Source organism: Paracoccus luteus (genome assembly GCF_004522155.1).
GTDB lineage: Bacteria > Pseudomonadota > Alphaproteobacteria > Rhodobacterales > Rhodobacteraceae > Paracoccus > Paracoccus luteus.
Map to the genome: position 1 here is coordinate 1 of NZ_SDEA01000013.1, position 84,558 is coordinate 84,558.

The following is an 84,558-nucleotide window of genomic DNA, read 5'->3' on the forward strand; positions in this document are numbered from 1 at the left end:
CCCTCCGAAGGCGGATGTCAACCTCGAATGCTAGTTGCGAGATGTGAAAAGAGGCCGACAAAACAACAACTTGAAAGATCGGATTTCTGGTCTTCCAACCGACGAAAAATTCGCGTAAGCACTGCGTAAGCAGAAGGCACCCATAGCTCAGCTGGATAGAGCGCACCCCTCCGAAGGGTGAGGTCTCAGGTTCGAATCCTGATGGGTGCGCCATTTCAGAACAGAACTATGAACGCCGAACGCCGCCGTTTCTACGCTTGAAGCGGCGACCAGCGTTCGCAGCAGTTCCGACTTCGATCCCATGATGCGAACCTCGTCGTCGGCAACCTCGACACGCTGCGCCAGCGCGCGTAGATGGTCGCGGCGGTAGCCGCCATCGTTGAGCCTGATCCGTTCACGGGCTTTGCGGGCAAACCCCTTGAGCATATCGGGGGTGACGCCCTGATTGCCTGAACTATCGAGCGCGAGCTGCGTGCGCTCCGCGTCGGCGGCGGCTTGATCCCGCAATGCCTTGAGGCTCACCATGCGTTCCTTTGCCATGGCGTCGTCCTTGTCCACCATGCCGGCTTCGATGGCGTCAAAGAGACGGCCGAGCCGCTGGTCGGCTTCCGTGATTCGCCTTTGAAGCTCGGCAAGATGCTCGCGGCGGCGCTCGGTGCGTTCCTGTCGGCGGTCGATGACGCTGGCAAGGACGGTTTCCAACCGCTTGGGCAGGAGCAGGCGGTCCCCGATATAATCGGCGACCGTATGGTCCAGCTTGTCCATGGGGATCGTGCGACCCTTGCAGCCGGTCTTGCCCTGCCGGGCCTTGGTCGAGCAGGTATAGTAGCGGTATGTCGCGCCCGTGCTGCCTTGGCCGGTGCGAAGCGTCATCGCTCCCCCGCACTTGGCGCAGAAGCAAATGCCGGTCAGGAGCGTCGGGCCGCTGGAGACACGTGCAGGCGTCACCATGGGATTGCGGGACTTGAGGCGGGCTTGCACCGCGTCGAACGTCTCGCGCTCGATTAGGGGCGGCACCGCCATGATGGCGACCTCGCTCTCCGGCTTCTTCTCCCGATCCTTGTGCGAGCGGGTGTTGAACCTGTGCTCGCCGATATAGGTGGTGCGGGTCAGGATGGCGTGGATTTGCGCCAATCCCCAACGCCCTCCGTCGCGGGTGAAGAAGCGGCGCTCGTTGAGATAGGTGGCGATGGCCTTGACGCCCATCGCGCCGGACGTGCCGTCTCCTTCGAGGAACAGGCGATAGATCAGCCGCACGGTGTCGGCGTGCAGCGGGTCGATCTCCAGCTTCTTCTTGATCTTCGATCCGCGCTGCTCGGCCGCGACGATGCGATAGCCGATGGGCGGCCGTGCGCCGTTCCAGAAACCCTGCCGGGCATTCTCGTTCATGGCGCGCAGGACGTGCTTGGCGTTCTCCTTGGACTGGTATTCGTCGAACAGCGCCATGATCTGCCGCATCATCTGGTGCATGGGATCGTCGCCCATTTCCTGCGTGATGGACACGAGCTTGACGCCGTTCTTCGCCAGCTTGCGAACGTAGAACTCCATCTCGAAGTGATCGCGGAAGAAGCGCGAGAAGCTATGCACCACGACAATGTCGAAGGGCGCGGGCTTCGACGTGCCCGCCTCGATCATGCGCTGGAATTCGGGGCGCTTGTCGTTGGTGGCGGTTGCGCCCGGTTCCACATAAGTCTCAACGAGCTGATAGCCGCGCTGCTCGCAATAGGCTTCGCCCTGCCGCTTCTGGTCGGGAATGGAAATATCATGCTCCGCCTGCCGGGCAGTCGAAACGCGCAGGTAGAGCGCGGCGCGGGCGGTAGTGGTTGGGCTGTGAATGTTCATGGTCGGCCTCCCATAGCTTTCTTCATCTTGGGGTGGTCGATCAGGGGCAACGCCAGCTCCACGCGGTCATGCACCACCTTGGGCGCGAGCTTACGCCCATGCCCCGGTTCGAGTCGCACAAGACCGTAGTTCTCCATGGTTTTCAGGGTGCGTGACAGATTGGAGCCGGCCCGGCCGGTGATTTCCGCCAGTTCCTCCAGCGATGCCGGGGCTTTCTCGGCGATGATGCGCAGCAGTTCGCGGTTGCCGGCCGACAGCACCTTGGCAAAGGATTCGGTCGAGGTGAACCACACCTTCGGATCGCTGGGCGCAGGTTTTTCCTCGCCGCGCGCGATCCGCATGGTGCGGGCCTTCATTTCTTCATAGTCGGCAATCCCGACTTTCAATGTGGTCATAGGGCACCTCGTTCCTTCAATACCGCGTCCACGGCCTGCCAGAAGTCGGCCAGCAGCGTGGCCGCATCCTCGTAGGCGTAAGGCTTCACGGTCTGAAAGCGGTGCCGATGGTCCATCGGCGCGCCGCGCCTGCCTCGGCCGACCGGATGGGCATTGTCGAAGCCGACCAGCCGTTCGCCCGAAAGCTCGTGAAGCGTGAGCGAATAATCGAGGCCGTGCGGCTTTTCCGGCGAGGCCGGAACGCGGGTGACGACGAACTTCACCCAATGGCCGCCCTCGGGATCGACAAAGAGCATCTGTCCGTCGAGGTCCAGAAGCGTGTCGAGGCTTGGATCACGATCCACGCTCACGTCTTTTTCCTATCAGTTTGTGATAGGTATTGCAAGCTGTCATTCGGCTTTCTCGGGTTCAAGAGTTCGTCGAACACATCGCCGAACCAACGCTCGAACACGTCAATCTCGGCTTCGGTGACGGGAATGTCTTCGGGCCAGTCGTCGGTGACACGCATCCTCTGCCCATCCGGGCCGAGAAGTGGCATGTTGCCGGCTCGCGTCCGGCCGTCGGGCGTAGGATCGTCGGCGTAGTCGAAAAGATCGTCGGGAAGTGGTTCGGGGATCGACTGTCGCGGTCGCCCTCTCCGGGCGCGGCGGCGCTCTGCGCACATGGAATCCTCCTTGGTTCTGTTGGAATCCGAGGCGCTCAAGGCCCCGGAATTAGGCGAACCATGGAGGGCAGTCGGCGGCCTGTAGCGTGCCGCATTTGCGCCTATGCGCTGGCGGCACCCCTGCCGGGATGGGACTCAGTTGGCGGCTCGCCGTGCCTTGGCGAAGCCGCGATCCGTTGCGATGAACCGCTCCAGCATCGGCACGATGAGCCTGACGGGATCGGCGGCGGGCTGGCCGCTCTCGCGGGCCAGCACCTCGGCATAGGCGACCAGATCGCGGTGAAGTGGCGCAGGCAGCTCCACGGTGATCTTCACGGGCTTGTCGTCGGGCAGCGGGCCGAGTTTCAGCTTGGTCATGGTCAACCTCCTGCCGGTTCGAATACAAGGTCGCGGGTGACGATGATCCTGACCGGGAAGCCGGGCCGGATGGTCAGCGTCGGTGCGACCTGCAACTGGCGCTGGACGATCTGCTGCCCCGCCTGATTGACGGTATCCTGCGCCCCGTCGCGGATGGCCCGGATAAGCCGGTCCTCGTCGCTGGTCGCCAGTTCCGTGCCGACTGCGAGCAGCGTGGACAGCCCTGCGGCCTTCATCAGATCCCACCAGTGGTAATCCACGCCATCCTCAAGCCCGGCGTAACCGGAAGCGTCCGCACCCGGCAGACGCTCAAGGACGATGGAACGGCCGCCCGGCAGGATCAGGCGGTTCCACACCAAGAGCACCCTTCGCTGGCCGAAGGTCACGCCGTCATCGTATTGGCCGATGATGCGCGTTCCCTGCGGGATCAGCAGCAGCGACCCGGTCGGGCTGTCATAGACGTTCTCGGTCACTTGAGCCGTGATCTGGCCCGGCAGGTCCGAACGGATGCCGGTGATGAGCGCGGCCGGAATCACGGCCCCGGCCTGAAGGATGTAGGGCGATGCCGGCGGCGCGACACGATCCGGCGCGACAGTCTGCCGGTCCACGGGTCCATTGAGGAAAGCCGCGTGCCGGTCCTGCGTCGCGGGCTGTCCGCCGAGGCCAAGACCGGCAAGGCTGGGCATGGCCGTCCCTGCCGGCGATCCCGTGCGCGGGCCGGACTGGAAGAACACATTGCTTAAGCGCGCGGCTTCTTCCTCGGCGCGGCGGCGTTCCTCGGCGGGATCGACGGCGGGCGTCGCCATCGTAGGCGGTGCGACGGGCTGCCCTCGGTTCTGCGCGTCGAGGATCGGACGGCCCAAATCTCCGGGCAGCGCGGGGCCGAGCACCGGCCCGCTATAGTCGCTTGGCAGACCGGCGAGGCCGTCCGCCGTGGGCCGGTTCTCGGTCGAGTAGAGTTCGCCGCCGTCCGGCCCTCCGTCGCGGGTCTGGAGCGCATAGATGAGTGCGCCGCCGATGCCGAGCAACGCAACCGCGCCGACGCCCGCCAGCATCTTGCGGGACAGGCGGGTGACGCGCGGCGGCTCGGCGCGCAGCCGCATGGGGGCTGCGGTTTCGGTGATGGTGTTGTCGGTCATGACGGGGAGCCTCCGGTCGCGCTGGCGGGCTGCGCGTCGGCGGCCTGCGTCGGGTTGGTGCGGACGATCCTGACGACCTGCTGGCGGCTGCCAGAGCCAAGGCGCAGCTCGGCCGCGCCGAACAGGCGGTCCACGATCAGGACGTTCTGGTGGACTCGGCTGTTGACGATCTGCGGCTCGCCGTTCGCGCCAAGCACGAAGATGGGCGGCATCTCGCCCTGCACGATCCCGGCCGGGAAGACGACATAGACGCGGCGGCCATCGTCGAAGACGGAGACGGGCCGCCATGGCGGGCTATCGCCCTGCACCTGCAAGGCGTAGCGATAGTTCCGCGCCGCCTCGGCGGGGATGATCGGGGCTGTCGGAACGGTGCGGCGCTGGCCGGGCGTCGCGGGATAGGCCCAGGCGACGGCGGGCATGTAGAGCGATTCCCGGGCGCGCAGCTCGATCATGTAGGTGCGCCGGTCGGTGGTGACGACAAGGTTGGTGGCGATGTCGGGTCGCGTCGGCTTCACGAGGATATGGACGCGGCGGTTCGCGCCCGAACCGGATTCCGTGTCGCCGATGATCCAGCGGGCGGTGTCGCCCGCCGCGATTGGCCCCGCGCCGGTCAGGCTCTCGCCCGGCTCCAGCGCGATCGTCGTGATCTGCCCGACTGCGGCATAGACCTGATAGAGCGCGCCTTCCGACCACGGATATATCTGGATGGCGTTGTAGTAGCCTTCGCGGCGCGGCTCGACGCGGGCGGCTGCATTGGCGTTCTCGACGCGGCCGGTCGGCGTGCCGGCAGCCGTACCGCCCCGCGCCACGGTCCATGCCGGGGGCACATGCAGCGGCCGGGGCGTGTTGTCGACTGCTGCCGCCTGCACGGTCGGCAGCGGCGGAACGCTGGCGTCATAGCTGAATTGCGGCATCCGATTGGTGGCGCAGCCGGTCAAAGCGATTGCCACGACCGTCACAAAAATAGCATACGATAGCGGCTTTAGGATTAGTAGTGAGGAACTGACAGGATGGATACTGTCCCGACGATTGTTGCCCGGTATATCGACGCCTACAACACGATGAATGTTCAGGCGATGCTCGACTGCCTGTCGGGCGACGTTCGGTTTATCAACAGATCGAACGGAGAAGTGACGAACGAGACGCATGGGATTGAGGCATTTCGCGCGTTGGCGGAACAGGGTGTTGAATTGTTTGCGGAAAGAGAACAGACAATTCTCGACTGCATCGCCATTGAGGACCGTGCAGCGGTGCGCATCGGCTATCGCGCCAAGGTCAAGGCCGACCTGCCCAACGGCTGGAAGGCTGGGCAGAAGATCGAGATAGCGGGCACCTCGTTCTTCATGATCTCCAAGGGAAAGATCAGCGAGGTGATTGATGCAAGCTGACGTTTTCATTGGCTCATCTCCCGCGACCACGAAATTGCATTGACGTAGATTCCCAGCGGATTGGCGCGCAGGCGCTCGGCGTCGCGCGGCGGCTGGATGACGATAGTGAGGATGGCCGTCCATCGTTCCGTGGTGGAAAGCTGGCCGTTCTCGAAATGCCTTTCCGTCCACGCGACGCGGAAGCTGTTGGGCGAGGCCCGGATGACGCTGGACACCTCGACGGCGACCTGTTGGCGGCCGACCTTGGTGAAAGGGTCATTGGCGCGGGCGTAATCGTTCAATGCCGCCGCGCCGCGATCCGTGGTCCATTCATAGGCGCGAAGCCAGTTCTGGCGGACGATGATCGCGTCGGCCGGGATCGCGCGGACCTGTTCGATGAAGCGGCCGAGATGGAAAGCAATCTGCGGATCGGTCGGGCGATAGTCGGCATTGGCTGGCGCGACGGTCTGCGCCTGACCGAGATTGTCCACCTGCACGACCCAAGGCACCACGGTCCCACGCGCGGACTGCCAGACCAGCGCAGAGGCGAAGCCGGCCGAGAGGATCAGCGAGCCGAAGGCCATGAGCCGCCAGTTCCGCGCCTGCACGCGGGCCGAGCCGATACGCTCGTCCCACACTTGCGCGGCGCGCTGATAAGGCGTCTCGGGTTCCGGCGTCTTGCCGTAATGAGTTGCTGGTCGTTTGAAGATGCTCATGAGCGGTCACTTTCGGAAAGATTGATGGAGGAACCGGAGCCGTGGCTGTCGCCGGAGCGCACCGCATGGGCGGCCATGGTCGTGCCGTGGTTGAGGGCTTGCGAACGCTGCATGCGCTGCGCCCAGGCCGGAGGACCGGCGGATGGTGCCGGCGATGCGGGCGCAGCATCGCTCCCGCCGACCGTTCCCATGGTGGAGCTGCCGCCGCTTGCGCCGAATCCGGCCTTCGAACCTTCGGAGAAGCTGGATTTGACGGATTCGCTGGCCCGCGCGGCGGCGCGTTTGAGGGGTGAGATGGCGGCCGAACCTGCTGCGCGGCCGACGCCGCCGAGACCGGAGGCGACGCCTGCCGCGCCGGACTGGCCAAGCGATCCGACGCTATAGGCGGCGGTCGCCGCGCCCGCGGTGGCCGCGCCGCCGCGGACGGCCGCGGCCCCGCCGGACAGGGCAGCGGCACCACCTTTGGCGGCGAGCATGGCCCCGCCGCCAGCGGCGACGGCTGCACCTGCGACCGCAAGCCCGGTTCCCACGGCAGCACCCGCGCCGAGCTGCGGGCCGCCCGAAACGATGCCGTTTGCTATGCCGGGGCCGAAGATGCCGAGGCCGAGCAGCGACAGAGCTGCCAGCACAATCGCCATGGCGTCGTCGATGGTCGGGGTCGCCCCGCCGAAACCGGCCGTGAATTGCGAAAACAAGGTGCTGCCGATACCGATGATGACGGCGAGCACCAGAACCTTGATGCCGGAGGACACCACGTTGCCCAAGACCTTCTCGGCCATGAAGGCGGTCTTGCCGAACAGGCCGAAGGGGATGAGGACGAAGCCGGCAAGCGTGGTCAGCTTGAACTCGATGAGGGTCACGAAAAGCTGGATGGCGAGGATGAAGAAGGCCAACACCACGAGCGCCCATGCGAACAGCAGGCACGCGATCTGGATGAAGTTCTCGAAGAAGGCGATCCAGCCCATCAGGTCGGAAATGGAGTCGAGCAGCGGGCGGCCGGCGTCGAGGCCGGTCTGCGCTACGCGGCCCGGCCGCGTCAGACCGGTGACAGAAAAGCCGGTGCCCGACGCCATGAGACCGAGGCCGGCGAAGCTCTCGAAGACGATCCGGGCGAGGTTGTTCCAATTGCCGATGATGTAGGCGAAGACGCCCACGAAAAGGGTCTTCTTCACCAGCCGAGCGATGATGTCGTCATCTGCGCCCCATGCCCAAAAGAGCGCGGCAAGCGTCACGTCGATGACGATCAGGGTGGTAGCGATGAAGGCGACTTCGCCAGACAACAGCCCGAACCCGCTGTCGATGTAGCGCGTGAATACGCCGAGGAAATTGTCGATGACGCCCGTGTTTCCCATGGTCAGCGCGCCTCGCTGCGGTCACGGCCGAGGAAGCGGTCGCGGGATTCAGCCCATGCGGCGAGGCAGTCGGTGTCGCTCGCCGCCGCCTCGCCGAGTTGCTGGCAACGGCGCAGGGTTTCGCGCAGGGGATCGGCCGGGGGCTGGAGGGCCGATGCCGGCCGTGACGCGGAAGGCTCGTCCTTCCGCGTCATGTCGATTGCGGTCACTGTCAAGGCAATCGCAACGAACACCACGGCCCCGAGCCGGACCAGCATCTTGCCGTCCATGGCGAGCCTCCCGGTCAGTTGTTGCCGTTGTTGAACATCTGCGCGTTACCCGGCTGATAGCCGCTGCCGGGCGTCAGGAAACGCTCGCGCTGGATGCGGCCCTGTTCGGCGGCGGTCGCGCGCTCGGCTTCGGTCAGCGCGTCGGCGCGGCCGTTCGCCGAGATGACCGCGATCAGATCGGAAAGCTGCTGTGACTGGAGCGCGAGAAGCTGGTTGCCGGCCTGCGTGGCTTGCAGCGCGCCGGTCGCGCCTTGGCTCTGGCCGACAAGCGCGGCCATCTCGGCGCGGTTGCTGTCGATGTTGCCGACCGCACCCGCCTGCACGCGCATTGCGTCCTGCAAGCCGCCGACCGTGTTCTCCCACCGGCTGCGCGCATCGGCGACAAGCTGGGCGTCGGTCGTCGAAAGCGAGACGTTGCCGTATTGCTGTTGAAACGCTTGGTCGATCTGCCCGACCTCGAACGCGATGTTCTGCGCTTGGCTAAGAAGCTGCTGCGTCCGGCTCACGTTCTGCTGGAGCTGCTGGAGCGACGAATACGGCAGGCTCGCCAGATTGCGGGCCTGATTGATGAGCATCTGCGCCTCGTTCTGGAGGCTGGTGATCTGGTTGTTGATCTGCTCCAGCGTGCGCGCTGCCGTGAGCAGGTTTTGCGCGTAGTTGCTCGGGTCATAGACGATCCGGCCGAAACCGAATTGCGCATGGGCCGGGCTTGCCAGCATGGGCGACAGCGCGACGGGCACTGCGAGCGCCAGCGCGAGGGCCGAAGCCCCGACAAACTTGGGATAGGTCATGGAAGAATCTCCTGTGTGGGGTGGGTATCGAGCCGGGCCGGCGCGGCGGATTCCGGCCGGTCGGCAAGATTGGTGAGGTTGGGGATCAGCTCGGCCGCCCACTCGACGCCGCGCGCGCGTAGCCATGCGGCGAGGAAGCCGTCGCGGCCGTGTTCGGCGACGATCTGTGCAATGAGCGTCTGGTCGGATTTGGCGGATGCGGCGCAGAGCGCGAGGCCGATTTCGGACAGGCCAAGCTCGAACAGGCGATTGCCGCGCCTCGACTGGCAGTAGTAGTCGCGCTTGGGCGTGGCCCGTGCGAGGATTTCGATCTGCCGGTCATTCAACCCGAAACGCCGGTAAATCTCGGTAATCTGCGGCTCGATGGCGCGCTCGTTCGGCAGCAGAAGCCGCGTCGGGCAGCTCTCGATGATCGCGGGCGCGATGTTGCTGCCGTCAATGTCGGACAGGCTTTGCGTGGCGAAGATGACGCTGGCGTTCTTTTTGCGGAGCGTTTTCAGCCATTCGCGGAGCTGGCCGGCGAAACCCTCGTCGTCCAGCGCAAGCCAGCCTTCATCTATGATGAGAAGCGTCGGCCGCCCGTCGAGCCGGTCGCCGATGCGGTGGAACAGGTAGGACAGCACGGCCGGGGCCGCTCCAGTCCCGACAAGGCCCTCGATCTCGAACGCCTGCACATCCGCCGAGCCGAGATGTTCGGCTTCGGCGTCGAGCAGCCGGCCATAGGCACCGCCGACGCAGAACGGCCGGAGCGCCTGTTTCAGATCGTTGGATTGCAGCAGCACCGCAAGGCCGGTGATGGTGCGTTCCTCGACCGGGGCCGAGGCCAGCGAAGTCAGCGCCGTCCAAAGATACTCTTTGACCTCGGGCGTGATGGCGATGCCTTCCCGCATGAGGATGGCGGCGATCCAGTCCGCCGCCCATGCGCGTTCATAGGTGTCGTGGATGCGGGCGAGCGGCTGGAGCGAGACGGACGCCTCGGCCCCTTCTGTCAGCCCGCCACCAAGGTCGTGCCAGTCGCCGCCCATGGCGAGCGCGGCGGCGCGGATGCTGCCGCCGAAGTCGAAGGCGAAGACCTGCGATCCGGCGTAGCGCCGGAACTGCAAGGCCATAAGGGCGAGCAGCACGCTCTTGCCCGCGCCCGTGGGGCCGACGACAAGGGTGTGCCCTACGTCGCCGACATGCAAAGACAACCGGAACGGGGTTGAGCCTTCGGTCTTTCCAAAGAGCAGAGGGGGCGCACCGAAATGCTCGTCCCGTTCCGGCCCCGCCCACACCGCCGACAGCGGGATCATGTGGGCGAGATTCAATGTGCTGATGGGCGGCTGGCGGACATTGGCGTAGGCGTGTCCGGGCAGGCTGCCGAGCCATGCGTCAACCGCGTTGACGCTCTCGGGCATGGCGGTGAAGTCGCGCCCCTGAACGATCTTCTCGACCAGGCGCAGCTTCTCGTCGGCTAGGCGCGGGTCGGCATCCCATACGGTGACGGTGGCCGTGACATAGGCCATGCCCGCCACGTCCGCGCCGAGTTCCTGCAAGGCCATGTCGGCGTCGAGCGCCTTGTTGGCCGCGTCGGTGTCCACCAGCGCGGACGCCTCGTTGGTCATCACCTCTTTCAAGATCGCGGCGATGCTCTTGCGCTTCGCAAACCATTGGCGGCGGATGCGGGTCAGCAGCCGCGTCGCGTCGGTCTTGTCGAGCAGGATCGCGCGCGTGCTCCACCTGTAGGGGAACGGCAGGCGGTTCATTTCGTCGAGCAGGCCCGGCGTCGTCGCGGTCGGGAATCCCACGATGGTCAGCACGCGCAGATGCTTGGTCCCAAGGCGCGGCTCCAGCCCGCCGGTCAAGGGCTGGTCGGCGAGCAGCGCATCGAGGTGCATGGGCACCTCGGGCACGCGCACGCGATGCCGGTTGGTCGAGATGGTGGAGTGGAGATAGGTCAGCGTCGCGCCATCATCCATCCAACGGCACTCGGGCATGAAGCCGTCGAGCAAAGCCAGCACGCGGTCGGTGCGGTCGATGAAGCCGCGCAGCAGCTCCCACGGGTCCACGCCGGTTTTCTCGCGGCCCTCGTAGAGCCATGTTTCGGCGCGGGCGGCTTCCTCGGCCGGGGGCAGCCAGAGGAAGGTCAGGAAATAGCCCGACACGAAATGCGTGCCTGCTTCCTCGAACCCGGCTTTGCGCTCGGCATCGACCAGCGCCGATGCCGCATCGGGAAAGGTGCTGTCGGGATAGGTCGCGGCCTCGCTGCGCTGCGCCTCAACAAAGATGCTCCAGCCGGAGCCGAGGCGGCGCACGGCGTTATTGATGCGGCCGGCGACGGCGACCAGCTCGGCCGCGACGGCGGAATCCAGATCGGGACCGCGAAACTTCGCGGTCCTCTGAAAACTGCCGTCCTTGTTCAAGACGACGCCGGAGCCGAGCAATGCGGCCCATGGCAAATAGTCGGCGAGCCGGGCGGCGGTGCGGCGATATTCGGAAAGGTTCATCATGGCCGCGCCCTCACACCGCCAGATGGCCGGGGACGCGCAGATGCCTACGCCCGACCTCGACGAATTGGGGATCGCGCTTCGCCGCCCATACGGCTGCGAAATGGCCGATTGCCCAAATGGCGATGCCGACCAGCCAGAGGCGCAAACCGAGGCCCACGGCTCCGGCCAGCGTTCCGTTCATGATGGCGATGGAGCGCGGTGCGCCGCCGAGCAAAATATGCTCGGTCAGCGCCCGGTGGACCGGGACCGTGAAGCCCGGCACCGCGTCGAGCAGTTCGAGGCCGCCCGCCATCAAACGAGCGCCCCGCCGCCGAACGAGAAGAAAGACAGGAAGAAGCTCGATGCGGCGAACGCGATGGACAGGCCGAAAACGATCTGGATCAGGCGACGGAAGCCGCCGCTGGTATCGCCGAACGCGAGGGTCAGGCCCGTCACGATGATGATGATGACGGCGATGATCTTGGCGACCGGCCCCTCGATGGACTGGAGGATTTGCTGCAAGGGCTGTTCCCATGGCATCGACGAACCGGACGCATGGGCGGCCGGGGCAAGCATGAGGCTGATGGCAAGGGCAGATGCGGCGGTCGTGGCGAAGCGATAGCCGCGCGTAAGGGTGCGGATCATGAAGATTCTCCTGTGCTGGTGGGGATTGCCGAAGGGATGGGATGCGTGATGCGGTAGTCGCCGTCCGGCCCCAGCCCCTCGACGCGGGCAAGCTCGGCCAGCCGGCGCGCGGAACCGCGCCCGGAAAGGACGGCAACAAGGTCGATAGTCTCGGCGATCAGCGCACGCGGGACCGTGACGACAGCCTCTTGGATGAGCTGTTCAAGGCGACGAAGCGCGCCGATGCCGGTGCCGGCGTGAATGGTGCCGATCCCGCCGGGATGGCCCGTGCCCCATGCTTTGAGCAGGTCGAGGGCTTCCGATCCGCGCACCTCCCCAATCGGGATGCGGTCGGGGCGCAGGCGCAGCGAGGACCGCACAAGGTCCGACAGGCTGGCGACGCCATCCTTGGTGCGCAGCGCCACCAGATTGGGCGCGGCACATTGCAGCTCGCGGGTGTCTTCGATGATGACGACACGATCCGCGCCCTTGGCGACCTCCGCCAAAAGGGCATTGGTGAGCGTGGTCTTGCCGGTGGAAGTGCCGCCCGCCACCAAGATATTGGCGCGGGCTGCGACGGCTTCGCGCAGCGTTTCCGCCTGATCGGCAGACATGATGCCGGCGGCCACATAGTCGTCGAGCGTGAACACCGCGACGGCAGGTTTACGGATGGCGAAGGCCGGCGCGGCGACCACGGGCGGCAAAAGGCCCTCGAACCGTTCCCCGCTCTCGGGCAGCTCTGCCGAGACGCGGGGGCTGCGGGCATGAACCTCTGCGCCGACATGATGCGCGACCAGCCGCACGATGCGTTCGCCATCGGCGGCGGACAGGCGTTCGCCCGTGTCGGAAAGCCCTTCGGACAGCCGGTCCACCCAAAGGCGACCGTCCGGGTTCAACATTACCTCGACCACGGCCGGGTCTTCGAGCAGCCGGGCAATGGCGGGGCCGAGCGCGGTGCGCAACATGCGCGCGCCGCGCTGGATCGCTTCCTGTCTGTGGTGGTTGGTGGTCATGTCGGCCCCGGCTTCTGGCGGGGCGCAACAGGCGGTCCCCGGATCGGGGTCGATTAAGAAAGCCCGGAATTGGGCCGGTTCAACAAGTATCTAAGCGGCGGCGGCAATCGGCGGCCATCGGCGGTAAATAGGACGGGTCCGAATACTTATTCTTGATCGCCGTTGCTCTCGGATTCGTCCGGCAACGGATCGTCGGGAAGTGAGTCGAGGTCGCGCGACAGCTCTTTGAGGAACCTGTCGCCGGTCGCCAGACGCCGGCCGAGATTCTGCTGCCTTTCCACCTCTCCTTTTTGCTACCGAAGTTGCGATCAGGCTTGTCGCACGTTATTAATGGTCATGCCCTATGTTAAAAATGACGACGTTCTCGTGAGGTATGAGACGTTTGGTGATGAAACGAACCTGCCTCTTGTCCTGATCTTTGGCATCAGCATGACCTGTGAGGACTGGTTAGAACTTGGCTACATCTCAGGATTGGCTAAGGAATTTCATGTCGTATGTGTCGAACCTCGCGGGCACGGGCTAAGCACATGCCCCACGAATTCGTCCTCTTACGCATTGCCCAAAATGGCTTCTGACATTGAAACGGTAATCAACACCCTAGATCTAGTAAATCCATTAGTCTGGGGATACTCGCTCGGCGCAAAAATAGCGCTCGCTGCCGCCGTTCAAAATCCAGAGGCTTATCGAGGATTGATTCTTGGGGGGTTCGAGCTTCACTCTGAAGTCGATTTGGCGACAGATATGGTTGCCGAAACATTTTCCAGTGGAGCACAAGCTTGGCTTGCTGTTTGGATGCAAATGTTCGATGTGCCGGACGGCATGGCCACCCGTCTTGCTCGCGTCAACACCAACGCACTTCATGCATTACGCACCGCTGAAGCTGAATGGCCGCCCTTGGGTGCGGCTTCTGAGTCGTTCACTGCGCCAGTTTTACTTTATGCAGGCGAAAAGTGCTTTTTTCGGAATGCAACAGCCGCCGCCGTCGCACATTTCCCATCAGCACGGTATCTCGAACGCCCTGGGCGAAATCACTTTGATCTGATGCCTGATAGCGCGTGGATAACCGGAGAGGTAGTTCAGCAATTCGGAAGCTCTAGATAACATTGATGCGTTGACGGAGAGAAGTAGGCGAACCTAGCGCCGCGCATAGCGACTATAGTCGGTGCAATAATCTTCATCAGCGCTCCTGCGTTGGATGATTGTTCAACCCCGGAAGACCTTCTTCAGGCCCAACATCTCTCGTAATCTCCTTCAAGAACCTGTCGCCCGTCGCCAGACGCCGGCCGAGATTCTGCATGAATCCTTCAAACCGTTCCGCACCTTTCGCGCGGGCAGCAGATTGCGCGGCTCCTGAAAGCGGCGGCGTGATGGTCATCCAGAAATGGATGAACTGCGCGACCGTCTCGCCGAGGACGGCGAGATCTAGGTCGAGCGTGTCGATCTGGCGGCCGAGTTTATCCAAGCGGCGAGACATGGCGGCTTCAAGCTGGTCGTCGGCATCGCCGGACAGGTAGGACATGACCGCCGCCTCCACGATGGCGGATTTCGAGACATTGCGGCGCAGCGCCGCCGAGCGGCGCAGCGCCATCGCCTCGATCTGCGGGATGAGCGCTGGGTCGAAATAGAGATTCAGGCGGGTGCGTGTGGTCATAGGCGTGTCCTCAAAGCTCGATTCCATCATCGGGGTTCATCGCCACCTGCCGCGCCACCATCCTCATGCGCTGGCGGATAGTGCGGGCCTTGGCCGCGTCAACATCCGGCTCGTCGTCCAGAATGTCGAACTCCTGTTCGGGGGATGGCGGCGGGGTGACGATTTCCTCATGCTCGGGCAATTCCGGCTCGCGGCGGATGCCGGCGTTGGCCGGATCGCCCTCGGTCGCATCTGCGGCGACCGTTGCGGAACGGCTTCCCGCCGCGACCACGCGGCCGGACCAGTCATCGGCGGATGGGCTGGGCGCCAGCGGAGCGGCGACCAGATCGGGCGGGGTCAGGATGCGTTCCTGAAACCGCGCATCCTCGAAATAGCGGGCCTTGGTTGCGCGGATCGGCGGCGTGCCCGCGACCATGACGATTTCGTCGGTTGGCGGAAGCTGCATGATCTCGCCCGGCGTGAGCAGCGGCCGAGCCGTCTCCTGCCGTGAAACCATCAAGTGACCTAACCACGGTGCAAGGCGATGGCCGGCGTAGTTGGTGGAATCGCGCAACTCGGTCGCGGTGCCAAGCGCGTCGCTCACCCGCTTGGCCGTCCGCTCGTCATTCGTGGCGAAGCTGACGCGGACGTGGCAGTTGTCGAGGATGGCGTTGTTCGGCCCATAGGCGCGCTCGATCTGGTTGAGGCTCTGCGCGATCAGGAAGCCTTTGATTCCATACCCCGCCATGAAGGCGAGCGCCGATTCAAAGAAGTCGAGCCGGCCGAGCGCCGGAAACTCGTCCAGCATCAACAGCAGGCGATGGCGCTTGCCGGAGGTGGTCAGTTCCTCGGTCAACCGCCTGCCGATCTGGTTGAGGATCAGGCGGATAAGCGGCTTGGTGCGGTTTATGTCGGACGGCGGCACGACCAGATAGAGCGTGACGGGCCGGCGGCTGCCGACCAGATCGGCAATGCGCCAGTCGCATCGTGCCGTCACCTGCGCCACCACGGGATCGCGGTAGAGGCCGAGAAATGACATGGCTGTGGAAAGGACGCCGCTGCGCTCGTTCTCGCTCTTGTTCAGCAGCTCGCGGGCCGACGACGCGATGACGGGATGAACGCCAGCCTCGCCGAGATGCGGCGTATCCATCATGGCGCGCAAGGTCGCCTCGACCGGGCGACGCGGATCGGACAGGAAGTTGGCAACGCCCGCCAAGGTCTTGTCCTTCTCCGCATAGAGGACATGCAGGATCGCGCCGACCAGCAGCGAATGACTGGTCTTTTCCCAATGGTTCCTTTTGTCCAAGCTGCCTTCGGGATCGACCAGAATATCCGCGATGTTCTGCACGTCGCGGACTTCCCATTCCCCTTGCCGGACCTCCAGCAGCGGGTTGTAGGCCGACGATCTGGCGTTGGTTGGATCGAACAGCAGCACGCGGCCATGCTTCGCGCGGAAGCCCGCTGTCAGCGTCCAGTTTTCGCCTTTTATGTCGTGGACGATGGCGGATGCGGACCATGTCAGCAGCGTCGGCACCACCAGCCCGACACCTTTGCCGCTGCGCGTCGGGGCGAAGCATAGGACATGCTCCGGGCCATCATGGCGCAGGTAGTCCCGGTTGTATCGGCCGAGCAGGACGCCATCGGGACCGAGCAGGCCGGCGGTGCGGATTTCCCTATCCTCTGCCCATCGCGCCGAACCATAGGTGGCGACGTTGCGCGCCTCCCGTGCCCGGATGATCGACATGAGGATGGCGGCGGCGATGGCGAGGAAACCGCCCGATACGGCGATGATGCCGCCCTCGACGAAGATCGCGGGCGCGTAGGCGTCGAACGAAAACCACCACCAAAAGAAGGCCGGCGGATAATAGACCGGCAGGCCAACCAGCTCGAACCACGGATTGCCAAGCTGGGGCTGGAAGCCGAGGCGAAACGCTACCCATTGCGTCGCCGCCCACGTCATCACCAAGACGATGGTGAAGACTACGGCGATCTGACCCCAAAGGATTCGGCCTCCGCGCAATGCAGGCTCCAGTCGGCAAAAGAGACGGAGCCGATCAGAGAGTAGGCAAAATCGGGACAGGCAACAGGAAAGCGGATGCGAGAGGGCTGCCGGATACTATCGGCGGCAAATAGGACGGGTTGCATTCACCGCCATCCGGCCGGGTGATCGCCGCTGCTCAACTGGTCGGGCGAATCGCCGCAATGGATGCCTCGGATAGCCCTCGCGTCATGTCGCCGCTGTCACATATGTAACTTGCATAATGGAAGTAACGCCATTATGGATGTGCCATGCAACGAACAAGCTTTCTATCATCCGAATGTCCCGCAGCCCGAGCGCTGGAAAGCGTCGGTGACTGGTGGAGCATCCTGATCCTGCGGGACGCCTTCCAAGGGTTGAGCAAATTCGATGAATTCGAGAAGAATCTCGGTATTTCCACGAACATTTTGGCGAGGCGATTGAAACATCTCACAGCCGAAGGGTTGTTTGAAAGGCAACGATACAATGATCATCCGCCTCGATTTGAATACGTCCTTACCGACAAGGGGCGAGATTTCTATCCGGTAGCAATCGCCCTGTTCGCATGGGGAAACCGGAATCTTGCGCCCAATGAAATAGCCATGCGCCTTGGCGACAGGGAAACCGGTAGGGAACGAAACGCCATCATAGTCGATGCGGATACTGGAGAAAAAATCACTCCTGAAAACACGGTTCTTCTAGCAGGCCCAGCGGCGACGGAAGAAACGATGCGCGTCATAAACCGTGTGAAGCGGGTAAACTCAGAAAAAGCGGAATAATCAAATGCGTCGAATTGTTATAACCGGCATGGGTCTGGTGGGCCCTCTTGGTTCCGGGACCGAAACAAGCTGGAAAAGGCTCTTGGAAGGAAAATCAGGAATTAGGAGTTTGCCCGATGAAATCTCCAGCGACCTGCCGGTGAAAATCGGAGGACTCGTTCCCAGCCTGATTGAAGATTCCGAAGCCGGTTTCGATCCCGATGTGATCGTTGACACAAAGGATCAACGAAAAATGGATCGCTTCATTCTGTTCGCACTAGCGGCCGCGATGGAGGCTCTTGAAACGGCGGGATGGCATCCTACGTGCGACTACGAACGTGAGCGCACGGCGACAATTATTGCCTCTGGTATAGGCGGATTTCCTGCAATTGCTTCAGCAGTTCGTATAACGGATACACGGGGAGCACGGAGGCTATCACCCTTTACCGTGCCATCGTTTCTGGCCAATCTCGCGGCAGGACATGTTACCATCAGGCATGGATTTACAGGTCCTATTGGCACGCCTGTAACCGCCTGCGCTGCCAGCGTTCAAGCCATCGGCGACGCCGCGCGGCTGATACGCTCTAACGAGGCCGACATCGCTCTGTGCGGCGGGGCAGAAGCATGCATTGATAAGGTTAGTCTTGGGGCATTTGCTGCCGCGCGAGCACTATCCACCGGCTACAATACTACCCCGGAACTGGCGTCGAGGCCGTTCGACACCGGGCGCGATGGTTTCGTAATGTCTGAAGGGGCGGGTCTGATCGTCATAGAGGAATTAGAACATGCCCTCGCTCGGGGTGCCAAGCCCATAGCGGAATTGGTGGGATACGGCACAAGCGCCGATGCACATCATATGACTGCCGGTCCAGATGACGGCCGAGGCGCGGCCCGTGCGATGGGAATTGCACTCCACAGTGCTGGGTTGAAACCAATCGATATTCAACATTTGAACGCACATTCCACCTCCACCCCCGTAGGAGATCGAGGAGAAATTGCCGCGATACAATCCGTGTTCGGCAATCATGATGTGGTCGTAAGCGCCACGAAATCGGCTACGGGGCACCTACTTGGTGCCGCAGGCGGTATTGAGGCAATCTTCACGGTGCTCGCTTTGCGCGATCAAATTGCTCCCCCAACGAGAAATTTAGAAACCCCCGATCCTGTTGCCGCTGGTATCGACCTCGTTCGCCAATCTGCGCGGCCCATTCTCATGGAACATGCCATTTCCAACGGATTCGGCTTTGGCGGTGTTAATGCAAGTGTCGCTTTCCGGCGATGGCAGTAACAGTCCCGGACTGTGCTTCCGCAAACACTTCGGTTCGCTACGCAACGATGGTCAGATAACGCTTTTGAGAGGAAGGTCGAATAGAGCATTGATCCTATAGCGCCGGTCCTATCTGCCCGCGCAGACCTCGCTGCTGAGCTGGCGGTTGATGACCGGCCGCCACGGGACAAGGGTGCATTTATGGCTCTTTTCAACCACAGCGAACTGGCTGCTGGATAATTGTACGGTGCCGGTGGACTTGTCGCTCACGCCTTCGCTATCCGTGGTAGTATCGAACGGTAGTCCGTGCAGACCTTCCGGCCCATGTCGTTGGCGAGGCTGAGCAGGTTGCGAAGCGCCGCGCTGCGATTGGACGGCGACCAGACAGCCGAGAAGGCGACCGGCTCCGGCTCGTCGGTGAAGGGCAAAAAGACAATGCCGTTTGTCGGCAACAGCGCCGTGGCCGCGCCGACGATGGTGATGCCAAAGCCCTGTCCGACCAAAGACAAAAGGGTGCCACGCCCCACGTCGAAGCGCAGGATCGACGGCGCAGGCCAGCGCTCGGCATGGCGTAGCACGATATGGCTATGAACCTGCGGTCCAGTGCCGCCATGCCTGACAAGGAACGTCTCGCCTGCCAAATCGGGCCATGTGACGGCTGACCGCTTGGCGAGCGGATGCCGTTCCGGTAGCACCGCCAAGAGCGGTTCGGTCCATGTGCGACGGGAATGGCAGTCGGGTGGTTGGGGCGTGCCCGCGACGAACGCCACGTCCAACCTGCCGGCGCGAAGCTGCACCACCGCTTCACGGGCCGGGCCTTCGGCGATCTCGACTTCAACATCGGGGTAATCCTTGCGGTATTGGCCGATCAGCTTTGCGAGGAAGCTATGCGGAATCAGGGCATGGATACCGATACGAAGCCGGCCGCTTTCTCCGGCTGCCGCCATGCCGGCGGTTTTCACCGCATGGTCGAGTTGGTCAATACCTACGGCTATCCGCTCGACGAAATGGCGTCCGGCCTCGGTCAGCCGAACGCCGCGCGCATGACGCTCGAACAAGAGGATGCCGAGGTCTTCTTCCAGTGCCTTCACGCGGGCGCTGACGCTGGACTGTGCAACGCCGAGCGCGTTGGCGGCGTGACGGAAGTTGAGATATTCGGCGACAGCGAGAGTGTGAACTAAGGTCATCATTGGCACTCGCCCCGAAAGGAGATGATTGCTCAACAGATTTAATCCGTCATTTCTCCTAAGTCTACGCATGCCAAATCGCCATGACTAAATCACAATGAAGTTGCGAATGGTCTGCGTAGTATTGGCAGACATATTAAATAGAGGATCGCGCCGACAATCCAAACCCAACCGTTCCATGCCCCGGCGGTGGCAGAATAGAGTGCTGTGAAGCCAAGCGGTCCTGCGATAGAGCTTAGATTGGTGAGGCTCGTTAGCGTTCCTTGCAAAGCCCCTTGCTTGTTACTGCTGACATTGTTTGAGAGCATTGCCTGCAAGGCCGGCATGCCAACACCCCCGGCGGCAAGCAGCAACAGAATCGGGAACACCATCCATCCCTGCGTGGCAAAAGCCAGAAGAACGAAGCCAGTCGCATCCGCAGCCATGCCAAACAGCAGCGTGCGCCGCTCTCCAAGCCGGCTTGAAAGCGGGCCGGTAACAAACGCTTGGAAGATCGCATGTGTTGCCCCAAACGCCGCGAGCGACAAACCAACGGTCGCGGTGTTCCACTGAAAACGGTCCTCGCCATATATGACCCATAGGGCTGCAGGCACTTGGCCGATCAGTTGAATAATGAAGAAAACTGCGAAAAGCGCACCTAGCCCGCGCAATGCATCATCCAGCCGTAACAGAACGAATGGTTTGATGCGAACCGGCTTTCCGGTCCCGCCATGGCTGTGATGAGTCTCCTTGAGGAAAATGCAGGCAAGCAGGAACGCGAACCCGTTGAGAAGGGCGGCGGCGATAAACGGGGCATGAGCAGAGATACCACCGAGCATGCCACCAAGTGCTGGCCCGGCAATCATGCCCGCCCCATAACAGGCCCCCATGTAGCCGAACCAGCGTGCGCGAGAACCTTCCCCCGTCGAATCGGCAATGGTTGAGGCTGCTACAGCTCCGGTTGCGCCCGTGACGCCGGACACGAGTCGGCCGATATAGAGCACCCATAAGACCGGCGCTGATGCCATAATCGTGTAATCGACTGCGGCTCCTGCAAGAGAAGCCAGAAGTACCGGACGCCGACCGTAAGAATCCGAAAGCTGTCCAAGCATGGGCGCGAAGACGACCTGCATCAATGCATAGAGCGACAGCAAGGCACCATAGTGTCCAGCGACCTGCTCTGCTGGCACAAGCTCACGCAGAAGCGTCGGAAGGACGGGCATGATGAGGCCGAGACCCATGGCGTCAAGACCCACGATCAGCAGGGCAATGATGGCAGAGCTGCGCACCTGAAACTCCAGCGCCGCTCAATGGAGCGACTTTATCAACGATAAGGAGATGGACATAGAACTTATCGGTGATAAATTGTCAAGCACTGGCGAAGGAACGTGAATGACCAAACTGGACAAGGGCACCGTGATCGCGGCGGCGCTAGAGCTGTTGAACGAGGTTGGCATGGACAGCCTGACGACGCGGAAGCTCGCTGAACGCCTCAAGGTTCAGCAGCCTGCGCTTTACTGGCATTTCCAGAACAAGCGAGCGCTGCTTGATGCGCTCGCCGAGGCGATGCTGGCGGAACGCCATACCCGCTCGCTACCCGAAGAGAATGAGGACTGGCGGGTGTTCCTGAAAGAGAATGCCCTGAGCTTCAGAACGGCGTTGCTCTCTTATCGCGACGGCGCGCGTATCCATGCCGGCACTCGACCGACAGAACCGAATTTTGGCACCGCCGAGACGCAAATACGCTTTCTCTGCGCGGAGGGCTTTTGTCCGAAGCGCGCCGTTTGGGCGCTCCGGGCGGTCAGTCACTATGTGGTCGGTTCCGTTCTCGAGCAGCAGGCATCTGATGCCGATGAGAGAGTTCCGGACAGGCCAGATGTGTCCGAGCAAGCACCGTCGTCCTTCCTGCACGATCTGTTTCACGAGTTGGAAACAGACGGCATGGATGCTGCGTTCAACTTCGGACTCGACAGCCTCATCGCTGGTTTCGAGCGGCTGCGTTCATCTACAACAGATTAGAGGCTTATGCCCCTTTGCCGCCCCAACTGCCACGACACCGATCCGCTTTGCACGATGCCCATGACCTCACGGCCGAGCTGGCGGTCGATGACCGGCCGCCACGGGACAAGGGAAATGAGCGGTATCTTGCCAGACAGGATACCGCCATTCACGAGGTTTCGAAGATTATTGCGCCGCATCAAAGCGGGCTTGCTTCCAGTCGTCGGCTAGACGACTGGCGACTTCTCGGTGGCAGCATCACGGGATCGAAGGAGCGCCAGCCCCAACGACACCAGCACTGCCATTGCCGTGGCGTAACAAATCACGGGCCACGCTGTATCGCCGTTTAACAGCGTCACCGCCAATGTCCCGACGATACTGACTATCAGGCTTTGGATGCAGAAGTAGAACGCAACCGCTGATCCAGCGATGTCGTCGAACTGCGCAAGTGCGCCGTTGGCGGTAACGGACACCGTGAAGACAATGCCGACCGCGACAACCCACATCGGCAGGATGAAGCTGAAAAATGACGGCGATCCGAAAAGTTGGCCGATCCCCAACAGGATCGCGCCGGAAACGAGCAACGCCATCCCGCGCGCTACGCATCCCGCGATACCCCATTTGGCAACGAAGGACTTTGCGAAGCGGGTTGTCGTGACCATGACCAGCGCGACAGTCGCGAAGGCCAAGCTAAATCCGATCTCGGAATAGCCGGCTTGGCCTATGAGAACACGGGGGGCTGTCGAGAAGAAAACGAAGAATGTGCCCATGCCGGCACTAAATCCGACCGTGTAAACCCAAAAGGCCGGACTCGCGAAGATCGGCAAAACAGATCGTTGCGTTCTGGCCTGATCCAACGGTCGGGTTTCATGCCACCTGAAACTGGCGTTTAAGAGTGCGAGCGAAGCCAGTGCAGCCAGTGTGATGAAGATCGCCTGCCATCCCCAAAACTCGCCGATCAGCGCACCGGCTATAGGGCCGAGCGCAGGCACGAACGCCAGCATCGAACTGAAAAGGCCGTAGATGACGGCACCTTCGGGACGATTGGCATATACGTCGCGCACGGTCGCGAAGGTGGCCACCAGCATGGCCGATGCTCCAACAGCCTGAACCAGACGAAACGCAACAAAGGCTAATGCAGTTGAAGAACAAGCCGCTCCCAGAGACGCAGCAACGAAAGCCGTTGCGCCTACAAGCAGGATCGGCCGTCGCCCGACGCGATCGGAGAGTGGCCCAAAGATCACTTGGCCCACACCGAGCATCACCATGTAGAGGCTCAACGTGAGTTGGATTATGGATGGAGTCGTGTTCAGGACGCCCGGCATCGCCGGAACGACTGGAAGATAAATATCCATCGCCAGCGAGGCGAGGATGTCGAAGGGAGCCATAAGCAGCAAGGCTGCCGGCAGCGTATAGGCCCACGCGGGGCGTGTGGTGGTCATGACGAATCAACCGCTCGATTAAGGATACCGGGCAGCGTCTGCTCGTCAGCAATCAGATGGGATTGGTCTTACAGAGCGCCGCAACAACAATTCTGATGTTGCGGCTTACTTGTCTGCTGACTTGGAATTTCCCATGCTGATGGCTCCACGATTACGAAATTGAATAGCAGCTCTTATCGAATTAGTTGTTGCGTTGCAATGCGGTATCGTTGGCTCCTATAGCCCCAACCCCCGCTGCCGCCCTAACTGCCACGACACCGAACCGCCCTGCATGATACCCGCGACCTCGCGGCCGAGCTGGCGGTCGATGATCGGCCGCCACGGGACAAGGGTGAACTCGTGGCTCTTTTCCACGATGGCGAACTTGCCGCTCGTTAGCTGGACAGTCCCGGTGAACTTGCCGCTGACACTCTCACCATCCTTGGCGGCGCGGAACGGCAGCGCCTTGCCCTCGGTCATCTCCGCACCGGCGCGCGCAACTTCCCGCTCGCGCAGGGTGGCGAGAAGATTGCGCCGGTAGAAGATTCGGCCGTCCCTGTTGCGCGTGGCGTCGCGCTGTTCGATATGATGCTCGCGGCGCTGGTCCATGGCTTCGCGGACCTGTTGCCCGAAGCCGGTCGGCGCAAGGTCGGCCGTTTCGCCATGGACCAATCGCCGGTCCAGCCATGTCGCGCAGTCCGAACGTATCTGCCTTTGCAGATCAACCGGGGAAAGCACGCGAACGCTGGCCTGCCGGTCGCGGCCGGTATCGTAATCAGCCGCGCGGCTGACCAGATCATCTGGGATGCGCCATTGGTCGGCGTCGATGCGCTCGACGATGCCGGCCCGGCGCAGCGCCTCCAGCCGCCGGACATGGGCATCGATATAGCCCTCATCGTCGCCGCCGGGAACGCGGCCCTCGAATTTCGCCTGCTCCAGATGGCGGCTCGGCCGATAGATGCCGTCCTCGGCGATGGCGGTGATGGTGCGGTCGGACGGCCGGGGTGCCACCTCGGCCGGGCCGATCTGGATGACGCTGCCAATGCGGGCGTCCTCCAGCCGCTCGGGCGTGATGCCGGCGATGTGGTGCGTCCTACCGTCGATCCCGTCCACCACGATTGTCAGGTTCTCGCCCAACTCGTCGGACAGGTGCTTGTCCACGACGCGGCCGACGATAGGCGTCTCGGGCGCTCCGTCATGGATTTGGAAGCTCATGGGATCGCGTTCGCCTGCCTGCGGGCCGAGCGCCTTCTGCATGGTGCGGATAATGTCGCCACGCTCGCCTAGCTCGCGCAGGGCCGGTTCCATGTCCTTGCTCAATTCCCAAACGGCGGGCGCGTGCTCGGTCGCCAGCCCCATCTTCTCCAGCTTGGTAAGGCGGCGCAGGCGCAAGGTGCGCTCGAACTGCCGCCTCGGCTCTGCCAGTTCATGGCGCAGGTCGAGGAAACGGGCATCGGCTTCCTCGACCATGGCGCGGTCGATCCGGGTGAAACGGTCTTGGTCGATCTCGGCGGATAGCTTGCGGGCCTGCTCGATCTCGGTCACGGGGCCGAGTTCGAGACTGGCAAGCTCGCTGGCGCGTTCGCGCAGGCCGGCGGAAAGGTAGTCGCCGTTGATGACTAGATCCCCGCCCATATCGTCGCGGCCGTTGACGACGATATGCACATGGGGATGGCCGGTGTTGTAGTGATTGACGGCAACCCAATCGAGTTTGGTGCCAAGGTCAGCTTCCACCTGTTTCATGAAATCGCGGGTGTAGGCCGTGAGGTCCGACAGCTCCGCCCCCTCCTCGGGCGAGACGATGAATCTGAATTGGTGGCGGTCGTCCTTGCCGCGATCAAGGAAGGCGTCGCCATCGGCGCGGTCCTCGGTCGCCGAATAGAGCCGGCCCCGCTCGCCGTCGCGTGAGGTTCCGTCACGCTGGACATAGCGCAGATGTGCACGGGCACGGCCGCCCTTCAATGCGGCCCTGACGCTGCGCTGCTTGACGATGACGCGGCGGCTGCCCGGCTGGCGATGATGCCAGTTGCCCGAGATATTGCGGGCACGCACGAAGCTCGCGCCCCGGCCGCGCTTCACGCCCTTGCCGCTGGCGACCACGGCACGGGACCGGCCCGACGATGACGGGCGGGCGGATGACGGCATGGAAGGGTCGCGGGAGGCTGCCGCCTGATGCTGCCGGGTGATCTTCCTGACCTGCGTGAAAAAGCTCTTGGTCTTGCCAGCCTTCGGCGTGTCGGATCGGATGCGGCCGGGCTTCGGTCGGAAGCGGTTTTCGTCGTCGGCGCTCAAGGGCGCGACTCCAGCCCAAACCGCCGGAAAACCGCCGATCTGCGCCTATGGTGCCGCTTGAAACCCTGCAAAGCCAAGGCTTTGCGCAAAATCGCGGCACGCGGCCCCTCAAAACCATGGTGCCGGAACCGGCCACCTAACCAGTGTGCAGACAACAACAATTTCCAGAAGCGGCCCGACATGGTGCCGTCTTCTTTAATCTTGCCCTCCGCCCTTTCTGTCTTTTCTGCCCCTCCTGCCGGGAATCCTGCCGGGCGCAAACCTGCCCGACCAGATGCCGAAACCAGCGCCGCCGAGCGCGGGAACGCCGCCCTCATGGGGTTCTCCCATCGCTGGCGCTCGCCACGAAAATGCTGCCGTCCTGCGGCTCCGCACGGGCGCGGCCGTCGCCTGTTTGCACCTCGGACGGCGGCGCGGCGGCAGCTCGCGTGTCGTCCGGGCGCATGACGAATAGCGGTGCCTCGCGCCAGTCGGGCGGCGGTGCCGGTGGTTGCAACGGCGCATCCGATGGAGCCGCGCCGCCAAGGATCGGGGCGAGCGCGGCGACATAGGCGCGTGTCTCGGCGGGAAGCGGGCGGCCCGTCGTGCGGTGCTCGTCATAGCGGCCGGGGCCGGCGTTATAGGCCGCAAGCATCGCGCCGACATTGCCGTAGCGGTCAAACATCTCGCGCAGATAGGCCGTGCCTGCGAGGATGTTGTCGCGCGGGTCGTAGGGATCGCGGCCGAGGCCATGGCGGACGCGCAGGCCCGCCCATGTGTCGGGCATCACCTGCATCAATCCCATCGCTCCGGCCGACGATATGGCGCGCACATCGCCCGCGCTTTCGGCGCGCAGCACGGCACGAATCCAGTGCTCGGGGATGCCGAACCGCTGCGACGCCTCGACGATGTGCGCCGCATACGGATGGGCAACGGCCGGGCGCTCGACCGATGCGGATTGCGCGACGGCGACGCCCGGTCCTATGCAGACGGAAAGCGCCCCCGCCAGCAGCAGGACGACATAATGCCATGCCGGCCTGTCTCCGCTTCGCCGCCAGCCTGCCAGCGTGCTCGCTGCGGTCAAGGGCAAGGCGCAAGCGCCGGCCGGGGGCCGCCCCTGACCTTCGCTGCGCGCGCCGGCCGTCTGGTCGCCGAGCGGGACGAAGGGATGAGACGGCTTTTCCGCGAACAAAGGGATGCCGATCTTTGACCGGATTGCGGGCCGAACGCGCGCGGCTGTCATTCCTCATCCTCGATCTTCCGGGCGTGCTTCCAACGCAGGGTCCAGACCGAAGGATCGTCGTTGGACTGGAACAGTTTGGCGCGGATCGGGGACGGGAAGATTGGCCCCTCCAATCGCATCGACACGAACTCGCCAGCGTTCTCGCTGGAGTCTTTCCATGCGGGGCCGGCGTCCGGGCCGTCCTCGCTGCCGAGGCGCACGCGATAGTCGGGTGCGTTCTTCACGTCGCTCGGCTTGGCCGGGACGATGAATAGCTGTTCTCTGAGGCCGAACGAATGAAGCTCCCCCGCATAGCCGGCTTCGGTGCGGGTGAAGGTGCCTATCTCTGCCATGGGAAATCTCCTGCCGGTCGCTTCGAGCGACAGTTCGACAAAGTTGCGTTCGAAGCTGCGGGTCTAGCCCTGCTTGCCGTCAGGATGACGGGTCAGCAGCCGTTGCCCATGAGACGGTTGTTTTGGCCCGGTTCAAATAAGAGGTTCAAGTGTACCAACTGCCGCATGTTTTCATGCCGAGGCTAGTGAATGGATTCGTCCGTCTTGCCTGAACACCTCACCACAGCGGGTTCGTTACAGAAGGTTGAGGGATCGTGTGACATGGCTTCGCGTCTTCAGCTACAAGCTCAACGAGCTTTTCGAGTGCCTCCAGCCGGACGATTTTTTCTTCGACCGCAGCGAGCTGCTCTCTTGCAATGCGGAGGGCGTCGGACGGATGGGAGTACGATGCATCAGCCAGGCACAGCAGGTCGCGGATGGCGTCGATACTGAATCCGAGTTCGCGGGCGCGACGAATGAACAGCAGACGTTGGACTGCCGCAGGTTCGTAGCGCCTCTGATTTCCTGTGTTTCGCAAACCCTTGGGCAGAAGCCCGATCTGTTCGTAATAGCGGATAGTCGCTATCTTGACGCCTGTTTTCTGCGAGAGTTCTCCGATGCCGATATCCAAGATTGACGTCCTTCTGGAATTCAAGCCGGGGACCGGCCTGTTCGCGTCGGTTACGAAAACGACATAAATTGCCGGTCGGACATATGGGCTGGGGCGCGGTCGTGACACAGGCCGGTCGTGCGAAGCCGCCAGTCAGGTATGACTGGCGACCGGGTCCATACGGAACGTCAGTGGCTTTCGGCAGCCACGAGGGGACGTGACGGCATCCCATTGTCGCGCCCGTCGTCGGCAGGCTTCGCCCCCTTGAAGAGCAGAAGCCGCATGGCGTTCAGCGTGACGATCACGGTGGCGCCGGTATCGGCAAGCACGGCGATCCACAGCCCGGTGATGCCGAGAATGCTGGTCACGAGGAAGACAGCCTTGAGTCCCAGAGCGAAAATGACGTTCTGGTGGATGTTGGCCATGGTGGCGCGCGACAATGCCACGAGGTGGGCGACATCTGTCACGTTGCTCTTGAGCAAAGCCGCATCGGCCGTCTCGATTGCTACATCCGTGCCGCCGCCCATGGCGATCCCGACGTCCGCAGTCGCAAGCGCCGGGGCGTCGTTGATGCCGTCGCCGACCATGGCGACCTTGGACTGCCGTTTCATCTGGTTGACGAGATCGAGCTTGTCCTGGGGCAGCAGTTCGGCGTTCCATTCGATGCCGAGACCCTTGGCAATAGCCTGCGCGGTACGCTTGTTATCCCCGGTCAGCATGACGGAGCGCACGCCCATGGCGTTGAGTTGGGCGACACCTTCGCGCGCATCGCGACGAGGCTCGTCACGCAGGGCAATGAGACCGAGAAGTTCCTTCTCCTGCTCATCGAACAGGACCGCGACGGTGTTGCCGCCATCCTCAAGTCTTTCGATGGCCTTGCGATCCGAGGCACCGATGGTCGCTACTTGAGCGGCATGCAAAGGAGAGCTGACCGCAAGGCGCCGGTCGTCGACGGTCGCATGGACTGCCTTGCCAGGAGTGGCCGAGGCGTCTGTGACTGCCGGAATGGTGATATCGGCAGCTTCGGCTCGGGCGATAATTGCCTTCGCAAGGGGATGATTCGAGCCGCTTTCGATCGCGGAGGCAAGTCCAAGGACCTCGTTCTGACTGCGGTTCCCGAGCGGCAAGACTTCCGTGACCCGTGGTTTGCCTTCCGTCAGGGTGCCGGTCTTGTCGAAGGCGATGGCGCGCACCTTGCCGATGGTTTCGAGCGCGTTGCCGCCCTTGATCAGCAAGCCGCGACGCGTCCCGACGGCCAGACCGGATGCGACGGCGGCCGGGGTGGAAAGGACCAGCGCACAGGGGCAGGCGATGAGGAGTAGTGCGAGGCCGCGATAGAGCCATTCATCCCAGCCACCATTCATCGCCAACGGGGGAACGACGACGATCAGGGCGGCAATCAGCATTACCGCTGGCGTGTAGTAGCGGCTGAAATTCTCGATGAAGCGAGCGGTCGGGGCCTTGGAGCCCTGGGCCTGTTCAACGAGCTGGATGATGCGCGAAATGGTGTTGTCGGCTGCCGTCTTCTCGACACGCACATGCAGAACGCCGTCGACGTTGATCGAGCCGGCGAACACGCTGTCGCCGTTCGCCTTGGAGCGCGGAACCGATTCGCCCGTAACCGGAGATTCGTCTAGGCTGGAAGTCCCATGGACGATCTGCCCATCGGCCGGCACGCGGTCACCCGGCCGAACCAGAACGAGATTATCGACGCGCAGGGATGCGGCAGAAACGGTACGCTGGCCACCACCGGGATCAAGAATGACGGCCGTCTTCGGCACGAGCGAGGCCAGTGCCTTGATGCCGGCACGGGCACGGCCCGCTGCAACGCTTTCGAGAAGCTGTCCGACGGAGAAGAGGAATACGACCAGCGCAGCCTCTTCGGACTCGCCAATGAAGAGCGCGCCAAGTGCCGCAACCGACATCAGCGTTTCGATCGAGAATGGAGAGCCTGACATTGCGAGCGCGAACGCTTGTCGTGCGAACGGAATGACGCCGATTACCACGGCAGCGGCGAATATCCAGATGCCGTAATCGGGAAAGAAGTGCGCAATGCCGTAGGCCGAGCCCAGCAGCAGACCAAGGCCAAGCACATGCTTGCCCTTGCGGGTTTGCCACCAACGCTGGTCCTTGCCGACCGGAGCGGCGGCCTCGACGGCTGTATCCGCGACCTCATCGAGCCGGCGTGCGTTCGATACGCCGAACCCTAGGCTCCTGATCGCCTTTTCGATGTCGGGACCCCTGGTGGTCGCGCCCGGTGCGAGACTGAGCTCAAGGATTTCTGCGGTGAAGTTGACCCGGACGTCAGAAACGTCGGGCATGCGCGACAAGGCGGTCTCGATCTTTGCGACGCAGCTTGCGCAATCCATACCCTCCACCCGCATCGACAGGTTGGGCGGAGCGGATGGCGCGGTGCGGTGCGTCGGAGCATGTGCTGCGTGGTCGTGGCCGCTGCAATTCCCATGATCGTGCTGGTGATCGTGGCCGCTGGCGACGCCATGGTCATGGGCCCCGTCGCAGCCACTATGATCGTCGCCCTTGTGGGCATGGCTGTCCGGGCGATGGGCAGGTGCGGCCGGCACGGCGGATTCAGGCAGTTGCGTGACGTCGAACCCAAGCGACCTGATCTTCCTGGCGATATCCTTCGCCGTCGTCTTGCCGGCAGGATCGCGGGACAGCACCAGGGTTTCCGTGGTGAAGTTGACGGCCACGTCCGAGATTCCTCCCAGGCGGCCGAGCGCGGTTTCGATCTTGCCCACGCAACTCGCGCAATCCATGCCGCCGACATGGAAGCCGAGCCGTTCGTCGGCTCTCGTGGTCGAAAGTCCTGCTGTCATCCTGAACTCCTTTCTTGCCGGCAGCGGGCGTTCATTCGCCTTCGGGAATCTGCCTAGTTTGGCTCAGAACAATAACTCAATTGAACAACTATTCAAGTATCAGTCGAAAAAGAATCCTCATTGTGCCTCATGGAGGTTCGCATCCTGGATTGTGACCTGCCAGAGAAGCTTGCAGGGCAAGACACCGGGCGTGGGGATGCGCGGGGCCGGCCTATTCGTCCGCGTGATCTTCTGCGATGTGGATCGCCATGTCCTGCAGGACATGGCTGACGTGATGGTCGGCAATTTCATAGAAGATCTGCTTGGCATGCCGCTCGCCCTTGACGAGCCGCGCGCCGCGCAGCAGGCGCAGGTGGTGGCTGACAAGGGAAAGGGATAAGTCCAGCTTTTCGGCGATGTCGCCGACGGATATCGGGCCTGGCATACAGCTCAGAATAATCTTCAACCGCGACGGATCCCCCAGCAGGCGAAAGGTTTCCGCAAGGATCGTGACCTCGTTCGGTGAGAGCGAGGAAGGGTCCAGGTGGCTGTGGGCTTTGGCCTCGACGGGCTTTGCGACCTTAGCCTGTTCCTCAGCCTTTGGTTTCGGCTTACGAGCAGTCATTTGCATAATTCACCTGTGCTGGGGACGCAGCCCGCCCGCGTCGGCGGCGAGGCACTGTCCATATTGATTTGTCGGATCCAATCTACCGGAAGAGCGCGCAATCGCAATGCGGAACACCGCCGCTGTCGATTGGCGGCGCTGTCTGATCAGTGGCGTCTAGTGACCAGCCGGCCCGCCGATCGAGGGCAAGGTGGAATTGCTCCAACATTCACGCTTTGCCCTTACGGAGGAAGAAAAGGCCGACAACCTGATCCTGGCGTGCCGTGCGCAGCCGCAGACAATGCGACAGTCGCCTGACTGGGCAGCGACGACGATGTCGTTGCATCCGTCCGCCAACTGGATGCGACCGTAACCCGCCTCGATGATCTGACCCACGATATCAAGCTGCTCCAGATCACGCCTGCGGACGGTGCGCCCTTGGAGTTCGCTGCGGGGCAGTATGCGCAGCTAAGCTTCGATGAAGTGCCCACGCGCAGTTACTCCATGGCCAACCGGCAAGGGAATGGCAACCTTGAATTCTATATTCGCCGTGTTCCAGGAGAAGCGACGTCGGAGCATGTGCATTGTACACTCAAGGCTGGCGACGAGGTGGAGATCGAGTCCCCGCTGGGTTCCTCCTATCTGCGCCAGCATCACACCGGCCCGGTCCTGTGTATCGCTGATGGCTCCGGGCTAGCGCCGATCAAGTTGATCGTGGATACCGCGCTCGCCCACGGTATGAAGCAACCAATTCATCTCTACTTCGGAGTCCGCAGCGAACGGGATCTCTATCTTGTCGAGCATTTCCAGACGCTGGCCGAACGCCACGCCGATCTTTCCTTCGCGGCCGTGCTTTCCGAGGCACGGTCGACCGATATCGGCGCGACTTCGTGACCGAGGCGGTGGTCGAGGACCTTGCTGACCTCGACGGGTGGAAAGCCTATGTCGCTGGTCCGCCCCGTATGGTGGATGCCGCTACGAAGATGGCAGTCGCGCGGAGGCTGCGCAGCGAGGACGTGCATCCCGACGTATTCTTTACGCCTGAGGTGCTTCCCGCTTCGGTGACCGCGGAGTAACGCGTCGGTTTCTATGATTATTTCATCAACGAAGAAAGCCAGCCGCCAACGGTCGCGGCTGGCTTGATTTCAGCGTCTGTTTCGAACCTTGCTGGTCTTTGCGAACAGCCGCCGGCCGATAGCGCCGAGGCGCGGGATGTCGGTTGCTGAGCTCAGAAGCTCGAAGCTACTTTCCGCGCTCGGCAAGCCATTGTCTCATCATGGCGATCTCACCTTCCTGAGCGGCCATTACCTCTTCGGCGAGCCTGCGCACTTCGGGATCGGAACCATGTTCGAGGACGACGCGAGCCATGTCGATGGCGCCCTGATGGTGGGGGATCATGCCGCGCATGAAATCCACATCTGCATCGCCTGTGAACTCAATGCCCATATCGGCGTGCATCTTGTCGTTGGCCTCGGTGTAGGCGCGGATGATGGGATTGTCGGAGGGGGTGCTCGTGCCGTGCCCGGCATGCTGACTCTGGGTCATGGCTTCTCTTTGTCCTTGCTCGCCGATCTGCGATTGCGCGTAGGTGAGTCCACCCGCGACAATCACCGCGCCGGCGATAAATATGGGCGTGAGTTTGTTCATGGGTCCGTTGCCCGTCAGTTCACGGTCGCGGGATAGCCGGCCTCTTCGAGAACCTGCTGAAGGGCTGCCAGCGTTGCGGTCGTCTCGACCGTGACCGTGCGGGCATCCGGATTGGTGTCGATCCGGGCGTTCGGATCGACCGACTGGATCGCCTTGGTGACGGATTTGGCGCAGCCACCGCAGGTCATGTTTTCGATTCTGAGTTCCATGAGATTTCTCCTTGGTTGGGTCTCATGCCACTCAAGGTGGGGTTTCCAACGATGGGAAGGTCAAGGGGTCGGAATGATGTTTTTTGCTCTTGACCTTCCCATCGTTGGAAGGAGCATATGTGTGTCCGAACTCGAATTCTGAACCAGAAAGGAGGCGGCCATGAATGCGCCTGTTCGAGCTGCGGACACGACGAACGCGGCCATTTCCCTGCCTATCGAGGGGATGACCTGCGCATCCTGCGTAGGCCGTGTCGAGAGGGCTTTGAAGGCCGTGCCGGGCGTGGCCGNAGGCCGTGTCGAGAGGGCTTTGAAGGCCGTGCCGGGCGTGGCCGGCGCGACCGTGAACCTCGCGACCGAAAAGGCCAGCATCACGATGAGCGGCGCTGTCGATCGCGCGACCCTCGTCAAGGCTGTCGAGGATGTGGGCTATGAGGTTCCGGCAAGTTTCTCCACGCCAGCGGGAACTCCGCTTGAAGTGGCGATCGAAGGCATGACCTGCGCATCCTGCGTGGGGCGTGTCGAAAAGGCGCTCAACGCCGTGCCCGGCGTCACCAATGCCGTCGTGAACCTGGCGACTGAAAAGGCCACGGTTCAGGGCACAGCCGATGCGGCAGCCGTGGTGGCTGCCATCGAGAGCGCAGGCTACGACGCCAAAGTGATCGGCAACGCCAGCGACGATGCACCGGCGGAAGCGGACGAACGTGCCGAGAAGAAAGAGGCGGAACGCCGCGAACTGACCCGTGATTTCACCATCGCAGCGGTGCTGACGGTGCCGGTCTTCATCCTCGAGATGGGATCCCACGTCATACCGAGCGCCCATGAGTTGATCGCGTCGACCATCGGCATGCAGACGAACTGGTATATCCAGTTCGTGCTGACGACGATTGTCCTGTTCGTTCCTGGCATCCGCTTTTATGACAAGGGGCTCCCCGCGCTGTGGCGTCTTGGCCCCGACATGAACTCCCTGGTCGCGGTCGGCACGCTCGCAGCCTACGGCTATTCGCTGGTCGCGACCTTCGCGCCTGGGCTCCTGCCCGCCGGAACGGTGAACGTCTATTATGAAGCAGCCGCGGTCATCGTGACGCTGATTTTGCTCGGTCGGCTGCTGGAGGCTCGTGCCAAGGGCCGGACGTCCGAGGCGATCAAGCGGCTCGTCGGCCTTCAGGCCAAGACCGCGCGGGTGCGCAGGGACGGCAAGGCGCTTGATCTGCCGATCGATTCCGTCATGTCCGGCGACATCATCGAGGTTCGTCCGGGTGAGCGTGTCCCGGTGGACGGCGAGGTTGTCGAAGGCGAAAGCTATGTCGACGAGTCGATGATCACCGGCGAGCCGATTCCGGTCTCCAAGACCAATGGCAGCGAAGTGGTCGGCGGCACCGTCAACCAGAAGGGAGCCTTCGCGTTCCGCGCAACGGCTGTCGGCGGCAACACCGTGTTGTCGCAGATCATCCGCATGGTCGAGGAAGCGCAAGGATCGAAACTGCCGATTCAGGCGCTGGTCGACAAGGTGACGATGTGGTTCGTGCCGGCAGTTTTCGCTGTGGCCGCCGTGACTTTCGCTGCGTGGCTTTACTTCGGCCCATCGCCCGCGCTCACTTTCGCGCTGGTCAATGCCGTTGCAGTCCTGATCATTGCCTGCCCGTGCGCCATGGGTCTTGCGACGCCGACCTCGATCATGGTAGGCACCGGTCGCGGAGCTGAACTGGGCGTTCTGTTCCGTAAGGGCGAGGCGCTGCAACTGCTGAAAGATGCGAAGGTTGTCGCTGTCGACAAGACGGGGACGCTGACCGAAGGCAAGCCGGCCCTGACCGATCTAGAACTGGCGGACGGCTTTGAACGTGCGAACGTTCTGGGACTTGTCGCTGCTGTCGAGGCCAAGTCCGAACACCCGATCGCTCGTGCGATCGTCGATGCAGCCGCCGAGGAAAACATCTCCTTGCCGGCCGTGTCGAATTTCGAGTCGGTGACCGGCTTTGGCGTAAAGGCGATCGTCGATGGGACGCACGTCGAGATCGGTGCTGATCGCTACATGGTCGAGCTTGGCCATGATGTGGCGGCCTTTTCCGGGATTGCCGAGCGTCTTGGCAATCAAGGCAAGTCGCCTCTCTATGCCGCGATCGACGGCACGCTGGCGGCGATCATCGCCGTCGCCGACCCGATCAAGAAGACGACGCCCGCTGCGATCAAGGCCCTGCACGATCTTGGCCTCAAGGTCGCGATGATCACCGGCGACAATGCCCGCATGGCCAAGGCGATCGCGGCGCGTCTGGGGATCGACGAGGTGGTGGCGGAAGTGCTGCCGGACGGCAAGGTCGATGCGATCCGTCGCTTCAAGGCCGAGCACGGCAAGGTGGCGTTCGTCGGCGACGGCATCAACGACGCCCCGGCGCTGGCCGAGGCGGATGTGGGTCTTGCCATCGGCACTGGAACGGATGTTGCCATCGAGGCGGCCGACGTCGTGCTGATGTCCGGCAGCTTGCAGGGGGTGCCCAATGCGATCGCCCTGTCGAAGGTGACGATCGGCAACATCCGGCAGAACCTGTTCTGGGCGTTCGCCTACAACACCGCCCTGATCCCGGTTGCCGCCGGTGCGCTCTATCCAGTCTACGGCATCCTCTTGTCGCCGGTCTTCGCCGCCGGCGCCATGGCTCTGTCGAGTGTCTTCGTGCTCGGCAACGCCCTGCGATTGCGTACCTTCAAGGTGGCGAAATGACAAACCTCGGCAGTCGACCCCATATAGGGGCCGGCTGCCGATCCAGATTCGGGAGAACGTTCATGAACATCGGACAGGCATCGAAGGCATCGGGCGTTTCGGCCAAGATGATCCGCTACTACGAGCAGACCGGCCTTATTCCGGCCGCTGATCGCACGGCTTCGGGCTACCGCGATTATTCGGATACCGACATCCATATGCTGCGCTTCATCCGCCGCGCGCGTGACCTGGGTTTTTCGGTGGCCGAGATCGGCGATCTTCTCAGTCTGTGGCGCGACGAGTCCCGGCAGAGCGTCGAGGTGAAACGTCTTGCGCAAGGGCACATTGAAGATCTGGAAAAGAAGATCAGGGACCTCCAGGATATGGCCCACACACTCACCATGCTGGTCAACGCCTGTCATGGCGATCACCGCCCGCACTGCCCGATCCTGCAGGAACTGGAAAGCGATCCCGACGACGAGGACCTTTCGGTCCGACCTCGGCCCGGCGCAATCGGCCGGTCGTTGCAGTAAGCCTATAGCGGACTTTCGCGGGCCGTATCGGGATGAGCGGGGTTTTCTTCGTCCCCGCCAATGAAATGGCGTCGACGATGCTGTTTGGGGCTTATGTGCAATGTGCTGCCCTGCGGGTGGAGCGGCGACGCTCGATTGATCGCCCTGGGAGCGACGCACCCAATCGCTGCTCGATCACGCGTTGCATGATCGGCGCATCTTCCCTGACGTGGGTGAGCATGTCGAGCAGAACTTCACCTACATGCCTGTCGGCGACTTCATAGAATATTTGCCTCGAGCGTCGAACGTGCGTCACCAGCCGCGCGCCCCGAAGCAAACGCAGATGGTGGCTGACAAGCGACTGCGAAAGCTCGAGGGTCTGGGAGATATCGGTCACGGACTTCGGACCATCCTCGCAGTGCATCAGGATTTTCAGCCTGCTGGGATCACCCAGCAGGCGAAAGGTTTCAGCCAGGAAGTCGAGTTCCCGAGACGATGGGGCCTCTATCATATTCAACATTGGACCTTTTGGGCTGATCGAGTGAGCTATCGGGTCGAGACGATCAATGCGTATGCCCCGCGTGGGAGACGCCCGCCTTGCCAGGCTCGTCCAGGCTGCAATCGGCGTCGCCCTCCCAATCGATACCGATGGTTGGGTGCTCGATATTGAACTTCGTCTTCAGTTCGTGCCCCACCTGCCTGACGACTTCACGAAGATCGACCCCGTCCATCGGCTGCACCTGTAGCGTTGCGAGCACGCGACCGGACGTCAGCGACCAGACATGGATATGGCTGACCTTCTGAAGGCCCCGGACGGTCTTGCGAAGATGGTCGGAGATCTCTGCGCTGCTGGCGTTGTCGGGCGCTCCTTCGAGAAGGATATGGAGCGTGTTCTTGAGCAGCTTCCAGGCGCTGCGCAGGATCAACAGGGAGACGAATACCGACAGGATTGGATCGATCGGCGTCCAGTCGGTGAACCAGATCACGACCGCCGCGACGATGGCGCCGACGGACCCAAGCAGGTCACCCATGACGTGCAGGACAGCACCCTTGACGTTGACATGGTCAGTGTCCCCGCGCGTCAGGTACCAAAGCACAAAGAGGTTCACCAGCATCCCGATGAGAGCCACGACGAACATTGATCCGGCAAGGACAGGATGAGGCTCCTGAAAGCGCTGGATCGCTTCATAGAGAATCCAGCCGACGATGCCGAAGAGCGTGAGTGCATTGACCAGACCCGCGATAACTTCGAAGCGAGCATAGCCGAAGGTGCGCTGGCCATCGGCGGCTCGCCTGCCGAGCCGGAAGGCAACATAGGCAAGACCGAGTGCGATCGCGTCGGTCAGCATATGTCCGGCGTCCGCCAGCAGCGCGAGCGAGCCGGAGATCACGCCTCCAACGGCCTCGACCACCATGAAGGTGAAAATGATGAAGAAGGAGATGAGTATCTTACGCTCATTGTCCTTCGTCACGGTGGGAACATGAGAATGATCGTGGTCATGACCGTCACCATGATGATGGTCGCTGTGAGAGTGTGAAGGGTCAGCCATAGCTTGCTCCGTTTCATATCAGTTATACAATTGAATAGTTGTTCATGTGACGACTTGTCAACCGACTGTCGCAGGAAAAGTTGCGTGTTCGCGCGCGAGGCACGATCCATCTCCGAAAGACGCTTAGATCCCACGAGCAGGGCATCGAGGGGCCAGCGTTGAGGACCTTGTTTTAGGTGTCAGGATTCAACCGAGGTCGGCAATGCACCTTGGACTAGGTTCAGAAATCAGAACGATCCAGCCTTCCTAGCGTCGATCAGCCCGCGTATGGCGCCTTCCATCTCGGCAAGAACTGCGGGATGATCAGAAACTCTTGCTTGACCCCGCCACCGTTGCAAGCCGCAAACTTCCATGGGAACGAAAGTGCGTCCGCTGCCCGCCGTGATGGCATCTAGGGCAGCTTGCGCGGGGACGGGCTGTCATCCACATGCGGGCCAAGTCGACAAATCACCAATTATTGAACAATTGTTTATGTGATCATGTGTTATATCTTTGTGACGAACGGTCACGGAAAGGAAATGTCTGCTTTAACGCGTGAACGGCTCGATCATCGACAAGGGGATATTCGGCTTGCCTATGATCCTAAAGCACAAGCTTGAAACGGGGGCCTCATGAACAATGAACCCGCACCTGTCCACGATGCTATCGAGCTTCGCCACCTCCGCTATTTCATAGCTGCCGCCGAGCATGGCAGCTTCCGCAAGGCTGGAACCTCTCTGGGGTTGTCACAATCGGCAATCAGCCGTTGCATCGCCGATCTTGAAGACAGGATTGGTGCCTCATTGTTTCACCGGCACACATGGGGCGTATCGCAGACCTATGCAGGGCGACGTTTCCTTCATCGCGCGCGCAAGGCTATCAGAATGATTGGCGATGGCGTTCACGACGTTGCTTCTGCCGGCCGATCTGAAGAGGGGAGGCTCCGAATCGGCATTTACTCTTCGCTTGCCTCGGGATTTCTCTCTGAGTTGCTCAGGACCTACGGCAGGCGTTACGAGAACATCAGGATCGTGATGGTCGATGGTAATCCCGCCGAGCATGTCGCGGCGATCCGGCAATTGAAACTTGACGTCGCCTTCATCACGGGAACGCGGGAGTGGGAGGATTGCGAACGCACGCCCCTGTGGTCGGAGCGTGTGTTTGCTGTGTTGCCCGAAAGCCATGCGCTTACTGGCCGGGAAGAGCTGAGATGCAGTGATATAGCCGGTGAAAGCTTCATTGTAACCGAGGCAGCCCCTGGTCAGGAGATTGCCGATCACCTGGTGCGGCGGCTCGCAGATCTTGGTCGGCACCCAGAGATCCAAGTCCAGTATGTCAGCCGTGACAACCTTGTGCCACTCGTTGCGCTCGGGCGAGGTCTGACTTTGGTTAGCGAGGCAATGACCGTTGCACGGTTTCCCGGGGTAGCCTATAGGCCGATCCCCGGCGAGGTTTTGCCCTTTTCGGCGGTATGGTCCGCCCGCAATGATAATCCGGCGTTCCGGCGATTGCTCAGCCTGGCAAAGGCGATGGCACTGCAGAACAGCCGAAACTCGAACAATTGAGGCCTGCGTAGGGGATGCGCGGCGCAGCCATCTGGTCAGTTTCCTTGCTTTATGGAGCCATCCTTGTTTGGGTCGTCTGAAGCGATCGAAGCACGATGATTGTCTCGTCGTGCCTTGGCAAAACCACGATCCGTGGCGATGAACCGCTCCAGCATCGGCACAATAAGCTTGATGGGATCGGTCAGGTGCTGGCCCGTCTCACGGGCCAGCACCTCGGCATAGACGATTAGATCGCGGTGAAGCGGGCCCGGCAGCTCTACCGTGACCTTGACCGGCTTGTCCTCAACGATGGGACCGAGTTTCAGTTTCGACATGGTCAACCTCCTGCGGGCTCGAATACTAAATCGCGGGAGACGATCACCCTGACCGGGAAACCGGGGCGGATGGTCAGCGTCGGCGCGACCTGCAATTGGCGTTGCACAATCTGCTGGCCGGCCTGATTGACGGTATCCTGCGCCCCGTCACGGATGGCGCGGATCAGCCGGTCCTCGTCGCTTGTCGCCAGCTCCGTGCCGACTGCGAGCAGCGTGGACAGCCCTGCGGCCTTCATCAGATCCCACCAATGATAATCGACGCCATCCTCAAGGCCGGCATAGCCGCTGGCGTCCGCGCCCGGCAGGCGCTCCAGAACGATGGAGCGGCCGCCCGGTAGAATGAGGCGGTTCCAGACCAGCAACACGCGGCGCTGGCCGAAGGTCACGCCGTCATCGTATTGGCCGATGATGCGAGTGCCTTGCGGGATCAGCAGCAGCGAGCCGGTCGGGCTGTCATAGACGTTCTCGGTGACTTGCGCCGTGATCTGCCCCGGTAGGTCGGAGCGGATGCCGGTGATGAGCGCGGCCGGGATCACGGCTCCGGCCTGAAGGATATAGGGTGATGGCGGCTGCGTGACGCGATCCGGCGCGACGGTTTGGCGGTCCACCGGCCCGTTCAGGAAGGCGGCATGCCGATTCTGCTCGGCTGCGTCCTGTTGCTGTCCGCCGAGTCCGGCCAGGCCGGGCATGGCTGTTCCCGCTGTCCCGCCGGAACGCGGCCCGGACTGGAAGAACACGTCGCTGAGCCGCGCGGCCTCTTCCTCGGCGCGGCGGCGTTCCTCTTCGGGATCGACGGCGGGCGTCGTGATGGCGGGCGTTGCGACCGGCTGGCCCCGGTTCTGCGCTTCGAGGATCGGACGGCCGAGGTCGCCGGGCAATGCCGGCCCCAGGACGGGACCGCTATAGTCGCGAGGCAGCCCGGCCAGACCGTCCGCCGTGGGGCGGTTCTCGGTCGAGTAAAGTTCTTCGCCGCCCGATCCCATGTCACGAGTCTGGAGCGCATAGATCAGCGCGCCACCGATGCCGAGAAGTGCTGCGGCCCCGACGCCAGCCAGCACCTTGCGGGACAGCCGGGTGACGCGGGGCGGCTCGGCGCGCAGCCGCATGGACGCGGCGGTATCGGATTCACTCATAAGGGCGATCCTCCCGTGGTGGTGCGGGCCGGCTGGGCTGCGGCCTGCGTTTGCTCCATACGAACGATCCTGACCACCTGCTGGCGATCGCCGCTGCCAAGGCGCAGTTCGGCCGCGCCGAACAGACGATCCACGATCAGGACATTTTGATGGACTCGGCTGTTGACGATCTGCGTTTCTCCGTCCGGCCCGATGACGAACAGAGGCGGCATTTCGCCCTGCACGATGCCGCGCGGGAACACTACGAAAACCCGGCGGCCGTCGTCGAAGACGGAAACCGGCCGCCACGGTGGACTGTCGCCCCGCACCTGCAATCCGTAGCGATAGTTTCGGGCCGCCTCGGCCGGAATGATGGGCGCGGCGGGCGTGGTGACGCGGCTCCCTGCCGGCGGCGCGGGATAGGCCCATGAGACGGAGGGCATGTAGAGCGCTTCCCGCGCGCGCAGCTCGATCATGTAGGTGCGCCGGTCGGTGGTGACGACAAGGTTGGTGGAAATGTCCGGGCGCGTCGGCTTCACGAGGATATGGACGCGACGGTTCGTGCCCGATCCACTTTCGGTATCGCCGATGATCCAGGGGGTCGTATCGCCAGCGGCAATCGGTCCCGCGCCGGTTAGGCTTTCGCCCGGCTCCAGCGTGATATTGGTGATCTGCCCCGGCGCGGCATAGACCTGATAGAGCGCGCCTTCCGACCACGGATAAATCTGGATGGCGTTATAGTAGCCTTCGCGGCGCGGCTCGACACGGGCGGCGGCATTGGCGTTCTGCACGCGGCCGTCCGGCGTGCCGGCGGCAGTGCCGCCTCGTGCCACCGTCCAGGCTGGAGGTATATGCAGCGGACGGGGCCTATTGTCGGTCACGGCGACCTGCGCGGTGGGTAGCGGCGGCACGTCGGAATCGTAGCTGAACTGCGGCGTCCTGTTGGTGGCGCAGCCCGCCAACATGGTGGCGGAAAGCAGCAAAGCCGCGAGCGCGGGTTTACGGAAAGCCGAAAACACGACTATACGGAAAGACGTGGCGGTCATTGGCTCATCTCCCGCGACCAGTTGATCGCGTTGACGTAAATTCCAAGAGGGTTGGCGCGCAGACGCTCGGCATCGCGTGGGGTCTGGATCACGATGGTCAGGATGGCGGTCCACCGTTCCGTGGTGGAAAGCTGCCCGTTCTCATAGTGGCGTTCGGTCCAGGCGACGCGGAAGCTGTCCGGAGAAGCCCGGATGACGGATGACACTTCGACGGCAACCTGTTGGCGGCCGACCTTGGTGAAAGGGTCGTTGCTCCGCGCGTAATCGTTCAAGGCGGCCGCGCCGCGATCCGTCGTCCACTCATAGGCACGAAGCCAGTTCTGGCGGACGATGATCGCGTCGGACGGGATCGCGCGCACCTGCTCGATGAAGCGGCCGAGATGGAAGGCGATCTGCGGATCGGTCGGGCGATAGTCGGCAACGGCCGCCGCTACGGTCTGCGCCTGGCCGAGATTATCGACCTGCACCACCCATGGCACCACAGTTCCGCGCGCCGATTGCCAGACAAGGGCAGCGGCAAAACCGACCGAGAGGATCAGGCTACCGAACGCCATATAGCGCCAGTTCTTCGCCTGCACGCGGGCGGAACCAATGCGTTCATCCCAGACCTGCGCGGCCTTCTGGTAGGACGTCTCGGGCTGCGGGGTTTTTCCGTAATGGGTTGTCGGTCGTTTGAAGAGATTCATGTGCGGTCACTTTCGGAAAGGCTGACGGATGAGCCGGGGCCATGGCTGTCGCCGGAACGCACCGCATGGGCTGCGGCCGTGACGCCGTGACCGATGGCTCGGCTGCGGCGCATCTGCTGTGCCCAGGCTGGCGGACCCTCGGTGGTGGGAGGAGTGGGCGGCTCGGGCGACGGGTTTCCGCCGACGGTGCCCATCGAGGAGCTGCCACCTGAGGCTCTGAACCCACCACGGACGCCGTCCGCATAGCTGGATTTCATGGTGTCGGCGAAGCGTGATGCGGTGCGCTTCAGGGGCGAGATGGTCGCCGCAGCGCCGGCACGACCCACGCCGCCCAGGCCGGAAGCGACACCAGCCGCACCGGATGCGCCCATGGAGCCAAGTGTATAGGCCGACGACGCAGCCCCGGCGGCCGCAGCACCACCGCGCCCGAGCGCGGTGCCCCCAGACAGGGCAGCGGCTCCGCCACGCGCGGCGAGCATGGTCGCGCCTCCGGCTGCCACAGCGGCACCACCAACGGCGAGTCCGGTGCCGACGACAGCGCCAGCGCCAAGCTGCGGACCACCGGAGACGAGACCCGTGGCGATGCCCGGGCCGAAGATGCCGAGGCCGAGCAGGGACAGCGCGGCCAGCACGATCGCCATGGCGTCGTCGATGGTGGGGGTCGCTCCGCCGAAGCCCGCGGTGAACTGGCTGAACAGCGTCGAGCCGATGCCGATGATCACGGCGAGAACCAGCACCTTGATGCCGCTGGAAATCACATTGCCCAGCACCCGCTCGGCCATGAAGGCACTCTTTCCCCAAAGCCCGAACGGAATAAGGACAAAGCCGGCGAGCGTGGTCAGCTTGAACTCGATCAGGGTGACGAAGAGCTGGATCGCCAGGATGAAGAAGGCGAGGATGACCAGCGCCCAGGCGAAGAAGAGGCAGAGGATCTGCACCAGATTCTCGAAGACCGCGACCCAGCCCATCAGGTCGGAGATGGATTCCAATAGCGGCCGCCCGGCATCGAGCCCGGTCTGGGCGACGCGGCCGGGGCGCAGGAGATCGGCGACGGAGAAGCCGGTGCCCGAGGCCATCAGGCCCAGCCCGGCGAAGCTCTCGAAGACGATCCGGGCAAGATTGTTCCAGTTCGAGATGATGTAGGCGAATACGCCGACGAAGAGCGTCTTTTTCACCAGCCGGGCCAGCACATCGTCATCGGCACCCCAGGCCCAGAAGAGCGCGGCCAGGGTGACGTCGATCACGATCAGGGTGGTGGCGATGAAGGCGACCTCGCCGCCGAGCAGGCCAAAACCGCTGTCGATGTAGCTGGTGAAGATGCCGAGAAAATTGTCGATGACCCCCGTTCCGCCCATGGCTCATCGCCCTCCAATCGGTGCTGGTGTTGCCGGTGCCGGTGTCCGGCCGAGGAAGCGGTCGCGGGTCTCGGCCCAGATATGCAGGCATTCGGCGTCGTTGGCCGCAGCTTCCCCCAATCGTTGGCAACGGTGCTGCCCCTCGCGTAACGGATCGGTCGGCGGCTGGAGGGAAGGTGCGGAAGGTGCGGGCGCGGTGGAGACGTCCTCGCGGGTCATCTCGATAACGGTCGCCGTGATGGCTACGGCGACGAACACGATGGCCGCGATCCGGGCCAGCACCTTCCCTTCCATGGCCTCCCTCCTTTCCTCAGTTGAACATCTGCGCGTTGCCGGGCTGGTAGCCGGACCCCGGCATCAGGAACCGTTGGCGCTGGATGCGCCCTTGCTCGGCTGCGGTCGCACGCTCCGCCTCGGACAGGGCATCGGCCCGGCCATTGGCCGAAATCACTGCGATCAGGTCGGAGAGCTGCTGCGATTGCAGGGCGAGGAGCTGGTTGCCGGCCTGGGTCGCTTGAAGCGCCCCGGTGGCGCCCTGGCTTTCGCCGACGAGCGTGGCCATCTCCGCGCGGTTGGTGTCGATATTGCCGACGACACCGGCCTGAACGCGCATGGCGTCCTGCAGGCCGCCGACGGTGTTTTCCCAACGCGAACGTGCGTCGGCGACCAGTTGGGCGTCGGTCGACGAGAGCGCAACATTGCCATATTGGCTCTGGAACGCCTGGTCGATCTGGCCGACCTCGAACGCGAGATTCTGCGCCTGACCGAGAAGCTGCTGGGTGCGCTGGACGTTCTGCTGAAGCGCCTGAAGCGAACTGTGGGGCAGGCTCGCGAGATTGCGGGCCTGGTTGATCAGCATCTGCGCCTCGTTCTGGAGGCTGGTGATCTGATTGTTGATCTGTTCCAGCGTGCGCGCCGCCGTCAGCACGTTCTGCGCGTAGTTGGACGGATCATAGACGATGCGCCAGGCATGGGCCGGGCTCGTCAGCATGGGGGTGAGCGTGATGGGAAAGGCCAGCGTCAGCGCGAGCATGGAGGCGCTGGCCATCCGGGACATCCGGGGCATCGTCCGCGTCATGGGGTAATCTCCTCTTCTTCCAGGGTGAACTCGAACTCGTCCTCGGCGAGAATGAGGGGCGACAGGTCTTCGTCGTCGGTCGTCAGATTGCTCAGGTCGGGGATCAGCTCGGCCGCCCATTCGACGCCGCGCGCCCTCAGCCATGCGGCGAGGAATCCGTCGCGGCCATGCTCAGCGACTATCCCGCCGATCAGCGCCTGGTCGGATTTGGCGGATGCGGCGCAGAGGGCGAGGCCGACTTCGCTGAGCCCCAGTTCGAACAGGCGATTGCCCCTGCGGCTTTGGCAATAATAGTCCCGCTTCGGCGTCGCCCGCGCGAGGATCTCGATCTGCCGGTCGTTGAGGCCGAAGCGGCGATAGATCGCGGTGATCTGCGGCTCCACGGCGCGCTCGTTCGGCAGCAGCAACCGGGTCGGGCAGGACTCGATGATCGCCGGCGCGATAGCTGAATTGTCGATGTCGCTGAGCGATTGCGTGGCGAAGATCACGCTGGCGTTCTTTTTCCTCAGCGTCTTCAGCCATTCGCGAAGCTGTTCGGCGAAGGCATCGTCGTCCAGCGCCAGCCAGCCCTCGTCGATGATCAGCAGCGTCGGGCGCCCGTCGAGCCGGTCGCCGATGCGATGGAACAGGTAGGACAGGACGGCTGGGGCCGCGCCGGTCCCGACCAACCCCTCGATCTCGAAGGCCTGCACATCGGCCGCGCCCAGTTGCTCCGCTTCGGCGTCCAGAAGGCGGCCATAAGGGCCACCGACGCAATAGGGCCGCAGCGCCTGCTTCAGATCATTGGATTGCAGCAGCACCGCAAGACCGGTAATGGTCCGCTCCCCGACCGGCGCCGAGGCTAGCGAGGTCAGCGCGGTCCAGATATGTTCCTTCACCTCGGGCGTGATCTCGACGGTCTCGCGCCGCAGGATGCCGACGATCCAGTCGGCGGCCCAGGCGCGTTCCGCCGTCTCGTGGATACGGGCCAGTGGCTGCAGCGAAACCGACGTCTCGGCTGCCTCGGTCAGTTCGCCGCCGAGATCATGCCAGTCGCCACCCATCGCCAGAGCGGCCGCGCGGATCGAGCCGCCGAAATCGAAGGCGAAGACCTGTGAGCGCGGATAGCGCCGGAATTGCAGCGCCATGAGCGCCAGCAGCACCGACTTGCCCGCGCCGGTCGGCCCGACGACCAGCGTATGTCCGACATCGCCGACATGAAGAGAAAACCGGAACGGGGTCGATCCTTCGGTCCTGCCGTAGAGCAGCGGGGGTGCGCCGAAGTGATCGTCCCGTTCCGGCCCCGCCCACACCGCCGAAAGCGGGATCATATGGGCGAGATTCAACGTGCTGATGGGCGGTTGCCGGACATTGGCATAGGCATGGCCGGGCAGGCTGCCGAGCCAGGCATCGACGGCATTTACCGTCTCGACCATGACGCTGAAATCGCGGGACTGGATGATTTTCTCGACCAGGCGCAGCTTCTCGTCGGCAAGGCGTGGGTCGGCATCCCAGACGGTGACGGTCGCGGTGACATAGGCCAGCCCCGCGACATCGGCGCCAAGCTCCTGCAAGGCCATGTCCGCGTCGGCGGCCTTATTGGCAGCGTCGGTATCGACCAAAACGGATGGCTCGTTGGTCATCACCTCCTTGAGGATGGCGGCGATGCTTTTCCGCTTTGCGAACCATTGCCGCCTGATCTTCGTCAGCAGCCGCGTCGCGTCGGTCTTGTCCATCAGGATCGCGCGCGTGGACCATCGATAGGGAAAGGCAAGCCGGTTCATCTCATCGAGCAGGCCCGGGGTGGTGGCGCCCGGAAAGCCCGTGATGGTCAGCACCCGCAAGTGATGATTGCCGAGGCGCGGCTCCAACCCTCCGGTCAGAGGCTGATCGGCCAGCAGCGCATCCAGATAGATCGGCGTCTCCGGCACAGCGACGCGATGACGGTTGGTTGAGATCGTCGAATGCAGGTAGGTCAGGGTCTCGCCGTCATCGAGCCAGCGGCACTCCGGCATAAAGCCGTCGAGCAGCGCCAGCACCCGGTCGGTGCGATCGGCAAATCCGCGAGCCAGTTCCCAAGGATTCACGCCCGAGGTCTCGCGACCCTCGTAGAGCCAGGATTCGGAGCGCGCCGCATCTTCGGCGGGCGGCAGCCAGAGGAAGGTCAGGAAATAGCCTGAGACGAAATGGCTGCCTTCTTCCTCGAAATCGGCCTTGCGTTCGGCGTCGACCAGCGCCGCGGCCGGATCGGGGAAGCGGCTCGCTGGATAGGTTGCGGCCTCCGAGCGCTGCGCCTCGACGAAGATCGCCCATCCGGAGCCGAGCCGGCGAAAAGCGTTGTTCAACCGTCCGGCGACGGCGACCAGTTCGGCCGCGACCGCGGAATCCAGATCGGGACCGCGAAACCGCGCGGTCCTCTGGAAGCTGCCGTCCTTATTCAGGACGATCCCGCCGCCGACCAGTGCCACCCACGGCAGGTAGTCGGCAAGGCGGGAGGCAGTGCGACGATATTCGGCAAGGTTCATCATGGCTCTCGTCCTCACACCGCGAGATGGCCGGGCAAGCGCAGATGGCGGCGCGCAACCTCGACGAAGAACGGATCGCGTTTCGCCGCCCAGACCGCCGCGATATGGCCGACGGCCCAGATCAGGATGCCGGCGAACCAGAGTTGCAGGCCAAGGCCGACCGCCCCGGCCAGCGTGCCGTTTAGGATCGCGACGCTGCGGGGTGCTCCGCCGAGCAGGATCGGCTCGGTCAGGGCACGGTGAACCGGCACGCTGAAGCCCGGCACTGTGTCGAGCGCCTCGAAACTCGCGGCCATCAGACCAGCGCCCCGCCGCCGAAGCTGAAGAAGGACAGGAAGAAGCTCGAGGCGGCGAAGGCGATGGAGATGCCGAAGACGATCTGGATCAGGCGACGGAAACCGCCGCCGGTATCGCCGAAGGCCAGGGTGAGGCCGGTGACGATGATGATGATCACGGCCACGATTTTCGCCACCGGCCCTTCAACGGATTCGAGAATGGATTGAAGGGGCGCCTCCCAGGGCATGGAGGAGCCCGAGGCCCATGCGGGGGCAGTCATCAAGCTCACCCAGGCGAAGGCGGCGGCGGTTGCGACGTGACGGCGGATACGAAAGGCGCGACGGATCATGCGGGGTCTCCAGTGTTGTGAGTGGTGTCGGGTTCTGAAAAGGCGGGGGAAATCCGGTAGTCGCCGTCCGGCCCCAGTCCTTCGACGCGGGCGAGTTCGGCCAGCCGACGCGCGGAGCCGCGACCGGCAAGGACGGCAACGAGGTCGATGGTCTCCGCGATCATGGCGCGCGGGACGGTGACGACGGCTTCCTGTATGAGTTGCTCGAGCCGGCGCAGCGCACCGATCCCGGACCCGGCGTGGATGGTGCCGATGCCGCCGGGATGGCCGGTGCCCCAGGCTTTGAGCAGGTCGAGCGCCTCGGCGCCGCGCACTTCACCGATCGGGATACGATCCGGACGCAAGCGCAGGGACGACCGCACCAGTTCCGAGAGGGTGGCAACGCCGTCTTTGGTTCGCATGGCGACCAGGTTGGGCGCGGCGCATTGCAGCTCGCGGGTGTCCTCGATGATGACGACGCGGTCCTGCGTCTTCGCCACCTCGGCCAGCAGCGCATTGGTCAAGGTCGTCTTGCCGGTCGAGGTGCCGCCCGCAACGAGGATATTGGCGCGGGCGGCAACTGCCGCGCGCAGCGTCGCGGCCTGATCGGCGGACATGATGCCGGCCGCCACATAGTCGTTGAGGCTAAACACTGCGATGGCGGGTTTACGGATCGCGAAGGCGGGCGCAGCGACGACGGGCGGTAACAGGCCCTCGAACCGCTCACCCGTTTCCGGCAATTCAGCCGAGACCCGCGGGCTGCGGGCATGAACTTCGACGCCGACATGATGGGCAACCAGGCGCACGATGCGCTCGCCATCGGCGGCAGACAGCACCTCGCCGGTATCGGCCAATCCGGTGGACAGACGGTCCACCCAGATCCGGCCATCGGGATTGAGCATCACCTCGACGACGGAGGGGTCTTGCAACAGGGTTGAGATGGCAGGCCCGAGCGCCGTCCGGAGCATGCGCGCGCCTCGGTCCACCGTTGCCTGTTTGTGGTTGATGCCTGCCATCTCGTCCCCCGTTCCACCGGGGAGGCAAGTGATGATCCCCGGATGGGGATGACTAAAAGAGGCCCAAAAGGCGTCGATTCAACAAGTTTCGGTCGTCGTAGTATTGTGGGATAAAAATACAGGAGAACGGCGGTAGTTACGCCTCGGCCCGAGTAGTGCAAGTAAACAACCGCGACAGGAAAGTGATTCGATTTAACGGAACGGCCGGGCACCTATGCGGAACGGAGCTGCCCTACCAGAGTGACTAACGCGAACCATCCAGCGCGATGATGTAGGGCTTGTGGATCAAGCCTATGAATCCTCCCAGCATCCGTGGACACCCTCAAGCAGGGCAAGAATTCTGTCTTTGTCAGTGTCACGGTATTTCAACTGGCGCAGCAGATAGCTGTACGCACACGCCGCTAGTTCGCGCCGACCGACCATCAGTTTTTCAGACCACGCCCGGCATGCCCGAATGAACTCCGGCATGGGGCAGCCCACAAGATAGGTATTGAGGTCGTGCCATTGGCGACAAGCATCAGCAGTCGGCCAGTTAGGCCCGCGCGTCGGGTTTTCCTGCAGCACCGCGCTCAATTCCAGCGTCATCGGGTCGTAAGCGGCAGACCCGAAACCGACGTCGCCATAGTCGATGACCAGAACGCGGCCGTCGGGCGACACGAGGATGTTCTCGCCGTGCAGGTCGCCATGCACGCAGCACCAGCGCGTCTGTACCTGGCGGCTCTCAAACTCTGGTGCCCAAGTGAGCCCATAGTCCGCATGAAGCTTGACAGCCCATTCGTCCGAAACCCATTGCACGCGAATCGATGCGATTGTCCGACGTTCCTGATTTCGACCGTTCGACCATCCGGAAAGGGCATCAGCAGTAGCCGCGACAGCCTTCGCAGCTAGCGCGTCCTCCTCGGACATGGCCTTGAACATGGAGGCGTCATGTCCGCTCGCGAGCTGGTAGAAGAGACCAGCCGTGGCCCCCGCGCCGAACTCCAGCAACTTCATCTTCCGGGGCGTGGCCGCGCCATCGAGGAGCACGACATGCTCGTCATATCGGGCATCCTCGTCTTGCATTTTCGGAAGCTCGCCCAACTTGGCAACGACTTCTCGGATAAGCGCACCGGTCTGATCAAACATCTGCAGCCGAAGCGGTCGGGCACCGGATTTCCCCGCTCCAATTGGATGAACGGAACAGGTGAGGGCTTTAAAATGCTTAGCAAAAATACGGACAAGCCGATCTTCGCCTGTCGACAAGTTGAGTCCATTAGCTTGGAGTTCAATGTCGGACAAAGCACGGATCGCGGATACGACCCTGCTGATTTTATCCGGCGCCTGATCGATATCCATCTTCTTCAGGAATTCGACGGTGTCGATCTTGGTACCCTCGCTCCAGATATCCGAGTCATGCTTCTGGGCGAGGAGCGGTGCGATGAAATCTTCGGAAGGCGACCCCGTGAGCACGAGGATTTTCGTCCCCGGCGACACATTCCGCACGTGATGGAACACGTACTTGCCGTGCTCAGGATCGAGATCGGTCGTACCCGCAGCGGTCGGGATCTTCAGGTCTAGGATCGCCAAGTCAAAGAAGCCGCTTTCCAGCGTGGCCACCGCGTCATCGCGATTGGTCACAAACGTCGCGATCGCCGGGCCGTCAGCCTCGGCGATGATCCGCTGAAGCTCCGTGATAAATTCTTCGTCATCCTCGACGACCAGGATGTGCGCCGTCACTTGCGCCACCGTGCGGTGTAGAGGGCGCCGCCATGCTTCGCCGGTTCGAGGGTCAGCGAGCCGATCATCGTCTCCACCGCCTGCCGGGCGATGGCCAAGCCGAAGCCGATGTGATTCTTCTTCGTTGAGTTTCCGATCTCGAAGGCAGTTTCGATTGGACCGTTTATACCGCCCCCGTGATCCACCACCGCTAACCAATAGTCGACGTCGGTGCCACCCCAGCTGATCGTCACATCATGGGGGTTCGGTTGTGCGGATGCCGCCTGCTGGGCTTCGACGGCGTTGCGGATGCCATTCACGACCACCATCCGGACAAGCGAGGGATCGCTCTTGATGATGAATGGGCGAGAGCCGATCGTGGAAATCCATTCACGGACGCCGGGGTCGTAGACATCAAGAAGTTCGTCCACGAGGGCTGACAGATCGAACTCTTGGGGGCGCGGCACGCTGGCAGCATTCTTCAGCAGCTCGATCGCATCAAAGACCCGCGTGACCGACTCCAGATGCCGCTGTGTGCCTGATCCATCCCAACGCTCGCCAAGCTCGCGCTTGGCCGCGAGTCGAACCAGCCCGATGGGCGACGAGATCTCGTGGAGGAGGAATCCGGTGATCCACTCCATCGCCTTGCCGTAGATCTGCTTGCGAACATCCTCGGATACTACATCGGCTTCATCCGTGGATGGCGCAGGCGCCTGCTCATGCGCCAGCCGTCGGATCGTCTCTTGCAGGGCATAGTTGACGTAGGTGACGGTCTCTTCCCGCTGGGCCTTTTGGATGCGGGGGAGATCGGTACCGCACCCAACGTCTCCAAGGGCACGGGCAGCCTGACCGCGCAAGTGCGCAGACGATGCCTTCAGATTGTCCAGCGCCTCTTCCCTGGTCATGCCAAGCCTTGCGATCTATAGAAATTGGCGCGCTGCCGGAAGGCGGCCGCACCGCCTTCCATGACCGAGGTGATCGCGTGAACAACCGGGGCATCAGCCAGTGCGCCATATGCAATGGGGAAGCCACGACGACCGTCGGAACCGAGTTGAATGACAAAGTCGGCTGAGCCGAGGACTGGAATGTTGGCGTTGTGGGTGGAGAAGAGCAGTTGGCCGTTCGCCGGACGCACCAGGATCGACTTGATCAGGGTGTCGGTGATAAAGGCATTGTCGATGTGGTCCTCCGGCTGATCCACGATCAGTAGGCGCTCCATGTGGCGCAACACCAACGGAAGGATCACAGTGCAGCGCTGGCCGGTCGAAAGCTCGGCGATGTCTTTGTAGTCTGGACCGTCCATCAGCGAAAAGGTTACATAGTCGTCGACGGGCACGGTCGCTATGCTACCAAGGTCCGCATCCTTGAGCGCGACGACAACCTTGGCCGCCCGGTCGATGGTCATCGAGCCTCGGGTTGCTATCAGGTCGAAATCGTCATTGTCGACGGCGTCCAGTAGTTCACGCGGGCTGATCCGCGGCGCCAATGCGGACACCAAATCGTTGTAGCGCAGGCCACTGCCACGCAGCGCTTCGGTCAGCGCACTTGCGAACGCCTCAGCCTGGCCGCCGCGCATCACACCAATTCGAATGCGGGGGCCGAGTACGTGGTTGAGGCGTGTTGCAGCCTCCCTCCGAGCCTCAAACCGAGCTGACCGCATGGCCTCCAGCGCGTCCAGCGCCTGATTGCGGCGCGCGATGACAGCTTGAATGCTCGCGATCCGCGATAGCTTGACGGCCATCAGCGATTCCAGATGCGCCTTGCGCTCCCGGAGCAGCTGTCCACGGCGGACAATTTCTCCCGCTCCAGTTTGAAGAGCTTCGATCTCTCGGCGGAGATTACGCGCCTGATCCTCCCAGCCCATTTTCTCTACCGCGACTTGGCTGGCCAGCGCGGCGGTCGCCGACTCGACCACGCTGAGTTCCTGCAGGGCGTAACGGACATGCTCGTGGGCATTCCCGACCCGCTTGCGCAGCTCTCCGAGCGGATCGCCACCGGCATTGGCGGGCCACGCCTCATAGTACATCTCGCCGCTGCTACCGAGCGACGAGCGCCAACGCGCAACCTCGTTGCCAAACCTTTGAATCGCCTCAGCCGCAACGCCCTTCACGGCGATGGTGCTGCTGAGCTCGTTCAGATGGGCGGTCTTTGCGCTTGTGTCGGCCGACAGAGCCGCCAACTGCCGCTCCTGCGGCGCAACCTGATCGATCTGCGCCAAAATGGATGGCATTTCCGCGAGTTGTTGATCTAGCTGCTCGATGTCTGAGCGGATTGTGTTCGCTTCAGCCGTCAGCGAACGGATCGAGGCAATGGCCTCCGTTTCCATTGACAAGGCCGCGCGCTGGTCGCCGATGAAACTATCGAGCAGCCGCAGCCGTCCACCTGACTGGAGGCCGACCGTCTCGATCTCCGTCTGTGACAGCACGATCGGCGCCAAGAATGGGCCCGACGCGCGCGGGGCCGCATCGTTGGCCGACCGCGATACCGTGATCCGCCGCCCATCATCTAGCAGCGTCAACGTGATCTGACCCGATCCCAACACCGAGAGCGCATGCTCGCGGCTACGCTTCGTCGTTTCCGGCGTGTAGCCGTCAACGCCGAGGCAGAAGCGAATCAACTCGATCAGTGTGGTCTTACCGGTGCCGCGCGCGCCGATGACGACGTTGAGGCCGGGCCGCGGCCAAACGTCAAAGCCGTTGAGGAATCCCTCTTCAATCTGAATCCGCTCAATGATCATCTTGCCCCCATCGACCAAGCGCGCTCGCAAGTCGATACTCCCCATTCAGATGGTTCGACGTGCGCTGGTCAGCTCTTACGCGCTGACGTCTAAACCTACCGAGATGGCGTTTCGTCGCAATAGTTAGATGCATCACCCCAATCGTGTTTCCACAAACAATTTTCTTTGTTCCGGCGTCTAACGGATCTCGGAACGGAAGTAGGTATTTTTCGCTTTTGGGGGCGTATCACCTACGGTCCATGGACGAAGCCGCAGTGAGCCAGCGCCTACAATGCGACTGACCACCTTGGGCCGCGACTTCCGCATCAAGGGCAAACTCTCCCGTTGTGCCATTGCCTGCCCGAGTGTCGTTTAAAGGCGCAAATCTCCAGGCCGGTGAGTATGAACTTCTGTCTGCTGATCCGCTCCATCCACATCCTCGGGGATCTCTTGCCGGAGCGTCGGTCCCTGCGCAAGCCGTCGCCCGAGGGCGGTGATGAAACCTTCATACCGCTCGCCAGCCTTGGCCTTGGCGGCCTTGGCTGCGGGCTCCGGCAGCGCGGGCGTGGTCGTCAGCCAGAAACGGATGAACACGGCCAGGCTCTCGACGGCGATACCGACATCGCGCTCCGTCCGTCCTATCCGGCGGTCGAGCTGGTCGAGACGCCGGGCGATGATGGCCTCCCGCCGCTCGGCATCGTCGGGGGACAGGAAGGATGCAATCGCGGCCTCGGCGATCATCGACTGCGACTGGTCGCGGCGCGCTGCGAAATCGGCCAGAGACTTCTCTATATCGGGGTCCAGGTAGATCGTGACCTTTCTCTTTTTCCGGGGATTGGCCATGGCGCTAGAGATCCATACCGTCATGGGGGTCCATCGCGACCTGACGCGCTATTCCCTGGACACGCTGGATCATACGCCTGTTCTGGGCGGCATCCTCATCGGCATCGTCGGTCAGCCCGGCCTCCCACTCGTTGTCGATGGGTTTTTTCTTCTCGACAGGCTTGGCGCGGCTGAGTTCCGGTTGCAGGCGGCGTTCGGATTCTGTCGGATCTTCATCGTCGACGGATGGATCGGGCGTATCCTCCAAACTCTCCGGCCGGACCGGAATGGGCAATGCGGTCCAATCGTCGGGTCGGGTTTCGTCGGGCTGATTCAGTTCCGGCGGTGTCAGCAGGCGCTCACGGAACCGGGCATCCTCGTAGTAGCGCGCCTTCATCGCCCGGATCGGCGGAATGCCCGCGACCATGACGATCTCCTCCGCGGGCGGAAGCTGCATGATTTCGCCCGGCGTCAGCAGTTGCCGGGCGGTTTCGGAGCGCGACACCATGAGGTGGCCAAGCCAAGGCGACAGCCGGTGCCCGGCATAGTTCTTCATCGCCTTCATCTCGGTCGCGGTGCCCAGAGCATCCGAGACGCGCTTGGCGGTGCGTTCGTCATTGGTGGCGAAGCTGACCCTGACGTGGCAGTTGTCGAGGATCGAGTTGTTCGGCCCGTAGGCTTTTTCGATCTGGTTGAGCGACTGCGCGATCAGGAACGATTTCAGCCCATACCCGGCCATGAAGGCCAACGCCGTCTCAAAAAAATCGAGTCTGCCCAGCGCAGGAAACTCATCGAGCATCAGGAGCAGCCGGTGCCGCCCCGCGTTCGCCTGCAAGTCTTCCGTGAGACGTCGGCCGATCTGGTTCAGCATCAATCGGATCAGCGGCTTCGTGCGGTTGATGTCGGAGGGCGGCACCACGAGGTAGAGTGTCGCCGGTCGCTCACCGCCTACGATATCGCTGATCCGCCAATCGCACCGGCGCGTGACCTCTGCCACCACCGGATCGCGGTAGAGGCCGAGGAACGACATTGCGGTGGACAGAACGCCGGAGCGCTCGTTCTCGGATTTGTTCAGAAGCTCGCGCGCGGCGCTGGCGACGACCGGATGCGGTCCGGCCTTTCCGAGGTGTGGCGTCTTCATCATGGCGTGCAGGGTGGTGTCGACCGGCTGCTTGGGATCGGAAAGGAATTTCGCCACGCCCGCCAAGGTCTTGTCGGGCACCGCATAGAGGACATGGAGGATCGTCCCGACCAGGAGCGAGTGGCTGGTCTTTTCCCAGTGGTTGCGCTTGTCGAGGCTGCCTTCGGGATCGACGAGGATGTCGGCGATGTTCTGGACGTCCCGCACTTCCCATTCGCCGCGCCGCACCTCTAGGAGCGGATTGTAGGCCGAGGACTTCGGGTTGGTCGGATCGAACAGGAGAACGCGGCCGTGGCGGGCACGAAACCCGGAGGTGAGTTGCCAGTTCTCACCCTTGATATCGTGAACAATCGCTGAGCCGGGCCAGGTCAATAGCGAGGGGACGACGAGGCCGACGCCCTTGCCGGATCGGGTCGGCGCGAAGCACAACACATGCTCCGGCCCGTCATGACGCAGGTAGTCCTTCTCAAAGCGGCCGAGAACGACGCCGTCGGGATCGAGCAAGCCCGCCTCCTTGATCTCGGATTTCTCGGCCCATCGCGCCGAGCCGTAGGTGGCGACGTTCTTGGCCTCACGCGCCCGCCAGACCGACATGCCGATGGCAACGGCGATGGCGATGAAGCCGCCCGACGCCGCGATGATCCCGCCTTTGGCGAAGATCGGCGGCGCGTAGGCTTCATAGAAATACCACCACCAGAAGAGCGCGGGCGGATAATAGACCGGCACGCCGAAGAGGACGAACCAGGGCGGGCCGAGCTGGGCCTGATAACCAAGGCTCCAGGCGACATACTGTGTCGCGCCCCAGGTGGTGGCGAGGATGATGAGGAAGACGATGGTGATCTGTCCCCAGAGAATCTTGGTCGCGGACATTGCGATGGTCCTTTCCGATTGAGGCTAGAGGCCGAGGCCGCGCTTGCGCCCGAAATCCCAATCGACGCCGCCATCGTCGCGGGCGACGCCGGAGACATGGCGGCCGATCTGCTTTTCGAGGGAGGGCGACCAGGGCACGAGCTGGAAACCAAGGCCGTCATCGAGCATGGCGAAGCGGCCTGACGCGAGGGCGAGGCGCTGGCGATAGGTGCCGGCGACATACTCACCGCTTCCGGCGCGGTTAAACGGCATGCCGGTTTCCGAGGCGAGTTGCTCGCCGACCGCCCGCAGTTCCCGATTGCGCAGGGTGGCGAGCAGCCGGCGCGCGAAGACGACGCGACCGCCCTGCCGCTCGGCAAGGTTTTCACCGATGAGATGTTCAGCCCGCTCATCCATCGCTTGACGGACTTCTGCGCCGAAACCGCTGTCGGAAAGCGCGATGGGCTCGCGGGCGATGGCCTGCCGGTCGAGCCAGGTCGAGCCGGTCGCGCCAACCTGTGCCCCAAGATCGAGATCTGAGCGAACGGCGAGTGCGACCCGGCGCGTGCCCTGCGCGTCCTCATAGGATCGCAACTCGACGATTGAGCCGGGCGGGCTGTCGCCGGCGGCGTCAAGATGCGGCAGCTTGATGTGGTGGGTGCGCCCGTCGACACCATCGACCACGGCATAGGCCGAGCCTCTAAGCTCGTCGTCCAGACCGCGCTCGACCAGCCGGCCGATGATAGGAACGTCGAGGCTCTCGCCAGCGAGGACATAACTGGCCGAACCGCGCTCGATGCCGCGCTCGGTCAAGGCGCGGTGCATGCGCTTGATGATGTCGCCGCGCTCGCCGAGTTCGCGCAGCACCGTCTCGGCCTCGGGCTTGATGAACCATTGCGAATGCCCGACCTGACCGGCGACTCCGAGGATTTCAAGGGTGCGGAGCCGGCCGACCTTCAGACTATGGAACTCGTCCGGCTGGCGGTCTGCGGACGGAGCGAGGTCGACGATGCCGAACTTGCCGGCGTCGCGGACAAGCTGACGGTCGAGTTGGGTCCAGCGTTCCGCCTCGATCTGGGTCTCCAGCGTGCGGTGGATGTCGTGATCGGTGCGCGGTCCAAGCTCCTGGGTGATGAGGTCGCGCGCCCGGTCGCGCATCCCTTCCTTGATGTAATCGCGGGAGATCACGAGGTCCTGGCCGTCGTCGCGCACGCCGCGCACGATCAGATGGACATGGGGATGGGCGGTGTTCCAGTGATCGACCGCGACCCAATCGAGCCGCGTGCCGAGATCCGTCTCCATCTGGCTGACCAGATCGCGGGTGAATGATCTGAGGTCCGACATATCCGGCGCGTCGTCGGGCGAAACGATGAACCGGAAATGATGCCGGTCGTCGCCGCAGCGTTCGGCGAAGGCGCGGCCATCGGCATCCTCGGTTCCCGGGCCGAGCAGCCGTGCCTTCTCCCCGTCGCGGGTCACACCGTCGCGGCGCAGATAGTCGAGATGCGTGCCCATCGGCGCGGATCGTGCGCCATGGCGAACCACCCGTGCCTTGACGACAGCCCCGCGTGTCCGGTTGGAGATGAGGCGATTGGCCTGGACGGTGGCGCGCTGCCCGCGCCCGAAGCGGGATCGGTTGGGCGAGGAAACGCGGCCGGATCGCGAGACGCCGCCGCCTGCTTTCTTCGCGGCTGCCAGGGCCTGCGCGATGAAAGGCCGGGCCTGCTGCGCGCGGGTCGAGCGGATGCGCCCCGGACGGATGCGGAACTCGTTCTCATCGGACATGGCAATGCCCCGCACGGCGTAAAACACGGCGGAAAATCAGTAAGATGGGCGCAGGGCGCACGGTGCGCGAAAGCGCTGCACGGTGCGGAACGCGCCGGAAACATGAACAAAAACAACCGCCCACATGAGCCGCACCGTGCGCTCTTTTATCCTGCCATCTTCCGGTCGTGGTGCCTGCCACCACCCCCAGCGCCGTCCATGACGCGCCAGAGCCCGATGCAATGCGAAATGCGCCGTGGAGGGTCATGGCTGGTCCCCACCGGCATGGCGCGTGACGAAGAGCCCCTCCGGCTGCGATGCCGTGAGCGATTCCGGGGGCGCCGGGAGGAGCGAAGAGGCGTCGTCCGGCGCGCGATCGGGCGACGCCGGATCGGCGGTCGTGGCTCCTCCGCCGCGAGCGACGAAGATCTCCGCCTCGCGCCAGTCGAGCGGTTGGGCGGGCACCGCACCGCCGCCGACCGGCAGCTCGCCGAGCAAAGCGGGCGCAAGCGCAGCGACATAGGCGCGTGTCTCGGCCGGCAGCGGTCGATCCGCCACGCGGTATTCGTCATAGCGGGCCGGACCGGCATTGTAGGCCGCGAGCATCGCGGCCACATTGCCGTAGCGGTCCCACATCTCGCGCAGATAGGCCGTGCCCGCGAGGATGTTGTCGCGCGCATGATAGGGATCGTGGCCAAGGGCGTAACGGATGCGCAGATCGGCCCAGGTGTCGGGCATGACCTGCATCAGCCCCATCGCACCGGCTGACGATACGGCGCGCAGATCTCCGGCGCTTTCCGCGTGCATCACGGCAATGATCCATGCCGCCGGGATGCCGAAGCGTTGCGACGCCTCGGCGATATGGGCGTCGTGCGGATGCGCTGCGGCTGCACGATCCTGCGCAGCCGACTGCGCCAAAGCAGGCGGCGTGACGGCGGCCGGGATCAGCAGGCCGGAAAGGAGAAAGAGGATGATGCGGCGGCGGGCGCCGCATCTACCAGAGGCGGGACGAGTGCAGGACGTGAACATCATCACTCCTGTTCGTCGCGCTTCTTCTGGCGGGTCCAACGCAGGTTCCAGTCGCGGCCGTCCTCGTCCGACTGGAACAGGCGGGCGCGGATCGGCTGCTGGAAGGCGGGATCATCCAGCAGCACCGCGATGTATGGCCCTGCGCTTTCCCCGGTGTGCTTCCACCCTGCGCCGACTTCCGGGCCATCCTCGTCGCCGAGATGGATGCGGTAGGCGGGCGCCTTCTCGGATTCGGCATTGTCGGCAGGAACGAAGGTCAGTTCCAGGTCGAGCGAGAGGGTGCGAAGCTGCCCGGAAAAGCCGGACGGAGTGCGGGTGAATTGACCGATCTGTGGCATTGGAGGTTCCTTCCTCATGCGGTGGATGAGATGCGGGCCGCTCGCACGCCCCGCTGTGGACGCGCCGTCACCGCACCGGCGCGCGCCAGACGAAGCGGCTATCGCCGTCTTCGTCGGTGAAAAGCGGGGTGGCCCGACCGATCACGGTCGAGGCCGGCAGCGGGCCGAAATAGCGCCCGTCGAGACTGTCGCTCACGTCGAGGTTCATCAGGAAAACCTCGCCCTCGGCGATGATGCGGCAGCCCTGCCAGACCGGCAGGTCGCGGCCTTGGCTGTCGCGGTCCCGCGCCTCGCCGAGCGGAACGGCATCGACCGTTATCGCGCGGCCGTCTCGGCAAACCCGCTGTCCCGGCAGTCCGACGACGTGCTTCAGGAGCGGCACATCGCGCGCGATATAGCCGCGATGGACCATGAAGTCGGCGATAGGCTCGGGCGGCAGGACGGCGACAAGATCGGGCACCTCGATCCTGTCTGCGGGTGCAATCGCGTAGAAGCCGATCGGCACGCTGGCCGAAGCGTTCCAGACCAGCCTTGGCGCGGTCGGAACGCCGCTCGCGAGCATGATCGCGAGCGCGGCGGGCGTCGCCATGACATAGCGGGCGCGGCTCATTGTCCGATCTCCCGGCGGCGGAGCCATGCCCGGTGGCGTTCGTCGGTGTAGGGACGCGGCGCTTCGCCCGCATTCATCCAGTGGGCGACATGACGCCAGTGATCGGGGTCGACCTCGGCGGGGTCGATGCCGAGGGATTCGACGGCATCGACATGGCGAAGGACGTCCTCGACCTTGGGCCAGCCCTCGATCCGGAGCAGGATTTCGCCGCCCGGCCGCACGAAGGGCAGCGTCTGATACGCGCTGCCGGGTGCAACGGCACGCAGTATGTCGATGCGCGAGATGACCGTGCCGTAGTCGTTGGCCGCCCAGCGGACGAAGCCGAAAACAGCGTCTGGCCGGAATGAAACGATGCGATGGGAGCGGTCGATGATCTGGGTTTCTGCCTCGTGACCGAACCTGATCCAGAACTCGATCTTCTTTTCCACCCATGTCAGTTCGACGCGGGTGAGATCATCGTCATGGGAACCGATGCCGATCATGGGCGATCTCCTGACGTGTCGGGGAACTCGCGCGCGAGCAGCTCACGCAGCATGTCGGTGACAGTGCCGCCGCGTCTGATGGCAGCGATCTTGATCCGCCCGCGAAGCTCGGGCGTGACGTCGATAGTCAGTCTGGCGGTGTAGGCCGTTGCAGCGGTGGCACGCGCCGGGGATGCGTCGCTGGCCTTGATCCAGCCGTCGGGATCGGACGGGCGCGCTGCAAAGCCGCGCTTCTCGGTGCGCCCGGTCATGACGCGCCTCCGTCATGGAACGGCAGCACCGTGGCGATGCGCGCCCGCGCGCGCTCGGCCATGTCGGGGTCGATCTCGCAGCCGAGATAGCGCCGGCTGGAAAGCCGGCAGGCTTCTCCGGCAGCGCCGGACCCAGCGAACCAGTCCCCGACCAGCCCGCCCTCGGGGCAGCTTGTGCGGATCAGGATCTCCAGCAGCGCCGAGGGCTTTTCGGTGGGATGGATCGCCCGGCCGTGGCAGTTGCGCAGATAGATGACGGAGCGCATCAGGCGCGGCCCGCCGTCCTGGCTGATGTAGCGCCCGGCGTCGATCTGGCCGGTATGGGGAGGACGGCGCTTGCGGCGAACCGTCCGCGCCGTTGCATCGGGTGTGGTCTGGACGTCGTTGTAGATGTCCCGCCAAGCAGTCTCTGCCCGATAAAACTGCACGGCCAGCTCATGCACGCGCTTGAAGCGGTCGGCATGAAACCCGGTGCCGTTCTGCTTTTCCCAGACGATCTCCTGCGCGATCCGCAAGCCGGCATCGGCGAAGCGGTCGGCGGTCGCCATGAAGCAGCGCAGCGAGCCGAAGACCCAGAGCGAGCCGGTCGGTCGGAGGGCGGCGCGCGCCAGCGCGATCCAGCCCTCGACGCGCCGGTCCCAGGCAAGCGAGGTGTCGCCGTAGGGCGGATCGGCGAGGATCATGTCATATGGCGCGTGCCAGGGCATTTCTTCTCGGCAATCGCCGGTGAGCACGGTCATGGCACGGCCCTCCCGATGCCCAGCCCTTCGATCTCGGCGGTGAGCGCGGCGATCTCGCGGGCGGCGGGCGATTGGCGGTCGATCTCGCTGGCCAGCCGCCCGGCCTGCGCTGCGTCGGCGAAGACGACGCGCTGGCCGATGGCGGTGGCGAGCATCGGTGGATCGTGGTCGGCGAGCGTTTCGGCCGTCTCGCGCGCGATGACGGTGCGGGCGCCGCAGCGATTGAGCGCGAAGCGGGCGGTGAGCTGCGGCCGGTAGATGCGGGCCTCCGCCAGGAGGGCCAGCATCTCGGCCGAGGCCCAGCCATCGAGGGGTGATGGCTGCACCGGGATCAGCACCAGGTCGGCGGCGAGGAGCGCGGAGCGCATGAGGCCGGCGACGCGGGGCGGGCCGTCGATGACGATGTGATCGGCGTCGCGGGCCAGCTCCGGCGCCTCCCGGTGCAGTGTATCGCGCGCGAGGCCAATGGTGCCGAACAACCGTGGCAAACCCTCGCGGGCGCGCTGCTGTGACCAGTCGAGCGACGATCCCTGCGGATCGGCGTCGACCAGGGTGACGCGATTGCCTCGGCCAGCCAGTTCACCGGCGATGTGCAGCGCCAGCGTCGTCTTGCCGACGCCGCCCTTCTGGTTGAGGAGCGCGATGATCATTTGCCGCCTCCCGGAAGATCGAGAGGAAGGCGGGGTGCTTCGGTGTCGTCGGAGGCTGTCGTCGCCTCCTGATCGGAGGCGGATCGCGACGCCGGAGGGGTGGCGATTGCCCTCTTCTTCACCTCTACGCGGAGGCTTCGGGCGGTGTCGCCGATGAGGTTTTCCACATCGCGCGCGCGCTCTTCAAGGTTAGAGTCTATGTTAGACTCTAAGTTAAGGGCGCGATTTCGTGAATGGCTTCCGTGCGTTAGGACCGGTTTCGGTTCCTGATAGCACGATAGTCCGGTTCCCGATAGCACGATAGCCTGGGTTCCCGATAGCACGAGGCCGTTCACAGGTTTTCCACAGGGCGGAACCGGCTCGAAAGCGAGCAGCATCCGCCCGCCGATCTCGGCCTCCAGGAACAGCGTATAGCCCGGCAGCGGCTGGCGGCGGATAATGTCGCGCATCTCGAAAGCGAAGCGCTTGAAGGGCGACAGGCTGCCGGATTTCTGGTGGAGATGGTGGAAGTCGAAGCGCCAGCCTTCGCGCTGGCGACCGCCGTGCTTGCGCACAAGGCGGTAGAGCCAGCGGTCAAGGCCGCCGGTCAGGTCGAAATAGGTCCGGTCGATGGTCAGCACGAGGGCATCGTCGAGGACGGCCTGGTAGAACCAGTCCGGCACGATCATCTCGATACCGTCCGGACGGCCGTTGCGGTCGGTGCGCTCCTGCCACTCGTTGATCCAGGAAAAGCGATGCCGGCGTCCTTCGGCCGGTTGCCGGATCGAGGTCGAGATCGTGGTCGATTGCAGCCGGTCGAGGGCGGCCTTCAGGCGCTGGTAGTCGCGAAGCGACGTGCCGCGCCCGACATAGGTGAGAATCTCATAGGGCGTGGCGGCCATCAGCCGGGAGGTCCGAAGCCCGTTGTCGCGGGCTTCGACGATCTGGCTGGCCGCCCAGATCAGGATGTCGGCGTCCCAGATCGTGGCCATGCCGTGATCGGGAACGGCTTCGACCCGGATCGTCACATTGCCGGCGGCAAAGTCGATGGGCGCAACGCGCTTCGACTTGGCGAGGGAGAAAAAGGGATAGGCCATGAGATCCTGCGCGTCTCGTGGCGCGAAGTCGCCGGGGAGCGCCCTGAACAGGTCGAGCTGCCCGCGCTCGGAAAGAGATCGACGTCGCACCGACATGAAGGGAACCGCGAGCGGTCAGCGGGCGTAGCGACCGGCCTGTGGGCCGGTCGGAATCGCCTGTCGTTTGGCGGGCAGCACGGAACCGCGCGGATCGGAGGTCGACGTTACGGCGCCGCGATCGGCCCAGGTTTCGAGATCATCAATGGCATAGACGACGCGGCCACCGAGCTTGCGATAGGCTGGACCGGTGCCGTAGGTGCGGTGCTTTTCGAGGGTGCGGGCTGAGAGGCTGAGGAATTCGGCGGCTTCCTTGGTGCGCAGAAAGCGCGGCGGCAAAACGACGGGTTCGTGCGGCATTGAACGGGCCTCCGTGGTGTAGGGACGGCCGCTGCGGATCAGCGGCGGGCAACGACCACGGTGGCGAAGAAGAACCGGCGAGTTGCAGGGCGAAGTTGGGGGGTATCGAAATCGCCCACCATCGGACGCGCGGAATCGCGCTAGCGTGGGCGGCGATGACGCAGGAGTTTCCGATAGCCGCCCGCGACCATCGAGCGGGCATCGCGCAGGAGCGATTTGACGGCATGGCGGGCAGACGATGCCTGCCATTCGTCGCGGTCGAGGTGGCCGATGTTCAGGAGGGCTTGAGCGATTTCCTGCTGCGTTGCGCCGGCGCGGTGTCCGTCGAAAGCTTGCAGCATACGTCGCAGACGTGCGCGCTGTTGCCGGGTCAGGCGGGTATCCGGCGGGATGGCACGGCCATGCAGGGCAGCGAGGAATCGGCGTATGGCTTCGAGGCGATCGAAGCCATCGAGGTCGAGCGGAACCACCGCGACAGCGATGCTGTCACCGTCGGCGCAGTCCAGGATCTGGAGATGTTGCCCGTTGCCGAGCGCGAAACGGAAATCTTTGTCGGCGCCGTCCGCGGTGACGTGGACTCGCCGGATTGCCGGTAGGCTACTGGCGCTGCTGCCGAGGGCCAGCGGGGCCTCGGTCAGCACCACGACGCTCGTATCGTCTTGAGGCAGCCAGAAAATGGGGGTGTCAGGAGGCGCGGTCCGGGGATCGACCGGGAAATCGCAACCCCCACCGCTGCCGGATATGTTCGGTCAGCGGTTTGGGGTCTCCACGACCAGAGGCCGAAGCTTCAAAATCGGCGTCATAGGCTTCGTTGCGGCGAAGGCACTCCCATGCCAGGTCGGATGCCGTCAACGCATCCAGACGGTCGTATTCCGCCGAAGAACGCCAGGTCGATGCGTCAGGTGTCATCGCGGCCTCCCGAGTCTTCTCTAGGGGATTGGGAAGACTCAGGATTCCCGCGCGAGTTGAGTTGGGGAAGTCAGGTGAGGGTCAACGGGTGATGCGTCGCGCGCATCACGATCAGGTCTTCCGCTGGCTTTCACGGACCAGTTCGCGGTAGCCGTGTTCGGTCATCCAATGCGCGCGGGCAAGGTGGGTATCATGGACCGAGCGGCAGCGGTCGGGATCGTATTCGGGATCAAGGCCGAAAAGAACATGCACGGCCTCGCGCCAGTCGGCGCCGTCGCGTTCGGCATCGAGGAGCCGCATATAAAGCTTCATGTGATCGCGGTCATAAGATGTCAGCGAATCACTGGATGGCGGTTTGTCCAGAAACGCCTGTGCTGGCTGTCCCATTACTCTCTCGTCGTCGCGCGTAACGCATTTGTTAACCATCTCCCTTGGGAGATAGCCATCATTTTTGACAAGAGCGCGTCGTCGCGGGGGCCGCGATGTTACCGTTGCGCGTTGCTGCCTTCGTGAAGCAGCAGCACACCTTCGCCCTTGTCGGTGGACAGGAGAACGATCCCGGCGGCTTCGAGCGCCCGGCGAACCTCATCGCGCGTGGATTCATACACCTCAAGCCGGTTTTCGGATTCGAGGCGCTTGAGCGCGGTTAGTGATACTCGGGCCTTGTCAGCGAGCGTCTCCTGTGTCCAACCCAGCAACGCACGTGCGGCCCGAGACTGTCGGGCGGTGATCATACATGATCACCTCCCATTCGGACCTGCACGCACTCCAGAACTACGACTATTTTAGTCGCTCTGTTTCGCCGCGCCAGCCTGTTTTTGCGCCGAAATGCCTTATCGGACGAAACTTGGCCTGCTTGCCTCCTATCTGATTCGGTCGCCGGACCGCTTCGCCGTTTCCGACGGGGAGAGCGAAAGCCGCAAGCTCAGGGAGGGGAGGATGGGTTTGGGAAGGAGGGGGAGGGAACCGTCGCCTCCTTCCCATGGGAGGGTTCAAGGGAGGGGCTCTATCCCTTCCCTTGGGGAGGTTGTTTGAAGGAGGGGGCTTGCCCCTTCCTTCATGGGGAGAGCTTGAGAGGGGCGGCTTGCCCCCCTTTCATACGGGGAGCATCGGACCCAAAAGTGGTTTCCGGTTTTGGGAACGATCCGATGCTCCGGCGAAGGTGTCGGACTGCAACGCGCAAAAGCGCGTGGCGGCTCCGGCCTGAAATCTTGCACTGAAATGGCGGGATCGATCCCTCGCGAACAGGGAAAACCCGGCGGCTTACGCCGCCGGGTTCCGGGTGTCCCGCTCAGAACGGGATGTCATCGTCGTCGATGAACTTGCCCTCGTCGTTCTCGGTCTGCTTCGGCCAGCTCAGGAAATCGACCGTTTCGGCGATGATCTCGCAGCCGTAGCGGTCAATGCCTGCCGCGTCGGTCCACTTCGTGTAATGGATGCGACCGCGAACCAGCACCTTCATGCCCTTGTCGCAATGCTGCTGGACCGTCTTGCCGAGGCCGTTGAAGCAGGTGATGCGGTGCCATTCGGTGTCCTGGACCCGATAGCCGTTCTCGTCCCGAAGGACGCGGCCTTCCACGTAGCGGGGGCGCGAGGTGGCGAGGCGGAATTGGGTGATCGTGGTGCCCGAGGCGTTGGTCCGGGATTCGGGAGCGTCACCGAGGTTGCCGGCGAGGATGACGATGTTCTGCATGGTAAGTCTCCGTTGCTTCTCGGAGGGACCATCCCTCCGACGAGACCCGGCCAAGGCCGTCGGGAGACTCCCGCAACTGCCGCCCTCGCGGCAGCTTGCCCCTAAGGCCCCAGGTGGGGCGGGCAGCCGCGCCCCGCGCGGCAACACGGCTGGGAGCCGCGGGGGTTGCTGGTGGAAACCGAGCGGACTTAGGGGATCAGTCAGTCGGAGGGATTGGTGCTTTCGAGAGGGGATCGGAGACGCACAGCACGTTCATCGTCATTGCCGGCAACAGCGAACAGACAGGCCCCCGAAACCCGGATTATCCGGTGCCCCCACCGCTCACCCACCTTCTTACCGGCCACCCTTGCGCTCGCCGCCGGAAGGCCATGTCGTCCACGTCGAGAAGGAAACAGCTATCGGGTCCAGGGCACCGAATGGCACCGCGTTGCCCCGCTTCGACTGAGGAGGGCCCGGTCCAACGTCATTGCGCAAGGCGACAATGAAGGTGCTGGTTCGCGGCTGCACTCACGGAACGGAGTGGACGGACGCGGCGGGCATTGACCGCTACGGCTGCGGAAATCATGCCGATGACAGATTTCCAAGCCGGGCGAAGGGGAACGAGGACGCCAAGGCAGCGATGACTTGATCACCCGGAACTGGGAGGGAACCCGGAAGCCCGGCGGCGCAAGTCGCCGGGTTCGTGCCTTGAAAGCGGAGGATCATCCCGCCGTTTCAGCGCGAGAAGACGGACTCCCCGAGGGCGTTCAGATTGATGACGGCCGAGACGCCGATGACAAGGCCTCCGATGCCGCCGAGCAGGTTGAGGGCGAGGTTCGAGTCGATGGCGTTCTTGGTGATGCCATAGACCGCGCATAGCCTGCGATGACGGCGGGCACTGCGAAGAGAGCCAGCGCGATGAAACGCAGAACGGGATTCCGGGCGAAGCCGAGAACCAGGATCACCAGCGCGACCGACAGCAGGGCGGCTCCTGCGGCACTAAGGCCGGACAGCAGGACGCCGGCACCGGCACCCCAGGCAAGCTGAGCGGCGGTGATGGCGGTCATGACCGGCAGGGCATAGATCGCGAGATTCCAGGCAATCACGCAGGCGGTGAGGGTCAATGAGATGGCGAGCAGGATCAGCGTCATGGAAACCTCCAGCGAAACGGTTGAGTTGCGCGACAGGCTGCCGGAAGATGCGCTCCGCCTGCGACTATGCTGCTTCGCCGGTTCTTCAAGGATGCTCCATCAAAGGCGGATACGGGCCAACTGTCAAGGTTTGGCGGCCTTTCAGCCGCCAAACGGCGGCGCTTACGCGCCGCCGTCGAACTTCATGACCGGGATGCCGAGCTTGCGGGCCTTGTCCGCGAGGTTCTCCTGGATCCCGGAGCCGGGGAAGACGAGGATGCCGACCGGCAACACGTCCAGCATGGCATCGTTGCGCTTGAAGGGCGCCGCCTTGCCGTGCTTCGTCCAGTCGGGCCGGAAGGCGACCTGCGGCACCTTGCGGTGATCGGCCCAGCGGGAGGCGATCAGTTCCGCCCCCTTCGGCGAGCCGCCGTGCAACAAGACCATGTCCGGGTGCTTGGCATGGACCTGATCGAGTTTCGCCCAGATCAGGTGGTGATCGTTGAAGTCGGCGCCGCCGGTCAGGGCGACCTTCGGACCGGCGGGCAGCATCACCTCGGTCTCCGCCCGGCGTTTCGCGGCAAGGAAGTCGCGGCTGTCGATCATCGCGGCGGTCAGGTTGCGATGGTTGACCATCGAGCCGGTGCGGGGCCGCCAGGCGCTGCCGGTGTGGTGCTCGAAAGCCTCGGCGGCGATGTCGCGGAAGAGTTCCATGCTGGCGCGCCGTTCGATCAGGGTCTGCCCCTCTGCCGTGAGGCGTTCGAGTTCGACCGACTTCACCTCGCTGCCGTCCTGTTCCCGCTGAAGCCGGCGCTGCGCCTGTTCGTTCATGTCCAGATCGCGTTCCACCCGGCTGGTGGCGCGGTGGAAGAGATTGACGGCTCCCCAGAGCAGCTCTTCGAGATCGGGCTCAAGCCGGGTATCACTGAGCGTCGCGACGAGGGCATCGAAGATATCTGTGACGGCGGCGGCGACGGTATTGCCCTCGGGCAGCGGCCTGGGATCGGGTTCGTCCTGGAACGGGCGCCAGCCGTAGAGCTGGAGTTCGGTGAGGGCGTGATCGGTCTGGGAGGAGGTGTGGACCGGCTCGTCGCCTGCGTATTCGGTTTCGCGTGTCATCGGGTGCATCCTTCGTCTGGAGACCGCGCCCATCGCGGCCTTCGCAGGCGTCGAAGCGCACGGGCGGGACGGGTTGGCAGCCCTCGCCCGCTCCGCGAGGGCCTTGATGGCCGGGTGCGGGCTATTTTGACTTTCGCGATGCAAAGGCGGGGCTCGCCCCGCCGGCGGAAAATAGTCCGCTCCCGGCCATTGCCTGCCCGGCCCGCTTGTGCGCCGATCGCCCTCTCAGAAGGCCGTGGGCGCGGGACTCTCCGACGCAGGATGCGTCTGCCGTTGACAGGTGAGCGAAACCGGCAGGCGACGAGCCGGGCCGCGCCTCCGGGGCCGATTACACCCTTACCCCTCCATGAACCGGCGGGCGTCTTCAGGACGAAGCTGATCCTTCAGCGCCGCGCGGAGGGCGTCGGTGCCGTGGCGTCGCAGATCGTCGTTGAAATCGCCCTCGCGCGGCGTGAGCGATATCGCTTCGATCCCGATACTCGCTGCTCTGGCGAGCAGGCTGTCTCTGGCGCCGTCCCCTGCGGGGTCACGATCCCTGAGGACATAGAGCCGGCGCAGCGACGGCGGGAACAGGACGGCGGCGAGGTGAGCGGCCGAAAGCGCCGCCAGCATCGGCATGCGGGGTAGAACCTGACGGGGCGACAGCACGGTCTCGATGCCCTCGCCGACGGCGAGCACCTCATCGGCGGTGCCGAAACGCACCGCATGGCCGAGAAGGTCGCCCATCGCCCGCCGCGGTGTCTCGACAGCCGCCTTGCCCGAACCGTCGGGCGCGAGCCAGGTGCGATGCGCGCCGGTCTGATGGCCGGCCAGATCGGTGACGGCTGCAACGAGCGCCGGCCTGATCTCGGTGCGCGAACGCCCGTCAGGTCTATAGTAGCACCGGGGATGGAAGCGCAGCGCGGCGGTGCCGGAGAGGGAGGTGATCGCCCGACCGCTGAGGTAGATCTCCGCGAGCGTGCCGCAGATCGGCTGCGCCATGGCGAAGAGGCGGCGCGACGCTTCGGGCGAACCGGATGCCATGCTGGACGTGTTGCCGGTCGGCGTCCTCGCCTTTTCCGGCTCGGGATGCGGGAGAGCGAGGAAACGGCGCGCTTCCTCGGCCACGTCTCTGAAGTCGACCAGCCCGAGCGTCTCGCGGATGACGTCGAGAAGGTCGCCATGCTCTCCGGTCGCAGCATCGGTCCACTTCCCTGCCGCTCCCTTGCCGGAGTCCGGCCCAATCAGGCGGACGAACATGGAGCGGCCGGGCGTGTTCTGCACATCCCCGACCAGCCAGTATCGTCCGGCGCGATGACCGGACGACAGATAGTGACGGCAAACCGCCTCGGCCTCCCGGCCAAGGCGGATCGCCAGTTCGGAGGCATCGTGACGGGGCATCACGCGGCCTCCCGCTCACCGATGCGCTCGACCGGCCAGCGGTCGAAGAGCTTGCCGATAATGGCCGGACCCTGTGCGCCGACCGGCACGAAGAAGCGCAGCTTCCAGGAGATGATCTCGTGGAAGAGGCCATAGGCAGTGAGGCGCTGGCGCATCGTGTCGGTGAAGCCCGATAGCTCGATCCGGTTCGCCCCCATGACGCGGACCCGGCGAAGCTGGAGGCCCTCGGAGAGATCGAGGATCGTCCTGCCTTCCATCAGCGCCGCGAAGGCATCCTCCGGCGTGACCGATGCGATGCCCGTTGTGGTGGCGTTCGCGGCCCAGGCCGGCGAGACCTTGCGGCCGATGATGCGCTCGCCGGCATCCGTCTGGAGCCGATAGACGCGGGTGGAGTCGTTCGGCAGCCGCTTCCAGATCGGCAGCAGCAGACCCGTCACCATATGCAGCGTGCTGTCGGCGAACTCGGGCACCTCGGCGACCTCTGCCCCCCAGGCCGAGGCGAATGCGTCGCGGTCAGCCTCGACCCAATGGGTCTCGCCCATCATCCTGACCGGCACGTTATGGGCCTCCATCGGCCGGATCAGGCGGACGCGGCGCTCGATCTCGCCATCGTCCAGCATGGTGCTGGTGGTCGGGATCTGCACCGCCGCGCGGCCGGAGCGTTCGTTGATCAGCAGCTTGGCGCGCGGGTCGTCGAGTTCGGCCAGGGCGGCATCGAGCGTCACCGGCCGGTTGCGCTTGCGTTCGGTGATCGTCAGCAGGCTGGTTTCCGCCCCGGTGCGGGGATGGGTGTAGATCACCTGGCGGTCGGTGACGGCGAAGCTCTCGGCGCGCAGGGTCTCCAGCCCGGCGTCATAGGTGCCGGACGCAATGGCGCCCTCGATGCGGGCCGTCAGCAGCCCTTCAAAGGCGGTGAAAAGGACGCCTTGAAGCTCGATGGTCAGCGCCAGCAGCCGGTTCAGAAAGGTCGTGATGCCGGGCAGTTCGTCCTTGATGCCGTTGCTGTCCATCAGCTTCAGCCCGGTCGCAGCCTCGAACCGCTCAAGGCTGCAACCCTCGACCTTGCCGCGCACCAGCAGGAGATAAAGCTGGCGCAGCGCATCGCGCGCGTAATGCGATTCAAGGTTGTCCTCGGGCCGGAACAGGCCCTGGCCGCCGGTCTGGCGCTGACCGCGCGTGATCGCGCCCAGCGTGTCGAGACGGCGGGCGATGGTCGACAGGAACCGTTTCTCGGCCTTCACATTGGTCGAGATCGGGCGGAACAGTGGCGGCTGCTTCTGGTTCGTCCTGTGCGTCCGACCGAGGCCCTGGATGGCGGCATCGGCTTTCCAGCCTGCTTCGAGCAGGTAATGGACGCGCAGCCGGGTGTTCCTGGCCGAAAGCTCGGCGTGATAGGAGCGCCCGGTGCCGCCGGCGTCCGAAAAGACCAGCACGCGCTTGGCATCGTCCATGAACGCCTGGGTCTCGGCCAGATTGGCCGAACCAGCACGGTTCTCGACCACCAGGCGGTCGATGGTGACGCTACGCTTGCGGACGATGCGGCGCGAGCGGCCCGTCACCTCGGCCACCGTGTCGGTGCCGAAATGCTGGATGATCTGGTCCAGCGCGCCGGGAACCGGCGGCAGGCTGGCAAGGCTGGCGATCATCTCGTCGCGCCGCGCCACGGCCTCCCGGCTCTCGACCGGCTGGCCGTCACGATAGACCGGGCGCGAGGACAGGTTGCCCTCCGAGTCGGTGAACGGCTCGTAGAGCTGGACCGGGAAGGAATGGGCAAGGTAGTCTAGGACATATTCGCGCGGAGACAGGTCCATTTTCAGGTCGCCCCATTCCTCGGTGGGGATTTCCGCCAGCCGCCGTTCCATGAGTGCCTCACCGGTCGAGACGATCTGGATGACGGACGAATGCCCCGCTTCCAGATCGCTGGTGATCGACCTGATCAGCGTTGGAGTCTTCATCGAGGTCAGCAAGTGGCCGAAGAAGCGCTGCTTGGCGGACTCGAAGGCCGAGCGCGCGGCGGACTTGGCCTGCCGGTTCAGCGTCCCCGAGCCGCCCTCGCCGCCGGTGATATTGGCGGCCTGCATCGCGGCATCGAGATTGTTATGGATGATGGCGAAGGCATCGGCATAGCTGTCGTAGATGCGGACCTGTTCCGGCGTCAGCTCGTGATCGAGCAACTCATATTCGACGCCTTTGAACGAGAGGGAGCGGGCGGTGTAGAGGCCGAGGGCGCGCAGGTCGCGCGCCAGCACCTCCATGGCGGCGACGCCTCCGGCCTCGATCGCCTCGATGAACTCGGCGCGTGTCGAGAACGGGAAATCCTCGCCACCCCAGAGGCCCAACCGCTGCGCATAGGCGAGATTGTGAACCGTCGTCGCCCCGGTGGCCGAGACATAGACCACGCGGGCCTGCGGCAGGGCATGCTGGAGGCGCAGCCCGGCGCGGCCCTGCTGGCTCGCCGCGACGTCGCCGCGTTCTCCCTTGCCACCTGCGGCGTTCTGCATCTGGTGTGCCTCGTCGAAGATAATGACTCCATCGAAATCGGAGCCCAACCATTCGACGATCTGCTTGACGCGCGAAACCCTTTTTCCGCGATCGTTGGAGCGCAGCGTAGCATAGGTTAAAAATAGGATGCCTTCGTTCAGGGTGATGGGCTTGCCCTGCGGGAAGCGTGACAGCGGCGTGACCAGCAACCGCTCCATGCCGAGGGCCGACCAGTCGCGCTGCGCGTCCTCAAGCAGCTTGTCGGATTTGCTGATCCAGACGGCCTTGCGTCGCCCTTGCAGCCAATTGTCGAGGATGATCGCTGCCGATTCCCGGCCCTTGCCGACGCCGGTGCCGTCCCCGATCATGAAGCCCTGCCGGAAACGGATGGCGTTCGTGGCGTCCTCCGGTGCGGCCGACAGGGTGTCGAAGGTATCGTCCACCGTCCAGGCTCCGGCGAGGAATCCACCGTGGGCTTCGCCGGCATAGATCACCGTCTCCAATTGTGCCTCGGACAGTTTGCCGAGAGTGCCCTCGGGCAGCACCGGCCGGTAGCTCGGCTTCGGTGGCGCGATGCTCGCCATCGAGGCGGATTGCACGAGCTGGGTCGGATGCGCCTGCGCCCCGGCGATGCGGATAGTCTGAAGCCCGTAGTCCTCATAGATCGCATCGGAGAGGCGGCCGTCCTCCGTCGGCGCCCAATCCACGGTCTCATAGGCGAGCGGCACCCCGTCCGGCTCGGCCAGCGGCGCGGCGGGTGCGGGTTTCGCGGCGCGGTTGACGTAGCCGCGCACGGTGCGCGGCGCGGCCTCTCGTGCCACCGGCACGGTCAGGCCGGGATCGACCGGAAGCCGGGCCGGAAGCTGATCGGCCAGCCAGCCCATCAGCGTGGCGACATCCGGTGCGACACCTGGGGCGGTCGGGAAGACCGCCGGATCTTCGGCGGGCAGCTTGTCGATGACGGTGAGCCTTGTCGGAACGGTCGTGCCGTGCTTGGCATAGACGGAACCGTCGATGGCGGCGGAGAAAGTGACGCGGCCGCGTTCCTGCAGCCGGGTCCAGGAGGCGGTCCAGGCCGGATTGTCGGGCGCGAAGCTCGCCCCGGTGATCGTGACGAGCCGCCCGCCTGGCGCCAGGCGCGCCAGCGCCGAAGCGACATGGCGAAAGGCGGCGTCAGCCATGCGGCCCTCGACATTGGCCATGACCGAGAACGGCGGATTCATCAGCACCACGGTCGGGACGAGGCCGGGATCAAGATGATCGTCGATCTGGGCTGCATCGAACCGGGTGACGGAAAGGGCCGGGAACAGGGAAGAGAGAAGACCGGCGCGCGCCTCGGCAAGTTCGTTGACGAGCAGGGTGCCACCGGCGATCTCGGCCAGGATGGCGAGGAGCCCGGTCCCGGCCGAGGGCTCCAGCACCCGGTCGGCGGGCGTGATCGCCGCCGCCGTCATCGCCGCGAAGCCGAGCGGGATCGGGGTTGAGAACTGCTGGAAGGTCTGGGCTTCCTCCGACCGGCGCGTATGCGTCGGCATCAGGCCGGCGACCTTGCCAAGCTGCGGCAGGATCGCCGCCGGAGACCCGGCCTTGCGGAAAAGCGCTTTGCCGTATTTGCGCAGGAAGAGGACGGTCGCCGCCTCGCAGGCGTCATAGGCCAGCTTCCAGGTCCAGGCGCCGGTGGCATCGGAAGCGCCGAAGGCTGCTTCCATGGCACCACGCAGGGCGGCGGCATCGACGCGCTGGCCACGTTCGAGGTGCGGAAGCAGCAGTCCGGCAGCAGCGAAGACCTGCGCTGCGATTTCGGCGTCATGGGCGAGCGGAAGCGCCTCGGCAGCACTGGCCGCCGCGGATGCGGAAATCATGTTCATCGGGGGATTCCTCGGGAGAGCAGAAAGGATCGAGCCTGAGCGACGCTCTCTCTCGACCGCACCGGCTCAAATCCCTTCCGGCCACCCTCTCCCTCTGAATTCCGCTGTAGCTGCGTTAATGACAAAGGCCCAGCCGTGAGGCGGGGCGCTATCAATACTAATATCTACGAATGTCGTTGACGGAAGTTCGACGCATCCACTTGATTTTTTTCACCATGTGATGAGGCTATTCATACTGCATGTCAGCGAGCCGCTCAATTTCTTGACTGGAGCCAAGAGCAACACCGGTTCTCTGGTGAAGCGAATTAGGCTGAATATCGAGGATTCGCGATTTCCCATCTGTCGCTTTGCCGCCAGCCTGCTCAACCAGAAATGCGATTGGATTAGCTTCATACATAAGGCGAAGCTTTCCATTCTCCATTCGCGGTCGGCTATCACGGGGGTAGAGGAATACGCCGCCTTGCGTAAGTATGCGATGAACGTCGCCAACCATAGAGCCCATCCAGCGCATGTTAAAGTCACGTTGTCTGGGTCCGTCCGCTCCGGCCATTAGTTCATCAATATACTTCCGAACGGGTAATTCCCAGTGCCGCTCATTCGCCATATTAATCGCGAATTCATTCGTTTCTGGTGGTATGGTCAGTCTTTCGGAGGTCATCACCCACGAGCCCATCTCGCGGTCAAGAGAGAAAACATACACGCCGGTGCCAACTGTTAGCACAAGTAAGGTCTGCGGACCATAAATTGCATAACCGGCGGCAACTTGATTTCGGCCTGGCTGCAAAAAATCTGCTTCAATTACCTCGCGTCCAGCCGTCGATTCGGGTGCCTTTACAACCGAAAAAATTGTGCCGACGATGCCGTTGACATCAATGTTGCTTGAGCCGTCAATCGGATCATAGATAAGTAGATACTCGCCTTTTGGTAGGCGATTCGGAATAGGGTGCAGGGTGTCCATCTCCTCCGAAGCCATGGCCGCCAAATGACCACCCCATTCATTTGCCTCCAGCAAGATGTCGTTGGAGATCACGTCAAGCTTTTTCTGCACTTCTCCCTGCACATTTTCTTGCTCCAGTGATCCCAGAAGCCCCGATATCGCCCCCTTGTTAACTGTATGACCAATGACTTTACATGCGCGGGCCACTACCTCTATGAGAAGTCGCAACTGTGCGGGCATTGCATGTTCAAGCCTTTGTTGCTCAACCAAAAATTGCGTTAGCGTCTTGCGTCTATTCATTCTCGGCGCTCCCTCGTGTTCGGAAACCTGTCGATAAGTAGTAGTCTACATCGGGCGCACAGGTCATGCCTGCCGCCATCGGTAGTCGGCTACTAGGGTCCGTGGACATTCACTTCGCGGCGATGATGGTCGCCACGAGGTGCCAGTTAGCAGCGTAACTGCAAGCGGTCTTTTCATAGCGCGTGGCGATGGCCCGGAACTCCTTGATCTTCGCGAAGAAGTTCTCGATCAGATGTCGCCATTTATAGACATGCCGGTCGTGGTCGCGCTTGATCTTGCGGTTCGCTCTCGGTGGAATGACTGCGCTCGCGCCGCGCATATCCAACTCAGCAAGCAGCCAATCGGCATCGAAGGCCTTGTCGGCCAGAAGTGCATCGAAGGCCACGTCCTCGATCAGCGGTGCGACGCCTTTCAGGTCGTGGGCCTGACCCGGCAGGAGAACAAGGTCGAACAGGTTCCCGAGAGCATCGACCAAGGCCACGATCTTGGTGGTCAGTCCGCCGCGCGAGCGCCCGATGGCCTGAGCGTGAGTCCCCCCCTTGCGCCGCTCGCCTTCTGGTGAGCCTGGACGATGGTGCCGTCGATCAGCGCATATTCGAAGTCTGGCTCACCGCGGATCTCTTTGAAAAGGCGCTCGAAAACACCCCCCTTGGCCCATCTGCGAAAACGGCGGAACACACTGTTCCAGTTCCCGAATTCCGACGGCAGATCCCGCCAGGGCAGACCGGTTCGCACCCGCCAGAGAACAGCCTCCAGGAACAGGCGATTGTCCCTGCCCGTCACGCCGCTATCGCTCTTTTTGCCGGGAAGGTGGGGTTCAAGACGCATCCAAACCTCATCCGTCACCACAAATCGCTGCTCGTCCATTCAGACCTCCCTTTGGGAAGTCTGAATCAGAAATCAACCGGGGTGGGAATCCCGAATGTCCACGGACCCTAGACAATTCAGAAGAAGACAAACAGATCGGCCACAAAGCGCAGCGCTCGGTCGTGCAGGTGATGCCAACTCGGGGTAGCGCGCAGGATTCATTGCCGAACTAGATCGTCAGCCGAACCGAGCGCCGCCGCAGGTAAAGGTGTAGTCGTTTGCGGTGATGGCCTCATCGACCGCCTCGTCCGAGGTCAGGCATTCGTATTCGCGTTCAAGCTGGCGATAGAGCCAGCAGGCGAGATCGCGCAGCGCCTCGGTGACGATATCCTCGGCATCTGCGGTCATGTCCTGCCAGGTCGGGCTGTCGCGGGTGACGGAGATCGCCATGCAATATTCGTGTTGGTAGTGCCCGCGATGGGTTGCCTCGGCACGAAGCTGGTAGAAATTCCGCCGCTGCACCGCCTGGAGGGCGTCTGCGATGCCGTGCAGCGTGGTATCCTGCGGCGCGTAGGCTCGGATCGCGGCCGAGGCGTTCTTCCGGTAGGAATAATAGCCCTCGAAGCAGGCGCCATCGCCTTGCGACCAGAAGCCTGAGAAGAAGATGCAGGGCTTCTGTCGCGATCCGCCTCCCATGAGACTGACGGAGCGGGTCTTGAAGACGACGCCGAGGATTTCCGCGATCTGATGGAAATCCTCATAGACGGCATCATGCCAGTCGTAGTCGAAGCCGCCCTCGCGATACCACGCACGAGCCTTGTCCTTCGCCTCGTCGGAAAGCTCGGCGAGCCGATAGACGGTGGTTTCTATGACTTCAGGCATAGGGGTCGCCTCCGTCCACGACGATCTCCAGCCAACTGCCGCTGTAGATCCAGTCCACCGTCTCGCCGGTGGCGAGATCGAGGACATGCGCGCCGCCGCCAAAGGCGTTGACCCGGGCTTGCGAACAGGTCGTGGCATACTGGAAGCCCCATAGTCCGGTCAGGCCGAACGCGGCAGCGCAGCGTTTGACGAACTGGATCACATGCTCGGGGTCGCCGGTCTCATCATCGCGCATCCAGAGCTGGGTGCCGCCATGCTCGGGCTGGATCGACAGGAGGAATCCTTCCGAGGGAGGATCTTCGGCGGCGTTTTCCGCCGACAATGCGTTGTAGAGGTCGAGCGCGCGGGCGGCGTTTTCCGGGGTGCCTACGTCGAGCAGGCAGGAGAAATGGGTGAAATAGTTGGCCATGTCGGGCTCCTGAAACGAGAAAGCCCGGCGCGAGGCCGGGCGTGGATGTGGAAGAAGGTGTCAGGCGGCCTGCGGCAGACGCAGAAGGTCCGCGGCGGTCTCGCGCCAATAGGGATCGACCAGCCGCGCCTCGAGGAGGCTGGCGCGATAACGATGATCGCGGGCCGCCCTGTGATCACACCGACCGGAGGCGGCAAAGGCCAGCCCGCGCAAGCGGCTGGCTTCGGTGACGATGCGGCGGGCCTCCGCGTCTGAGGCGACCGGCTGCCGCCAGAGGATAATTCCAGCCCGGATCTCTCCAGCGAGAACCAGACCGAGATCGCCATCCTGAATGGTGATCACGCGCGGGCGAAAGCGCAGCGTGTCATCCGTGCTGACGCGAATGTCGCCGCGCGCGACGCGCTGGCTGGCAAGGATCATGGCCTCTTCGGCGGATGCGGATTGGCCGATGATGACCGTGCGGTCGATTTCATCGGCGCCGTCGAGGCCCTCGTAACCGGCGGTGCCGATGCAGGTGAGGCGTAGCGGCAGCTTCTGCGCATGGCGTAGCCGGGGCAGCACCTCGCGCGTGATGATGTCGCCGATGGCGGTAAAGCCGGGCTGGTGGGAAAGGGTCATGGGGCTTGCTCCACGACGGGCGGCGGAAGCCTCTCTTCCGCCCGCAACCCGTCACGGCCAACCGGCCCGCCTCTCACTCTCCGTTGTCGGGGTGGATCAGCACCATGGTTCGCGGCGGCCCGCCCAGGTTCGGGCCAGTCCCTCGCCGACGAGAATGTCTCCGACATCCCGGCCCTCGACGCGGATCGCCGCCAGGGTCCGGCCATAGCGGTCGGTGCCCTGGCGCAGGATTTCGACACGGCGGCCTTTCAGAAGCTCGGCCAGCCTGATCTTCGATTGCAGCGCGAGGCCGGATTCATGCGAGCATTGCCCCCGATCTCAGGGGCGTCGATGTTGAAGATCCGGACGGCCTCGAATTGCCGCGTCGTGCCCAACCGGATGGAATCGCCGTCCCAGACGCGGATTTCGGCGGGTTCGCAGGACGCCGTGCAAAGCAGAACGGAAACGACGATATGGCTGAGCATGACGAACGGCTTTCATCTTGAAGGGGCGAAATCGGCGGGATCGCCGACGGTTCTTTCCGATGCGGGGCGAGATCGCAATGCGAACCGGCACGCAAGCGGCAATCGGCGGTGATTGACGGGAGAAGGCCCGGCTGCGCCTGGGGACCGGGCCGTCGGGGTGAGGCGCTTTCGCGCCTCAGCTCCATGGATCGAGTTCCAGCTTCACCATGTCCTCGTCGCCGTCGAACTCGTCGGCGGGCATGGCGGCATGGGTTCCGTCGCCGGCCTGGAACACGACGATCGAGACCATCAGCGTGGAAGCGAGGCTGGCGGCGAAGGCGGTGGCATCTGCATAGGACATGGGTTCCAGCTCCTGTCTTTGGAGGCGGGGGACCATCCCCCGCGCGACAGGCGCCCGAAGTGTCTGACCGGATCTGCAATCACCCTCGGGCGTTCGGACTATCTCCGAATCCCCGAGGGCGGCACGCTTGCGTAAGCCGACCCCTTGCGGGTTGATTGACGAAGAAACGGTTGGACCAAGGTTCGCGAATGGAAGCGGGGGATGTTGTTTTGCCTCTGACGGGATGCCGGGAAACCTGTCGCAGATGCCTCGCCGCGCCAGCCTCGTTTCCGGGATGATTTCCCGATGTGTTTCAGGCCGGGGATGGAATCCGCTGTCCCGCCGCGAGAAGCTGACGGCGCAATGGTGAAGCTGGACCTCGATCCATCGCTGCCTGTGCAGCGATACCCGACGGCACGGTGCCTAGGCAGGGTGCGCGACGTTCAGTTCCAGAGCCCATCCGCAATCTCGCGGGCGATCATGGCGCGGGCCTTCATCATCACATCGTCGCCGGAGGTGTCGATATGACCGTAAAACCGCGTCCGCGCGCCATCGGCGGTCCAATCCGCATAGTGGCAGTATTCGCGGGCATCGAGCCGGAAGGCCCGCATGTCCTCGGCCCAATGCGGTTTCGGCTCAACGACAACGGTGATGCCACCGCGCGTTTCCTCCCAGGGAAGCGACCGCTCCGAGGGGGGATTGCTGCGGTCGTCGGCGAAGATTTCATCGACGGTCATCATGCTGCACCTCCTGTCTCGGGTCGTGTGAGGAAGCCGTTCGGGTTGCCGGGGTCCGGCGGCAGATAGGCGTCATAGGGGTTGCCATCGGCAAGATGACCGAATGGGGTGAAGACGTAATCCCCGGCCTCGCGGCCTACAGCGCACAGGACGTAGCGCACCTCTTGGGTTTCGGCGTCGAGGCATTCCATCAACGCAAGATTACCATCACCGGCAGCGCGCAGCAGCGTGTTGAAATTCGTTCGGACGGGATCGGGAATAGCCATGATGTTCTCCTGAAACGAAAATGGCCCGCCGTCGAAGGACAGCGGGCCATGTTGATGGGGTCGCGAGGATCACGCGGCGGCGCGACCCTCGATCGCATCCGCGCCCACTTCGTCGGCCGTGATCTCTTCAAGTCGGGCGCGACTGTAGCCTTTCTGCGCGAGCCAGAGTTCGGCCGCCTCGCGGCTTTCTGCAAGATGCAGCAGCTCGATGTTTTCGCCGACATCCTGCAAGACGCGAACCTGGCCGATCTTCGGGCGCTCGATCACCCGGAATCTCAGATCGCTGTCGATGCCGTAGCTGCGCATGACAGTGATGAGAATGATCCCGTCGCCCCCGAAATCACCCTCATGCAGGGTGAAGGACGGCGGGGCCGAATAGGTTGGGCGCTCGCGGCCCGGCGTCTTCCGCACGAGACGGCCGACACCGTTGCGGGACTTCCACGCGGCGAGCTTCTTCGTGAAGCGCGCCGGCGGCTTGGGTTGGCCGTCGCTGTAGGCCACGAGCGAACCGAGCGGCGCGATGTCGAAGATGAGGGAAGCGGTCATGAAGCTGGTCTCCTGAAACGAAAATGGCCCGGCGGGGAGCCGGGCCTTGGAGTGGAAGGGGAAGGAAAACGGGGCGACTGGGGCCGCCCCGCGGGGATGAGTCACTCGGCGGCGACGAGGGCGGTCGCATCCGTATCGGGTGCAACCTCTTCATCGTCCCCGGCCAGGAAGTCGGGCAGTGCCACGCCGTCCTCGTCCTGATCGGTCGCGCCATCCACCGCCTGCGCGTCCATGGCAGGACGCAGCGGTTCCGGCAGCCAGCCGGTATCGGCCAGAAGCCTTTCGGCCTCCTTCGCCATATCGCCCTTCTTGAGGTGGGCGATGAGATCGGCGGCGCGGTCACCCGCACCCTCGCGCACCGCTTCGAGGATTCGGGTCTTGGTGACACGGCCGAGGTAGTTCTCGACCGTGGGTTTCCAGCCCGCCTCGATGAGATCGAGGCCGGTGGCTTGGGCAAGCCGTTCCGCCTCGGCCATGCGGCGATCGAGACCGTGCTGCGAAATGCCGTTGCCCGAATAGGGATTGGGCCGCTCGTAGAGGGCGTTGACGCCGAAGCTGACGCAATGGGCGAGCAGCGCGAGGCGACTCGCATCGTCGAGGCCGTCGATCCAATCCCAGAGGCGCGCATCGTCACTGACGGGAATGTCGCCCCGCCAGGATTCCGCACGTTCGTCGATCAGCTTCGCGGCGGCGCTGTCCGCGAGCCCGGTCGCGTCGGCCGGGAGGTGGATATGACGCACGGCAGCGTAGAGGCTCGTTCCCGACGTGGAGGTGCGCTCAAAGGTGTCGAGAACGAGCTTGTGCAGCAGGGCCGTCATGGCGACATGCGGATTCTCGGCGACCGCATTGCGCAGTGCCAGCGTCCGCCAGGCGGTCAGGTCGATGACCAGCCGCTCGGGCAGCGGCTTGACGGCATCGTCCTCATCATCGTCGCCATCAGGGACCGGCTCGCCGCCGACGGTGATGACAGCGCGCTGCGCGGCGTCGGGATCGGACGGGTCCGCAGGTTCCCCGGCATTCTCGCCGTCGACAGTCTCCGGTTGCTCGTCCTCGGGGCGAACATAGCCGCTGCTGATGACCAACTCGCCGTCGCGGTCGATGCTGACGAACACGCCGGCCCGCGCGATGTCCTCCGGGGCGAAGGTGACGGGCCGGTTCTCGAACGCTTCCAGCTCGGCTTCGATTTCCCCGAGCCGCTGATCGACCTCATCAGGCCATTCCTCGGTATCGGCGTATTGCGATTCGAGTTCGTCGTATTCGTCGCGCAGCGCCTCGCGGGCGGCCCGCTCCTCGTCGGTCAGCTCCTGGGTCACGCCAACCAATCGGCGCAGGCCGTTGGCATAGCCGTAGGGAAGCTCGACCGAGGCGTCGATCCATTTCCAGCCCTGGATCGCGATCTCGTCGGCAACAGAGCGCAGCTTCTCCTCGACCAGACGGTCGAGAAGCGTGACGTCCTGCAACCAGCCGCCGTTCTCTTCGGAGAAGAGATCGCGCAGCACGGGGCCGCCCGCCGCTTCGTAGGCGTCGATGCCGATGAAGCGGGCACGCTTATCGGCGGCCGGAACCGTAGTCTCGGTCAGCAGGCTGCGGATCTGCCAGGGCTCCTTCTGCCAGGAATTGCTGATCCGTTCCCAGACCTGCTGCTGACGCTCATGGTCGGGGTTGACGGTGAAGGCTTCCAGCATCGCCAGCGTCATCTCGTTTTTCGCATAGGCGTCGAGCAGGGACGGCGCGACGGTCGCGAGGCGAAGACGCTGCATGATGTAGCGGGGCGTGGTCCGCCAGGCATCGGCGATCTCTTCCTTCGACATGCCCATGTCGAACATGCGCTTGAACGCCTTGAACTGGTCGAGCGGATGCAACGCGAGGCGTAGCAGGTTCTCGGCCAGCGAGTCGTCGACGGCCGAGGTCTTGGCGTCGGCCTTCTTGACGATGCAGGGGATGAGTCCATCGGCCGGGAAACGACCGGCTTCCACGAGGCGCGCGATGGACCTGTAGCGACGACCGCCGGCGGGGGTCTCGAAATCGCCGGTCTCGTTGCCGTCCTCGTCGAACACGGCGCGGACATTGAGACCCTGCACAAGATCCTCGCGGCGCTCGATGTCGTGGGTCAGGTCGTCCAGCCCGGCCTCGACGTCGATCTCGCGCACGTTGTCGGCGGACAGGCGAATGCGGTTGAAGGGAATGTCTCGCGCCCGCGAGAACTCGATCATCTGGAGGGCGGGCTTCTTTTTCTTGGCAGCTCGGGCCATGGTGGTCGTCTCCGCGACGGGCGCCGAGAGCCTCTCTCTCGACCCTAAACCCGTCACGAAGCGAAGCGCCGCCCTCTTACTCTCAGAAGGCAGCGCCATCGCGGTGGCATGAAGGGTCAACGACCGGAGCGCATCAATTGCCCAGCCATCGCCATTGTCCCACCGTGTCGATGACCCGCTCGGCGGCGCGAATGCTGCCCGTCTCCCGTGCCGCTTCAGCCCAGAGCGAAATCGGGATATCGCTGGCAAAGAGAATGTCGCGCTCGATCCCCAGGCCGAAGGGCAGCCGCAGCGAAGACAGTTCCTCCAGCGAGAAACTGCCCAGTTCGGGATAACCGAGATCGGCTAGGCCGAAGAGAATATCGCCGTCCTCGTCAAATTCAGTCGCCAGCCATGTGCCGATGCCGAATGGATTGAAGAACTTCACCACCGGCGCATGGTCGACGTCGCGCTGCCGGCCATTGGCCAGCAGCATTTCGCGCAGGTCGGGTGTCAGGAGGATCATGCCGCCCTCCTGTCGATAGCATCCGCATCGGTGCCGGAAACCTCATTATCCGGCAAGTGAGACAAGATCCAGTCGGCGGATTTGCTTGCCTGCGAGGCGGCACGCACGATTGCGCGGTTGTCTTCGCGCAGCACTTCGAGCCAGGAGCCGATGTAGTCGGCGTGGCGCACGGTCGGCACGATGCCGAGCGAGGCGCAGCAGAACGCGGCGCTCATCTCGGCGATCAGCTCCTCGAAGGCGTATTTCTTCGTGCCGAAGCTGCCGGAGAAATCGCGGGCCAAACGGGACGCATGGCCCGAGGCGTGACCCAGCTCATGCAGGGCCGTCCGGTGCCAGTTGATCGACTCGAAGAAGGCCTGCGGCGGCGGGACGACCACATGGTCGAGGACCGGGACGTAGTAGGCGCGATCCCCGCCGATGCGGAAGTCGATGCCGGTCGCCTTGATCAGCGCCTCGACCCTCGGCTCGATCAGGCCGGGCAGCGGGGGCGGTGCAGCGACGGCAATGTCCTCGGGCAGGCCATCGCATTGGGCGGTGTTGAACACGGTGAAGCGCTTCAGGAAGGCGATCTTCCCCGGCTCTTCCCCGGTTTCGCGTGCGCGCCGCTTTTCGTCCTCGGGCGTGAAGCGGTCGGCATAGACGACAGTGGTGCCGCGCTCGCCCTTGCGGACATTGCCGCCGAGCGACTGCGCCTGGCGGTAGGTGAGCCAGCCCTGTCCGGGGAAGCCGTGCTGGACGACGGCCCCCCAGAGGATCAGGATGTTGATGCCGCTATAGGCGCGGCCGGTGCTGGCGTTCTGCGGCAGGCCGATGGGTGCGCCCGCCGTGGCCTTGCCCCAGGGTTGGACCCAGGGGAAGCGTCCGGCTTCAAGCTCGGCGATGATCTTGCCGGTGATTTCGTCATAGAGGTTCGTCCGGTCCGAGCCGGAACCTGGGGTGCGGTCATATCTGGACATCGCGGGGCTCCGCGACGGGCGCCGGGAGCCTCTCTCCCAGCCCTCAACCCGTCACGGCAAACCCGGCCCGCACTCTCACTCTAGCGGGGGCGTTGCGGGGATCTCCCCGCAGAAGGGGGTGCGCCGGCAACGCAGTGCCGGCCAGGGGGAAGGCTTTCCCCCCACACACACGCAGGCGCTGGCTGCAATGCAGGAAGGATTTCCATTCGCGAAGGCATGCCCTTCTCAAATCGCGTAGCAGGACATTTTCCGGTTGCGATAAAGACATGCTACACGAAATGGCTAGGAAATCTGGTCCTCTGGGAAGAGTGCAGGTTTCAGGAGCTGTGCGACAAGCCCAGCGGCTACATTCGACCACCCACCAGCGGCAGACGCTCCAGCATGGCTTTCAGGTTGATGGCGTCCCAAGGCAGGTGTTCGGCAATCGTCGGGAGTGTCTGAAAGTCTGTGTATCTGATCGGGGC

89 protein-coding genes, 1 tRNA gene and 4 pseudogenes are annotated in these 84,558 nt (G+C 63.6%); 11 read left to right on the top strand and 83 right to left on the bottom strand.

Annotated features, from left to right (window positions below):
* The first annotated feature begins 136 nt into the window (after window positions 1-136).
* A tRNA-Arg gene (locus EPA64_RS13440) sits at window positions 137-213 on the top strand.
* Window positions 214-789: 576 nt separating this feature from the next.
* Here the strand turns inward: EPA64_RS13440 and EPA64_RS13445 are convergent.
* The 7 genes and pseudogenes from EPA64_RS13445 to trbG (EPA64_RS13475) all read right to left on the bottom strand — a co-directional run.
* Window positions 790-1,842: pseudogene (locus EPA64_RS13445) on the bottom strand (recombinase family protein); the annotation flags it as partial.
* On the bottom strand, window positions 1,839-2,237 hold the full coding sequence (locus tag EPA64_RS13450; protein ID WP_029074249.1) for an HVO_A0114 family putative DNA-binding protein: 399 nt from the start codon (window positions 2,235-2,237) through the stop codon (window positions 1,839-1,841). The gene EPA64_RS13450 and the pseudogene EPA64_RS13445, both read right to left, overlap by 4 nt.
* On the bottom strand, window positions 2,234-2,587 hold the full coding sequence (locus tag EPA64_RS13455) for a toxin-antitoxin system TumE family protein (RefSeq protein WP_127520397.1): 354 nt from the start codon (window positions 2,585-2,587) through the stop codon (window positions 2,234-2,236). Before EPA64_RS13455 ends, EPA64_RS13450 begins: the two co-directional genes overlap by 4 nt.
* Window positions 2,584-2,901 carry a hypothetical protein gene (locus EPA64_RS13460; protein ID WP_029074251.1) on the bottom strand — a complete coding sequence of 106 codons (318 nt, stop codon included), beginning with the start codon at window positions 2,899-2,901 and terminating at the stop codon, window positions 2,584-2,586. Before EPA64_RS13460 ends, EPA64_RS13455 begins: the two co-directional genes overlap by 4 nt.
* A 135-nt stretch (window positions 2,902-3,036) precedes the next feature.
* A complete protein-coding gene (locus EPA64_RS13465) occupies window positions 3,037-3,258 on the bottom strand; it encodes a DUF2274 domain-containing protein (RefSeq protein WP_029074252.1) in 222 nt (73 codons plus the stop codon).
* A 2-nt stretch (window positions 3,259-3,260) separates the two neighbouring features.
* Window positions 3,261-4,361 (bottom strand): TraB/TrbI/VirB10 family type IV secretion system protein, encoded by a 1,101-nt coding sequence (locus tag EPA64_RS13470; RefSeq protein WP_420822601.1) that lies wholly within the window; start codon window positions 4,359-4,361, stop codon window positions 3,261-3,263.
* A gap of 32 nt (window positions 4,362-4,393) precedes the next feature.
* On the bottom strand, window positions 4,394-5,311 hold the full coding sequence (gene trbG / locus EPA64_RS13475; RefSeq protein ID WP_200523655.1) for a P-type conjugative transfer protein TrbG: 918 nt from the start codon (window positions 5,309-5,311) through the stop codon (window positions 4,394-4,396).
* Between the two features lie 96 nt (window positions 5,312-5,407).
* On the opposite strand from trbG (EPA64_RS13475), the gene EPA64_RS13480 reads away from it, so the two are divergent.
* Entirely contained in the window at window positions 5,408-5,785 is a 378-nt protein-coding gene (locus EPA64_RS13480) for a nuclear transport factor 2 family protein (protein ID WP_029074878.1), read from the top strand.
* Between the two features lie 5 nt (window positions 5,786-5,790).
* On the opposite strand, the gene trbF (EPA64_RS13485) is transcribed toward EPA64_RS13480, so the two are convergent.
* The 9 genes from trbF (EPA64_RS13485) to EPA64_RS16950 form a co-directional block, all read right to left on the bottom strand.
* Complete coding sequence (gene trbF, locus EPA64_RS13485) at window positions 5,791-6,480, bottom strand: conjugal transfer protein TrbF (RefSeq protein ID WP_031623919.1); 690 nt, start codon at window positions 6,478-6,480, stop codon at window positions 5,791-5,793.
* Window positions 6,477-7,832, bottom strand: a complete 1,356-nt coding sequence (gene trbL / locus EPA64_RS13490) for a P-type conjugative transfer protein TrbL (RefSeq protein ID WP_029074256.1) — start codon at window positions 7,830-7,832, stop codon at window positions 6,477-6,479. The genes trbF (EPA64_RS13485) and trbL (EPA64_RS13490) overlap by 4 nt, the downstream gene beginning before the upstream one ends.
* Before the next feature lie 2 nt (window positions 7,833-7,834).
* Complete coding sequence (trbK-alt, locus tag EPA64_RS13495) at window positions 7,835-8,101, bottom strand: putative entry exclusion protein TrbK-alt (RefSeq protein ID WP_031623918.1); 267 nt, start codon at window positions 8,099-8,101, stop codon at window positions 7,835-7,837.
* A 14-nt stretch (window positions 8,102-8,115) separates the two neighbouring features.
* On the bottom strand, window positions 8,116-8,892 hold the full coding sequence (trbJ, locus tag EPA64_RS13500; RefSeq protein WP_029074258.1) for a P-type conjugative transfer protein TrbJ: 777 nt from the start codon (window positions 8,890-8,892) through the stop codon (window positions 8,116-8,118).
* Window positions 8,889-11,381 carry a conjugal transfer protein TrbE gene (gene trbE, locus EPA64_RS13505; RefSeq protein WP_029074259.1) on the bottom strand — a complete coding sequence of 831 codons (2,493 nt, stop codon included), beginning with the start codon at window positions 11,379-11,381 and terminating at the stop codon, window positions 8,889-8,891. The genes trbJ (EPA64_RS13500) and trbE (EPA64_RS13505) overlap by 4 nt, the downstream gene beginning before the upstream one ends.
* A 10-nt stretch (window positions 11,382-11,391) precedes the next feature.
* Window positions 11,392-11,673, bottom strand: a complete 282-nt coding sequence (locus EPA64_RS13510) for a VirB3 family type IV secretion system protein (RefSeq protein WP_029074260.1) — start codon at window positions 11,671-11,673, stop codon at window positions 11,392-11,394.
* A complete protein-coding gene (locus EPA64_RS13515; protein ID WP_029074261.1) occupies window positions 11,673-12,005 on the bottom strand; it encodes a TrbC/VirB2 family type IV secretion system protein in 333 nt (110 codons plus the stop codon). Before EPA64_RS13515 ends, EPA64_RS13510 begins: the two co-directional genes overlap by 1 nt.
* The gene (trbB, locus tag EPA64_RS13520) at window positions 12,002-12,949 is read right to left on the bottom strand and encodes a P-type conjugative transfer ATPase TrbB (protein WP_200973972.1); all 948 of its coding nucleotides are present in this window, start codon (window positions 12,947-12,949) and stop codon (window positions 12,002-12,004) included. Before trbB (EPA64_RS13520) ends, EPA64_RS13515 begins: the two co-directional genes overlap by 4 nt.
* Before the next feature lie 194 nt (window positions 12,950-13,143).
* Entirely contained in the window at window positions 13,144-13,278 is a 135-nt protein-coding gene (locus tag EPA64_RS16950) for a hypothetical protein (protein ID WP_255302509.1), read from the bottom strand.
* Between the two features lie 49 nt (window positions 13,279-13,327).
* Between EPA64_RS16950 and EPA64_RS13530 the strand changes: the two genes are divergently transcribed.
* Window positions 13,328-14,098 carry an alpha/beta fold hydrolase gene (locus EPA64_RS13530; protein WP_031623917.1) on the top strand — a complete coding sequence of 257 codons (771 nt, stop codon included), beginning with the start codon at window positions 13,328-13,330 and terminating at the stop codon, window positions 14,096-14,098.
* Window positions 14,099-14,174: 76 nt separating this feature from the next.
* Here the strand turns inward: EPA64_RS13530 and EPA64_RS13535 are convergent, their stop codons facing one another.
* On the bottom strand, window positions 14,175-14,648 hold the full coding sequence (locus tag EPA64_RS13535) for a hypothetical protein (RefSeq protein WP_029074263.1): 474 nt from the start codon (window positions 14,646-14,648) through the stop codon (window positions 14,175-14,177).
* Window positions 14,649-14,658: 10 nt separating this feature from the next.
* Window positions 14,659-16,647 (bottom strand): conjugal transfer protein TraG, encoded by a 1,989-nt coding sequence (locus EPA64_RS13540; protein ID WP_029074264.1) that lies wholly within the window; start codon window positions 16,645-16,647, stop codon window positions 14,659-14,661.
* Between the two features lie 269 nt (window positions 16,648-16,916).
* Here EPA64_RS13540 and EPA64_RS13545 point away from each other — a divergent pair, with 269 nt between their 5' ends.
* Together EPA64_RS13545 and fabF are read left to right on the top strand one after the other, a co-directional pair.
* Entirely contained in the window at window positions 16,917-17,423 is a 507-nt protein-coding gene (locus EPA64_RS13545; RefSeq protein WP_031623797.1) for a winged helix-turn-helix transcriptional regulator, read from the top strand.
* 4 nt (window positions 17,424-17,427) lie between these two features.
* Window positions 17,428-18,690: a beta-ketoacyl-ACP synthase II gene (gene fabF, locus EPA64_RS13550; protein ID WP_084639837.1), complete on the top strand. Its 1,263-nt coding sequence runs from the start codon at window positions 17,428-17,430 to the stop codon at window positions 18,688-18,690.
* 123 nt (window positions 18,691-18,813) lie between these two features.
* Here the strand turns inward: fabF and EPA64_RS16810 are convergent.
* The 3 genes and pseudogenes from EPA64_RS16810 to tet(G) form a co-directional block, all read right to left on the bottom strand.
* Window positions 18,814-18,999 (bottom strand): annotated as a pseudogene (locus EPA64_RS16810) (DUF3363 domain-containing protein); the annotation flags it as partial.
* A complete protein-coding gene (locus EPA64_RS16815) occupies window positions 18,936-19,859 on the bottom strand; it encodes a LysR family transcriptional regulator (protein ID WP_028657710.1) in 924 nt (307 codons plus the stop codon). The pseudogene EPA64_RS16810 and the gene EPA64_RS16815, both read right to left, overlap by 64 nt.
* A gap of 89 nt (window positions 19,860-19,948) precedes the next feature.
* Complete coding sequence (tet(G), locus tag EPA64_RS13565; protein WP_001257840.1) at window positions 19,949-21,124, bottom strand: tetracycline efflux MFS transporter Tet(G); 1,176 nt, start codon at window positions 21,122-21,124, stop codon at window positions 19,949-19,951.
* 103 nt (window positions 21,125-21,227) lie between these two features.
* On the opposite strand from tet(G), the gene tetR(G) reads away from it, so the two are divergent.
* Complete coding sequence (gene tetR(G), locus EPA64_RS13570; RefSeq protein WP_000163574.1) at window positions 21,228-21,854, top strand: tetracycline resistance transcriptional repressor TetR(G); 627 nt, start codon at window positions 21,228-21,230, stop codon at window positions 21,852-21,854.
* Here tetR(G) and EPA64_RS16405 read toward each other — a convergent pair.
* The 9 genes and pseudogenes from EPA64_RS16405 to EPA64_RS13615 all read right to left on the bottom strand — a co-directional run.
* Window positions 21,851-21,967, bottom strand: a pseudogene (locus EPA64_RS16405) (DUF3363 domain-containing protein); the annotation flags it as partial. The gene tetR(G) and the pseudogene EPA64_RS16405 overlap by 4 nt on opposite strands.
* Before the next feature lie 93 nt (window positions 21,968-22,060).
* Window positions 22,061-23,275: a chloramphenicol/florfenicol efflux MFS transporter FloR2 gene (locus EPA64_RS13580; RefSeq protein ID WP_000214125.1), complete on the bottom strand. Its 1,215-nt coding sequence runs from the start codon at window positions 23,273-23,275 to the stop codon at window positions 22,061-22,063.
* A gap of 216 nt (window positions 23,276-23,491) precedes the next feature.
* Entirely contained in the window at window positions 23,492-24,889 is a 1,398-nt protein-coding gene (locus EPA64_RS17020; protein ID WP_425467042.1) for a DUF3363 domain-containing protein, read from the bottom strand.
* A gap of 9 nt (window positions 24,890-24,898) precedes the next feature.
* Window positions 24,899-25,399, bottom strand: a pseudogene (locus tag EPA64_RS17110) (relaxase/mobilization nuclease domain-containing protein); the annotation flags it as partial.
* 460 nt (window positions 25,400-25,859) lie between these two features.
* Window positions 25,860-26,768: a lytic transglycosylase domain-containing protein gene (locus tag EPA64_RS13595; protein WP_134726876.1), complete on the bottom strand. Its 909-nt coding sequence runs from the start codon at window positions 26,766-26,768 to the stop codon at window positions 25,860-25,862.
* Complete coding sequence (locus EPA64_RS13600) at window positions 26,765-27,100, bottom strand: DUF736 domain-containing protein (protein ID WP_100650080.1); 336 nt, start codon at window positions 27,098-27,100, stop codon at window positions 26,765-26,767. The genes EPA64_RS13595 and EPA64_RS13600 overlap by 4 nt, the downstream gene beginning before the upstream one ends.
* A 217-nt stretch (window positions 27,101-27,317) precedes the next feature.
* Window positions 27,318-27,710 carry a MerR family transcriptional regulator gene (locus EPA64_RS13605; protein ID WP_134726877.1) on the bottom strand — a complete coding sequence of 131 codons (393 nt, stop codon included), beginning with the start codon at window positions 27,708-27,710 and terminating at the stop codon, window positions 27,318-27,320.
* 167 nt (window positions 27,711-27,877) lie between these two features.
* Entirely contained in the window at window positions 27,878-30,526 is a 2,649-nt protein-coding gene (locus EPA64_RS13610; protein WP_134726878.1) for a heavy metal translocating P-type ATPase, read from the bottom strand.
* 211 nt (window positions 30,527-30,737) lie between these two features.
* A complete protein-coding gene (locus tag EPA64_RS13615; RefSeq protein WP_342773373.1) occupies window positions 30,738-31,136 on the bottom strand; it encodes an ArsR/SmtB family transcription factor in 399 nt (132 codons plus the stop codon).
* A 330-nt stretch (window positions 31,137-31,466) separates the two neighbouring features.
* On the opposite strand from EPA64_RS13615, the gene EPA64_RS16495 reads away from it, so the two are divergent.
* Window positions 31,467-32,003 (top strand): FAD-binding oxidoreductase, encoded by a 537-nt coding sequence (locus EPA64_RS16495; protein ID WP_281278584.1) that lies wholly within the window; start codon window positions 31,467-31,469, stop codon window positions 32,001-32,003.
* Window positions 32,000-32,185 (top strand): ferredoxin reductase domain-containing protein, encoded by a 186-nt coding sequence (locus EPA64_RS16500; protein ID WP_220443760.1) that lies wholly within the window; start codon window positions 32,000-32,002, stop codon window positions 32,183-32,185. The genes EPA64_RS16495 and EPA64_RS16500 overlap by 4 nt, the downstream gene beginning before the upstream one ends.
* 166 nt (window positions 32,186-32,351) lie before the next feature.
* On the opposite strand, the gene copM is transcribed toward EPA64_RS16500, so the two are convergent.
* Together copM and EPA64_RS13630 are read right to left on the bottom strand one after the other, a co-directional pair.
* The gene (copM, locus tag EPA64_RS13625; protein ID WP_425467043.1) at window positions 32,352-32,654 is read right to left on the bottom strand and encodes a CopM family metallochaperone; all 303 of its coding nucleotides are present in this window, start codon (window positions 32,652-32,654) and stop codon (window positions 32,352-32,354) included.
* 116 nt (window positions 32,655-32,770) lie between these two features.
* Window positions 32,771-32,965, bottom strand: a complete 195-nt coding sequence (locus tag EPA64_RS13630) for a heavy-metal-associated domain-containing protein (protein WP_134726880.1) — start codon at window positions 32,963-32,965, stop codon at window positions 32,771-32,773.
* 160 nt (window positions 32,966-33,125) lie between these two features.
* Here EPA64_RS13630 and EPA64_RS13635 point away from each other — a divergent pair, with 160 nt between their 5' ends.
* Window positions 33,126-35,678: a heavy metal translocating P-type ATPase gene (locus tag EPA64_RS13635; protein WP_134726881.1), complete on the top strand. Its 2,553-nt coding sequence runs from the start codon at window positions 33,126-33,128 to the stop codon at window positions 35,676-35,678.
* A 62-nt stretch (window positions 35,679-35,740) separates the two neighbouring features.
* Complete coding sequence (gene cueR, locus EPA64_RS13640; protein WP_134726882.1) at window positions 35,741-36,190, top strand: Cu(I)-responsive transcriptional regulator; 450 nt, start codon at window positions 35,741-35,743, stop codon at window positions 36,188-36,190.
* Between the two features lie 91 nt (window positions 36,191-36,281).
* Here the strand turns inward: cueR and EPA64_RS13645 are convergent, their stop codons facing one another.
* Window positions 36,282-36,680: a metalloregulator ArsR/SmtB family transcription factor gene (locus EPA64_RS13645; RefSeq protein WP_134726925.1), complete on the bottom strand. Its 399-nt coding sequence runs from the start codon at window positions 36,678-36,680 to the stop codon at window positions 36,282-36,284.
* Window positions 36,681-36,732: 52 nt separating this feature from the next.
* Entirely contained in the window at window positions 36,733-37,719 is a 987-nt protein-coding gene (locus EPA64_RS13650; protein ID WP_134726883.1) for a cation diffusion facilitator family transporter, read from the bottom strand.
* Window positions 37,720-38,330: 611 nt separating this feature from the next.
* Here EPA64_RS13650 and EPA64_RS13655 point away from each other — a divergent pair.
* Entirely contained in the window at window positions 38,331-39,263 is a 933-nt protein-coding gene (locus EPA64_RS13655; RefSeq protein WP_134726884.1) for a LysR family transcriptional regulator, read from the top strand.
* Window positions 39,264-39,298: 35 nt separating this feature from the next.
* Here EPA64_RS13655 and EPA64_RS13660 read toward each other — a convergent pair whose 3' ends face one another.
* The 49 genes from EPA64_RS13660 to EPA64_RS13895 form a co-directional block, all read right to left on the bottom strand.
* Window positions 39,299-39,577, bottom strand: coding sequence for a DUF2274 domain-containing protein (locus EPA64_RS13660; protein ID WP_134726885.1), 279 nt, complete (start codon window positions 39,575-39,577; stop codon window positions 39,299-39,301).
* A 2-nt stretch (window positions 39,578-39,579) separates the two neighbouring features.
* A complete protein-coding gene (locus EPA64_RS13665) occupies window positions 39,580-40,710 on the bottom strand; it encodes a TraB/TrbI/VirB10 family type IV secretion system protein (RefSeq protein ID WP_134726886.1) in 1,131 nt (376 codons plus the stop codon).
* Complete coding sequence (trbG, locus tag EPA64_RS13670) at window positions 40,707-41,735, bottom strand: P-type conjugative transfer protein TrbG (RefSeq protein ID WP_134726887.1); 1,029 nt, start codon at window positions 41,733-41,735, stop codon at window positions 40,707-40,709. The genes EPA64_RS13665 and trbG (EPA64_RS13670) overlap by 4 nt, the downstream gene beginning before the upstream one ends.
* On the bottom strand, window positions 41,732-42,421 hold the full coding sequence (gene trbF, locus EPA64_RS13675) for a conjugal transfer protein TrbF (RefSeq protein ID WP_134726888.1): 690 nt from the start codon (window positions 42,419-42,421) through the stop codon (window positions 41,732-41,734). Before trbF (EPA64_RS13675) ends, trbG (EPA64_RS13670) begins: the two co-directional genes overlap by 4 nt.
* Window positions 42,418-43,776 (bottom strand): P-type conjugative transfer protein TrbL, encoded by a 1,359-nt coding sequence (trbL, locus tag EPA64_RS13680; RefSeq protein WP_134726889.1) that lies wholly within the window; start codon window positions 43,774-43,776, stop codon window positions 42,418-42,420. Before trbL (EPA64_RS13680) ends, trbF (EPA64_RS13675) begins: the two co-directional genes overlap by 4 nt.
* Window positions 43,777-43,779: 3 nt before the next feature.
* Entirely contained in the window at window positions 43,780-44,070 is a 291-nt protein-coding gene (gene trbK-alt, locus EPA64_RS13685; protein WP_134726890.1) for a putative entry exclusion protein TrbK-alt, read from the bottom strand.
* Between the two features lie 16 nt (window positions 44,071-44,086).
* Window positions 44,087-44,854, bottom strand: a complete 768-nt coding sequence (gene trbJ / locus EPA64_RS13690; RefSeq protein WP_220443761.1) for a P-type conjugative transfer protein TrbJ — start codon at window positions 44,852-44,854, stop codon at window positions 44,087-44,089.
* On the bottom strand, window positions 44,851-47,361 hold the full coding sequence (gene trbE, locus EPA64_RS13695; protein ID WP_134726891.1) for a conjugal transfer protein TrbE: 2,511 nt from the start codon (window positions 47,359-47,361) through the stop codon (window positions 44,851-44,853). Before trbE (EPA64_RS13695) ends, trbJ (EPA64_RS13690) begins: the two co-directional genes overlap by 4 nt.
* An 11-nt stretch (window positions 47,362-47,372) precedes the next feature.
* On the bottom strand, window positions 47,373-47,654 hold the full coding sequence (locus tag EPA64_RS13700) for a VirB3 family type IV secretion system protein (RefSeq protein ID WP_116221359.1): 282 nt from the start codon (window positions 47,652-47,654) through the stop codon (window positions 47,373-47,375).
* A complete protein-coding gene (locus EPA64_RS13705) occupies window positions 47,654-47,983 on the bottom strand; it encodes a TrbC/VirB2 family type IV secretion system protein (protein WP_116223339.1) in 330 nt (109 codons plus the stop codon). The genes EPA64_RS13700 and EPA64_RS13705 overlap by 1 nt, the downstream gene beginning before the upstream one ends.
* Entirely contained in the window at window positions 47,980-48,930 is a 951-nt protein-coding gene (trbB, locus tag EPA64_RS13710; protein WP_425467044.1) for a P-type conjugative transfer ATPase TrbB, read from the bottom strand. The genes EPA64_RS13705 and trbB (EPA64_RS13710) overlap by 4 nt, the downstream gene beginning before the upstream one ends.
* Before the next feature lie 339 nt (window positions 48,931-49,269).
* Window positions 49,270-50,694: a phosphotransferase gene (locus EPA64_RS13715; RefSeq protein ID WP_246026766.1), complete on the bottom strand. Its 1,425-nt coding sequence runs from the start codon at window positions 50,692-50,694 to the stop codon at window positions 49,270-49,272.
* Window positions 50,691-51,578 carry a sensor histidine kinase gene (locus tag EPA64_RS13720; RefSeq protein ID WP_134726894.1) on the bottom strand — a complete coding sequence of 296 codons (888 nt, stop codon included), beginning with the start codon at window positions 51,576-51,578 and terminating at the stop codon, window positions 50,691-50,693. Before EPA64_RS13720 ends, EPA64_RS13715 begins: the two co-directional genes overlap by 4 nt.
* Window positions 51,575-53,410 (bottom strand): AAA family ATPase, encoded by a 1,836-nt coding sequence (locus tag EPA64_RS13725; protein ID WP_167626676.1) that lies wholly within the window; start codon window positions 53,408-53,410, stop codon window positions 51,575-51,577. The genes EPA64_RS13720 and EPA64_RS13725 overlap by 4 nt, the downstream gene beginning before the upstream one ends.
* Before the next feature lie 351 nt (window positions 53,411-53,761).
* On the bottom strand, window positions 53,762-54,256 hold the full coding sequence (locus EPA64_RS13730) for a CopG family transcriptional regulator (RefSeq protein WP_425467038.1): 495 nt from the start codon (window positions 54,254-54,256) through the stop codon (window positions 53,762-53,764).
* Entirely contained in the window at window positions 54,237-56,222 is a 1,986-nt protein-coding gene (locus EPA64_RS13735; RefSeq protein WP_134726896.1) for a conjugal transfer protein TraG, read from the bottom strand. Before EPA64_RS13735 ends, EPA64_RS13730 begins: the two co-directional genes overlap by 20 nt.
* Before the next feature lie 24 nt (window positions 56,223-56,246).
* Window positions 56,247-57,986: a relaxase/mobilization nuclease domain-containing protein gene (locus EPA64_RS13740; protein ID WP_134726897.1), complete on the bottom strand. Its 1,740-nt coding sequence runs from the start codon at window positions 57,984-57,986 to the stop codon at window positions 56,247-56,249.
* A gap of 243 nt (window positions 57,987-58,229) precedes the next feature.
* On the bottom strand, window positions 58,230-58,994 hold the full coding sequence (locus EPA64_RS13745; RefSeq protein ID WP_134726928.1) for a lytic transglycosylase domain-containing protein: 765 nt from the start codon (window positions 58,992-58,994) through the stop codon (window positions 58,230-58,232).
* A gap of 2 nt (window positions 58,995-58,996) precedes the next feature.
* Window positions 58,997-59,332, bottom strand: coding sequence for a DUF736 domain-containing protein (locus EPA64_RS13750; protein ID WP_116223334.1), 336 nt, complete (start codon window positions 59,330-59,332; stop codon window positions 58,997-58,999).
* Between the two features lie 67 nt (window positions 59,333-59,399).
* On the bottom strand, window positions 59,400-59,942 hold the full coding sequence (locus EPA64_RS13755; RefSeq protein ID WP_134726898.1) for a S26 family signal peptidase: 543 nt from the start codon (window positions 59,940-59,942) through the stop codon (window positions 59,400-59,402).
* Window positions 59,939-60,424, bottom strand: a complete 486-nt coding sequence (locus EPA64_RS13760; RefSeq protein WP_134726899.1) for a DUF2840 domain-containing protein — start codon at window positions 60,422-60,424, stop codon at window positions 59,939-59,941. The genes EPA64_RS13755 and EPA64_RS13760 overlap by 4 nt, the downstream gene beginning before the upstream one ends.
* Window positions 60,421-60,675 carry a hypothetical protein gene (locus tag EPA64_RS13765; RefSeq protein WP_134726900.1) on the bottom strand — a complete coding sequence of 85 codons (255 nt, stop codon included), beginning with the start codon at window positions 60,673-60,675 and terminating at the stop codon, window positions 60,421-60,423. The genes EPA64_RS13760 and EPA64_RS13765 overlap by 4 nt, the downstream gene beginning before the upstream one ends.
* Window positions 60,672-61,358: a DNA-methyltransferase gene (locus EPA64_RS13770; protein ID WP_246026767.1), complete on the bottom strand. Its 687-nt coding sequence runs from the start codon at window positions 61,356-61,358 to the stop codon at window positions 60,672-60,674. The genes EPA64_RS13765 and EPA64_RS13770 overlap by 4 nt, the downstream gene beginning before the upstream one ends.
* Before the next feature lie 53 nt (window positions 61,359-61,411).
* Complete coding sequence (gene parA / locus EPA64_RS13775) at window positions 61,412-62,065, bottom strand: ParA family partition ATPase (protein ID WP_134726902.1); 654 nt, start codon at window positions 62,063-62,065, stop codon at window positions 61,412-61,414.
* Window positions 62,062-63,141, bottom strand: coding sequence for a replication initiator protein A (locus EPA64_RS13780; RefSeq protein WP_425467039.1), 1,080 nt, complete (start codon window positions 63,139-63,141; stop codon window positions 62,062-62,064). Before EPA64_RS13780 ends, parA begins: the two co-directional genes overlap by 4 nt.
* A gap of 114 nt (window positions 63,142-63,255) precedes the next feature.
* A complete protein-coding gene (locus tag EPA64_RS13785; RefSeq protein ID WP_134726904.1) occupies window positions 63,256-63,537 on the bottom strand; it encodes a helix-turn-helix transcriptional regulator in 282 nt (93 codons plus the stop codon).
* Window positions 63,538-63,677: 140 nt separating this feature from the next.
* Window positions 63,678-64,181 carry a DUF2285 domain-containing protein gene (locus EPA64_RS13790; protein WP_342773374.1) on the bottom strand — a complete coding sequence of 168 codons (504 nt, stop codon included), beginning with the start codon at window positions 64,179-64,181 and terminating at the stop codon, window positions 63,678-63,680.
* A gap of 40 nt (window positions 64,182-64,221) precedes the next feature.
* On the bottom strand, window positions 64,222-64,446 hold the full coding sequence (locus EPA64_RS13795; RefSeq protein ID WP_134726905.1) for a transcriptional regulator domain-containing protein: 225 nt from the start codon (window positions 64,444-64,446) through the stop codon (window positions 64,222-64,224).
* Between the two features lie 111 nt (window positions 64,447-64,557).
* Window positions 64,558-64,872: a DNA -binding domain-containing protein gene (locus EPA64_RS13800; protein WP_425467040.1), complete on the bottom strand. Its 315-nt coding sequence runs from the start codon at window positions 64,870-64,872 to the stop codon at window positions 64,558-64,560.
* A gap of 59 nt (window positions 64,873-64,931) precedes the next feature.
* On the bottom strand, window positions 64,932-65,180 hold the full coding sequence (locus EPA64_RS13805) for a helix-turn-helix domain-containing protein (RefSeq protein ID WP_134726907.1): 249 nt from the start codon (window positions 65,178-65,180) through the stop codon (window positions 64,932-64,934).
* Between the two features lie 557 nt (window positions 65,181-65,737).
* Window positions 65,738-66,139, bottom strand: coding sequence for a single-stranded DNA-binding protein (locus EPA64_RS13810; RefSeq protein WP_134726908.1), 402 nt, complete (start codon window positions 66,137-66,139; stop codon window positions 65,738-65,740).
* A 746-nt stretch (window positions 66,140-66,885) separates the two neighbouring features.
* Window positions 66,886-67,269, bottom strand: a complete 384-nt coding sequence (locus EPA64_RS13815) for a hypothetical protein (protein WP_246026768.1) — start codon at window positions 67,267-67,269, stop codon at window positions 66,886-66,888.
* A 162-nt stretch (window positions 67,270-67,431) separates the two neighbouring features.
* Window positions 67,432-68,367 (bottom strand): DUF2493 domain-containing protein, encoded by a 936-nt coding sequence (locus EPA64_RS13820; protein WP_134726909.1) that lies wholly within the window; start codon window positions 68,365-68,367, stop codon window positions 67,432-67,434.
* 336 nt (window positions 68,368-68,703) lie between these two features.
* Window positions 68,704-69,747, bottom strand: a complete 1,044-nt coding sequence (locus EPA64_RS13825; protein WP_134726910.1) for a DUF7146 domain-containing protein — start codon at window positions 69,745-69,747, stop codon at window positions 68,704-68,706.
* On the bottom strand, window positions 69,747-74,096 hold the full coding sequence (locus EPA64_RS13830) for a strawberry notch family protein (protein WP_134726911.1): 4,350 nt from the start codon (window positions 74,094-74,096) through the stop codon (window positions 69,747-69,749). The genes EPA64_RS13825 and EPA64_RS13830 overlap by 1 nt, the downstream gene beginning before the upstream one ends.
* A 226-nt stretch (window positions 74,097-74,322) precedes the next feature.
* On the bottom strand, window positions 74,323-75,333 hold the full coding sequence (locus tag EPA64_RS13835; RefSeq protein ID WP_134726912.1) for a class 1 fructose-bisphosphatase: 1,011 nt from the start codon (window positions 75,331-75,333) through the stop codon (window positions 74,323-74,325).
* Between the two features lie 109 nt (window positions 75,334-75,442).
* Window positions 75,443-76,200 (bottom strand): IS5 family transposase gene (locus EPA64_RS13840; protein ID WP_134726913.1). Its coding sequence is split into 2 segments (ribosomal slippage): window positions 75,443-75,873 and window positions 75,873-76,200, totalling 759 coding nucleotides; the frame shifts between segments, so codons are not numbered across the junction.
* Between the two features lie 177 nt (window positions 76,201-76,377).
* Window positions 76,378-77,022, bottom strand: a complete 645-nt coding sequence (locus EPA64_RS13845; protein WP_134726914.1) for an antitoxin of toxin-antitoxin stability system — start codon at window positions 77,020-77,022, stop codon at window positions 76,378-76,380.
* On the bottom strand, window positions 77,015-77,431 hold the full coding sequence (locus tag EPA64_RS13850) for a hypothetical protein (RefSeq protein WP_134726915.1): 417 nt from the start codon (window positions 77,429-77,431) through the stop codon (window positions 77,015-77,017). The genes EPA64_RS13845 and EPA64_RS13850 overlap by 8 nt, the downstream gene beginning before the upstream one ends.
* Before the next feature lie 60 nt (window positions 77,432-77,491).
* Entirely contained in the window at window positions 77,492-78,049 is a 558-nt protein-coding gene (locus EPA64_RS13855; RefSeq protein WP_134726916.1) for a hypothetical protein, read from the bottom strand.
* 96 nt (window positions 78,050-78,145) lie between these two features.
* The gene (locus tag EPA64_RS17115) at window positions 78,146-78,331 is read right to left on the bottom strand and encodes a thermonuclease family protein (protein WP_220443766.1); all 186 of its coding nucleotides are present in this window, start codon (window positions 78,329-78,331) and stop codon (window positions 78,146-78,148) included.
* Window positions 78,298-78,513 (bottom strand): hypothetical protein, encoded by a 216-nt coding sequence (locus EPA64_RS16510; protein WP_220443762.1) that lies wholly within the window; start codon window positions 78,511-78,513, stop codon window positions 78,298-78,300. Before EPA64_RS16510 ends, EPA64_RS17115 begins: the two co-directional genes overlap by 34 nt.
* A gap of 175 nt (window positions 78,514-78,688) precedes the next feature.
* Window positions 78,689-78,853 carry a hypothetical protein gene (locus EPA64_RS13865; protein WP_140847991.1) on the bottom strand — a complete coding sequence of 55 codons (165 nt, stop codon included), beginning with the start codon at window positions 78,851-78,853 and terminating at the stop codon, window positions 78,689-78,691.
* Window positions 78,854-79,275: 422 nt separating this feature from the next.
* Window positions 79,276-79,572 carry a hypothetical protein gene (locus tag EPA64_RS13870; RefSeq protein ID WP_134726918.1) on the bottom strand — a complete coding sequence of 99 codons (297 nt, stop codon included), beginning with the start codon at window positions 79,570-79,572 and terminating at the stop codon, window positions 79,276-79,278.
* Window positions 79,569-79,835 (bottom strand): DUF6117 family protein, encoded by a 267-nt coding sequence (locus EPA64_RS13875; protein WP_134726919.1) that lies wholly within the window; start codon window positions 79,833-79,835, stop codon window positions 79,569-79,571. Before EPA64_RS13875 ends, EPA64_RS13870 begins: the two co-directional genes overlap by 4 nt.
* Before the next feature lie 69 nt (window positions 79,836-79,904).
* On the bottom strand, window positions 79,905-80,381 hold the full coding sequence (locus tag EPA64_RS13880) for a hypothetical protein (protein ID WP_134726920.1): 477 nt from the start codon (window positions 80,379-80,381) through the stop codon (window positions 79,905-79,907).
* A gap of 101 nt (window positions 80,382-80,482) precedes the next feature.
* Window positions 80,483-82,594 (bottom strand): ParB/RepB/Spo0J family partition protein, encoded by a 2,112-nt coding sequence (locus EPA64_RS13885; protein ID WP_425467041.1) that lies wholly within the window; start codon window positions 82,592-82,594, stop codon window positions 80,483-80,485.
* Between the two features lie 172 nt (window positions 82,595-82,766).
* Window positions 82,767-83,138: a DUF2958 domain-containing protein gene (locus EPA64_RS13890; protein ID WP_134726922.1), complete on the bottom strand. Its 372-nt coding sequence runs from the start codon at window positions 83,136-83,138 to the stop codon at window positions 82,767-82,769.
* Window positions 83,135-84,094 carry an ArdC family protein gene (locus tag EPA64_RS13895; RefSeq protein ID WP_134726923.1) on the bottom strand — a complete coding sequence of 320 codons (960 nt, stop codon included), beginning with the start codon at window positions 84,092-84,094 and terminating at the stop codon, window positions 83,135-83,137. Before EPA64_RS13895 ends, EPA64_RS13890 begins: the two co-directional genes overlap by 4 nt.
* Between the last annotated feature and the right edge of the window lie 464 nt (window positions 84,095-84,558).

What these genes read in the sequence shown, in the direction of transcription:
- trbJ (WP_029074258.1), bottom strand. Translation starts at nt 8,892, where the DNA reads ATGACCTATCCCAAGTTTGTCGGGGCTTCGGCCCTCGCGCTGGCGCTC.
- parA (WP_134726902.1), bottom strand. Translation starts at nt 62,065, where the DNA reads ATGATCATCGCGCTCCTCAACCAGAAGGGCGGCGTCGGCAAGACGACG.
- EPA64_RS13735 (WP_134726896.1), bottom strand. Translation starts at nt 56,222, where the DNA reads ATGTCCGCGACCAAGATTCTCTGGGGACAGATCACCATCGTCTTCCTC.
- trbL (WP_029074256.1), bottom strand. Translation starts at nt 7,832, where the DNA reads ATGGGAAACACGGGCGTCATCGACAATTTCCTCGGCGTATTCACGCGC.
- EPA64_RS13820 (WP_134726909.1), bottom strand. Translation starts at nt 68,367, where the DNA reads ATGACACGCGAAACCGAATACGCAGGCGACGAGCCGGTCCACACCTCC.
- EPA64_RS13630 (WP_134726880.1), bottom strand. Translation starts at nt 32,965, where the DNA reads ATGGAACTCAGAATCGAAAACATGACCTGCGGTGGCTGCGCCAAATCC.
- EPA64_RS13600 (WP_100650080.1), bottom strand. Translation starts at nt 27,100, where the DNA reads ATGGCAGAGATAGGCACCTTCACCCGCACCGAAGCCGGCTATGCGGGG.
- EPA64_RS13815 (WP_246026768.1), bottom strand. Translation starts at nt 67,269, where the DNA reads ATGACGCTGATCCTGCTCGCCATCTCATTGACCCTCACCGCCTGCGTG.
- trbK-alt (WP_031623918.1), bottom strand. Translation starts at nt 8,101, where the DNA reads ATGGACGGCAAGATGCTGGTCCGGCTCGGGGCCGTGGTGTTCGTTGCG.
- EPA64_RS13700 (WP_116221359.1), bottom strand. Translation starts at nt 47,654, where the DNA reads ATGGCCGCGAGTTTCGAGGCGCTCGACACAGTGCCGGGCTTCAGCGTG.
- fabF (WP_084639837.1), top strand. Translation starts at nt 17,428, where the DNA reads ATGCGTCGAATTGTTATAACCGGCATGGGTCTGGTGGGCCCTCTTGGT.
- EPA64_RS13875 (WP_134726919.1), bottom strand. Translation starts at nt 79,835, where the DNA reads ATGGCTATTCCCGATCCCGTCCGAACGAATTTCAACACGCTGCTGCGC.
- EPA64_RS13885 (WP_425467041.1), bottom strand. Translation starts at nt 82,594, where the DNA reads ATGATCGAGTTCTCGCGGGCGCGAGACATTCCCTTCAACCGCATTCGC.
- EPA64_RS13850 (WP_134726915.1), bottom strand. Translation starts at nt 77,431, where the DNA reads ATGGCCAACTATTTCACCCATTTCTCCTGCCTGCTCGACGTAGGCACC.
- EPA64_RS13760 (WP_134726899.1), bottom strand. Translation starts at nt 60,424, where the DNA reads ATGATCGGCATCGGTTCCCATGACGATGATCTCACCCGCGTCGAACTG.
- EPA64_RS13510 (WP_029074260.1), bottom strand. Translation starts at nt 11,673, where the DNA reads ATGGCGGGCGGCCTCGAACTGCTCGACGCGGTGCCGGGCTTCACGGTC.
- EPA64_RS13745 (WP_134726928.1), bottom strand. Translation starts at nt 58,994, where the DNA reads ATGTTCACGTCCTGCACTCGTCCCGCCTCTGGTAGATGCGGCGCCCGC.
- trbK-alt (WP_134726890.1), bottom strand. Translation starts at nt 44,070, where the DNA reads ATGGAAGGGAAGGTGCTGGCCCGGATCGCGGCCATCGTGTTCGTCGCC.
- EPA64_RS13750 (WP_116223334.1), bottom strand. Translation starts at nt 59,332, where the DNA reads ATGCCACAGATCGGTCAATTCACCCGCACTCCGTCCGGCTTTTCCGGG.
- EPA64_RS13665 (WP_134726886.1), bottom strand. Translation starts at nt 40,710, where the DNA reads ATGAGTGAATCCGATACCGCCGCGTCCATGCGGCTGCGCGCCGAGCCG.
- EPA64_RS13580 (WP_000214125.1), bottom strand. Translation starts at nt 23,275, where the DNA reads ATGACCACCACACGCCCCGCGTGGGCCTATACGCTGCCGGCAGCCTTG.
- cueR (WP_134726882.1), top strand. Translation starts at nt 35,741, where the DNA reads ATGAACATCGGACAGGCATCGAAGGCATCGGGCGTTTCGGCCAAGATG.
- EPA64_RS13535 (WP_029074263.1), bottom strand. Translation starts at nt 14,648, where the DNA reads ATGACCACACGCACCCGCCTGAATCTCTATTTCGACCCAGCGCTCATC.
- EPA64_RS13780 (WP_425467039.1), bottom strand. Translation starts at nt 63,141, where the DNA reads ATGGCCTATCCCTTTTTCTCCCTCGCCAAGTCGAAGCGCGTTGCGCCC.
- EPA64_RS13610 (WP_134726878.1), bottom strand. Translation starts at nt 30,526, where the DNA reads ATGACAGCAGGACTTTCGACCACGAGAGCCGACGAACGGCTCGGCTTC.
- trbE (WP_029074259.1), bottom strand. Translation starts at nt 11,381, where the DNA reads ATGATGAACCTTTCCGAATATCGCCGCACCGCCGCCCGGCTCGCCGAC.
- EPA64_RS13810 (WP_134726908.1), bottom strand. Translation starts at nt 66,139, where the DNA reads ATGCAGAACATCGTCATCCTCGCCGGCAACCTCGGTGACGCTCCCGAA.
- trbG (WP_200523655.1), bottom strand. Translation starts at nt 5,311, where the DNA reads ATGCCGCAATTCAGCTATGACGCCAGCGTTCCGCCGCTGCCGACCGTG.
- EPA64_RS13740 (WP_134726897.1), bottom strand. Translation starts at nt 57,986, where the DNA reads ATGTCCGATGAGAACGAGTTCCGCATCCGTCCGGGGCGCATCCGCTCG.
- EPA64_RS13895 (WP_134726923.1), bottom strand. Translation starts at nt 84,094, where the DNA reads ATGTCCAGATATGACCGCACCCCAGGTTCCGGCTCGGACCGGACGAAC.
- EPA64_RS13595 (WP_134726876.1), bottom strand. Translation starts at nt 26,768, where the DNA reads ATGACAGCCGCGCGCGTTCGGCCCGCAATCCGGTCAAAGATCGGCATC.
- EPA64_RS13460 (WP_029074251.1), bottom strand. Translation starts at nt 2,901, where the DNA reads ATGTGCGCAGAGCGCCGCCGCGCCCGGAGAGGGCGACCGCGACAGTCG.
- EPA64_RS13825 (WP_134726910.1), bottom strand. Translation starts at nt 69,747, where the DNA reads ATGCCCCGTCACGATGCCTCCGAACTGGCGATCCGCCTTGGCCGGGAG.
- EPA64_RS13785 (WP_134726904.1), bottom strand. Translation starts at nt 63,537, where the DNA reads ATGCCGCACGAACCCGTCGTTTTGCCGCCGCGCTTTCTGCGCACCAAG.
- EPA64_RS13470 (WP_420822601.1), bottom strand. Translation starts at nt 4,361, where the DNA reads ATGCGGCTGCGCGCCGAGCCGCCGCGCGTCACCCGCCTGTCCCGCAAG.
- EPA64_RS13645 (WP_134726925.1), bottom strand. Translation starts at nt 36,680, where the DNA reads ATGATAGAGGCCCCATCGTCTCGGGAACTCGACTTCCTGGCTGAAACC.
- EPA64_RS13795 (WP_134726905.1), bottom strand. Translation starts at nt 64,446, where the DNA reads ATGACACCTGACGCATCGACCTGGCGTTCTTCGGCGGAATACGACCGT.
- EPA64_RS13890 (WP_134726922.1), bottom strand. Translation starts at nt 83,138, where the DNA reads ATGATCCTCCTGACACCCGACCTGCGCGAAATGCTGCTGGCCAATGGC.
- EPA64_RS13805 (WP_134726907.1), bottom strand. Translation starts at nt 65,180, where the DNA reads ATGATCACCGCCCGACAGTCTCGGGCCGCACGTGCGTTGCTGGGTTGG.
- trbG (WP_134726887.1), bottom strand. Translation starts at nt 41,735, where the DNA reads ATGACCGCCACGTCTTTCCGTATAGTCGTGTTTTCGGCTTTCCGTAAA.
- EPA64_RS13725 (WP_167626676.1), bottom strand. Translation starts at nt 53,410, where the DNA reads ATGATCATTGAGCGGATTCAGATTGAAGAGGGATTCCTCAACGGCTTT.
- EPA64_RS13515 (WP_029074261.1), bottom strand. Translation starts at nt 12,005, where the DNA reads ATGATCCGCACCCTTACGCGCGGCTATCGCTTCGCCACGACCGCCGCA.
- EPA64_RS13770 (WP_246026767.1), bottom strand. Translation starts at nt 61,358, where the DNA reads ATGATCCTCGCCGATCCGCCCTACGGCGACACCTCGCTTGCCTGGGAC.
- EPA64_RS13835 (WP_134726912.1), bottom strand. Translation starts at nt 75,333, where the DNA reads ATGAATAGACGCAAGACGCTAACGCAATTTTTGGTTGAGCAACAAAGG.
- EPA64_RS13655 (WP_134726884.1), top strand. Translation starts at nt 38,331, where the DNA reads ATGAACAATGAACCCGCACCTGTCCACGATGCTATCGAGCTTCGCCAC.
- EPA64_RS13845 (WP_134726914.1), bottom strand. Translation starts at nt 77,022, where the DNA reads ATGCCTGAAGTCATAGAAACCACCGTCTATCGGCTCGCCGAGCTTTCC.
- EPA64_RS13755 (WP_134726898.1), bottom strand. Translation starts at nt 59,942, where the DNA reads ATGAGCCGCGCCCGCTATGTCATGGCGACGCCCGCCGCGCTCGCGATC.
- copM (WP_425467043.1), bottom strand. Translation starts at nt 32,654, where the DNA reads ATGACCCAGAGTCAGCATGCCGGGCACGGCACGAGCACCCCCTCCGAC.
- EPA64_RS13450 (WP_029074249.1), bottom strand. Translation starts at nt 2,237, where the DNA reads ATGACCACATTGAAAGTCGGGATTGCCGACTATGAAGAAATGAAGGCC.
- EPA64_RS16815 (WP_028657710.1), bottom strand. Translation starts at nt 19,859, where the DNA reads ATGATGACCTTAGTTCACACTCTCGCTGTCGCCGAATATCTCAACTTC.
- EPA64_RS13880 (WP_134726920.1), bottom strand. Translation starts at nt 80,381, where the DNA reads ATGACCGCTTCCCTCATCTTCGACATCGCGCCGCTCGGTTCGCTCGTG.
- EPA64_RS13800 (WP_425467040.1), bottom strand. Translation starts at nt 64,872, where the DNA reads ATGGTTAACAAATGCGTTACGCGCGACGACGAGAGAGTAATGGGACAG.
- trbF (WP_134726888.1), bottom strand. Translation starts at nt 42,421, where the DNA reads ATGAATCTCTTCAAACGACCGACAACCCATTACGGAAAAACCCCGCAG.
- trbJ (WP_220443761.1), bottom strand. Translation starts at nt 44,854, where the DNA reads ATGACGCGGACGATGCCCCGGATGTCCCGGATGGCCAGCGCCTCCATG.
- EPA64_RS13855 (WP_134726916.1), bottom strand. Translation starts at nt 78,049, where the DNA reads ATGACCCTTTCCCACCAGCCCGGCTTTACCGCCATCGGCGACATCATC.
- EPA64_RS13660 (WP_134726885.1), bottom strand. Translation starts at nt 39,577, where the DNA reads ATGTCGAAACTGAAACTCGGTCCCATCGTTGAGGACAAGCCGGTCAAG.
- EPA64_RS17020 (WP_425467042.1), bottom strand. Translation starts at nt 24,889, where the DNA reads ATGGGCGGGGATCTAGTCATCAACGGCGACTACCTTTCCGCCGGCCTG.
- EPA64_RS13545 (WP_031623797.1), top strand. Translation starts at nt 16,917, where the DNA reads ATGCAACGAACAAGCTTTCTATCATCCGAATGTCCCGCAGCCCGAGCG.
- EPA64_RS13730 (WP_425467038.1), bottom strand. Translation starts at nt 54,256, where the DNA reads ATGACGGTATGGATCTCTAGCGCCATGGCCAATCCCCGGAAAAAGAGA.
- EPA64_RS13465 (WP_029074252.1), bottom strand. Translation starts at nt 3,258, where the DNA reads ATGACCAAGCTGAAACTCGGCCCGCTGCCCGACGACAAGCCCGTGAAG.
- EPA64_RS13870 (WP_134726918.1), bottom strand. Translation starts at nt 79,572, where the DNA reads ATGATGACCGTCGATGAAATCTTCGCCGACGACCGCAGCAATCCCCCC.
- EPA64_RS13830 (WP_134726911.1), bottom strand. Translation starts at nt 74,096, where the DNA reads ATGAACATGATTTCCGCATCCGCGGCGGCCAGTGCTGCCGAGGCGCTT.
- EPA64_RS16510 (WP_220443762.1), bottom strand. Translation starts at nt 78,513, where the DNA reads ATGCTCAGCCATATCGTCGTTTCCGTTCTGCTTTGCACGGCGTCCTGC.
- EPA64_RS13530 (WP_031623917.1), top strand. Translation starts at nt 13,328, where the DNA reads ATGGTCATGCCCTATGTTAAAAATGACGACGTTCTCGTGAGGTATGAG.
- EPA64_RS13720 (WP_134726894.1), bottom strand. Translation starts at nt 51,578, where the DNA reads ATGACCAGGGAAGAGGCGCTGGACAATCTGAAGGCATCGTCTGCGCAC.
- trbE (WP_134726891.1), bottom strand. Translation starts at nt 47,361, where the DNA reads ATGATGAACCTTGCCGAATATCGTCGCACTGCCTCCCGCCTTGCCGAC.
- EPA64_RS13615 (WP_342773373.1), bottom strand. Translation starts at nt 31,136, where the DNA reads ATGCAAATGACTGCTCGTAAGCCGAAACCAAAGGCTGAGGAACAGGCT.
- EPA64_RS13705 (WP_116223339.1), bottom strand. Translation starts at nt 47,983, where the DNA reads ATGATCCGTCGCGCCTTTCGTATCCGCCGTCACGTCGCAACCGCCGCC.
- trbB (WP_425467044.1), bottom strand. Translation starts at nt 48,930, where the DNA reads ATGCTCCGGACGGCGCTCGGGCCTGCCATCTCAACCCTGTTGCAAGAC.
- EPA64_RS13650 (WP_134726883.1), bottom strand. Translation starts at nt 37,719, where the DNA reads ATGGCTGACCCTTCACACTCTCACAGCGACCATCATCATGGTGACGGT.
- trbL (WP_134726889.1), bottom strand. Translation starts at nt 43,776, where the DNA reads ATGGGCGGAACGGGGGTCATCGACAATTTTCTCGGCATCTTCACCAGC.
- EPA64_RS13865 (WP_140847991.1), bottom strand. Translation starts at nt 78,853, where the DNA reads ATGTCCTATGCAGATGCCACCGCCTTCGCCGCCAGCCTCGCTTCCACG.
- trbB (WP_200973972.1), bottom strand. Translation starts at nt 12,949, where the DNA reads ATGTTGCGCACCGCGCTCGGCCCCGCCATTGCCCGGCTGCTCGAAGAC.
- EPA64_RS13765 (WP_134726900.1), bottom strand. Translation starts at nt 60,675, where the DNA reads ATGACCGGGCGCACCGAGAAGCGCGGCTTTGCAGCGCGCCCGTCCGAT.
- EPA64_RS13480 (WP_029074878.1), top strand. Translation starts at nt 5,408, where the DNA reads ATGGATACTGTCCCGACGATTGTTGCCCGGTATATCGACGCCTACAAC.
- trbF (WP_031623919.1), bottom strand. Translation starts at nt 6,480, where the DNA reads ATGAGCATCTTCAAACGACCAGCAACTCATTACGGCAAGACGCCGGAA.